The sequence below is a fragment of the Nostoc sp. genome (assembly GCF_036917095.1).
Taxonomy (GTDB): domain Bacteria; phylum Cyanobacteriota; class Cyanobacteriia; order Cyanobacteriales; family Nostocaceae; genus Nostoc.
Genome location: NZ_JBALFH010000049.1, coordinates 1 through 115,343, shown reverse-complemented (window position 1 = coordinate 115,343; position 115,343 = coordinate 1). Strand labels below are relative to the sequence as shown.

The 115,343-nt window shown below is 42.7% G+C and carries 94 protein-coding genes, 1 tRNA gene and 2 pseudogenes (1 of these 97 running past the window's edge); 44 read left to right on the top strand and 53 right to left on the bottom strand.

Annotation, left to right across the window (positions count from 1 at the left end; genetic code table 11):
* A protein-coding gene (locus V7L01_RS30200) for a heme o synthase (RefSeq protein WP_335041458.1) crosses the window boundary here: on the top strand, window positions 1-428 show its final stretch. Its footprint begins 526 nt before the window's first position; only the last 428 of its 954 coding nucleotides appear in the window; its start codon lies beyond the left edge, outside the window; the stop codon is at window positions 426-428.
* A gap of 49 nt (window positions 429-477) precedes the next feature.
* Here V7L01_RS30200 and V7L01_RS30195 read toward each other — a convergent pair whose 3' ends face one another.
* The 4 genes from V7L01_RS30195 to V7L01_RS30180 form a co-directional block, all read right to left on the bottom strand.
* A complete protein-coding gene (locus tag V7L01_RS30195; protein WP_335041456.1) occupies window positions 478-702 on the bottom strand; it encodes a type II toxin-antitoxin system HicA family toxin in 225 nt (74 codons plus the stop codon).
* On the bottom strand, window positions 699-902 hold the full coding sequence (locus V7L01_RS30190; protein ID WP_335041454.1) for a type II toxin-antitoxin system HicB family antitoxin: 204 nt from the start codon (window positions 900-902) through the stop codon (window positions 699-701). The genes V7L01_RS30195 and V7L01_RS30190 overlap by 4 nt, the downstream gene beginning before the upstream one ends.
* 93 nt (window positions 903-995) lie before the next feature.
* Complete coding sequence (locus V7L01_RS30185) at window positions 996-1,178, bottom strand: 2-oxoisovalerate dehydrogenase E1 subunit beta (RefSeq protein ID WP_335041452.1); 183 nt, start codon at window positions 1,176-1,178, stop codon at window positions 996-998.
* Between the two features lie 27 nt (window positions 1,179-1,205).
* On the bottom strand, window positions 1,206-2,894 hold the full coding sequence (locus V7L01_RS30180) for a serine/threonine-protein kinase (RefSeq protein ID WP_335041450.1): 1,689 nt from the start codon (window positions 2,892-2,894) through the stop codon (window positions 1,206-1,208).
* Window positions 2,895-3,080: 186 nt separating this feature from the next.
* On the opposite strand from V7L01_RS30180, the gene V7L01_RS30175 reads away from it, so the two are divergent.
* The 5 genes from V7L01_RS30175 (at window position 3,081) to V7L01_RS30155 (ending at window position 6,600) form a co-directional block, all read left to right on the top strand.
* Complete coding sequence (locus tag V7L01_RS30175; protein WP_335041448.1) at window positions 3,081-3,956, top strand: MBL fold metallo-hydrolase; 876 nt, start codon at window positions 3,081-3,083, stop codon at window positions 3,954-3,956.
* Window positions 3,957-4,160: 204 nt separating this feature from the next.
* Window positions 4,161-5,234, top strand: coding sequence for a dihydroxyacetone kinase subunit DhaK (gene dhaK / locus V7L01_RS30170; protein WP_335041446.1), 1,074 nt, complete (start codon window positions 4,161-4,163; stop codon window positions 5,232-5,234).
* A 13-nt stretch (window positions 5,235-5,247) separates the two neighbouring features.
* On the top strand, window positions 5,248-5,886 hold the full coding sequence (dhaL, locus tag V7L01_RS30165) for a dihydroxyacetone kinase subunit DhaL (protein ID WP_335041444.1): 639 nt from the start codon (window positions 5,248-5,250) through the stop codon (window positions 5,884-5,886).
* A gap of 101 nt (window positions 5,887-5,987) precedes the next feature.
* Complete coding sequence (locus V7L01_RS30160; protein ID WP_335041442.1) at window positions 5,988-6,158, top strand: hypothetical protein; 171 nt, start codon at window positions 5,988-5,990, stop codon at window positions 6,156-6,158.
* Between the two features lie 88 nt (window positions 6,159-6,246).
* On the top strand, window positions 6,247-6,600 hold the full coding sequence (locus tag V7L01_RS30155) for a hypothetical protein (protein ID WP_335041440.1): 354 nt from the start codon (window positions 6,247-6,249) through the stop codon (window positions 6,598-6,600).
* Between the two features lie 40 nt (window positions 6,601-6,640).
* Here the strand turns inward: V7L01_RS30155 and V7L01_RS30150 are convergent, their stop codons facing one another.
* The gene (locus V7L01_RS30150) at window positions 6,641-8,932 is read right to left on the bottom strand and encodes an IMS domain-containing protein (protein WP_335041438.1); all 2,292 of its coding nucleotides are present in this window, start codon (window positions 8,930-8,932) and stop codon (window positions 6,641-6,643) included.
* 588 nt (window positions 8,933-9,520) lie between these two features.
* Here V7L01_RS30150 and V7L01_RS30145 point away from each other — a divergent pair.
* The 6 genes from V7L01_RS30145 to fba all read left to right on the top strand — a co-directional run bounded on the left by V7L01_RS30145 (window position 9,521) and on the right by fba (window position 14,189).
* On the top strand, window positions 9,521-9,727 hold the full coding sequence (locus tag V7L01_RS30145; protein ID WP_335041437.1) for a hypothetical protein: 207 nt from the start codon (window positions 9,521-9,523) through the stop codon (window positions 9,725-9,727).
* A 106-nt stretch (window positions 9,728-9,833) separates the two neighbouring features.
* A complete protein-coding gene (gene pdhA / locus V7L01_RS30140; protein ID WP_322647447.1) occupies window positions 9,834-10,868 on the top strand; it encodes a pyruvate dehydrogenase (acetyl-transferring) E1 component subunit alpha in 1,035 nt (344 codons plus the stop codon).
* 124 nt (window positions 10,869-10,992) lie between these two features.
* Window positions 10,993-11,862, top strand: coding sequence for an aldose epimerase family protein (locus tag V7L01_RS30135; protein ID WP_335041436.1), 870 nt, complete (start codon window positions 10,993-10,995; stop codon window positions 11,860-11,862).
* Between the two features lie 61 nt (window positions 11,863-11,923).
* A tRNA-Lys gene (locus V7L01_RS30130) sits at window positions 11,924-11,995 on the top strand.
* Window positions 11,996-12,100: 105 nt separating this feature from the next.
* On the top strand, window positions 12,101-12,793 hold the full coding sequence (locus tag V7L01_RS30125; RefSeq protein ID WP_335041434.1) for a Uma2 family endonuclease: 693 nt from the start codon (window positions 12,101-12,103) through the stop codon (window positions 12,791-12,793).
* 316 nt (window positions 12,794-13,109) lie between these two features.
* The gene (gene fba / locus V7L01_RS30120; protein ID WP_194004712.1) at window positions 13,110-14,189 is read left to right on the top strand and encodes a class II fructose-bisphosphate aldolase; all 1,080 of its coding nucleotides are present in this window, start codon (window positions 13,110-13,112) and stop codon (window positions 14,187-14,189) included.
* 221 nt (window positions 14,190-14,410) lie between these two features.
* Here fba and V7L01_RS30115 read toward each other — a convergent pair whose 3' ends face one another.
* Window positions 14,411-15,223, bottom strand: coding sequence for a carbon-nitrogen hydrolase family protein (locus tag V7L01_RS30115; RefSeq protein ID WP_335041578.1), 813 nt, complete (start codon window positions 15,221-15,223; stop codon window positions 14,411-14,413).
* Window positions 15,224-15,433: 210 nt separating this feature from the next.
* On the opposite strand from V7L01_RS30115, the gene V7L01_RS30110 reads away from it, so the two are divergent.
* The gene (locus tag V7L01_RS30110) at window positions 15,434-16,027 is read left to right on the top strand and encodes a MarC family protein (protein ID WP_335041431.1); all 594 of its coding nucleotides are present in this window, start codon (window positions 15,434-15,436) and stop codon (window positions 16,025-16,027) included.
* 215 nt (window positions 16,028-16,242) lie between these two features.
* Here V7L01_RS30110 and trxA read toward each other — a convergent pair whose 3' ends face one another.
* From trxA to V7L01_RS30070, 8 genes are all read right to left on the bottom strand, one after another.
* Complete coding sequence (trxA, locus tag V7L01_RS30105; RefSeq protein ID WP_335041429.1) at window positions 16,243-16,566, bottom strand: thioredoxin; 324 nt, start codon at window positions 16,564-16,566, stop codon at window positions 16,243-16,245.
* A gap of 412 nt (window positions 16,567-16,978) precedes the next feature.
* The gene (locus V7L01_RS30100) at window positions 16,979-18,142 is read right to left on the bottom strand and encodes a GuaB3 family IMP dehydrogenase-related protein (RefSeq protein WP_335041427.1); all 1,164 of its coding nucleotides are present in this window, start codon (window positions 18,140-18,142) and stop codon (window positions 16,979-16,981) included.
* Between the two features lie 402 nt (window positions 18,143-18,544).
* Window positions 18,545-19,075, bottom strand: a complete 531-nt coding sequence (locus V7L01_RS30095) for a YdcF family protein (RefSeq protein WP_335041576.1) — start codon at window positions 19,073-19,075, stop codon at window positions 18,545-18,547.
* A gap of 232 nt (window positions 19,076-19,307) precedes the next feature.
* On the bottom strand, window positions 19,308-19,532 hold the full coding sequence (locus V7L01_RS30090) for a type II toxin-antitoxin system HicA family toxin (RefSeq protein ID WP_335041425.1): 225 nt from the start codon (window positions 19,530-19,532) through the stop codon (window positions 19,308-19,310).
* Window positions 19,529-19,747, bottom strand: a complete 219-nt coding sequence (locus tag V7L01_RS30085) for a type II toxin-antitoxin system HicB family antitoxin (protein ID WP_335041423.1) — start codon at window positions 19,745-19,747, stop codon at window positions 19,529-19,531. The genes V7L01_RS30090 and V7L01_RS30085 overlap by 4 nt, the downstream gene beginning before the upstream one ends.
* Window positions 19,748-19,956: 209 nt before the next feature.
* A complete protein-coding gene (locus V7L01_RS30080) occupies window positions 19,957-21,210 on the bottom strand; it encodes an exonuclease SbcCD subunit D (RefSeq protein WP_335041421.1) in 1,254 nt (417 codons plus the stop codon).
* Window positions 21,211-21,278: 68 nt separating this feature from the next.
* Window positions 21,279-22,004 (bottom strand): phosphoadenosine phosphosulfate reductase, encoded by a 726-nt coding sequence (gene cysH, locus V7L01_RS30075; protein WP_335041419.1) that lies wholly within the window; start codon window positions 22,002-22,004, stop codon window positions 21,279-21,281.
* Between the two features lie 608 nt (window positions 22,005-22,612).
* The gene (locus tag V7L01_RS30070; RefSeq protein WP_335041417.1) at window positions 22,613-24,202 is read right to left on the bottom strand and encodes a DHA2 family efflux MFS transporter permease subunit; all 1,590 of its coding nucleotides are present in this window, start codon (window positions 24,200-24,202) and stop codon (window positions 22,613-22,615) included.
* Window positions 24,203-24,500: 298 nt separating this feature from the next.
* On the opposite strand from V7L01_RS30070, the gene V7L01_RS30065 reads away from it, so the two are divergent.
* Window positions 24,501-25,097, top strand: coding sequence for a TetR/AcrR family transcriptional regulator (locus V7L01_RS30065; protein ID WP_335041414.1), 597 nt, complete (start codon window positions 24,501-24,503; stop codon window positions 25,095-25,097).
* A gap of 153 nt (window positions 25,098-25,250) precedes the next feature.
* On the opposite strand, the gene patD is transcribed toward V7L01_RS30065, so the two are convergent.
* Window positions 25,251-25,628 carry a heterocyst frequency control protein PatD gene (gene patD / locus V7L01_RS30060; protein WP_335041412.1) on the bottom strand — a complete coding sequence of 126 codons (378 nt, stop codon included), beginning with the start codon at window positions 25,626-25,628 and terminating at the stop codon, window positions 25,251-25,253.
* A gap of 401 nt (window positions 25,629-26,029) precedes the next feature.
* Between patD and V7L01_RS30055 the strand changes: the two genes are divergently transcribed.
* From V7L01_RS30055 to V7L01_RS30035, 5 genes are all read left to right on the top strand, one after another.
* Window positions 26,030-28,300 (top strand): RelA/SpoT family protein, encoded by a 2,271-nt coding sequence (locus V7L01_RS30055; RefSeq protein ID WP_335041410.1) that lies wholly within the window; start codon window positions 26,030-26,032, stop codon window positions 28,298-28,300.
* A 209-nt stretch (window positions 28,301-28,509) separates the two neighbouring features.
* On the top strand, window positions 28,510-29,301 hold the full coding sequence (locus V7L01_RS30050; protein WP_335041408.1) for a hypothetical protein: 792 nt from the start codon (window positions 28,510-28,512) through the stop codon (window positions 29,299-29,301).
* A gap of 452 nt (window positions 29,302-29,753) precedes the next feature.
* Window positions 29,754-30,833 carry a M4 family metallopeptidase gene (locus V7L01_RS30045; protein ID WP_335041407.1) on the top strand — a complete coding sequence of 360 codons (1,080 nt, stop codon included), beginning with the start codon at window positions 29,754-29,756 and terminating at the stop codon, window positions 30,831-30,833.
* Window positions 30,834-30,968: 135 nt separating this feature from the next.
* Window positions 30,969-31,268, top strand: coding sequence for a protealysin inhibitor emfourin (locus tag V7L01_RS30040; RefSeq protein ID WP_335041406.1), 300 nt, complete (start codon window positions 30,969-30,971; stop codon window positions 31,266-31,268).
* 56 nt (window positions 31,269-31,324) lie between these two features.
* Window positions 31,325-32,149, top strand: coding sequence for an alpha/beta fold hydrolase (locus V7L01_RS30035; RefSeq protein WP_335041405.1), 825 nt, complete (start codon window positions 31,325-31,327; stop codon window positions 32,147-32,149).
* A 4-nt stretch (window positions 32,150-32,153) separates the two neighbouring features.
* Here V7L01_RS30035 and V7L01_RS30030 read toward each other — a convergent pair whose 3' ends face one another.
* Window positions 32,154-33,623 (bottom strand): amidohydrolase family protein, encoded by a 1,470-nt coding sequence (locus V7L01_RS30030; protein WP_335041404.1) that lies wholly within the window; start codon window positions 33,621-33,623, stop codon window positions 32,154-32,156.
* A 117-nt stretch (window positions 33,624-33,740) separates the two neighbouring features.
* Between V7L01_RS30030 and V7L01_RS30025 the strand changes: the two genes are divergently transcribed.
* A complete protein-coding gene (locus V7L01_RS30025) occupies window positions 33,741-34,535 on the top strand; it encodes an aspartyl/asparaginyl beta-hydroxylase domain-containing protein (RefSeq protein ID WP_335041403.1) in 795 nt (264 codons plus the stop codon).
* A gap of 115 nt (window positions 34,536-34,650) precedes the next feature.
* The gene (locus tag V7L01_RS30020) at window positions 34,651-35,658 is read left to right on the top strand and encodes a zinc-binding dehydrogenase (protein ID WP_335041402.1); all 1,008 of its coding nucleotides are present in this window, start codon (window positions 34,651-34,653) and stop codon (window positions 35,656-35,658) included.
* Here the strand turns inward: V7L01_RS30020 and V7L01_RS30015 are convergent.
* On the bottom strand, window positions 35,655-36,110 hold the full coding sequence (locus tag V7L01_RS30015) for a RidA family protein (protein WP_335041401.1): 456 nt from the start codon (window positions 36,108-36,110) through the stop codon (window positions 35,655-35,657). The two genes, V7L01_RS30020 and V7L01_RS30015, sit on opposite strands and share 4 nt — an antisense overlap.
* Window positions 36,111-36,281: 171 nt before the next feature.
* On the opposite strand from V7L01_RS30015, the gene V7L01_RS30010 reads away from it, so the two are divergent.
* A complete protein-coding gene (locus V7L01_RS30010; RefSeq protein WP_335041400.1) occupies window positions 36,282-36,680 on the top strand; it encodes a nuclear transport factor 2 family protein in 399 nt (132 codons plus the stop codon).
* 146 nt (window positions 36,681-36,826) lie between these two features.
* Here the strand turns inward: V7L01_RS30010 and V7L01_RS30005 are convergent, their stop codons facing one another.
* The 8 genes from V7L01_RS30005 to V7L01_RS29970 form a co-directional block, all read right to left on the bottom strand.
* A complete protein-coding gene (locus V7L01_RS30005) occupies window positions 36,827-37,303 on the bottom strand; it encodes a hypothetical protein (protein ID WP_335041399.1) in 477 nt (158 codons plus the stop codon).
* A gap of 12 nt (window positions 37,304-37,315) precedes the next feature.
* A complete protein-coding gene (locus V7L01_RS30000) occupies window positions 37,316-37,594 on the bottom strand; it encodes a hypothetical protein (RefSeq protein ID WP_335041398.1) in 279 nt (92 codons plus the stop codon).
* 57 nt (window positions 37,595-37,651) lie between these two features.
* Complete coding sequence (locus V7L01_RS29995) at window positions 37,652-39,142, bottom strand: catalase (protein ID WP_335041397.1); 1,491 nt, start codon at window positions 39,140-39,142, stop codon at window positions 37,652-37,654.
* 261 nt (window positions 39,143-39,403) lie between these two features.
* Entirely contained in the window at window positions 39,404-40,780 is a 1,377-nt protein-coding gene (locus V7L01_RS29990) for an alkaline phosphatase family protein (RefSeq protein WP_335041396.1), read from the bottom strand.
* Window positions 40,781-40,795: 15 nt separating this feature from the next.
* Entirely contained in the window at window positions 40,796-42,022 is a 1,227-nt protein-coding gene (eboE, locus tag V7L01_RS29985) for a metabolite traffic protein EboE (RefSeq protein WP_335041395.1), read from the bottom strand.
* 188 nt (window positions 42,023-42,210) lie between these two features.
* Complete coding sequence (gene eboC, locus V7L01_RS29980) at window positions 42,211-43,143, bottom strand: UbiA-like protein EboC (RefSeq protein ID WP_335041394.1); 933 nt, start codon at window positions 43,141-43,143, stop codon at window positions 42,211-42,213.
* Window positions 43,144-43,269: 126 nt separating this feature from the next.
* On the bottom strand, window positions 43,270-44,205 hold the full coding sequence (locus V7L01_RS29975) for a TatD family hydrolase (RefSeq protein ID WP_335041393.1): 936 nt from the start codon (window positions 44,203-44,205) through the stop codon (window positions 43,270-43,272).
* A 69-nt stretch (window positions 44,206-44,274) separates the two neighbouring features.
* Window positions 44,275-45,156, bottom strand: a complete 882-nt coding sequence (locus tag V7L01_RS29970; RefSeq protein ID WP_335041392.1) for an EboA family metabolite traffic protein — start codon at window positions 45,154-45,156, stop codon at window positions 44,275-44,277.
* Between the two features lie 479 nt (window positions 45,157-45,635).
* On the opposite strand from V7L01_RS29970, the gene V7L01_RS29965 reads away from it, so the two are divergent.
* Window positions 45,636-46,838, top strand: a complete 1,203-nt coding sequence (locus tag V7L01_RS29965; protein WP_335041391.1) for a 3-dehydroquinate synthase — start codon at window positions 45,636-45,638, stop codon at window positions 46,836-46,838.
* A gap of 170 nt (window positions 46,839-47,008) precedes the next feature.
* Here V7L01_RS29965 and V7L01_RS29960 read toward each other — a convergent pair whose 3' ends face one another.
* On the bottom strand, window positions 47,009-47,707 hold the full coding sequence (locus V7L01_RS29960; protein WP_335041390.1) for a YdcF family protein: 699 nt from the start codon (window positions 47,705-47,707) through the stop codon (window positions 47,009-47,011).
* A gap of 309 nt (window positions 47,708-48,016) precedes the next feature.
* Between V7L01_RS29960 and ctpB the strand changes: the two genes are divergently transcribed.
* The 4 genes from ctpB to V7L01_RS29940 all read left to right on the top strand — a co-directional run bounded on the left by ctpB (window position 48,017) and on the right by V7L01_RS29940 (window position 54,164).
* A complete protein-coding gene (gene ctpB, locus V7L01_RS29955) occupies window positions 48,017-49,357 on the top strand; it encodes a carboxyl-terminal processing protease CtpB (RefSeq protein ID WP_335041389.1) in 1,341 nt (446 codons plus the stop codon).
* Between the two features lie 142 nt (window positions 49,358-49,499).
* Complete coding sequence (locus V7L01_RS29950; protein ID WP_335041388.1) at window positions 49,500-50,489, top strand: glycosyltransferase; 990 nt, start codon at window positions 49,500-49,502, stop codon at window positions 50,487-50,489.
* 760 nt (window positions 50,490-51,249) lie between these two features.
* On the top strand, window positions 51,250-53,232 hold the full coding sequence (locus V7L01_RS29945; protein ID WP_335041387.1) for a putative bifunctional diguanylate cyclase/phosphodiesterase: 1,983 nt from the start codon (window positions 51,250-51,252) through the stop codon (window positions 53,230-53,232).
* A gap of 236 nt (window positions 53,233-53,468) precedes the next feature.
* Window positions 53,469-54,164: a response regulator transcription factor gene (locus V7L01_RS29940; protein WP_335041386.1), complete on the top strand. Its 696-nt coding sequence runs from the start codon at window positions 53,469-53,471 to the stop codon at window positions 54,162-54,164.
* 695 nt (window positions 54,165-54,859) lie between these two features.
* Here the strand turns inward: V7L01_RS29940 and V7L01_RS29935 are convergent.
* Window positions 54,860-55,144, bottom strand: coding sequence for an Npun_R1517 family heterocyst differentiation transcriptional regulator (locus V7L01_RS29935; RefSeq protein WP_069070488.1), 285 nt, complete (start codon window positions 55,142-55,144; stop codon window positions 54,860-54,862).
* 889 nt (window positions 55,145-56,033) lie between these two features.
* Here V7L01_RS29935 and V7L01_RS29930 point away from each other — a divergent pair.
* From V7L01_RS29930 to V7L01_RS29915, 4 genes are all read left to right on the top strand, one after another.
* Window positions 56,034-56,393, top strand: coding sequence for an NAD(P)H-quinone oxidoreductase subunit M (locus tag V7L01_RS29930; RefSeq protein ID WP_335041385.1), 360 nt, complete (start codon window positions 56,034-56,036; stop codon window positions 56,391-56,393).
* A 656-nt stretch (window positions 56,394-57,049) separates the two neighbouring features.
* Complete coding sequence (locus V7L01_RS29925) at window positions 57,050-59,329, top strand: protein phosphatase 2C domain-containing protein (protein WP_335041384.1); 2,280 nt, start codon at window positions 57,050-57,052, stop codon at window positions 59,327-59,329.
* Window positions 59,330-59,476: 147 nt separating this feature from the next.
* Window positions 59,477-61,057 carry a CHAT domain-containing protein gene (locus V7L01_RS29920; protein WP_335041383.1) on the top strand — a complete coding sequence of 527 codons (1,581 nt, stop codon included), beginning with the start codon at window positions 59,477-59,479 and terminating at the stop codon, window positions 61,055-61,057.
* 147 nt (window positions 61,058-61,204) lie between these two features.
* Window positions 61,205-61,852 carry a hypothetical protein gene (locus V7L01_RS29915; RefSeq protein ID WP_335041382.1) on the top strand — a complete coding sequence of 216 codons (648 nt, stop codon included), beginning with the start codon at window positions 61,205-61,207 and terminating at the stop codon, window positions 61,850-61,852.
* Between the two features lie 379 nt (window positions 61,853-62,231).
* Here V7L01_RS29915 and V7L01_RS29910 read toward each other — a convergent pair whose 3' ends face one another.
* The 7 genes from V7L01_RS29910 to V7L01_RS29880 all read right to left on the bottom strand — a co-directional run bounded on the left by V7L01_RS29910 (window position 62,232) and on the right by V7L01_RS29880 (window position 72,155).
* Window positions 62,232-63,611 (bottom strand): PrsW family glutamic-type intramembrane protease, encoded by a 1,380-nt coding sequence (locus V7L01_RS29910; protein ID WP_335041381.1) that lies wholly within the window; start codon window positions 63,609-63,611, stop codon window positions 62,232-62,234.
* A gap of 451 nt (window positions 63,612-64,062) precedes the next feature.
* Window positions 64,063-64,665: a DJ-1/PfpI family protein gene (locus V7L01_RS29905; protein ID WP_335041380.1), complete on the bottom strand. Its 603-nt coding sequence runs from the start codon at window positions 64,663-64,665 to the stop codon at window positions 64,063-64,065.
* Between the two features lie 209 nt (window positions 64,666-64,874).
* Window positions 64,875-65,327 (bottom strand): nitrate reductase associated protein, encoded by a 453-nt coding sequence (locus tag V7L01_RS29900; RefSeq protein WP_335041379.1) that lies wholly within the window; start codon window positions 65,325-65,327, stop codon window positions 64,875-64,877.
* A gap of 236 nt (window positions 65,328-65,563) precedes the next feature.
* The gene (locus tag V7L01_RS29895; RefSeq protein WP_335041378.1) at window positions 65,564-66,022 is read right to left on the bottom strand and encodes a phosphate-starvation-inducible PsiE family protein; all 459 of its coding nucleotides are present in this window, start codon (window positions 66,020-66,022) and stop codon (window positions 65,564-65,566) included.
* Between the two features lie 297 nt (window positions 66,023-66,319).
* Window positions 66,320-68,542, bottom strand: coding sequence for a molybdopterin oxidoreductase family protein (locus tag V7L01_RS29890; protein ID WP_335041377.1), 2,223 nt, complete (start codon window positions 68,540-68,542; stop codon window positions 66,320-66,322).
* Window positions 68,543-68,779: 237 nt separating this feature from the next.
* Window positions 68,780-70,282 (bottom strand): NarK family nitrate/nitrite MFS transporter, encoded by a 1,503-nt coding sequence (locus tag V7L01_RS29885; RefSeq protein WP_335041376.1) that lies wholly within the window; start codon window positions 70,280-70,282, stop codon window positions 68,780-68,782.
* A 226-nt stretch (window positions 70,283-70,508) separates the two neighbouring features.
* Entirely contained in the window at window positions 70,509-72,155 is a 1,647-nt protein-coding gene (locus V7L01_RS29880) for a ferredoxin--nitrite reductase (RefSeq protein ID WP_335041375.1), read from the bottom strand.
* A 654-nt stretch (window positions 72,156-72,809) separates the two neighbouring features.
* Here V7L01_RS29880 and V7L01_RS29875 point away from each other — a divergent pair.
* The 3 genes from V7L01_RS29875 (at window position 72,810) to V7L01_RS29865 (ending at window position 75,754) form a co-directional block, all read left to right on the top strand.
* Window positions 72,810-73,223: a QcrA and Rieske domain-containing protein gene (locus V7L01_RS29875; RefSeq protein WP_335041374.1), complete on the top strand. Its 414-nt coding sequence runs from the start codon at window positions 72,810-72,812 to the stop codon at window positions 73,221-73,223.
* A gap of 20 nt (window positions 73,224-73,243) precedes the next feature.
* Window positions 73,244-74,542, top strand: coding sequence for a HEAT repeat domain-containing protein (locus V7L01_RS29870; RefSeq protein WP_335041373.1), 1,299 nt, complete (start codon window positions 73,244-73,246; stop codon window positions 74,540-74,542).
* A gap of 264 nt (window positions 74,543-74,806) precedes the next feature.
* The gene (locus tag V7L01_RS29865) at window positions 74,807-75,754 is read left to right on the top strand and encodes a LysR family transcriptional regulator (protein WP_335041372.1); all 948 of its coding nucleotides are present in this window, start codon (window positions 74,807-74,809) and stop codon (window positions 75,752-75,754) included.
* A gap of 238 nt (window positions 75,755-75,992) precedes the next feature.
* On the opposite strand, the gene V7L01_RS29860 is transcribed toward V7L01_RS29865, so the two are convergent.
* Both V7L01_RS29860 and V7L01_RS29855 read right to left on the bottom strand, forming a co-directional pair.
* Window positions 75,993-77,471, bottom strand: coding sequence for an alpha-amylase (locus V7L01_RS29860; RefSeq protein ID WP_335041371.1), 1,479 nt, complete (start codon window positions 77,469-77,471; stop codon window positions 75,993-75,995).
* Between the two features lie 113 nt (window positions 77,472-77,584).
* Window positions 77,585-78,208: a DUF1003 domain-containing protein gene (locus V7L01_RS29855; protein ID WP_335041370.1), complete on the bottom strand. Its 624-nt coding sequence runs from the start codon at window positions 78,206-78,208 to the stop codon at window positions 77,585-77,587.
* A 247-nt stretch (window positions 78,209-78,455) separates the two neighbouring features.
* Between V7L01_RS29855 and V7L01_RS29850 the strand changes: the two genes are divergently transcribed.
* Entirely contained in the window at window positions 78,456-79,529 is a 1,074-nt protein-coding gene (locus tag V7L01_RS29850) for an anthranilate phosphoribosyltransferase family protein (RefSeq protein WP_335041369.1), read from the top strand.
* Window positions 79,530-79,727: 198 nt separating this feature from the next.
* Here the strand turns inward: V7L01_RS29850 and V7L01_RS29845 are convergent, their stop codons facing one another.
* Window positions 79,728-81,152, bottom strand: a complete 1,425-nt coding sequence (locus tag V7L01_RS29845) for an LCP family protein (protein ID WP_335041368.1) — start codon at window positions 81,150-81,152, stop codon at window positions 79,728-79,730.
* 286 nt (window positions 81,153-81,438) lie between these two features.
* Window positions 81,439-81,780, bottom strand: a complete 342-nt coding sequence (locus V7L01_RS29840; RefSeq protein WP_442937039.1) for a hypothetical protein — start codon at window positions 81,778-81,780, stop codon at window positions 81,439-81,441.
* Window positions 81,781-82,024: 244 nt separating this feature from the next.
* Here V7L01_RS29840 and V7L01_RS29835 point away from each other — a divergent pair, with 244 nt between their 5' ends.
* A complete protein-coding gene (locus V7L01_RS29835) occupies window positions 82,025-83,200 on the top strand; it encodes an AI-2E family transporter (RefSeq protein ID WP_335041367.1) in 1,176 nt (391 codons plus the stop codon).
* 22 nt (window positions 83,201-83,222) lie between these two features.
* Here the strand turns inward: V7L01_RS29835 and V7L01_RS29830 are convergent, their stop codons facing one another.
* Together V7L01_RS29830 and V7L01_RS29825 are read right to left on the bottom strand one after the other, a co-directional pair.
* Window positions 83,223-84,554 carry a serpin family protein gene (locus tag V7L01_RS29830; protein WP_335041366.1) on the bottom strand — a complete coding sequence of 444 codons (1,332 nt, stop codon included), beginning with the start codon at window positions 84,552-84,554 and terminating at the stop codon, window positions 83,223-83,225.
* Between the two features lie 428 nt (window positions 84,555-84,982).
* On the bottom strand, window positions 84,983-86,578 hold the full coding sequence (locus V7L01_RS29825; RefSeq protein ID WP_335041365.1) for a S8 family serine peptidase: 1,596 nt from the start codon (window positions 86,576-86,578) through the stop codon (window positions 84,983-84,985).
* Between the two features lie 203 nt (window positions 86,579-86,781).
* On the opposite strand from V7L01_RS29825, the gene rpe reads away from it, so the two are divergent.
* Window positions 86,782-87,489 (top strand): ribulose-phosphate 3-epimerase, encoded by a 708-nt coding sequence (gene rpe, locus V7L01_RS29820; protein WP_335041363.1) that lies wholly within the window; start codon window positions 86,782-86,784, stop codon window positions 87,487-87,489.
* A 268-nt stretch (window positions 87,490-87,757) separates the two neighbouring features.
* Here the strand turns inward: rpe and V7L01_RS29815 are convergent, their stop codons facing one another.
* From V7L01_RS29815 to V7L01_RS29790, 6 genes are all read right to left on the bottom strand, one after another.
* Window positions 87,758-87,943 carry a hypothetical protein gene (locus tag V7L01_RS29815; RefSeq protein WP_335041361.1) on the bottom strand — a complete coding sequence of 62 codons (186 nt, stop codon included), beginning with the start codon at window positions 87,941-87,943 and terminating at the stop codon, window positions 87,758-87,760.
* 330 nt (window positions 87,944-88,273) lie between these two features.
* Window positions 88,274-88,663, bottom strand: coding sequence for a HetP family heterocyst commitment protein (locus V7L01_RS29810; RefSeq protein ID WP_335041572.1), 390 nt, complete (start codon window positions 88,661-88,663; stop codon window positions 88,274-88,276).
* Window positions 88,664-89,954: 1,291 nt separating this feature from the next.
* On the bottom strand, window positions 89,955-90,131 hold the full coding sequence (locus V7L01_RS29805; protein WP_335041359.1) for a hypothetical protein: 177 nt from the start codon (window positions 90,129-90,131) through the stop codon (window positions 89,955-89,957).
* A 34-nt stretch (window positions 90,132-90,165) separates the two neighbouring features.
* Complete coding sequence (locus V7L01_RS29800; protein WP_335041357.1) at window positions 90,166-90,408, bottom strand: hypothetical protein; 243 nt, start codon at window positions 90,406-90,408, stop codon at window positions 90,166-90,168.
* Between the two features lie 303 nt (window positions 90,409-90,711).
* Window positions 90,712-93,120, bottom strand: a complete 2,409-nt coding sequence (locus V7L01_RS29795; protein ID WP_335041355.1) for a GH116 family glycosyl hydrolase — start codon at window positions 93,118-93,120, stop codon at window positions 90,712-90,714.
* Between the two features lie 501 nt (window positions 93,121-93,621).
* Window positions 93,622-93,753, bottom strand: a complete 132-nt coding sequence (locus tag V7L01_RS29790; protein ID WP_335041353.1) for a hypothetical protein — start codon at window positions 93,751-93,753, stop codon at window positions 93,622-93,624.
* Between the two features lie 301 nt (window positions 93,754-94,054).
* Here V7L01_RS29790 and V7L01_RS29785 point away from each other — a divergent pair, with 301 nt between their 5' ends.
* The 3 genes and pseudogenes from V7L01_RS29785 to V7L01_RS29775 all read left to right on the top strand — a co-directional run bounded on the left by V7L01_RS29785 (window position 94,055) and on the right by V7L01_RS29775 (window position 99,935).
* Window positions 94,055-97,243, top strand: a complete 3,189-nt coding sequence (locus V7L01_RS29785) for a WD40 repeat domain-containing protein (protein ID WP_335041351.1) — start codon at window positions 94,055-94,057, stop codon at window positions 97,241-97,243.
* 276 nt (window positions 97,244-97,519) lie between these two features.
* Window positions 97,520-97,750 (top strand): annotated as a pseudogene (locus V7L01_RS29780) (IS4 family transposase); the annotation flags it as partial.
* Between the two features lie 166 nt (window positions 97,751-97,916).
* Window positions 97,917-99,935: a tetratricopeptide repeat protein gene (locus tag V7L01_RS29775; protein WP_335041349.1), complete on the top strand. Its 2,019-nt coding sequence runs from the start codon at window positions 97,917-97,919 to the stop codon at window positions 99,933-99,935.
* Window positions 99,936-100,037: 102 nt separating this feature from the next.
* Here V7L01_RS29775 and V7L01_RS29770 read toward each other — a convergent pair whose 3' ends face one another.
* A complete protein-coding gene (locus tag V7L01_RS29770; RefSeq protein ID WP_335041347.1) occupies window positions 100,038-100,535 on the bottom strand; it encodes a pentapeptide repeat-containing protein in 498 nt (165 codons plus the stop codon).
* A gap of 183 nt (window positions 100,536-100,718) precedes the next feature.
* Between V7L01_RS29770 and gcvT the strand changes: the two genes are divergently transcribed.
* The 3 genes from gcvT (at window position 100,719) to gcvP (ending at window position 105,468) form a co-directional block, all read left to right on the top strand.
* A complete protein-coding gene (gene gcvT, locus V7L01_RS29765; RefSeq protein ID WP_335041345.1) occupies window positions 100,719-101,855 on the top strand; it encodes a glycine cleavage system aminomethyltransferase GcvT in 1,137 nt (378 codons plus the stop codon).
* A 125-nt stretch (window positions 101,856-101,980) separates the two neighbouring features.
* Window positions 101,981-102,370: a glycine cleavage system protein GcvH gene (gene gcvH / locus V7L01_RS29760; protein WP_289797706.1), complete on the top strand. Its 390-nt coding sequence runs from the start codon at window positions 101,981-101,983 to the stop codon at window positions 102,368-102,370.
* A gap of 164 nt (window positions 102,371-102,534) precedes the next feature.
* Window positions 102,535-105,468: an aminomethyl-transferring glycine dehydrogenase gene (gene gcvP / locus V7L01_RS29755; RefSeq protein WP_335041343.1), complete on the top strand. Its 2,934-nt coding sequence runs from the start codon at window positions 102,535-102,537 to the stop codon at window positions 105,466-105,468.
* Between the two features lie 14 nt (window positions 105,469-105,482).
* Here gcvP and V7L01_RS29750 read toward each other — a convergent pair whose 3' ends face one another.
* The 6 genes and pseudogenes from V7L01_RS29750 to V7L01_RS29725 all read right to left on the bottom strand — a co-directional run bounded on the left by V7L01_RS29750 (window position 105,483) and on the right by V7L01_RS29725 (window position 112,731).
* Window positions 105,483-106,367, bottom strand: coding sequence for an SDR family oxidoreductase (locus tag V7L01_RS29750; protein WP_335041341.1), 885 nt, complete (start codon window positions 106,365-106,367; stop codon window positions 105,483-105,485).
* A 78-nt stretch (window positions 106,368-106,445) separates the two neighbouring features.
* Window positions 106,446-107,189: a tetratricopeptide repeat protein gene (locus V7L01_RS29745; RefSeq protein WP_335041339.1), complete on the bottom strand. Its 744-nt coding sequence runs from the start codon at window positions 107,187-107,189 to the stop codon at window positions 106,446-106,448.
* A 585-nt stretch (window positions 107,190-107,774) separates the two neighbouring features.
* Complete coding sequence (gene crtO / locus V7L01_RS29740) at window positions 107,775-109,469, bottom strand: beta-carotene ketolase CrtO (protein ID WP_335041336.1); 1,695 nt, start codon at window positions 109,467-109,469, stop codon at window positions 107,775-107,777.
* A gap of 103 nt (window positions 109,470-109,572) precedes the next feature.
* Complete coding sequence (locus tag V7L01_RS29735) at window positions 109,573-110,331, bottom strand: LmeA family phospholipid-binding protein (RefSeq protein ID WP_335041334.1); 759 nt, start codon at window positions 110,329-110,331, stop codon at window positions 109,573-109,575.
* A gap of 101 nt (window positions 110,332-110,432) precedes the next feature.
* Window positions 110,433-111,158, bottom strand: a pseudogene (locus tag V7L01_RS29730) (cytochrome P450).
* A gap of 190 nt (window positions 111,159-111,348) precedes the next feature.
* Entirely contained in the window at window positions 111,349-112,731 is a 1,383-nt protein-coding gene (locus V7L01_RS29725) for a cytochrome P450 (protein ID WP_335041332.1), read from the bottom strand.
* A gap of 187 nt (window positions 112,732-112,918) precedes the next feature.
* Here V7L01_RS29725 and V7L01_RS29720 point away from each other — a divergent pair, with 187 nt between their 5' ends.
* Window positions 112,919-115,132 carry a phosphoketolase gene (locus V7L01_RS29720; RefSeq protein ID WP_335041330.1) on the top strand — a complete coding sequence of 738 codons (2,214 nt, stop codon included), beginning with the start codon at window positions 112,919-112,921 and terminating at the stop codon, window positions 115,130-115,132.
* Window positions 115,133-115,343 lie beyond the last annotated feature (211 nt).

Sequence of the window (115,343 nt, the reverse complement as noted above, 5' to 3'; positions counted from 1 at the left end):
CATGGTTAATTTTTGCCATCGTCTTTTTATGGACACCACCCCATTTCTGGGCGCTAGCTCTGATGATTAAAGATGACTACGCAAAAGTTGGGATACCAATGTTACCTGTGATTGAAGGTACTACGGCAACTGTAAAGCAGATTTGGTACTATACGCTGGTAACAGTATTTGCAACCGTGTTATTGGTTTATCCCTTGGGCGCGAGTGGAATTCTTTATGCTGCGATCGCTGTAATTCTGGGAGGATTATTTATCCACAAATCTTGGCGGTTGTTGCAAAATCCAGAGGATCGCGCTGTAGCTAAAGAGTTGTTTCTCTTTTCCATCTCCTACATGATGCTGTTGTGTCTGGGGATGGTAGTTGATAGTCTTCCCGTTACCCATAATTTAATTAGTGCAGCGATTAATCATCTGCATTTTCTTGGTTAGGGGATGGAAAATTTAGCGATCGCGTTTGGTAAAGGGGCGCGATCGCATATCAACATTTCCATTCAGATTCAGGAATTTTCGCCCCTAGAAAGATACTCCGTAATGTACCGATAGGTAAAGTGCGCCCTCGATGTTCAGGGACAATTACTTGTAGTACTAGGTCTTCACTTCTGTATTTGCGGTGGCTACCTTTTTGAGAAATCAATTGAAATCCATATTGTCTCAGGATAGTTTCAACTTCTCTAGATGTCATTCGCCGGATACGATCGCTCATGAGACAATAATCTCTCGTGCGATCGCACCAGGGGCTAACTTAATTGATTCTGGCTGTAAATACAATTGAATTGCTTCTTTAATATTTTCCAAAGCTTCTTCTTCTGTTTCTCCTGCTGAAGTACAGCCAGGTAACTCTGGACACCATACAGCCCAATCGCCTGTTTCTAGGTCTGATTCAAGAATCACGCGCCATTTCATAGCTAATCCTCTGGGATGTAATTATTGTAAATTGGGAACAGCGATCATATCTCTAAAACTTAAAATCCAAAACCTAAAATTTTTAATACCTTATTATTTAAGTAAGATTCTTCGGGGACGATTTTCTTCATTAGGAAAATGGCAGTGAACTGCATCACGAACCATTTCCTGTAGTGTTTCTATATCGTCAGCCTGAGTAAAAATTGACTCGGTTAGAGCTACTGCTGTATAACCACCATCAGGATCATCTTCAACGATAAATACAATTTCATTCATAGCGAATTTTCCTTTAACTACTAAATTTTATAATTTACAAGCCCTAACAAGAGAGAAAAAATCCTCCCAAGCGCCAGAATAACCAAATATTAACTTTCTTCCCTCTCCACCCCAAAAAGTAGGAAATGCTCCTTCTGGTGCATCAATACTAAAAGTAAGTTCAGAATATTCTTTCCAGCTATTATTGACACGCCAACCTAAGCGATTTCCCATCTTTTTCCAATCGCAGGTTAAATTTTCCCAAATGCATTTCTGGATGCTATAGCCAAAATGACCGTTGCTGTACTGTACCCATAATTTGTTAATCATGCGGAGGTCTTGGCAAGGAAAATTCTTAATAGCTGAAGAATTAAGGTAATTCTTTTCTTCTCTACAAGCAATTTTGAGCATAATCGTCCCAGTCTCTCTATCTGCTTCTTGCCAATTTTTTGATGCTAGCAAATCTATCAAAGGTGTGTAATCTAGCTTAAAAAATGACCACAAATATAAGCTTTCACGTCCATCTTGACCCCTACCAGACATTTTATGACCATCTTTTGATAAAGTTCCTTGATTTTTTCCAAGTGACCAGTACCCAAACCAAGGTTCTAAAATTACTTTAGTTTCGTTTAAAGTAACCTGATTTATTTCATGGTTAAAATCACCCTGAATTTTAAGATGAGAAGTTCCATGTCTAAAGTCTCTAACAGTCAAAGTTCCATTAAATGATGATTTACTTGAGTAATGATCGACAATCAAGGTAGCAAATTTATATTTGTTGCCTAAGTTGCCACACCAAGTTCCTAGTATCGAAATATTGTCTATATTTGGTATTGGCTTTGAAATATTACATATATCTGCAAGTACCTCATCAGCAGATTGATAACGATCTTTAACATCATCCTGAATCAACTTATCTAAAACTTCCCCTAAGTGAGAACTAATACTTGTACTTTGTGGTAAATTTTCTTTCCAAAGCCAACGATTATTCACTGCATCATAAAGATTCTCAGAACCTTCCCAAGGGAAATGTTGAGTATGTAGGTGTATGCAAGTTACACCTAAACTATAAAGGTCACTTGCAGGAAAAACTTGACCACGCATTTGCTCGATTGGTGCATATCCGTGAGTGCCAACTGTTGTTCCTATTTGACCGATAATAGTTGCTGTTAATTGTTTAGAAACACCAAAATCAATTAATACTAACTTGCCATCCAAACGACGCATGATATTTTCTGGCTTGATGTCTCGATGAATTACACCGCGTTCATGGATAAATTTTAAGATAGGCAATAAATCAGTTAAAAGCTGTTTGATCTTTTCTTCGCTAAAGGCTCCCTGCTGTTGCAATTCTTGTAATAAATTCTGCCCCTCAATTAACTCTTGTACCAAATAAAGCCGCTTATCCTGTTCAAAATAAGCAATCAGACGGGGAATTTGTGGATGTTCTCCCAAGTCATATAGACGCTTCCCTTCTTGCTTAAATAACTCCGTTGCTTTTTCAAGTGCAGCCGTTCCTTCTAATTGAGGAACAAATTGCTTAATTACGCAAGGTTCGTCTATCTTATCTGCATCCCTGGCTTCATAAGTTCTGCTAAATCCACCCTCACCCAAAAGTCGTATTACCCGAAAACGGTTTCTGAATAATGGTGTGAGTGTTTGTCCACACTTAATACAAAACTTATTGTCATCAGGGTTAAAGGGATTTGAACAACTCGAATTAGAACAGTAAAGCATATTTGGGAATAAGCAGATGGTATTTATGTTCAGTTTTCCCAATTTATGCTTACTAGGTTTCACGAGTTTTGATATTTTTGAGCGGATTTACTTCTAGTGGCGGCTACAGTCTCAAATTACTTTTGCTAGCGTAGTGATATAAGGTTTATCGCTCCCCAGTAAGCAGCTGGAAGCAAAAGGATTAATATGGCTCATTTAAATCAGCGTCGTCCCCAAAATGTCAACGGCGATTTTTATGTAGATACTACCTGTATTGATTGTGATACCTGTCGCTGGATGGCTCCGGAAGTATTTTATGATGTAGACGATCAATCGGCTGTTTATCATCAACCAACAAATGAGGCGGAAAGATTAGCCGCGCTTGAAGCACTTTTGGCATGTCCTACTAGTTCTATTGGCACTGTTGAGAAACCAAAAGATATCAAAGTTGCTCAACAAAGGTTTCCAATATTAGTAGCAGAAAATGTTTACCACTGCGGCTATCATTCTGAAAAATCTTATGGTGCTGCTAGCTATTTAATTCAACTTCCAGAAGGTAATATTTTGGTGGATTCTCCCCGGTTTACGCCGCCTTTAGTTAAGCGTTTAGAAGAACTGGGGCCAATTCGTTATATGTACCTAACTCATAAGGATGATGTGGCAGATCATCAAAAGTTTGCCGAGCATTTTCAGTGCGATCGCATCCTCCACGTTGATGATATTACTGCGGATACTCGCAATGTAGAAATACAGCTAACTGGTTCCGAACCATTTACTTTGACACCAGATTTATTAATTATCCCAGTTCCCGGTCATACCAAAGGACAAACCGTCCTACTTTATAAAAATAAGTTTCTGTTCACTGGCGACCATCTCGCTTGGTCAGAAAGCTTGCATCAACTGACTGCATTCTACGGTGTCTGCTGGTATTCTTGGTCAGAACAGACTAAATCAATGCGTAACTTGGCTAATTACTCTTTCGAGTGGGTGCTACCAGGTCATGGACGAAGGTTTCATGCTGATAGAGAAACCATCCGCCAGCAGATGCACAAGTGTATTGAGTGGATGGAATCTTTGAATTGACCAAATAATTTATAATTATTCGGTTATATGGCAAAACCCACGAAAAACCTAACCCCCTAACCCCCAACTCGTCGCGGGAAGGGGAAAATTTCAAAGTCTCTCTCCTAAAAGGAGAGAGATTTAGAGAGAGGTAAGACTGTATTGCATACAAACCAGCGATCGCTATAACCTGGGTTTTAGCACCCTTTTAACCAAACACGGATTATGAAAAAGCTGATCAACAAGCCGGAAGACTTTGTGCGGGAAAGTCTAGAAGGTATGGCGGCGGCTCATTCCGATTTAATTAAACTGAACTACGATCCGGCTTTTATCTATCGAGCCAATGCACCTATTCCAGGTAAAGTAGCAATTATTTCAGGTGGTGGCAGTGGACATGAACCAATGCACGCTGGCTTTGTGGGCAAAGGAATGCTGGATGCAGCTTGTCCTGGTGAGGTTTTCACTTCACCAACTCCAGACCAAATGCTAGAAGCAGCCAAACAAGTAGATGGAGGCTCTGGTATTCTTTATATCGTCAAAAATTACAGTGGCGATGTCATGAACTTTGAGATGGCAACGGAGTTAGCCCGTAGTGAAGGCATTCGATCGCTAAATATTTTGATTGATGACGATGTAGCAGTCAAGGATAGTCTCTATACCCAAGGACGGCGGGGTGTGGGAACAACAATACTAGCAGAAAAAATTTGTGGTGCGGCGGCTGATGTTGGGTATGATTTACTACAAATAGCAAATTTATGTCGCCGAGTAAATCTGAATGGGCGGAGTATGGGAATTGCTCTAACATCTTGTACAGTCCCCGCTAATGGAACGCCGACATTTGAATTGAGCGATCGCGAAATCGAATTAGGTATCGGTATTCACGGTGAGCCAGGAATAGAACGTACAGCTATCAAATCAGTAGACGAGATTACCGAAATTTTGACGCGATCGCTCCTTGAAGATTCACCATACAGCCGCACGCTCCGCGAGTGGGATGAAGACAAAGGAGAATGGGTAGATATAGAACTAACAAGTCTAGCATTTGCAAAAGGCGATCGCTTATTAGCTTTTGTCAATAGTATGGGTGGAACCCCGATTTCCGAGCTGTATATTGTTTACCGCAAACTCGCCCAAATCTGCGAACAGCAAGGATTGCAAATTGTGCGAAACTTAATAGGCCCTTACATTACATCTCTAGAAATGCAAGGTTGCTCCATTACCCTGCTGAAATTAGATGACGAGACGATCCGGCTATGGGATGCACCAGTCAAAACACCAAGTTGGCGCTGGGGAATTTAACTAATTACGAATTATGTTGAGTCAGGCGCAGATATTACAATGGTTGCAGGCATTTGCAACCGAGATAGAGCAGAATAAAGCATATTTGACAGAATTAGATGCTGCGATCGGAGATGCTGACCACGGTATAAATATGGATCGCGGCTTCAAAAAAGTAAGCGCTCAGTTACCAACTCTTACAGACAAGGACATCAGCAACATTCTCAAAGCTGTGAGTATGACCTTGATTTCTTCTATCGGTGGTGCTAGTGGCCCTCTTTATGGCACCTGGTTTTTGCGAGCCAGTACAGCAGTAGTTGGTAAGCAAGAATTAACAGAACAAGATGTTTTAGGAATACTCCAAGCAGGCTTAGACGGGGTGCTGCAACGTGGTAAAGCGCAACTAGGAGACAAAACAATGGTTGATGTGCTGTCTCCATCTGTAGCCGCTTTTGGGCAAGCTGTAGGAGAAAGTAAGGGAACGCTGGAAGCCATGCAACAGGCTGTAGCAGCAGCCCAAAAGGGGTTACAGGAAACTATACCAATGCAGGCGAAAAAGGGACGGGCTAGCTACCTGGGGGAACGGAGTATTGGACATCCAGATCCAGGAGGGACATCTGCTTATTTGATGTTGAAAAGTTTGTTAGAGGTGTTGGAAAGTTCCGGCGAATAAAAAATTATCTGAAATTATTATTCTTTTTCAGGATAATGACATTAAGCTATGTGCCTAGAGTATTGACGGCGCATGAAAATGTCCTTGAGAGATCAGCCAATATGACATCAAGTGAATCAAATGAAATTAATGCCGTTGAAGTGGATGGCATCCAGTTTGAAACTCTAGTACCAGAGCGAATGTTGTGCTTGCCAAAAAAAAAATCTAGTACAGAAAATTCTGAGTATTTTGAAATTTTTATTACCAATACCGCCAGGATATTTTTCCCCTAAATATTCTGTACAGATTGGTATACGGATTACTAATAACACCTTAACTCCTCTTAGATTTAGCTTTTATTTCACCTTATTTCCAGAACTAGTGAATGCACACAGGCCAATTCCATTGGGGGGTGGTTGGATTAGCCTTTCATCACCCTTAGAATCTGATTACCCTTTAGCCATGCCAGGAGAGAGCTTGACATTCTTTCCTAATATAGAAATCTTTTGGATTTGGGGTAATCAATTTGGAATTAGCATCCCCAGTGGAAATGGTGGTGAATGGATTTTTCATCCTGTCAAGCCAGGTAATTATCAGTTCCGATTTCTCTATAACAATAAAAATGAAAAGGAAACAATGTACAGTTCTGTGAGTAGAGATATGAACTTAATAGAAGGGATTTGGACAGGTGAAGTATTAACTCCTTTTGTAGAGTTAAATTTAGCCCAGCTTTGAGGTAAAGCATTTTCGCAGATTATCACCTAAAAATTCCAGTTTATCTGATTATCTGATTCACAACAGAGGTACTTTGAATACGCCATTTCCCTCGTTCTCGAATCAAATCATACCGAACTCTCAATTTCTCGTTAGAAGAGCCTTTAAACTCACCATTTTCATATAACTGTGTCACTTCCTTCACCGTAGCTTCGACGGCGGCACGATCTGCAAATAAATCAATTCTTTCAACAGATTCTATCTTCAAACTATGGTCGTACTTGCGATAGCGATCGTCTGACTTATTCTGTTGAGCAATCAGCTGCCATTGAGATAAAGCTGAACCAGTTAAAATCCGATCTAAATTATTGATCTCATGATTGGGCCCTAAAGCTGCGGCTTTAGTAGATAACCAAGTGCGAATAACTTTCTCTGCCTCTGCCTTTGTTAAGGGGCCTTCTTCTGATTCCAGTTTATTTTTTGGATCGGGAATAGATACTGGTGGTTCATTTATTTGCACAAACAACTCTGAACCACGCACAGCTGATGTAGGAAAAAACAGATTTTTTAACCATCCAAAAGTTGTTGTGACTAACACCCAGAAAACTAATAGACTCACCAAAGAAATAAACACTCTCCATACCAGCCGTGTTTTCCCTTCAATGGTGTTAGCAAAGGTTCGCCGCCGCCGGGGACGACGAGAATGAGGACGATTATCTGGTACATGGACTCGGCTAGCAGATGGAGTAGGTTTTCTCCGCCGCCGTTTTTGGTTATGACTGGGTGCAGCAGTCTTAGCTGAACCGTTCAAATGCTGATTAGTGCCTCTACTCATCCGTTCGGCAGTGGGAATATCCGATTTTATACTCTCAGATGAATTCCACATAGGTGGTGAGAAGTTTGAATATTCGGGTGTTTCTGACAAATCTAAGTCAGGTGTTTTGCTGTGATTAAATTGCGATGAAGTTTTAGTTGAATTGTTGTGGAAATGAGGTTTATTTGTCTGGGGCTGGGGAAAATATTGGGGGTTAATTACAGCCCATTCATTAGTTGTTTCTGCATCAGTTGGCAGTGCTTCTAAATAAGCTTGCACCTGTTTGTTAGCAAAGTAATCTTTTAGAAAAGCTTGCTGGTTCGCTAAATCTCGAAAATGTGGAAATACTTCGTGTTGCAACCACTGTTCTGCATATAAACACAGCCCCGGTAACAAATCTGGAGAGTCTTGAGATTTTTCCCGAATAAAAGCTAAGGCTTCGTACTCCTGACTCAGTTCTAAAACACGAGTTGCTTCTTCAGTTTGCCCCAAAAGTAACGCACATAGCGACTGTTCTAAATGTACATCCTGGCGCTTGCCCAGACGCACCAGCATTTGCCTTGCTTGACGAATTAAAGCTGGTTGTCGTTGAGCGAATCCCCGTGCTATCAAAGCATAAACAGCTAAGTAAGTGGCAACCGCAGAAGGACGTTTGCTTTGGGCTTCAAATAATTTGTGCTGCTCTGCGACTGTTAAGTGGTTGCGTAGCTGCTGGATAAATCGCAAAAAGTCATCTATGTTTAAACCAGAGTCATCATTGTTGGTGCCATCAATCCCGCCACGATCTTCTAACAGGTTTTGCAATAATTCCAAACCTTGGCTTCGTTCGGCAGTCTTTTCTTGAGGTAGTGCCAACAACTCCAAAATTCGATATGGTCGCAATTTGTAAAGATCGGCCTGAATTTCTGCCTGGACACTGGAGAACAACCCTTCCCGTACTAGCAGTTCTTGACCAGTTTCTAGAGATATGGCGGCATTTTCATAATGACCTTGCTGCCACTGTTCCCGACCTAATTCTAGACAAGCAAGGGCAACAGTGAGAACAACATCTGGATGTTCAGCACTTTCATGTATTTCTTCGTCCGCTAAATTCTTGCCTTTTCTTGCGCTTGTAGCACCATTTTTATTTACCAGGTACGGACGACCTAGTTTCAATACAAGTTCGTATTCCCCCAACTCTTGCAAAATTAATAAAGCGCCAACTAATTCGTCTTGGCTAATTTCGATACCCAGACTCTGGGTGTCACTACCTCTTTTGGTGCTTTCTGGATGATTTTCCAGTGCTAGTGCCGCAGCAGCAAGGTTATCAGGGTCATAGGCATGGGCAAGATAGAGCTGATCGTAGGTACTGCGTTGTTTTGGATCTGATAAAACCACGTAAGCTTCTTCTATGAGTTGTTTACGAGAAGAAATTGCTGCCTGAGAATACTCACGTCGTGGCAATTGTACAATGCGATCGCTGTATGCCTGCCGCAATTGTTCATCACTTGCCGCCAACGGTAGTCCTAAAATTCGGTAGTAATCTAGCGGAATTCGCACAGCCTACTTCCCCTTGCACCGCGATCAACATAATTCACCTAGAGCGTTCCAGGCCTGTAAAACCGTGCCATAAAAATGCCGTATAGAATTTACTCTACAAGTGTATATTGCAACAACTAGTTTTGTACCTTCCCGAAATTTTGAGTCACATTTTAGTACTAATTGTTTGCTTTCGCCCAGAAAGCCTCAATTTTTTGTCTTAATTCTTAGTAATTTTGTTTAACACAACTATTATCAACCTTCGATACCACAAACCACAACTACCGCTTTTAATCGCGGCATAATTGTTGTGGTTCCAAGAATCTATTGATGATTGATTTTTTCGGGACTTTCCCACTAAAGGGTTACTAAAATACCACTATTAGAGGTTGGCCCTGATAATAGGAGAAAAAAAGCATATCATAATTTACCTTTAATTACAATTACCTATTTGGGTATATAGATTTTTGCCTCCTTTTTTTTAAATTGTTAATGGATATGCAGAAAGCAGTCTATCTTGATTGCTAATCTATGAAGGGGAATATTTAGGAGTGCTGAGTGCTGAGTAGTGAGTAGTGAGTAAGAAGTAATGAGTGAGACGTAGTACTTGTGAATCTTTTCACTCAGCACTGGCTCAACGCCCCGCTATCGCTAACGGCACTCAGCACTGTTTCGGTGAAAGATAAAAACTCAAAGCAGCAGATGTTGCCGTTAGAGTCAAATCGTCACGGGACATGGGCTGAAAAGTTAAAAATCAAAAAATTAAAAATTCAGCCGTTCCCTAAGGCCCTTTTTTGGTGCATAAATAAAGTTTGATTGTTGAGTCTTGCAAACGCTAGCCTGTTAAAAGCTGAGGTGTTATCAGACCAACTTATTTTAAGACCGTAACTTTTAACTTGTACAACAGGGATACTCAAAAATAATGGTTCAAGAGCGTACTTTACCCACATTTAATCCTGCTACTACCCATATTACAAAAGAAGAAGGATTACGGTTGTATGAGGATATGGTACTAGGGCGCTTGTTTGAAGACAAATGCGCTGAAATGTACTACAGGGGCAAAATGTTTGGTTTTGTCCATTTGTACAACGGTCAAGAAGCCGTTTGCAGCGGTGTTGTGCAGTCGATGCGACCGGGTGAAGATTACGTTTGTAGTACTTACCGCGACCACGTTCATGCTCTGAGTGCGGGAGTACCAGCAAAAGAGGTAATGGCAGAATTATTTGGCAAAGCCACAGGTTGCAGCAAAGGGCGCGGTGGTTCGATGCACATGTTTTCTGCCGAACATCGCTTGCTAGGTGGCTATGCTTTTGTGGCTGAAGGAATTCCTGTGGCAGCTGGAGCGGCTTTTCAAAGCAAATACCGCCGCGAAGTGCTGGGAGATAAAAATGCTGACCAAGTGACAGCTTGCTTTTTTGGCGACGGTGCAGCTAACAACGGTCAGTTTTTCGAGACACTAAATATGGCAGCCTTATGGAAACTGCCAATTCTTTTTGTAGTCGAAAATAATAAGTGGGCCATTGGTATGTCTCACGAACGAGCCACTTCCCAGCCAGAGATTTATAAAAAAGCCAGTGCATTTAACATGGTGGGCGTGGAAGTAGATGGTATGGATGTACTAGCAGTGCGAGCCGTGGCTCAAGAAGCTGTAGCCCGTGCCCGTGCAGGTGAAGGCCCAACATTAATTGAGGCACTTACCTACCGCTTCCGTGGTCACTCCTTGGCTGATCCAGATGAAATGCGAAGCAAAGCGGAGAAAGAATTTTGGTTCGCCCGTGACCCAATTAAGAAGTTGGCAGCTTATTTGCTGGAGCAAAATCTCGCAGATGAGGGAGAAATCAAAGCAATCGATCGTAAAATTCAGGATGTAATCGACGAAGCGGTTAAATTCGCCGAAAGCAGCCCCGAGCCAGACCCCAGCGAGTTATATCGTTTCGTGTTTGCAGAAGACGAATAAACAGTGCTGAGTTATGAGTGCTGAGTCCTGAGTATTTTTTATTCTGCTTAGGACTCAGCACTGGCTCAAAGCCCCGCTATCGCTAACGGTACTCAGCACTCCACTTTACCCAGGACTAAAATTTGTGTTTAGCATTGCAGTTCAACAGCAACAATACAAGACCTACATTCTTTCTGATGAAGCCGCAGGTTCTCAGTTAGAAGTCGTACCAGAACGCGGTGGTATCATCACTCGTTGGCGCATTCAAGGGCAAGAAATTTTTTACCTGGACACTGAACGCTTTACTCATCCTGAGTTGAGTGTCAGAGGTGGGAATCCAATTTTATTTCCTATTTGTGGCAATCTACCTGATAATACTTACACTCACAACGGGCAACAATATACTCTCAAACAACACGGTTTTGCCCGTGAATTGCCGTGGAAAGCAACAGAACAAAAAACTGGAGATAAAGCTAGCCTCACTGTCGTTCTTGATAGCAATGAGCAAACCAAAGCAGTTTATCCTTTTGATTTTCAGCTAGCTTTCACCTACGAACTTCAAGGTAATACGCTAGAAGTCCGCCAGCAGTATAAAAACTTGTCATCCACACCAATGCCTTTTTCGGCTGGTTTCCATCCCTACTTTCTGTGTGGTGATAAAACTCAGTTAGAGTTTGAAATTCCCTCTAAGCAGTATCAAGACAATCAAACTAAGGAAATTCACTCTTTTGATGGCAATTTTGACTTTAGCCGTGATGAAATTGATTTTGCCTTTGGACAGTTAACGAGTCAATCGGCCACTGCCATAGATGGCAGGCGGAAGTTAAAACTCACCTTAGATTATGATGATTTCTCTACCTACCTGGTATTTTGGACAGTCAAAGGTAAAGAATTCTACTGTCTAGAACCGTGGAGTGCCACCCGTAACTCTCTCAATACTGGCGATAACCTGACTGTGTTAGCACCAGGAGCTAGTCATACAGCATCTATAAGGTTGACTACTAATTTTTTCTAAACCTCTTTACAAATCTACAGATGTCTGTGCTATGATGGCAAAGTTGCGAAATGCAAAGAAAGGGTCGCTAACTCAACGGTAGAGTACTCGGCTTTTAACCGATTAGTTCCGGGTTCGAATCCCGGGCGACCCATAAAATCAACATAATATTATTAGATTAAAAGAAAGCGATCGCAGCATCCAAGAAATTTCTGCAATTCGGTAGGATAGGCATAGACTAATCCCAAACACCATTGTCATGGTAAAAACAATTCCACAGCATTGGACAATTCCCCTTCTAGAAAATGGCGACAAACTCAGCCTTTATGAATTTGAGCGTCGCTACAACGCCATGCCTAACTTGAAAAAAGCCGAATTGATTGAGGGAATTGTCTACATCATGCCTGCTGCTTTACGTTTTAGAAGTCACGGTCAACCGCACGGTTGGATTGTTGGTTGGTTATTTACTTACGAAGCCGCTACACCAGGTGTAGCGTCAGCAGTAGAACCCACTGTGCGTTTAGACTTAGATAACGAACCTCAACCAGATGCTGTACTTCTGATTAGCCCAGAAGCGGGTGGTCAAGCAAGGCTGAGTGAAGATGATTATATTGAAGGCGCACCAGAGTTAATTGTCGAAATTGCTGCTAGTAGTGTCGCCATCGACCTCCATGCTAAAAAACAAGCCTATCGTCGCAATGGAGTCAAAGAATATATCGTCTGGCAAGTACTCGATCGGAAATTGACCTGGTTTTATTTAGAACAGGGTGAGTATCTAGAGTTAGCTACTGATAGTAACGGTATTTTGCGAAGTCAAGTTTTTCCAGGGTTGTGGTTAGGGGTTGCAGAGTTATTAGCCGGGAATATGCAGTCCGTGTTGAGTGTTTTACAAACAGGCTTGCAATCTCCTGAACACGCAGCATTTGTCCAGAGACTAGAGTCTTTTGCCTGATGCGATCGCCTGTAGATTTGCCAAAATAGTTAGGAGTGCGATCGCTTTGAGATGACCATTTTGGATACTGGGCTACCAGAGCTACTAACTGTAGGGTAACTAAATGTACAGCAACACAGAGCAAGTCTGGGGCATTGTACAGTAGTAGAGGGCAAGTATAGAACACATTTATAATAACAATGGCGTAAACTTTTTCAACATAGACACACGACACTAGTTATAATTTCCTATAAGTTGAAAAAACTCTTAAGATTTAGCGTAATAATTGCGCTTCTCTCAGACCGACTAGCTGACAACCACATTAGGAGGACTATCTATGGCGCTTGTACCACTGCGGCTGCTGTTGGATCACGCAGCTGAAAACGGTTACGGCATCCCAGCTTTCAACGTTAACAATTTGGAGCAGATTCAGGCAATCCTGAAGGCTGCTGTAGAGACAGATAGCCCCGTAATTTTACAAGCTTCACGCGGCGCTCGTGCTTATGCAGGAGAAAACTTCCTCCGCCACCTAATTTTGGCCGCGGTAGAAACCTATCCTCAGATTCCCATTGTCATGCACCAAGATCATGGTAATGCTCCTGCTACCTGCTACTCAGCAATTAAGAACAACTTCACCAGCGTGATGATGGATGGTTCTTTAGAAGCTGATGCTAAGACCCCCGCTAGCTTCGAGTACAACGTTAATGTTACCCGCGAAGTTGTAAATGTAGCTCATGCTTTGGGTGTCAGCGTTGAAGGCGAACTCGGTTGTTTGGGTTCTCTAGAAACTGGTGCTGGTGAAGCTGAAGATGGTCACGGGTTTGAAGGTACACTCGACCACTCACAACTGCTAACCGACCCCGATGAAGCTGTTGATTTCGTAGAAGCAACCCAAGTAGATGCTTTGGCTGTTGCCATTGGCACAAGCCACGGTGCTTACAAGTTTACCCGCAAGCCGACTGGGGAAATTTTGGCAATCAGCCGCATTGAAGAAATTCACCGCCGTTTGCCCAACACCCACTTGGTAATGCACGGTTCATCCTCTGTACCAGAAGATTTGCTTGCACTGATTAACCAGTATGGTGGTGCAATTCCTGAAACCTACGGCGTACCTGTAGAAGAAATCCAAAAAGGTATTAAGAGTGGTGTACGTAAAGTAAATATCGACACCGACAACCGTTTGGCTATTACTGCTGCTGTACGTGAAGCTTTGGCTAAAAAACCAGAGGAGTTTGACCCCCGTCACTTCCTGAAGCCTTCTATTACATACATGCAGAAAGTTTGTGCCGAACGCTATCAGCAATTTGGCACAGCTGGCAACGCAAGCAAGATTAAGCAAATTTCTTTGGAAGATTTTGCTGCTAAGTATGCTAAGGGTGAACTTAACGTTGTTACCAAGGCAGCTGCTAAAGTTTAATTTTGACAACAAATAAATAGGGGCACAGTACTGCTATGCTCCTAAAAGACTGAGGATTCTTACATTGGCATAAACCGGGTGGTTACCCGGTTTTTTGTTTTATTCATAAGGATTGGGAATGGGGCATGAGGCATTGGGCAATAGATCAATAGTTCTTCTTCCCCTGCCCCCCCTGCCCCCCTGCTTCCCCTGCCCCCCTGCTTTCCCTCCAGCCCCAATCCCTAGAACACCCGATGTTGTAAAGATGGCATTTGACGGCGGACTTGTTCTAGCCTAGTGGGCTTGATTTCAGCGATCGCAATTCCCGGTTTTTCCCCAGCATCGGCTAAAATTACGCCCCAAGGGTCGATAATAACGGCGTGACCGTGGGTTAGACGGCGGGCGTAGTTATTGCCTGTTTGGGCAGGAGCAATGACGTAGGCGGTATTTTCGATGGCTCTGGCTTGTAGTAGTACTTGCCAGTGGTCTTTGCCAGTAAAGGCGGTAAAGGCGGCGGGAATAAAAATAACATCAGCTCCCTTATCTGCCAAATGACGGTACAGTTCAGGGAAGCGGACATCATAACAAATAGAAAGCCCTAAATTACCAAGTTTTTCTGAGAAATGGACAGGCGGTAGTTGCGTACCAGCCACAACCGTGCTGGATTCCCGATAAGTGTTGCCGTCGGGAACATCAACATCAAATAGGTGTACTTTGTAGTAGCGGGCAAGTTCTTGACCGCTTGCGTCGATGAGTAGAGTGGTGTTATAAACTTTGCCTGTATTGTCTACAGGAACTGGAAAGCTGCCGCCCAAGATCGTAATTTGAAAGCGTTGAGCCATTTTTTTCAGAAATTTTTCACTTTCAATAGCGATCGCATCGCCTTGGGTGAGTTTGTCTTTTTCTTCTCCCATATAGGAAAAGTTTTCTGGCAAACCTACCAATTCAGCACCTTGACGCACGGCAAGCTCTATTAATTCTTCTGCCTGTGCCAAATTTTTCTGTAAGTCTGGCACACTGGTCAATTGAATAGCGGCGGCTAAATAAGGCTTCATAGATTCAACAATCAACAGTTGATTTATGGAAAAGAGATTATCAAAATATATCGCTACTTCAACATCTATGGAACTTAATTAGAAATGCATCAGCCAAGATTTTCTTTAACAGACTGGTTTTATTACCGATTTTAATCTTCCTCTGGGTTCTAGCAAACTGAGCAAGATAAGCATTAGATTGCGATCAAACCCTGATAAAAACTGTCTGCTGTGGATATTTCTATTCTCATTCAAACATTTATCGCTGTGTTTGTCTTGGCGGATGCCGTGGGCAATATACCGATTGTTTTAGTTTTGACTAAAGGCATGATGCCAGACCAAAGAAACAAAGTTATAGATAAAGCAATTATCATTGCGATCGCAGTTCTTTTGCTGTTTGCCTTTGCTGGGCAAGTAATTTTAAATTACTTGGAAATCAGTATCGGCTCTTTGCGAATAGCAGGAGGACTATTATTGCTGTTAATTGCTTTACAAATGCTGCACGGAGAATTAGATCGACCGATTATTGAAGAAGGACGCGATGTCGCAATTACTCCACTAGCTTTACCACTGTTAGCGGGGCCGGGGACTTTGACGACGGTGATGTTGCTGATGTCGAAATCACAGAGTCCGCATATTGCTGTGGCCGTGGGTATCGTTGGAGCAATGTTTATCACTTGGTTGATTTTGCGTTTAGCAAATCTGATTGACCAGTGGATTGGTGCAGAAGGTGGAGTGATTGTGACTCAACTTTTGGGCTTTCTGTTGGCGGCGCTAGCGGTGGAAATTGGTAGTACGGGAATTAGGGAGTTGTTTTTGAGCTAGAAAACTCGTGAAAGAGGCAGGATAGCGCAGCGTTAGCGAGTCAGCAAGCGTCGGCAGGAGGTTGCAATCAGCCTGTAGGCAACTCTTGGAGATGCATACAAATGTAAACAAGTTTGATAGACGAGAAATTCGCGCCGCTCAAACTTGTTTATAAAAATTAACCTAAAGTTAGAACAACATGGATAACTCAAGAGGAATTTATTGCCGATTGAGTTTCAAAGATACTTTTCAAGAGTGGAAGCTAATGTAGTTTTAGGCACAGCGCCGACCACCATATCCACTTTTACTCCACCCTTAAAAATCATTAATGTGGGAATGCTGCGGATGCCGTACTGACTAGCAACTTGAGGATTTTCATCCGTGTTGACTTTGACGACCTTAATTTGACCTTTGTACTGTTCGGAGATTTCATCGACAACAGGAGCTACCATACGGCATGGTCCGCACCAGGGTGCCCAAAAGTCAACTAAAACAGGTACATCGCTGTCGAGTACTTCTTGCTTGAAACTAGAATCGGTAACTTGCGCGGCTGTTGACATGCCTAAAACCTTCGTCAATAATATCTGAACTTGGTGAAAATTCTACCATAGCAAAAACCTCAGCTTGGGAGTGCGAGGATGTACATTTGCAAAGAAGCTCTAGAATTTATTTATAAACATAAGGAACCGCCCGAACAGTAGTCCGGGCGGAGTGTGGTGTGAGGAGTGAACGGAAACATTCGTCTCCGCTATCTCTATTGTAGGCGACATATCGGATTTTTCCAGCAATTGTTTAGGGGGCTGGAAAAATTTATTGAAGAATTTGGGAGTGGAAAGAGGCAGAGGGGCAGGGAGCAGGGAGCAGAGGGGAAAGAGAAAGAAGTAATTTTTTATTCTACTCGTTGCCGCCAGCAAGAACTGCTTCTGATCTCCCCCTGCCCCCTGCTCCCCTGCTTCCTCATTCCCTATTCCTTTATTTCCCCATACCCAATTGTTGAGCTTTTTGGTAAACTTTACCCTCGGTTAATAGGGAAGGCGCAATCACAACTTCCACTTGCTGCATTTCTTTAATATTTTTGGCTCCTAAAGTGCCCATACTGGTCTTTAAGGCTCCTAAAAGATTGTGAGTGCCATCATCTAGCCCTGCTGGCCCGACGAGTATTTGCTCTAGGCTACCGGTGGTGGCAACGCGAATCCGGGTGCCACGGGGCAACACTGGGCTAGGAGTCGCCATACCCCAATGATAACCTCGTCCTGGGGCTTCTGCGGCTCTGGCAAAGGGGGAACCAATCATCACACCATCAGCACCGCAGGCAATGCATTTACAAATGTCGCCACCGGTGATTAAACCGCCATCAGCAATAATGGGAATATAGTTACCAGTTTCCTTGTAGTAATCATCTCGTGCTGCGGCACAATCTGCGATCGCAGTCGCTTGTGGTACGCCTACACCCAACACGCCACGGGATGTACAAGCGGCACCAGGCCCAATTCCCACCAGTACCCCAGCCGCCCCAGCTTTCAACAAATTCAAAGTGACTTCGTAAGTCACGCAATTCCCCAACACCACGGGGATGGGCATGGAACGACAAAATTCTGCTAAATCAAGTGGTACTAAAGACTCTGGTGACAGGTGTGCAGTAGAAACTACCGTAGCCTGTACAAAAAATAAATCTGCCCCAGCTTTTGCCACTGCTTCGCCGTATTTACTTGCGCCAGATGGTGTTGCACTTACCGCCGCAATGCCACCTTGTTGTTTAATTTCCTGAATACGTTTTTCAATTAATTCCGGCTTTATTGGTTCGGCATAGAGTTCTTGCATCAGGGCAACAAATTCATCTTTCCCTACAGAGGCAATCCGATCTAATATTGGCTCTGGGTCAACATAGCGAGTGTGAATACCCTCTAAATTGAGGACACCTAATGCTCCTAACTGTGACAAACGTACAGCCATGCGAACATCTACTACGCCATCCATCGCACTGGCAATTATCGGGATTTCTCGCTCAATATTGCCAATACGCCACTTAGTATCTGCCAAACTAGGGTCTAGTGTTCTGTTACCAGGGACTAGAGCAATTTCATCTATTCCGTAAGCTCTGCGAGCTGTTTTTCCCCGCCCAAGTTGAATTTCCACGCTTTAATTTTTTTCAAATCTGTTTAAGCTAGGGTATCAAATTGTGAGATATCTTGGGGTATTTTTTTCCTGATTGTGAGATATCTTGGGGCGTTTTTTTCTTGATTGTGAGATATCTTAGGGCATTTTTTTCCTGAACTACACAACAGGTAGATTCGAGTTACCCAAGCCGCCGCTCGAAACTTTAATGGACGCAAAGTATTTACCAAGAAACCAAATGGGCAAAAATTCTTAGTTGGTTTTTATATTGTGTTGTTTGAGGGTTGGTGTTGCGTTAGTTTTTGGATAATTGTAGTTTTATGTATCTGTTATTACTTAGTTAATCTCACGATGATTGGCATTAATTGTCTTAATTTGCCTGTATTAAGTCAAGTCAAAATCATGCAAATTACCACTGATGATTTACCGTTTATTTTTAGCTGCATCCACACCGGTGTAACCAGTTGCTATCCAAAGTATCGCTCTAGCTCCATCGCGAATAGATTTTTCGATAGATTCAGGGGGTTTTTCGGAAGGAACTGGCACTGGTTTTAAATAAATACCTCGACTCCCCAAAATAATTTCGCCGATGACACAAGCTCGACGCATATGGAAATCTGAAGTAATCAAATAAACGCTCTTGATGCCGCGAGCTTGCAAATCATCTACCAACGTAGTAAAATTAGTAACTGTATCTACGGCCTCATAGTCCAAGTGTAAACGTTTGGGATCGACACCAGCCTTGGTAAACACTCGTTGGGTGAATGTAGGTGGACTACCCCCAGTAATCCAAATTGGTATATTTGGATGCTGGCGGACAAATTCGGCCGTAAACTTCTCTCGCTCTAAACGTCTCGTTGAACCACCCAACACTATAACTGCTTGCGGCTGTACAAATTGGTTTTGTACTTCTTTGTATCCCCACCACATGATTAGCGGTAGGACAAAAGCCATAAAACGAAAAGATTTACCTGTAAACAATAACTTATTCAAGGCTCGCTAATTTTAATTTCCTGAGTCCAAAATTTCCTCTTGCTAGAAGAAAAACAACAATTGATAGTAGAGTAGCAAACTCCCACAAAATCTGCCCAAATTTATATTTGGGTAATTTTCACGTTGCAGCGCGGTTAAGCGTGCTTGAAGTTTTTCCTCTAATTGATGGATTATCCTAACCTTTATTGGACAATTACAACAATGCCCTAAATTCTTCACGAGTTATTTGGCAATCGCGTAGTATTTGTGCCAGCAAACCACGACCAATTATTTCATCTGAATGTACAGGAACTACTGTTCTGCGCCCATCGCTATGTATCATAATATGATGGCTGCCACGTATCCTAGCCACTTCAAAACCGACTTTGCTAAGGACTGCAATAACTTCGCGTCCCGTGAAGCTTGGGAATTGACTCATATCTCAACTGCGACTCGTTGAATACCAACAAAGTCCAGTAAATCCTGCTGTTCTTCCTCAAATTCTAAACAAAGTTCAATTGCTTCCCTAATACGCTCCATTAACTCATCTAAAGTTTGGGCTTGCGTATGACAACCAGGAAGATTTGGGACGGAAGCAACAAAGTAGCCATCTGCATCTCGTTCGATAATTACATTAAATTCTCGCTTCATCATAAACTTCCTTGAAGTTATATAGCGATCCTAAATGATTTGTAAGAAAATTTACCCTTCGGTTAACGCAGCCCCCCAAAGCATCGGGGGACTACAGGGGGTTAAAACGATCTCAAATTCTCACGAATGATTTAGGATTGCCATACTACATTTTCTCTTTATTGAAAGAGCGATCTTAATCTTAAAACATGAAAATATCATTGCCATCTATCCTACTCACTAGTTGCTGCTTCCAGCCAAACTTCCACATCATCTGCTAGCAACTTCTGTGCAGCATCCAGCATCGATGCTGCTATCTCTTTGAGGTCTTCGCGGTTGTTTAAGTAAGTTTTCAAGGCTTCCATTGGGTCGATGCTGCTACTTGCACTCAATTCTGGAATGCGAGGGCGAGCTAATTGACTGACTAATTCTGCTTGAATGGTGTAGGTATGAGCGGGAGTTAAAGCAGTATGTAGAGAAGAACTGTCAATTAAATCCATCTGTTCGGAGCGGAGTTTGTAAATTAGCCGCACTACCGCATCTTGAATATTATATTTAGCGATCGCTTTCATTAACACCGCTTGCGGATCGTCTGCTTTCGAGACATCCACTTCAATGGTGCGGAAAGTCCGAACTGTCAAGGGACAAAATTCCCATTCAGCGCTCCCCCGCTCCAGTTCTATCATCACATAGCCTTTGTCTTCTTTTTCTTCACTAAAATCTACCCGCTCAATACTCCCTGGATAAATTACAGGCGGGTTGTTGGATTTATTGAGGTTCTGGTGGCGGTGCACGTGTCCCAACGCTACATAATCAAAACAAGGTCGCGTTAGCAAAGATAAGGGCAGAGTAAAGCCTTTACCCACCGCTAAAAACCGTTCTGCGCCCAAGGTAGCATTGTCAGACATTAAGTGAGCCAAAAGGATAGTTGGCACATCGGGGTCAAGACGGCGAATTTCCCCTTCTAGAACAACTCGCAGACGTTCCGTTAACAGTTGGTTGACTTCCGCCAAAGACAAACCTTCAGTCTCTTGGCGAGTCATCAGGGTGGAACGGGTGAGCCAAGGGAGGGTGATTACTTGCACTTTACCATTACGGGTTTGAATGCAGTGAGTAGTTAATGTATCACCAACAACAAATCCTGGCACTCCCAAAGTGCGGTAAATATTTAAACTCGCGCCTCCCTGTCCTTGGGAATGTTGGTCGTGGTTGCCCACCAACAGCACTGTTGGAATATTGGCATCCATAAGACGGCGAAACTGGCTGGCAAAAGCTTGTTGTACGTATGGCGGTGGTGTAGCATCCGGGAAAGCATCGCCACCAAATATCACCATATCAACAGCATCTGTTAGCGCTCGGTCAATACATATAGATAAAGTATTGACAAAATCCTCCAGTCGTGTATTTAACCCAGTTGTAGGATTAATTCGTCCGTGGGAGAAGCCGCTTCCCATGTGGATATCGGAGAGGTGGAGGATTTTTATCATATTTATCTTTTTTCCTTAGTCATTTGTCCTTTGTCTAATACTAATGACTAATGACAAATGACCAATGACTAAATATGAATTCCGCATTCTGTTTTATCAGTTCCCCGCCAACGTCCGGCGCGTTCGTCTTCGCCTTCGCCTACTTTGGTGGTGATGGGTTGGTCGCCGATGCTGGGATAACCTTGGTCGTGTAGGGGGTTGTAGATGACTCCGTGTTCAGCCACGTAAACCCAGCTGTCTTGGCGTGTCCAAGTAGCGATGGGATTTACTTTCAGCCGACCTTTACCGTCTAATTCAAATATGGGCATATTCGCACGGGTTACTGCTTGGTCGCGGCGGCGTCCAGTTATCCAAGCGACGCTGTTGAGTTCGTCTAGACCCCGTAGCAGTGGTTCAATTTTTGTAATGTGGTGGAATTTGGCAATATCCTTGTCCCAAAGTTTGTCGCCGTATTTGGCTTCAAAGGCTTCGCGGGTATCTACATCTGGAGTTTTGAAAGTTTGCAGATCCAGATTATAGATTTGTATCGCTTTGGCAACTAATTCTAGGCTTTCAGGGAAGTGGTGCAAGGTATCCAGAAAGATTACAGGAACGGGATGCTTCAGTTCACTGTAAAGAATATGGGTAATTATCATGTCATCCACGTTAAAGGCGCTTGTTTGCACCAGTCCCGTTGGGATATTCTCTATAGACCATGCCAGTATTTCTTTGGGACTGGCAGTTTCAAATTGCTCATTTAATTTTTCTAAGTCAAAAGCGATCGTTTGGTTTCTAGATGCCGTGGAAACTGTCATGATAATCTTCTGTTCAAATATTTATACCTTGACTAATATTTATTTTACTCTATAAAGCCACGTATTCCGCTCGGAGATAAGGTAATTATTCTGTTCGGAAATTACTACATTGTGGAACTGGAGAATGAGGTGGGAGGCTAAAAGTGTTAAATTTTGCAAGTAAGAATTAATACTTCGGTACAGATTAAGCATTTACTAAGAAACTTTACGGTAATTTAAGTTTTGCAATGGTTATCTGGTTATTTATACTGATTTTGATATGGTTAAGGAACTATTAATAAAAAGGATTTTACTTAAATGAACACTTCAAAATCCCCCAATCGCTTGGGCGAATCCATAATTATGGGTGCTTTAATGATGTTGACCAGCGTTAGCATAATTACAATAATGAACTTTTTCTAAGATAAAGATTTCTAATTTTAGCAATAAGACTTCACATAGCCCTGCTCAAAACTGAGTGGGGCTTTTACTTTTATTATCCAGATAAATCCGTGTATATTAACTTTCTTCCATAATTGTCGCCAGAAAATAATTTGGGAGCCGTGTTTTTACGTAGTTTTGCGATCGGAGAATTTAAAATTGGAATGCGATCGCTATTTACTTTATCCTTAGTGACCGACTGGCGCTTTCACTCCTGCACCGCCTTTGCCCAGGAATAATAATAGAGGTAATGAGCAAAGGAACCCTACCCCTACGACTCGAAAGCAATCTGCGTAAGATAAAACAGCAGCTTGAATATCTACTGTTTGACTTAATAAAGCTAGTGCTTGTTGTTGCGCTGTTGCTGCATCCATGCCTTGGCTTTGGAGTGCCCCATTGAGCAAGTCGAGACGCTGATTGGTTTCTGGGTCATAAGGGCTAAGTTTTGCTAACAGCATGGCTCGATGAAAAGTGTGTCTTTGGTCAAGCAGAGTAGTAAGTAGGGCAATGCCGATACTGCCACCTAGTTGTCGAGTCAGGTTGTAGAAACCAGAACCGGCAGAAACATCTTGTTTGGGTAGCGGCCCTAAAACTGCCAAACTCAAAGGGAGAAACATCAACACAGTAAAAGCTCCGCGCCATACCAATGGCCAAAATAAATCGTCTGTCCCGCTTTGTGGGGTAATTGTCGCCAATTGAAACATGACTCCAGACGATCCGACAGCGCCCAATGCAATTAAAAATCGGGCATCAATTATACTAGACAGTTTGCCTAATAAAACCATAACGATCGCAGACGCTAAAGCCCCAGGTGCTAATAATAATCCTGTTTGTGTTGCCGTAAATTGCAGCACGCTCTGAGCAAATATTGGTACAGCAAAGAGTGCGCCATAAAGCCCCATACCCACCACTGCTGAGAGAACGCTTCCCGCAGCTAAAGAACGGTGACGTAAAACTCTCAAATCTACAGCCGGGCGATCTGTTTTCAGTTCTCGCCAAATAAACAACACCAAGCCGATAATACCGAGGATTGTCAGACTGACAATGAAACTAGAGGAAAACCAGTCATCTTGCTCCCCTTCTTCTAATACAGTTTGTAAGCTACCCACAGCCACGATTAAAAACCCAATTCCCCACCAATCAACAGCTTGGTTTTGAGCCTCGCTCTTGTCCTTATTTTTGGGCAAAAACGCCAAAGACATCGCTACTGCGATAATCCCAAAGGGAATGTTGACAAAGAAAATCCAGCGCCAGCCTAAACCATCTACCAAGAATCCTCCTAAGGTTGGGCCAATTGCCGGGCCAGCAATTACACCCACACCAAAAACAGCTTGGGCCAAACCTTGTTCGGCTGGGGGAAAAGTCTCGAACAAAATCGCTTGGGCTTTCGCTAGCAATCCGCCACCACATAAACCTTGGAGAATTCTGGCAACGATCAACATCGGTAGATTGAAGGACAGCCCACATAAAATAGAGGAAACCGTAAAACCAATCAGTGAGAAGATAAAGTAGGTTTTACGCCCAAAGTAATCTCCCAACCATGCAGATAAGGGAATTAAGACGACGTTAGCGATCGCATATCCGCTAACTACCCAACCCACTTCACTGACAGTTGCACCCAAAGTCGCTTGGATATCGGTGAGAGCTACGTTAACAATACTAGTATCAATTACTTCTAAGATGGCACCAAGAGAAGCCGTAAAAGCGATCGCCCACTTCAAAGGGCCGTGCACATAACCAAATTCGTCAAAACTAGAACCTTTAATATTGGTAGCCATTCTTTAGCACAAGTAATATTTAGGAGATGTCAAGCAATGCCAAGGCTTTGCTACGCTTACGCCAAAGCTAAAATTAAGTATTATGTATATACGCTACCGTAGCGTATCATATAAAAACGGTCAAGAGAGTTTTCAATGAAAAGTGGCAGAAATACCTATGCTAAAGATGGATGGTCATTGCTGCTGTTTTAGTGCGTGGGAAATGAGTTCTAGACTGATTTATTCCCCATAGGGTATGTTCTATGCCCAAAAGTAGGAGCAAATGGCCAAGAAGATATTGCTTGGGGATGATATTTTTATGAGTAAGCAAATCAACAGCATCTCTGGACGCCCACGCAGCATCCAAGCCGATCGGGCTATTCTGCAAGCGACTTTGGATTTGCTTGCAGAGGTAGGATATGAAAGTATGAGTATAGAAGCGATCGCTTCCCGGGCTGGAGTTGGTAAAACGACCATCTATCGGCGTTACACTTCCAAAGAAGAACTAGTTGCAGACGCGATAGAAAGTCTCAGAGATGATTTAGCGATCCCCGATACTGGCAGCTTTTGGGGAGACATGGATATCTTAATTAAGAATGCCGCCAAAAAAATAGATAGTCCCCTTGGTCGTCAGACACTCGCCCTGATAATTAGTACAGCGTCTAGCAATCCTCAGTTTGCAGAGGTTTATTGGACAAAATATACTAAACTCCGACGCGAAGCCTTTTCTAAAGTACTTGAGCGTGCCAAGTCTAGAGGCGAAATACACAAGGATGCAGATGTAGACTTAATTATCGACCTGGTGAGTGGGTCGCTATATTATGCACTGATCTTCAAACCCACAACCGAGCCAGTAGAAGCGTACATGCGCCGCACCATGAATCTTCTGATCGAAGGGATTGGGAATGGGAGATGAGGGAGCAGGGGAGGCAGGGGAAGCAGGGGAAGCAGGGGAAGAAGAACTATTGATTATTGACCAATGCCCATTTCCAACTTGTTGCAAAAATAACTTTTCACGAACGGTTGTAAATGAGATGATGGAGTAATTAGAGAAAAAGGTGAACAATTGTTATTTTTCTCCTTCCGCTTCTGGTTGCAGAATGGCATCACAGTATTGAATGAGGGTTGTCAAGCGATCGCTAATCGTTTTAAGTCTCGTTTGTGCAGTAGATGCTTGCCGCGCTCCTTGCAAAAACATCACATCTATTTCCAACAGGCGCAATTGTTTGCTCATCTCCGTTTGATAAGACTGCACTCGCCAGTCTTCTGCTTGCGAAGAGGTTTCGCCAACATCAGCCAGAGGCACAATCTGCTGCCTAAAAAATTGCTGCAACGAGGTTACACGTTGCCGCAGTTCGGGTGCAACAATTTGGGTAGTTGTGGCATCGGAGCGTAATTGCTCTAACAAGGTTACGAGTGCCTGATATTTCTCACGGTTTAAAGACATCCAGTGCTAATTAAGATAGTATTAATGTCAAGTAATTTTTCTTTTACAATAAACTTTCTTAAGCTCTTATCAGCATTAAAAGCCTCAAATCGTGATTTGAGGCTTTGTTTGCCATCAATGGATTATCTTTTTTTAACGATCCTTGAAACTCAAACTGGATGACTACCAGACGCTCCTGCGTTGCTCTAAGCGTATCGCTAAAGCGAAAGCCCCGCTAACGCGTAGCATCTCCGATAGTAGAAGGAGAAGAGAAGGCTTTACGCAACGCTATCGGCAATTGGAGAATCATCCTGACACTGCTTTTTCCACCCCTCTCTGGGTAACAGCATCTTTTCACGGTGATGCTGCTAGTTTTATTTATCAATTCACTTATCTACCGATCCTATCTCAACCCTAATTGTATGAGCAGCATAGCTATAAATTCATCACTCGATCTTGCCATTCCAGAATGGTTAAAAAAATGTTTGAAAGAGTCATCGACAATTAGCGGCGAAGCGGAAGATGACCGAAGGCATAATGATGCCGCCTTGATAGGTCGGGCATTTGAATTTGCTTACCAACTGCATCAAGGTCAATACCGCAAATCTGGAGAACCATACATTGCTCATCCCATTGCTGTAGCTGAATTGCTGCGTGACTTGGGAGGTAGTGCTGCTATGATAGCAGCTGGATTTCTCCATGATGTCGTTGAAGATACAGAAGTTACAAGTCAAGAAATAGAAGAGCGCTTTGGCCCAGAAGTACGACAATTGGTCGAAGGTGTCACCAAGCTTTCTAAAATCAATTTCACCAGCAAAACCGAAAGCCAAGCCGAAAATTTCCGGCGGATGTTTTTGGCAATGGCGCAAGATATTCGAGTAATTGTGGTGAAATTGGCAGATCGTTTGCATAATATGCGAACTTTACAATACATGTCAGAGGCCAGCCGCCGCCGCAGCGCTCAAGAAACGCGAGATATCTTTGCACCCTTAGCCAATCGCTTGGGAATCTGGCGGATTAAATGGGAACTGGAAGATTTGGCTTTTAAATATTTGGAACCGGAAGCTTTCCGCCAAATGCAAGAGCATGTTTCCGAAAAACGGACGGCGCGAGAAGAGAAATTGGCTAAAGCTACAGACATTTTGCGGGAGCGTTTGCAACAAGCCGGAATCCGCTTTCAGGATATTAGCGGTCGTCCCAAGCACCTTTATAGCATTTACCAAAAAATGCACCGCCAGCAAAAGGAATTCCATGAAATTTACGATTTGGCGGCGCTGCGGATTATTGTTCAAAGTAATGAGGAATGCTATCGGGCGTTGGCGGTGGTTCATGATGCTTTTCGCCCAATTCCAGGGAGATTTAAGGACTATATTGGACTGCCAAAGCCTAACCGTTACCAGTCGTTGCATACTGGGGTGATTGGACTAACAGGCCGTCCTTTAGAGGTGCAAATTCGGACAATCGAAATGCATCATATCGCCGAGTACGGGATTGCCGCCCATTGGAAGTACAAAGAAAGCGGAGGTTCTAGTATTAGCCATTTGACAGGGACAGATGACAAGTTTACTTGGCTGCGACAGCTGCTGGAATGGCAAGCCGATCTCAAGGATGCACAAGAATATCTTGACAGTGTAAAAGATAATCTATTTGAAGATGATGTCTATGTCTTCACCCCTAAGGGAGATGTTGTTCCTTTAAGTCCCGGTTCTACCACTATAGATTTTGCTTATCGGATTCATACGGAAGTGGGGAACCATTGTGCAGGGGCGCGGGTGAATGGGCGAATGGTGCCACTGTCAACGCGGTTGCACAATGGCGATATTGTAGAGGTTCTGACCCAAAAGAATTGCCATCCGAGTTTGGATTGGTTGAACTTCGTCAGAACTTCGGCGGCGAAATATCGGATAAAACAATGGTACAAGCGATCGCGCCGGGAAGAAAATGTCGCCCGCGGACGGGAATTGTTAGAAAAGGAACTTGGTAAAACTGGTTTTGAAAGTTTGTTGAAGTCGGATGCGATGGAGACTGTTGCCGAAAAATGTAACTACCACAGCGTGGAAGATTTACTCGCTGGTTTGGGTTACGGTGAAGTGACGTTGAACCTAGTATTAAATCGCTGGCGAGAAGTGGCGAAGGGACACCAACCAGTTTCCACTGTGCCGCTATTTGTCCCCAAAGAATCAACTACATCAAAAGCTTTGCGAGATGCACCTGCAACTACCTCCCGCACCGTAGATTCGCCAATTATTGGCGTAGAAGGTTTGGTATATTATTTAGCTGGGTGTTGTACCCCGATTCCTGGCGAACCAATTATTGGTGTGGTGACGCGAGGTAGGGGGATTTCGATTCATCGCCAAGGCTGCCATAATCTGGAGACTGTGGAGTATGAGCGCTTAGTACCAGTTAGGTGGAATCCAGCCGCCGAAAATAGCGGTCGTCCGCACACATATCCAGTGGACGTTCAAATTGAAGCCCTTGACCGTGTAGGGGTGCTAAAGGATATTTTGTCACGGTTGAGCGACCAAGGGATCAATGTCCGCCATGCCCAGGTGAAAACCTCTACTGGTCAACCTGCATTGATCGACTTAGGAATAGATATACGCGATCGCTCTCAATTAGAGCAAGTGTTCGTCCAAATTAAGAAAATGACTGACATTTTGAATATCCGCCGCGTTGGTCAAATTGACGAGTAGATGCGCTAGTAGGGTGCGTTAACGCAGTGTAACGCACCAGCTTGCGATCGCTTGAATAAAATGTAACAAATAGTTTAATTATTTTAAGTGAAAATACTATAATTTGCCTCTAAAAATCCATCTAAAATTCACTGGACAGAAGGTGTAAAATCATACTAAATCTACAGGCTAATGCTTAAGATAGATTTACACGCAATCAATTCAGTGATATGAAAAAATTTCTGGGTGCTTTAATCGTTTCTAGTCTGGCTGCACTAGGAGCATTCTCTACCGTTAACAAAGCTCAAGCCGCATCTCTAACAATCGATCCTACATATACCTTTTTAAGAACCTACGCTGACACAACTTATTACAATAATGTGAATACTGCTGCTGGTAACACTAAAGCCATATCCCTAGCAGATTTGGGTTTGAAAGGTGGTGACTTCATCAGTCTAAATATTTCTGGTGTATTTAACACGAGTGTTTGGAATCCAGGTGAAAGAAGCGATACGATCGGGGTATTCAGTACCTCAGATCGGCTTCTTGATGGCTCTTCTGAAAAACGGGTGGTTGATAGTCTAGCCCTCAATAATCAAGACGCAAGTCAATATGGCTACACTCAGAACACCTGGACTTCTCGTACTTTGTTTGATTCTACCGCCTCCCCAGGCTCTAGTTTTGACAGTGACAAAAATGCTTATATGTGCAATGGTGCAACTTTGAGTGACTCTAACAGAACCTGCGGTAATCAAACGTTATTTGATGGTGTTTTTGGTATCTTCGGTGAGACGACAATTGAGATTCCTACCACAGCCAAGTTTTTATTCCTGGCTGTAAACGATATTTTCTATAGTGACAATGCTGGAATGATGTTGGTAAACATTGACAAAACCGGAACTGTGGGTAATCAGGTTTCAGCCCCAGAACCTAATACTGTCTTTGCTGTCCTCGTAACGATCGCACTAGCATTGAAAATGAAACGCAAGCAAAAAACTGCTAAAGCTACAGTTCGTTGTTGAATGCCAAATTGGGAAAATTGGACGCGCTTGGCTGAAAGTCTTTGTCTGTCTGAATGTGGGTTGTTAATTTTTTTGATGGTGTCAGAGTAGTACCAATACTCTGCACCATCTAGAAAGACTAATTCGAGTCAAGAATGATAAATATAGCGGTTCTCAGTTGAGTGGAATATAGTAACAATTAATATATAAACGCATTAGGTCTGTAAAGGAGGTTTTGCTAACTCACGCAAGGATTCTAGCTGAAAGTTTCGGTATTTAAGCTGTCCTTGTGTTTTTAAGCAATATTTCCACATCAAAAGTACCCCATGAGGGTACTATCCATCCTCCACAGACCTATCCGAAAATACAGAGTAGAAAAATTTTTCAGAAAATAAACCAGGGACACGCGATTTGGATTCATTTTTCTGCTCCTTTGTTTGCCATCACTTAGTTTCAAAAGGAGAATATCTTGGATGGCTCGAAATAAAAAGAAATCAGCCCGGTTTAAGTATGAGCATCCACTAAACTCTAGATGCCCTATTTGTTGTATTATCCCGCCCCACATGCTAGAAAATGTGGTTGTAAATGGGAATCCCCAACAGCGTAGTTGGGCTTTTCATACATTAAATATTTCGGCACAATTTCTAGGACGAAGAAACATTGTAGGTAATGTCTCCTTTGCGCCTTCTCCGGGTGAGAAGCGCCGCACCATCTACGATGCAAAATATGGCCAGCAACTCCCTGGCACATTGGTGCGTGCTGAAGGAGATCCACCAAGCAGTGATGAAGCAGTGAATCAAGCCTACGATGCTGCTGGTGCTACTTATGAATTGTTTTATGAAATATTCGATCGCAATTCTATTGACGACAAAGGACTGCGTTTAGATTCTACCGTGCATTATGGCGTCAAATACGATAACGCCTTTTGGAACGGCGACCAGATGGTTTATGGTGATGGTGACGGAGAACTGTTTCAATGCTTCACGAAATCAATTGATGTGATTGGGCATGAGCTAGTTCATGGTATAACCCAGTATGAAGCAGGTTTACAGTATTACGGTGAACCAGGGGCACTAAATGAATCGTTTTCTGATGTCTTTGGTTCCTTGGTGAAACAAAAGACCAAAAATCAGACTGCACAAGAGGCAGACTGGCTTATTGGCGAAGGTCTTTTAGTCCCGACTGTTAAAGGTGTTGCCCTGCGATCGCTGAAAGCACCGGGAACAGCATACGACGATCCAATATTGGGTAAAGATCCGCAACCAGCCCATATGAAAGATAAATATACTGGTACTGATGATAACGGCGGGGTGCATATCAACTCAGGAATTCCTAACCATGCCTTTTATCTAGCCGCTGTTGAGATTGGTGGTTATGCCTGGGAAACAGTTGGTAAAATCTGGTACATAGCTTTACGCGATCGCTTGAGTGCCAAAGCAGATTTTAAAAAAGCTGCCAGCGTCACGATTCAAGTTGCTGGCGAACTCTACGGTAATGACAGTAATGAGCAAAAAGCTGTGCAGAACGCTTGGCAAAAGGTAGGAGTTATTTAGAGTTAGGAGTTGGGAGTTTTTTTTAATTTCTAACTTTTAGATGTACTACTTGTTGTTGCTAAACTGGGAGGTGAAAACTATCATCTCCCAATTTTTGTATTTATCCCAACCAAGTAGCGCAACGGAGAGCAAAAAATGCGGATATCCTTTGAACGCACGGGCGGCTTTGCTGGGATTACCAAGAAAACAACCGTTGATACAGATACTCTCCCGCCAAACGAAGCCAACACCCTTCCTCAGCTGGTGGAAGCTGCTGATTTATTTAGGCTACCCGAACACATTACCTCGCCAAATTCCCAGAGCGATCGCTTTCAGTATAAGTTAACAGTAGAAGATAACGGTAAGCAGCATACGGTGACTGTCGGTGAAGCAGCATTGCCAGGAACCTTAAGACCCCTGATTGAATGGCTACAGAACATACCACAGAAAAGCTAATTTGCTGAAGAAGTTAAATAAAGGCTGAATATAAATTTTAAATTTATCAGGGTACTATGAATAAACCAATCAAGCGAGCTTTTTTAGACACTGAAGATGGACAGATTCTTTATCGGCTTGGCGGTGAAGGAGAGCCTTTGTTATTACTGCATATGAACCCCCGCAGTAGTGATGAATATCGGGAATTAATGTCCATTTTGATAAAAAAGTACCGCGTGATAGCGATGGATTTCATAGGTTTTGGTGAGTCTGATAAACCGCCAAAATTGTATTCAGTGGCGGACTACGCTAAAACTGTTATTGCCTTGTTGGATGAGTTGGGTATTGAACAAACAAACATTCTGGGGAACCACACGGGCGCTTTCGTTTCTGGAGAAGTAGCCGCAGCTTATCCGGAACGGGTCAAGAATTTAATCTTGTGTAACGTTGCTGGTTTTGGTGAAGCTGGAAAAGCAGATTTAATGAGGCGGTTTCAGGAAGGTTTCGTCATCAAAGAAGATGGTTCTCACTTGATGGAAAGATGGTTAGCCCGTTCCAGATATGTGGGTTCTGCTGATTTAAATCATCGTTGGGTTTTAGATGATTTGAAATGCTTTGGCTATCCTTTATATGCAGTTTGGGCAGTAGGAAATTACTGTGTAGATGCCGCCCAAAGGTTTACTTCAATTAAGTGTCCCACGCTGATAGTCTGGGGAATTGACGATGTGGAAGAATTCCAAAAATTAGGTTTAGCACTTGCAAAAGACCGATATTTCTTATCACAAGCAATTCCCCACGCTAAGGTTGTAGAGCTTCCAGATGGAACCATCTGTATGATGAACCAAATTCCTGAAGATATATCAAAGGTAATTATAGAGTTTTTGGACAATACAAATGTTTAAAACTCTATGCTCTTTTTAAATATCGCCCAGTCGGAGAACCTAAAACCTGTCCGTAATTGTAAATCAAATTTCCCCGTAAAAAGGTACTCTTTACTCGCCCAGTTAGCTCAACTCCTTCAAAAGGTGTATAACCTTGTTGTGATTCTGACTCAGCCGCACGTACCACAAAGCTTTCATTTGGGTCTATCAACACCAAATCAGCATCATAACCAATGGCAATATCGCCTTTTTCTAACAAACCAAAGCGTCGGGATGGGTTCCAAGATAGCAATTTAGCTATGTGATTGTAGGACATTCCCCGCTTGCTACCTTCACTAAATACACCAGAAAGTAAATATTCTGTACCGCCAAAACCAGACTTTGCTAACCAAATATTATTCGGGTCTTTAGCACTTCTTTTTTGTTCAGCAGAACAGCAAGCGTGGTCGCTAACTATCCAATCTACTTGATTATTGAGTACTGCTTGCCACAAGTATTCCACATCGGCACGGGGACGGATAGGAGGGTTAACTTTTGCCCAAATTGTGTTGGGAGTATCCACATCTAATAACAAATGTCCGATAGTGACTTCTCGCCGAAAATTGATATGAGGAAAAGCAGTTTGCATAGTCAAAGCTGCTTCCATTGCCTTACGCGAACTCAGATGTAACAAATTGATATTTGCACAATTAGTTTCATGTGCCAAATAAGAAGCAATGCAAATTGCTAAACCTTCGGAATGAGGAGGACGTGCTGCGCTGTAAGCGTGTAGTCCGCTAAGACTAGAATCGTTTTCAACTATTTTGGTATAGGCGTTGAGAATTTCTGCAACTTCACAGTGCAAACTCAAGCTGATAGTATCTCGCGCTTCTGGATGTTTCTCCATCAAGCGAGTTAGACCACGCATAATAAATTCAAAATGAGCGAAATCATATCGTTCCTCTTTGTTAATCATTAAAAAGAGGTTTTGCTGGTCTGACAAACCATGCAACCCATATCCGCCATAAAACATGAAAATTTTAAACGAAGAGACACCGTGTTCTTCAAACAATAAAGGTATTTCGTCGATATGCTGGCTAGCTATAGGTGCGATGTGATAGCTGTAATCGACAAAAAAATTACCTGCGGATAATGCCAACACCTCTGGAAAAAAATCTCGGTAAGAACCGCCTTTGTTGAGATAATACTGCCCTGTACGGATGTAATTTAAACTGGTAGTTACGCCTCCCATTGCGGCTGCTTTGCTTTCAGTCACAGCATCTTTATCGAGAGGTTGATAGATACCGATGTGCATGTGGGCATCCACGACCCCAGGAAAGCCCAACAAGTTTTTGCCATCAAATACCTCTTTGCCTGTGTCTGGGCTAATATTAGGGGCAATCTGAGCAAATTTTCCATCCTTAATGCCTAAATCAAGTAGTTCGATTGCATCCTGATGGGGACGAACTACCCGCACATTTTTGATAATTTGATCTAAGACGGGAGTTTCAGACACAGTAGACCTCACACTAAAATGAGTTTAGTCAAGAATTCCAACATCATACCGGGATGCAGACCAAATCCTAGCACCATGTAATGGTTTTTTATTCAATTATCTTTAGGAGAAAAGACAATGGAAACTTTTAATGAGTATCATATAGACCCAAAGCAATTTCCTTTTCTCAAAAATTTTGAAGATAACTGGCAAGTGATTAGAGATGAGTTTACACATTTTATTAAGGATGCATCTGACAAGGAGTTGAAGTTAACTTATGATATTCTTGGGCCTAAAAGTCAAACAATTAAAACCAAGGGCGATGCAAAATACAGTGCTTTTGGGATTTTATTTCAAGGTATGTTTATTGAAAAATATATTCAGGCACATCAAATAGAATATCCTGATTATGGATCAGATGATGCATCACAAAAAGCACTTGCATTAAGAGAGAAATATTTCCCAAATTTGGCTGAAGTAATAGAAAAAGTCAACTTTCTTGATGATGAAATTCTCAGAAATGTGTATTTTGGTACATTCCATCCCGGCTTGGATATCAAGCTGCATGTGAACTATAATCCTCATATGAATCGTGGCTATCTAGGATTGATAGTGCCAGAGGGAGATGTGGCTATGAAAATATGCCACGAGCAACTTTATTGGCATGAAGGAAAATTTTTGGTTTTAGATCATAGCTATCCACACTGCCCCCATAATTACACTAATTATGATAGAACTGTCTTGGTTGTAGACTTTTTTAAACCGGATAAACCTAGAGATGAAGTTATCCGATTTGAAAAAGAGCAAGTCACACAACGTATGCAAGATAATCCTTACAGTTTAGGTGTTTTTGGGAAAAGCGATAAAGCTAAACAAGAAGATTTTATCAAATATGGTTTAGCTCATCAATTAGAGTGGGATAAAGCTTTATAAGCTCAGTGTAATGCAGCTACGATTGTTGATGGTGCGTTATGCTTTCGGCTAACGCACCCTAGATTCAAATTTATTAACATAGCTTAAAATATTTGCGCCGACTTATCTTATATCAATGAATGTAAAAATTTACAGAAAGTTAAGAGCAAAGCAACTTAACCAAGATTTTAAATCTGCCGTTGAAATTGTCGAAATTTCGATTTCCAAACCTGCTGCTAATGAACTTTTAATTCAAAACAAGTTTGCTGGCGTTAACGGTGGCTTTGATACTTTACTTTGTCGTGGTGATGTTCCCTATGTTAACTTAATTCCTCCCTTTGATTTAGGTGTGGAAGCTGTGGGAACAGTTGTCGCTATCGGTGAAAATGTTAAAGATTTTCAAATAGGTGATGCTGTAGTAACTACCGTGCGTGGCGGCGGTTATCGAGAATATCAGGTTATCGATGCAAACTTAGCGGTAAAGGTGCAAGAAGCAACGCCAGAGGTGCTAACCCTGATACCTACAGGTGTATCAGCCTTGGTTGCATTGGAACAAGTGGGAGAGATGAAAAGTAATGAAGTAGTTTTAGTGACAGCAGCAGCAGGGGGAACTGGTCATATTGCGGTGCAATTGGCAAAGCTAGCTGGTAATCATGTTGTTGGTACTTGTAGTTCTGAGGCTAAGGCAAAGTTACTGAGAGAATTAGGGTGCGATCGCATTATCAACTATCGCACAGAAAACCTCAATCAAGTCCTCAAGCAAGAATACCCTAACGGGATTAATCTAATTTTTGAATGTGTAGGCAAAGCCGTATTTGATACTTGCGTTGAAAACTTGGCAGTCCGGGGACGCTTAGTAGTGGTTGGTTTTATCTCCGAATACGCAAATAATGTAGAACAAATTACACAATCACGCCTTTATCACCAGCTATTTTGGAAAGCAGCTTCTGTGAGAGGCTTTCTCATGCCTCATTATAAAGAACATATGGCAGAGGCACGCGATCGCCTCTTAAACTTGTTCTACTCTAGGAAACTCCAAGTTGCTATTGACCCAACCCAGTTTAACAGCATAGAATCCATTCCCGCTGCTGTCGAATATCTGCTTAGTGGTAAAAATTGCGGTAAAGTAGTTGTCAGGTTTTAGCTGTCAACAATTGCTGTACATTTAATCTCAACGATTAGTCCTGGGGTAGATAGTCCCACTACCCCCAGACCAGTCCAGGTAGGAAAGTTATTGATGAAATAGCGGTCTTTTACCTGCATAAAAATTGGTAAAAATGGAATGATATCAGGTGATTGACCAGAAGCTATTATTTCTGTTTGAAGTTCGCCTAGTCCTGTTCCAGTGACATGGTATGTAATCATCTCAACTACATTATCGAATGTAGCTCCTCCCGCTTCTAGTACCTGATTAACATTCTCAAAAGCTTGAACAAACTGGGCTTCTATTCCCTTAACAACTTGCAAATTCTCATCTCTGCCTACTTGTCCTGAAATATATAAGGTATTCCCAACTTTAATCCCAGGACAATAATGAAACTTTTCAAAAAGAATTTCCATCCCTTTGGGAATAATCACTTCACGATAGGACATCATGCATCTCCTGAATTTGGCAATTAACCGACTTTCAACAACACAAATACTTTTACGATTAATTAAATTATGTGCAAATTTTGCAAGATGAATTAGCAAAATTCACTAATGGTAGTAATTTTACGACCTAAAAAGCAAAATTGGATAAAAGTTGGATATTAAAGGGGAGCGATAATGACACAAGATTCAGAAAATACTTTAAAAGTTGCTCGACAGGCGTTTGAAAATCTGACGCATGGTATGGCAACAGGAAAGTGGGAACCATTGTTAGATATGCTCACAGAAGATTTTACCCTTTGGTTTCCAATGGGTAAATTCCACGGCTCGAATGTAGGAAAAGAGCGAGCTAGAGAATTTTTTGAGTATGTTTTTGAATCCTTTAGCCCTGGTTTGAACCTGACTGGTCTAGACCGTGTTACTAGCAATGAAACGACGGCTGTCTTTGAGTTTCGGGATGAAGGACTTTTGTTCGGACAGCTTTACAAAAATCGGGTAGCGGTTTCGTTTGATGTGCGTGGGGACAAAATTTGTGGCTATAGGGAATACTTTGGCAGCGATGGGAAATCGTATTAAATAAGGGACTTGCAAAAAATAAATTATCCCAAATTATTTATAGATTTGTAGGGGCGCAAGGCCTTGCGCCCCTACGACGGGATATTTTTTTAACTGGAAGTGCCTAATTCATAATTTGTAACTACGAATTATTTAATTCACTTTTGTTAATTTTTCTCAGGGCTGAGTTCGTTGATTTCTCTGCACTTAGCCTCTGCGGCTTGATATGCTGCTAAATAGTCTTGACCACCCAACATAACATCACCGTAATATTCATAAGGTGGATCGCCATAGATTGGCAATGGATCGTCTTCTGGATAATCTTCTTTCGATTCTTCAATGAGCGCTTTCAGCTTTTTAACGGTCAGCCTTTGTGCTGCAAAATACCAGAGTTCTTGGGGATTTTTGTTTAGGTGCGGTAATGTGGGATCGATAATGCGGACATCGGAGGCATCGCCTATCTCAATCCAACTGTGTTCAACCGGTCTGTATGGCTTCCCGCCAAAAGCTAAAAATCCCTGAATATATTTTGCTCCCTCGGTCGATAATGCTGCTTTGTAAGCATTATCAAACGGAGTGCTAGCTCTGCTGTTTATGCTTTCAGCAATTTTGATTGACAGCGTTTCATCCAATAGTTTGTTCATTAATAGCAAGGATTAGAGCAGCCATGAAAATATACTATCATTGCTACTTACCGTATTGCTTAGGGATTTAGAAGGCAGCCGTAATGAAAAAATGTGCAGAACAGTGGGATGAATTGGGGACAGCAGGGGAGGCAGGGGAAGCAGGGGGGGAATTTTAGAAGTTGCCAAATCATCCTGCTTTCTCTGCAAGGCCAAAAAAATTTTACCGCTATGCATGAAAATGCGGTAACTTCGGCTCAGGGTTGATACAAAGAGCCTGTCCTTCTCTTCTGGAGCTTGGTTTTTAGCCAAAGTTTTATTTTTAAGTCAGGAGGGGGAGAATGACTCTTGTCCCCCTGCCTTCTTGCACTAAATAGCTACAGGTTGAGTAATAGCTGGAAGCAACGAAGGATCGATTGAAATGCCCAATCCTTCAGCTACACGACGACCATAAGAAATATCTGCCCGGAAGAAGTGGCAAAGTTGGCGCATTTGGATGTCTTCCCTTGCTTGAGAGAGACTACCGACAATATTTTTAGCCAGACGCTCTTGTTGTTCAGGAGTCAGTAACCGATACAGATTACCTGCTTGGGTGTAATCGTCGTTACCTTCACGATGATTGTAACGATCGACGCTGACATCACCCAAATGGCTAGGTGGTTCTGCATAGGCTGGATTTTCTTTGGGCGTACCCTCAGCACTATTCGGTTCGTAGTTGGGAGCGCTACCGCCGTTGTTTGCTAACGCCATGAAGCCATCTCGCTGATTATGCATCACTGGACATTTGGGCTGGTTAACGGGTAGTTGCTGATAGTTACCACCCAAGCGATACCGTTGAGCATCTGGGTAAGAAAAGATGCGAGCTTGAAGCATTTTGTCTGGAGAGAAACTAACACCAGGAACGACTGCACTAGGGCTAAAAGCAGCTTGTTCGACTTCGGCAAAATAATTCTCAGGGTTACGATTTAGCTCTAATATCCCGACTTCGATTAAGGGATACTCTCCTTGCTTCCAAACTTTGGTCAAGTCAAAAGGATTATCAGGATGTTTTGCCGCTTGCTCTTCGGTCATCACCTGAATACACATCCTCCACTTGGGATAGTCTCCTTGAGCGATCGCTTCAAATAGATCGTGAGTCGCATGGTCTGGATCTTCGCCTTTGAGCTTCGCCGATTCTTGCTCCGTCAAGGTTTGATGCCCTTGTAAAGTCTTAAAGTGAAATTTACACCAGACGCGATCGCCCTGAGCATTAATTAAACTGAAGGTGTGGCTACCAAAGCCATCCATATGTCGATAGGTTTTGGGAATTCCCCGATCTGAAAAGAGGATTGTCACTTGGTGAAGCGATTCTGGACTAAGCGACCAAAAATCCCACTTTGCATTCTGGTCTTTGCAATTGGTTTGGGGATTGCGTTTTTGGGTATGGATGAAATCAGGAAACTTCAGGGGATCGCGGATGAAGAAAATAGGGGTATTGTTGCCTGTGATATCCCAGTTGCCCTCTTCAGTGTAAAACTTGATGGCAAAACCTCTAGGATCGCGCTCGGCATCTGCTGAACCCTTTTCTCCTCCGACTGTAGAAAAGCGCAGGAGAACTTCCGTTTTCTTGCCAATTTCAGAAAAAAGTTTGGCTTTACTGTAGCGGGTGATGTCATTGGTGACTGTAAATGTGCCGTGAGCAGCAGCACCTTTAGCGTGGACAACTCTTTCAGGAATACGTTCTCTGTTGAAATGAGCCAGCTTTTCTAAGAGGTGAAAATCCTGCATTAACACAGGCCCACGCGGCCCGGCAGTGAGTGAGTTCTGGTTATCGGCAACAGGAATACCGTCAGCAGTTGTCAAGTTTTGAGGTTCAGTCATCGGTAAAGAAGCTCTCCATGTAGGTTACTCAGATTGGCCACAGTACATTTTAGTCAGTAGATTGACGGATGCCTACTGATAGAACAATCTAATTCATAGTCATAACGAGTTTATATAAAAAGCATACTCGAAATGACTATGAATTACAAGGACTTTTTTTTGTATTTTTGGGAGTAATATTTAGGACTACATAGAAATCCGAATTGATTTTTGAATTCAGCCGTTATGGCGGAATCACCCTCACCAGAGTTTTTCCACTCGCTACGACTGATTTAAATGTTTGAGAATCAACGAGCAAACATCTGTGGCTTCAATGCGATTTTCATCAACTAGGTGAGTTTGATGGGTGATAAATAGAGGCCCCTCAGCAACAGAAGTGGTAATGTGACCGTGAGAGCCACGTACTAGGGAAGCATCCAGAGGAATCACGTCCATTAAGTAGCGAAAACCCAGTTGTTTCTTAAGTAGCTTGAGAGCAATTTTCCCCTGAGGAAATTTAATTTGCGGATCGAGGAAAAGTTCTACAGGATCGTAACCAGGTTTGCGGTGGATATCTACAGTTTTAGCAAAATCAGGCGCTTTTGCATCATCAAGCCAATAATAATAGGTAAACCAAGCATTAGGTGCGGCGATCGCAACTAATTCCCCCGATCTAGGATGAGCAAGGTGGTAGGTTTGTTTACCCTCTTCATCCAATACCTGCGCTACGCCTTCAGTCGCTTCTAAAAGCGATCGCACTTTCGGGATGTACGCCGGATCGTTGACATATACATGAGCAATTTGATGATCGGCAACAGCAAAGGCAATGCTAGCACCAAAATCGAGCAGTTCTCGCCCCAATTCTTCCCGCACAGCAATTAAACCGTTTTCCCTTAATACGCGGTTGAGATCCACTGCTTTGGAAACTGGGGTAATACCATACTCAGAAAGAATAATTACTTGAGTATTACGTGCTTGATAATATTCAATTAAATCGCCACAAACAGCATCAATTTCTCGCAAATCGGCTTGAATCTGTGTTTCATCGCGACCAAATTTTTGCAGACAGTAATCTAAATGTGGCAGATAAACTAGTGATAATGTAGGGCTATAACGTTCCTCAATCCATTTTGCTGAATTGGCAATCCATTGGCTAGAACTAATGGAAGTTTTTGGGCCCCAGAAATCGAACAAAGGGAAGTTTCCTAAATCAGATTGAATTTGCGATCGCACATCAGCAGGATGAGTATAAATATCAGGTAGTTTTCTGCCATCTGCGGGATACATCGGGCGCGGCGTAATCGCATAATCTACTGAAGAATACATGTTGTACCACCAAAAAAGGTTGGCACAAGTGAAGTTTGGATCGATTGATTTAGCTATTTCCCAAACTTTGGGAGCCTGTACTAGTTTATTAGATTGTCGCCAAAACTTAACTTCACACTCATCGCGGAAGTACCAACCATTAGCAACAATTCCATGTTCATCAGGCAATTTTCCTGTTAAATAAGTAGCCTGAACAGAACAAGTTACAGCAGGTAAAACTGTTGCGATGGGAACTACTTGCCCAATAGTCGCCCAAGAAGATAAAAACGGTGTATTTTCTCCTAGTAAATTGGGTGTTAATCCCACGACATTTAGAACAACCGTTTTCTGCATGAAATTAATCTCCTCTTAATTTGCGGCAAATTCTTGTAATACCCACTCATATTCCCGTTGAATAGAAGTTAGCAAATCTATCTTCATTTCTGATGGCAATACATCCCAAGTGTAAGTCTCTATTTCTAAATGGAAGCAAGCATCGTTTGTTTGAAGTAGATGCAAAACAGTAGCAATGTCATCTTGGGTAGATTGCAAAATTTGATAATCATGAATAAAAATTGGGACATGGAAGTGAGTTCGCCACTCTTCAGCTAAAGATTGCTCTAAATGTGGTAATGCAGTTATTAAATCAGGATAGTGATGAAGTGTACCATCACTGCGACGTTCTATTACCTGGTGAAGATAAGTTGATTCAGCAAAAGGACGTAAACGCTCAACTATCAAATTACGTTTCTCTATTTCAGCAGGTATTTTGACTTGAATTGCTGCGCTGATTTGAATTTTGCCAATCTTAATTCCTGCCGATTGCAAACGCGCAAATACAGAGTTTGGCTGCTCATATTCAACTGAAAAATGGCAGGTATCATAGCAAATCCGAACGTGTTCTAGCAATTTAGTCTCTGCTAAACTCTGCTCAATATTTAACTTTTCAGATAAATAATTACCCCCAATTGGCAATAACCAATTTTGATAGAAATCAATTACTTCTGAGGTATTTTCAATTAATCCATCAGGCTCAGGTTCTAAATCAATATGTAGTATATTTCCTGTTGCTTCATGGATGTGAATCATTTCTGCAACAACTGATGCTATGTTCAAACAACTTTTTTTCAGAATTGTCTCGAAAGTTATATGGTCTTTTTCCCACCAAGGTTTATAGGATAATGGCAATGTAGAAATTCCGCCATCGAGTCCTTCTGGCAACAGAGTTGCTAAAATTTGCGCCAAGTTTAATGTATAATTTACCCGTTCTTGTGTAGACCAATCTGGTGCATAAACTTGGTCTTTTACCACCTGTCGATGGAATCCACCATAAGGAAATCCATTTAAGGTAAAAACGTATAAATCTTGTTGAGTTAACCAAACTTGAAATTGAGCCAAGTTATCATTTTGCAATAGTTGTTTTGCAGCAATATCTGCTAACCTCAAGCCAATGCCAAAAGGTTCTGTAGGCGATAAACGTGACTTGAGTTCGGGAATATACTTTTCTAAATTGGCGAAAACCTCTAACCAACTTTCTCCAGGATGAATGTTGCTGCAATAAGTTAAATGAAAGTTGCTCTCTTTTGTAATTTTCATTTTCTAACTTTATGCCCTATATATGCTAACAATCTGTTTTCTTTGATTTCTACCAGTTCACCACATACCTGCCACACATTCATGGGTAGGGGCGCACATTTATGTATGCGCCCCTACAGCCGATTCATTTGTTGCAAATGCAAAGATTGTTGAAAATGCTATTACTGGGTGTATGTATACCTTCAAATTTAAGTAACAGCAAATACTTTTGCTAACTTCATAGAAAATGGTAGCAAAATTAGAACGAATAAACCGTAATACAAACCAGCAAAACCAGATGCAACTGTTGCGTCTAAGACTATTAAAGATAAAACGCCTATTTTCACGGCATTTCGGATGTTTTCAGCTATCGGTTCGCGTGCCGCTTTGACAAAATTAGGCAATACTCTGATAGCTAATAAAACAGCAAATGGTAATGCTGCGATCGCACTATACTCACCTAATAATCCTAAAGCTAAAACTGCCGTCAAAACTATTGCAATTAGCAGTAGTGCTAGTACACCTGTAATCTTCTTACCTCCGTGAACTTCACCCTGGCTAATTGCGGTGATTGCAGCAATGTACAAAACAGGAATTAGTGCCAAATACCAACGTTCTCCTATGATTGCGGGTACAGCACTTACGCCTAATAATAAGTTACTGCCACGACACAAACCCATATTTAAAGGGCCGAAAAAAGGATGATGTTTGGCGAGTGAATCATACAGGAGGCATGAAAGAGCGATAAATATAGCGATCGCACCACTCAACAATGATACTTGAAAAGCAGCTATAATCCCAATCGCGAATAGTATAGTCCCTAATAAAGTAGCATTCTGACGAGAGACGCGACCACTGGGAATTGCTCTATTTGGTCGCTCTTTTGCATCTAATTCAGCATCGAAAACATCATTAAAAACTATACCGCCACCGTATAAACCAGTTGTAGCTAATAACAACCAAGCTAATGGAATTAATATGGTAAAAGTTGCTTCTCCATTGATTAATTTAGCAAAAATAATCCCAGAGCCAGAAGCAGCAAAGCCAACAAGAATATCCGCCCAAGCAGTAACTATATTAGCAGGACGCATCAATTCCAGATAACCCCGCCAGCTTTGAAAATTTAAGCTTGCAACATTCACTTATCTGCCTCCGTACCTACTAATTTCTCAAAATAAACTGCATATTACAGATGAAACAGATATTTATACAATTCCTCTTCCTCACTTCCCAGTACAGACGCGATTAATCGCGTCTCTCCCACTTTTCTACTCAATCAACACATAATCTGAAACTGATTTGATTCCTGGTTCTTGTCCCCGCAACACAGAATTACCATTGAACATCTGACGTTGATCGATAGATTGGGGATTGAGCCAGTCTGACGCTTTCATCTGCCCAGTTTGACTGTAAGCAGCTAGGGCATTTTCATAACAAACTGCTCGCACATCTTCTTCAGGAATGCCCCTATCTAACATTAACTGAGCCGTTTTTGGGACTGCTAAAGGATCGCTAATACCCCAATCAGCACTACTATCTACAATGATGCGACGAACGTTATCACGTCCCGCTACGCTATCGCGTCCATACTTGCGGACAACTTCTACCATCCTGGCGTTACCCATTTTCGTCTGTGGATAAATCGTAAAAGCTGCCCAAAAACCCCGTCCTAATACTTCTTCAACGGTTTCTTCGTTGTTGTGGTCAATAATTACTTGTGAGGGATCTAAGCCATATTCAATACAGCGATCCATACTCTTACTAGCACCCGCCTTTTTATTGCGATGAGGGGTATGGATTAGCACCAACATATCGAGTTCTTTGGCTAATGCTAACTGTTGACAAAAGTACTTATCTTCTGCTTCTGTCATATCGTCGTAGCCAATCTCACCAATGGCAACAACACCTTCTTTACAGGCATAAAGTGGTATTAGTTCTAGAACTTCTGCTGCGAGTGCCTCATTATTCGCTTCTTTTGGATTGAGGCCGATTGTGCAGTAATGTTGGATGCCAAACTGACTAGCACGAAACCGTTCCCAGCCCACAAGACTGCTGAAATAATCTTTAAATGAGCCAGCGTTAGTTCGGGGTTGTCCTAACCAAAAGGCTGGTTCAATAACGGCGACAATGCCATATTCCCGCATTACTAAGTAATCGTAAGTAGTACGCGAACACATGTGAATGTGAGGATCGATGAACATCATGGTGTGATTTAATGAGCGACAAATTTTATTAGGAATTAGGTATTTGGAATTTTACCTAGTCCTCAGTCCTTATCTGTAAACAAAAAGGCGTTCGCGGCTAAAACTGCTCCAAGTCAGATTACCTTGTTGAATGGATGACTGTAAATCTGGGTAACGGGAAAGTAATGCTTGCGCTTCGGGTAAAGGCGACTCAGCACAAGCTAAAGCTGCTGCTTTTTGCTCGTCTATATCTCCATTAGCCAGTATTTTTTCCAAATCTGTAATGATTGCGCTATCCGCAAACCGCCCTACAGGTCGCCAAAGTTCTGGTGTAACTGAGCGTTTAGCTGCCCAACGTTCATGGGCATAGTCTGCTAACATCCTCGCCAATTCTGGGTTAGCACGCCGATCCAGTCCCCAAATGAGATGCAATGGACTACCAACAAACACAGCCTTCAGCACCATCTGATTCCAAGCAGCATTATCTAAATAATCGGCTGGATAAGGGTTACGTAGTGCGATCGCTTGGAATACATTACTCATATTGCTGCGAATTCCCTCAGCAGCGCGATGGCGATGTAACTCTGGATGTGGTAATAGCGGCAAACTTTGATAAAGGACAACTAACTCTCCCATATCGGCAGTGGAGAAGACTAGATCGAGCGATCGCACATAGCCCTCAGCATCATCGTGGGGCAAAGCTAAAAGCAAGAGTGTGCGACCTGCTTGATCTACACTCCAACGATCGGGATACCAACCGGGAACCACATCCTGTGCTGCTTCCAAGTCCTGGAATGTTAGCTGCAAATCTTGTTTACCTAGATAACGCGGCACAGCACTAAAAGCCGTAAAAAACACTCGTTCGGCAGCGCCGCTAGTAATTTGTGCCTGCTTCTGTTCCAGCCAAGCAAAAGCTTTCTCTGAAACAGATTTTAACAGCCAGTGATGCAGTAACTTGTTTACTTTACTCATGATGAATTTCAGGAGAAGTTGCCCAACTTTTTTTGTGACAACCAAGTATAAAATTTACCACTAAACTTGATACTTTGTGATTCTAGCAGCTAATTAATATACTACTGAGATTATAGCTTCACTGAATCTATAAAAATCTCCCGATTTTAAATAAGATACTGTAAAGATATAATTTTGATTAGATAAACCATAAAATAATCTTACGGAATAAAATTAGAATCTTGTTAACAATGATATTTATTGTCGAGCTTAAATAGAAAATCAAGGGATCGAGAAAATTACGAATTAAGGTTGTTTTTGATTTTATCTACTAAGGTGAATAAAATTACTAAAATTTATTGTTTTGGTGAATAATTTTGTCTAATAAATTATTCACATATTATTGAAATTTTAAGTTGATTATTTTTGAATGTATTACTGCAAAAAATAATCGCAGTAATACCTCTATTTAGAGTTACTCCAAAAACAATAGTATACAAATGGTTATTCAACAAAAGACTGCTTTTAATCTGCAACCAATTAACCAATCTGTCCGCGTGACCTTCAATTATGATGTTCACTTTACTAGAGGTCTGTTTCACCCAGATAATTCTTTACTCGCACAAGTAATTGCTGCACATGGAGAGACAACGCCAAAACAAGTGCTAGCGGTGGTAGATGCAGGATTTTTACAGTCTCAGGATGGGTTGCTAAAAAAATTATCAGTCTATGCCCAGTGTTATGAAGATGTACTAACACTAAGCGGTGAGCCAATAGTAGTTCCCGGTGGAGAAGCAGTCAAGAACGATTCTAGATTTATAGAGCAAATTCATCAGCGAATCAATACATCTGGATTGTGCCGTCACTCCTACGTGTTAGCAATTGGAGGTGGAGCCGTCCTAGACATGGCAGGATACGCAGCAACAACGGCTCACCGAGGAATTCGGCTACTACGAGTACCGACAACAGTATTAGGGCAAAACGATTCGGGTGTAGGGGTAAAGAACGGAATCAATGCCTTCGGCAAGAAAAACTTTCTTGGTACATTCATGCCACCTTATGCTGTTTTGAATGACTTTGATTTTCTTACTAGTCTTAACGATCGAGATTGGCGATCGGGTATTGCAGAAGCGGTGAAAGTAGCGCTGATTAAAGATGCGGATTTCTTCGATTTCATTATGACTAATGCCGATAAATTGGCTAATCGAGACATGGACATAATGGAAAGGCTAATCTATCGTTGTTCCCAGTTGCACTTAGAGCATATTGCTGGTAGCGGCGACCCCTTTGAAATGGGTTCATCGCGTCCTTTAGATTTTGGACATTGGGCTGCTCACAAACTGGAGCATTTAACTAATTACAGCCTACGTCATGGTGAAGCTGTAGCGATCGGCATTGCTTTGGACACAACCTATTCATATTTAACAGGTCAACTTTTACAATCTGAGTGGCAAAGGGTTCTAAGTACACTCAATAAATTAGGCTTTACCTTGTATGTATCGGCACTGACAGAACAATTAGATCGACTAGACCATCCACATTGTCTATTCAGGGGGCTTACCGAGTTCCGCGAACACCTGGGAGGAAAATTGACAATCACTCTTCTACAAGGAATCGGGCGAGGAATAGAAGTTCATCAGGTGGATTTGTCTTTGTATAAAGATGCTATTTTGATGCTGCAAGATTGGGAAGTTTTACATTAATTTTCCCTTGGATGCAATCGGCAAAATCGAAGTCTAGGGACAAGCCGTTATGTGTCTATGCAGCACAGCTTAATAACTATTCATTGAAAGAATGTTGGACTAATAAAAAATCTTTCGCGTTTTCTATATCTGGATCTATATAATTCGCATGTGGACGCATTACGAGTAAGTTATCTCCTCAACCCCCCTTGGTGTTCGCAATGAAAACCTCGATTCTCCCAAGCTTGCATATCTACTTGAGTAAGTCTTGTAACATTTGAGCACTGCGGTTGAATAATTTGACTTAGAATCGCCCAAAAGAAACTGCGTGTTATATCTAATCCAGTTTTGGGCCAAGATTCATTATTACCAGGAACACCCAACTCCCGCACAATCTCTGTCTCTACCCAAATACCATGAGCACCCAAAAGAATCTGTGCCATCCATTTGGCTCTGGGTAAGTGACTTGGCGAGGTAATCAACATGACTTTATGCACTCCCCAACGCCGCAGAATTGGAATACCATAATAAAAATTTTCAAAGGTAGAATTCGCGCACTTTTCTAACCAAACGTTTTGGAACTCTGCCAATTCTGCCTGAAAAATTAACCATATACAGGGGTCTGGGGAACCATGAGAAATTAGAATAGGGGTTTGCGGATATTGTTTTGCTTGTTGGGCAACATAAGTTTCTCGACGAATACTCCCACCAAGCACAAAGAAGGCATCTACTGGCTGCGAAGATGCAAAAAGTAAGGTTATAGTGGTAAAAATCAGCCAAGCACCCAGGACAAAGTACAATCCACGAGTTAGTTTTTGTAACAATTGCCACAAATTAGCAGATTTTTTTTTATTAGAAATTATTGATTTGATGGGAAATTTGCGTTTCATGACTTAGGTAAGAAAACCTGATTTAATAGCTGTATAACAGTACTGCAATTGGGCGATCGAAGTGTTATCTTATAAAGGTAATCAAGAAGTGCAAACATGACACCGATTAAAGTGTCACATGTTCAGTATAGCCTTCCGGAGAAGGCTAACAAACTGAGAAATGGTTGTTAAGAATGCAGTATTTTCGGCATAATTCAACGATAAAAATGATGAAGTCAGCATAGTTGAGTTTGGGGTATAAAAACTTAAAACTTTCTGGAAAGCCTGATTGCTAAACTGTCAACAACACAATTATTCCAACTGATATACATGAACCAATCTGCGAAAAGTTACTCGCCGCTCCAAGTAGCCTTGATTGGTGGAGCGATCGCCACAACTGCTACCATGTCTGTTTTCGGCCCCGCTTGGACTCGTGGTGTCCGTGCTGCCCTAGCTTTACAAGACAGCCCAAAAGCAATAGTTGACCAAGTTTGGCAACTGGTGAATCATGAATATGTTGATGGCAAATTTAATCAACAAAATTGGCAAGCAACCAGGCAAAGCCTATTGAACAAAGACTATTCTTCTCGTGAAGAAGCTTATGCTGCCATCCGTGAAGCTTTACAAAAGTTGGGAGATCCTTACACTCGATTCATGGACCCCAAACAGTTTGAAGCCCTGACTAGCCAAACATCTGGTGAAGTATCTGGCATCGGCATTCGGATGGAAGTGAACGAAAAAACTCAGCGGCTCACTGTTGTCGAAGCCATAGAAAATTCTCCAGCGCTGAAAGCTGGGATCAAAGCAGGCGATGAAATTTTAGCAATTGACGGCAGATCGACTCTCAAAATGAAAGTGGATGACGCTTCTAAGCTAATTCGTGGCAAAGCGGGTACTCCCATCAAGCTAAAGCTGGGACGGACGGGACAAAGTACCTTTGATTTGAAGCTGACGAGGGCAAGTATCGAAGTACCAACAGTACGTTATACCCTCAGGCAAGAAGGGAATCGCCGCGTTGGCTATATCCGTTTGCGGGAATTTAGCGCTCACGCCGCAGATCAAATGCAACGAGCTATCCGCGATTTGAACGCTAAGAAAGTAGATTCTTATGTCTTGGATTTGCGGGGAAATCCTGGCGGGTTGCTACAGGCAAGCATTGAAATTGCTCGGATGTGGTATAATGACGGCGGAATTGTGAAGACAGTAGACCGTGTGGGCGGCACTGAAGAAACTAAAGCCAATCGCACTGCTCTAACAAATCGTCCTTTGGCAGTCTTAGTGGATGGTAATTCAGCTAGTGCTAGCGAAATCCTCACAGGGGCACTCAAGGATAATAAGCGGGCGGTAGTCGTAGGCGGCCAAACCTTTGGTAAAGCTTTAGTGCAGTCAGTTCATGAACTTGCAGATGGTTCCGGCTTGGCAGTTACCATTGCCCATTACTACACCCCAGCGGGAACAGATATTAACCATAAAGGGATTGCCCCGGATATCAAGTTAGACTTGACAGAGGCACAAGAGCGCCAGTTGGCTTCTAATCCAGATTTAATCGGAACTAAGAGCGATCCGCAATATGCCCGGGCGATCGCAATTTTATCAAATAACAACTTTGCCCAGCCTCCGGCAAATCAACCCACTCGCCCCATGAGCCGTGCTGGTGACCTAAAATTTTAGGTGAGTGATTTGTTGCCAGGTGTTTATATAGTAGTATTCCCAAATCCAGATTTTTGGAGTTATGAAAACTGCTTGATATACCATTCTAGGATTTTGGATTGGGAATACTAACTAGTAATCCCATCTCCCAAATCTTAGATTTATGAATCATCAGCCAGTCGATCCAACCACCGCCACCAGCTTTTTGCCAATGGTGTCGGTGGTTGTTCCTATTTATAACGGTGAGGCGGATTTACCAGAGTTAATCAATTGTCTGTTGTCTCAAACCTACCCAAAAGAGCGGGTAGAGTACTTGTTAGTGGACAATAATAGTAGCGATCGCACTCTGGCAATTCTCAAAACATCTACCGAAAATTGCCCAATTACAATTCACCCCTTGAGCGAAACCAAAATTCAAAGCTCCTATGCTGCTCGTAATACTGGAATTCGCGCCGCTGTGGGTGAAATTATAGTTTTTACCGATGCTGATTGTCGCCCACAACCGCAATGGCTGAATGCATTAATTCAGCCTTTTGTCAATGAAGAAGTGGTAATTGTCGCTGGCGAAATTTTGGCACTACCAGGCACAACTCTGCTAGAACAACACGCAGAGCGTCAAGAAACATTGTCGCAAAAGCATACCCTTGAACATTCCTTTCGTCCCTATGGTCAAACCGCTAATTTAGCGATTCGACGCATTGCCTTAGAAAAAGCGGGTTTATTTCGTCCCTATCTTACCACTGGTGGCGATGCCGATATTTGCTGGCGGATTTTGGGGGAAAACATCGGGCGTTTGGAATTTGCCTCGAATGCGATCGTTCAGCACCGCCACCGCGCCACACTCAAGGAACTGCAAAGTCAATGGCGGCGCTATGGACGCTCAAATCGCTATCTGCACGAACTGCATGGTGTAGATTTGATGCGAGAGATTACACCCAAAGAATGCGGCTATCGCTTAATACGCTGGTTATTGAAGGAAATACCAAGGGATATCAAGAAGGCGTTGGCGCAGCCCACCATAGGCATCGCGGGTAAAGCCACCCTTGTAGATTTATTAAATACTCCCATTGGTTTGTTCGCTGCTAGGGCGCGTACTGCTGGGCAACGAGACACTAAACTATTAGAGAATGCCAAGATAATCGATCGGTTGTAAAAATACTAGTACAGCACGGCGGAAGTAAACCACCCATTTCAAACCAATGAAACGCTTACGCTGTATTCATTTTTAATTTTTAATTTTGCCTTGCAGTACTAGGGGCTGGAATATGAGCAATCAGTTCTGTAGGGAGTGCAAAATGCTCCTCAGACTGTAAGTCGCTGGCTCACAAACTCTCGTCTGCCTACCCTTCTAGTCCTTCGGCATTTATTTTTCCTTGCATTGGAATACTCCCGTTGTGTATGACATTCCATAGCATCCTATGCTACTAGCCAGCTAAGTAAGAAAAAACAAACGCTCTTGTTAGCGCAAAAGCATTACCTGAAACCCTTATTTTTGCCTTGATATCATAAAAATAAATATATCTTAAGTAGTATTGAAAAAATAGGTACAGCAAATATACTGTTATTGAGAATATAATAACTTTAATAAGTTGTATTTAATAAAGTTAAAATCTCAGCAGGTAGGGCTTACTCCAACTTGGCATGTTGGTCGTTAATTCACAAGTTTAGTAACATTGAATAACACCAAGAGTCGATTTTAGGGTGCACAAATTTGATTGCTCCCCGATTATTGATAAATAAGCTTAGTAAATCAAGAAAACAAGTTCTGCCATATTTATTTACAATGTGTCCGTTCTTACAAGTAACCCACTCCTTGCCTTCTTAACATCTGAAGTATCGAGGAAGGCATGGAGTTTGCTTCCCTTGCTCTCTTCATTCACAGCTACGCTTCATAGTTTTGTCAGTTGAGCAACATGAATGTGGATGGATTTAGCCAACAGATAGAGAAATTGCGATCGCAAGTACAGGAACTATTGCAATGCAATGTAACTAAGCCAAACTCACAAGAGATCGTCATAGAGGCTTTCGAGGAACTCAACATTGCAATGGAAGAACTGTTGATAGCTTCCGAAGAGTTAAAAATCACACGAGCAGTAGTAGAGAGAGAGCGCCAGCGTTACCAAGATTTATTTGAGTTCGCTCCAGATGGTTACTTAGTAACTAATATTACCGGATCAATCCAAGAGGCTAACCGTGCAGCAGCAACCTTGCTCGGTGTCCACCAAAAGTATCTAGTAGGTAAACCGTTAATTCTTTTTATTGCTCAACAACATCGCCAGTCCTTTCGCTCTCACATGAACAGTTTGCAGCAGATAGTGAACTGGGAAATTAACTTACAGCCACGGGGAGGAATGCCTTTCCCTGCTAGTGTTAAAGCATCTGTGGTATACGACCTTGGGGAGAAGGAGATTGGCTGGCGTTGGCTGCTGTGCGACATAAGTAAACGTAAACAAGCCGAAGAAATGTTACGCCAAGCTTACGGTGAGTTAGAAATACGGGTGGCGGAACGGACAGCGGAATTAGTAAAAGCAAATCAGAAATTGCTGACTGAAATTACAGAGCGTAAACGAGCCGAGTCACAACTGCTGCACCTTGCCTTTCACGATGAACTGACCGGTCTACCAAACCGCGCTGCATTTATGAAGCGCTTAAGACATGCGCTCAATTATTCAAAACGGCATTTAAATTATCTATTAGCTGTACTGTTTATCGACCTGGATCGATTTAAACTGATTAATGACAGTCTTGGACACTTAAGTGGAGACCAATTACTTCTTGCTACTGCAAGTAGGCTAGAACTATGTGTACGCTCCATAGATACAGCCGCACGGCTTGGGGGAGACGAATTTACAATACTGCTTGAGGGAATCCAAGATGTATCAGACGCCATCAGAGTAGCTGAACGCATTGAACAGGAAATGGCGTTACCCTTTGAGCTTGACGGGCAAGAAGTGTTTATAACGGCAAGTATTGGTATCGCGTTGAGTTCGACAGTAGACTATGAAAACCCAGAAGACCTTTTGAGGGATGCTGATAGAGCAATGTACCAAGCCAAGGTGCTGGGCAGAGCGCATTATGAGCTATTCAACTCAGATATGTATGCTAATACTCTGACGAGATTGAAGTTAGAGACGGATTTACGCCGAGCAATTGAACGCCTTGAGTTTCAAGTTTATTACCAACCGATTGTTTCGCTCACTAGTGGCTCTATTTTAGGTTTTGAAGCTTTATTGCGCTGGCAGCATCCAGAGCGTGGTCTGCTTAATCCCGCAGATTTTATTCCCCTAGCAGAGGAAACTGGACTAATTTTCTCCATTGGTAATTGGGCGTTGCATGAAGCCTGTCGCCAGATGCAAGCTTGGCGAGTGTGCCATCGTTCCAACTTACCAAAGAAAATTAGTGTTAATCTCTCCCTCAAGCAATTTTATCAGCCGGGTTTGATTGAGCAGATTGGGCAAATTTTGCACTCAACTGGTCTGGATGCTGGCACTCTAATGCTAGAGATTACTGAAAGCGTAATTGTGGAGAATGGCGATAAGGCAGCTACCTTACTCTTACAACTTCAACAGATGGGTATTGAGTTATCAATTGATGACTTTGGTACGGGCTACTCCTCATTAAGTCGTCTTTATAACTTTCCGATTAGTGTGTTGAAGATTGACCGTTCTTTCATCAGCTCAATCGGTGCTAGTAGTAGGAATTTAGAAATTATTGAGATAATTGTCACATTGGCACACAAGCTAGGTGTGGATGTGCTAGCCGAAGGAGTAGAGACAAAAGAGCAACTAGCACTTCTAAGAAACTTGAGCTGTGAATATGGCCAGGGACATTTTTTCTCAGTTCCATTAAATAGCTCGGCAGCAGAGACATTAATTATGGAAAATCCTCAATGGTAATAAAAATTAGGGTTCGCGGAGCATCTCGTAGAGAAGCGTTAGCGACGTAGGAGCAAAGCCTCCAAAAGAAAACTGCTGTATTTTGAGATTAGCAGTATCCAAATTCAAAAATCCTCCTTACTACCTTGGCTCTTTTTACTTGTCTTAGGAAGCAATGGGTTTTTCCCTTATCCCTTTTGTTCAATGACTGCCAACTTTCGCTAAATTGGAAAAAGGTAAACTCAAGGAAATTTTAAATGTCAGCACAATTGTTACTGGTGGATGATGAACCAGGGATACGGGAAGCCGTGAAAGACTATTTGCAAGAGAGCGGTTTCAGCGTTCAAGTCGCCAGTAACGCCCTTGAAGGTTGGGAATGGATGCAGCTTAATACACCTGACTTAGTGATTTCCGATGTCATGATGCCTCAGGTAGATGGCTATCAGTTCCTCAAGCAACTGCGAGAAGACCCCCGCTTCCAAGCACTCCCAGTAGTATTTTTAACCGCTAAAGGTATGACAGGCGATCGCATCCAAGGCTATCATGCTGGTGTTGATGCCTATCTACCCAAACCCTTCGACCCAGACGAGTTAGTCGCTATAGTCGAAAATTTGCTAGCCCGCCGTGCCGCTAAGGCTTCAACTACGGGAGATGATGTTGAAACCCCTGATATAGCTGAACTAGCCAATCAGATTGCCCAAATTAAGGCATTGTTAACTCAAAGAAATGCCATTTCCCAATCGCCAGCCCCCTTCAAAATTGATTTGACTCCCAGAGAGCAAAGTGTTTTGAACTTGGTCGCTGAAGGGTTGATGAATAAAGAAATTGCCCGTCGCCTGGAAACCAGTGTCCGCAATGTAGAAAAATACGTTAGTCGTTTGTTTAGTAAAACTGGCACCAATAGCCGTACAGAGTTAGTTCGTTTTGCTCTAGAACACGGTCTTGCTAAATAAGTATTGAGCATGGGGAAGAGGCAGAGGGGTAAGAGGAAGGGGGCAGAGGAGAGGAATTTTTCCCCTGCTTCCTGTTTGCCTACTCCCTACCCCTGCTCCCTGCTCCTGAGTAATTGGTAAGTGGCTGCTAAGGGAACTCCAAATAAAAAAATACTCAACTACTTTTTGTGGGGTGGGCGACACGATAGCCCCAAACCTTGGGCGGACAAGATATCCACCCCACAAGATTGGATAATTTATTTGTTGGAAGTCCCTAAACCATCACCTCTTACCAGTAATAGATAAAACATAAGTATTTCAGCAAATCAGGCACCGAGCTAAAGCAAAAAGCTAAAAGAAAGGTTATTCATTTTTACTTGGGTCTTTTAGGTTTTCATTTGATTTGCGCCTGTTGTCCAATTCCCCATCTGTAAAGACACAGTATTTTGTTATTCCGGCAATGTTTTGATAAAAACTCGGTAAAATGCACCCGGCTGAATTTGCTCTTAGATTCTACCAGTACCCTTTGCTACAAAGTTTTTAATAGCGGAAACTGTTCCTGGGACTTATTGCTGCTAAATAAGACTTTTACAAAGTAGAAATCACAATATTTTATGAATTCTACTTGCTGCTTAGTTTTTATTGCAACTGGGGATACGCGATCGACACTTGATTTAATGCCCAATTCACGCTTTCTCACTACTTAAATTACACTTTTAAGTCTGTGGATTTTCAGCAGCATTACGCAAGCGCATGAGCTGACGTCGCATTTGAGGTGAGGCTTTAAACTCAGACACTTCCTGAGCTTTAACGGACGCTTGCAGCGTTTCTAGAAAGTCATCAGAACCTTCGGTTAAAGCATCAAGTAACACTTGTAAGAGTTGTTCGCGATCGCTCAATAGACTCTTTTCCTCAATCAACCGGAATTTGAGATGTATTTCGCACTCATAAACACCTACTTCGAGATTATTTATCTGGCGTGGTAATGCTTTGGAGTTCATAGCTATTGAGATTCCTTTACTTGGTTGTCATGAGGGTAAGGAGGTAGATGTCCGGCAAAAATTCTTTATATCTCTTTTGAATCCAAAGTGCTTGAATTAAGAATTTTTCTTCATCAATCACCTTTGTATTCGATTTCACTCTCCTGTGTTTGATTTTAAAGCTAGATTTTCACTGTCTAGATTTTGATGTGCCTGTGCCAGATGTAGCTTATGGTAAGCCATAACTATTATTCAGTTTTTAAGATTCTACACAATAAAGTTTCTGTAAGAAGTTGTTCGACCTTTTTAAAGCTTTTTACATCAACTTTATGTGAACGTCAATAACAGTTTGACTTGTTACTTGAATTTTGGTGTTTATACGTAAGTAAAACCGCTTAAGTTTTTTGAGTTTATTAAAGCCAGAGGTCGATGTAGGGCTATTCAGTAAAATTACTAGATGTACGTTTTTTTCAGCAGCAAAATCATAAAAAATTTCTCAGCATAATTATTAAGGTAAAAATTTTTGTTTTCCATAAAAAATGTCCGCAGATTAAAATATTTTAGCCAAGCCCCTGACCCTACTGTGTTCTGGGCTTGATTGAATACAAAAATCTTAGCAGTAGGTACGATTAGCAACCCGCTTAGACTTGTTTGTATGCCCAAATGAAATCCCTCTACCCTGTAATTTTTGCAGAAAAATAATTGGACTACTGTCAGTACTAGTAAATATATTTGACTTTAACTCTTAACAGAAGTAGTAAGTTAATCAGTATAAGTGATATTTTTACTTATGCCCATTCAATATACCCTTTTGAAATTGCGTTCAAAGCTTGTAAATTGAGAGCATTCAAGCTCAGAGATAAGGTCTACAATAATTTCAGTGTAATTCACCCAAATCTTACACCCTTTTATGGATAACCCGATGCTGCTCAAGTCCACAACCCGGCATATCCGCATTTTTGCAGGTGAAATTGACCGGGATGGCGAACTGGTTCCGAGCGAACAAGTCCTAACGTTAGATGTTGACCCAGACAACGAATTTAACTGGAATGAAGATGTGCTGCAAAAGGTTTACCGAAAATTTGATGAACTAGTAGAAGCATCTAGTGGCGCAGACCTGACAGACTATAACTTGCGCCGTGTAGGGTCAGACTTAGAGCATTATCTGCGATCGCTCCTGCAATTGGGCGAACTCAGCTACAATCTCTCTGCCCGCGTTACCAACTACAGCATGGGAGTCCCCCAAGTTGCAATTGACGGCAAACAATAAGCGAATGAGTTAGTAGCTGGCTGGCTGAACCCTTCTGTATCAACTTAGAGCTATTTTCACTAGTACCTCCTTCCCTCGTTCCCAGCCTCTGGCTGGGAATGGCATCTAGGGACTGCTGCCTCTAGTCCAATTGGGCAGAGCCTCCAGGCGGGTATTCCTATGCTCTGCATGGAAATGAGATCGGATGGCTAGTACTACTTACTCAATATTCAGCACTCCTGAAGAGATTTTTAAAGCCACTTGATTCGTCAGGTACTTTTGCTAAAAGTATATTTAGTTATCTTAATTCTTAATTAAAGTTAATTGTTGCTATCCTACTTATAAACTAAATAAATACTAACCCGTGCCTCTTGATGATGGGGTAATTTAGCAAAAGCTTGGGGCGCAGTTATGCTTGGGTTATGCTTTGGTAACAGGGTTGGAATTAGTTGCTTTGGCGATGGAGAGTCACAGGGCAATAGAAGCTATGATGAGGCTGTAGGGTTGACTTAGGAGCGTATTCTTTGGATAAGTTAAGTATTAGCACCTGCTGATATCCACCAGCTAAAATCATCATCTAAAGTCTGGATATGTCAAGTTTAAGAAAGATGAGCGGTCTAGATTGTCCCTAATAATGCTGTTAAAGAAATTGCCAATCGCTGATCGGTGCGAAAACTATGGAAAATGACGCGGCAACGCTCTACTGTCCAAATGAAAATTGTCAGGCTGCCAACCCCCTGACCCACAAGTTTTGCCAGCGATGTTCCACGCCCCTACCCAAAAATTACCTCTGGGCTGTGGTAGATGGCCCGAGTGTGGGTAGCCCTGGAGAAATATTAGCCGATCGCTATTTAGTCCTTGATAAATTTGTTCTTTTAGATACGAAGCCTGGTTTATTAGCCCTAACGCCTGAGTTAGATAATTTACAGCCTCTAAGAGCTTACCTGAGACTCATTCCCTACCGCCTACACGTACCGCAAGTATATGGAGTGCTTTTTCTAGCTGACGGCCCCTCGCATCGAGAAATATTACTCTTAGAAAAACCGCCACTATTAATAGATGACACAACCCAAGAAGTACATTTGGGCAACGAGTTAACCACCGCTTGGCGGAATGCGACATCGATGCGCCAACTCAATTGGTTATGGCAAATAGCTCATCTGTGGCAACCGCTTGTAAGTGAAGGTGTCGCCTCTAGCTTACTTGACTCCGATTTATTACGGGTAGAAGGATCGTTAGTCCGGTTGTTGGACTTGCGTTTCGACACTGCAATATCACCAGAATTGCCCCAATTAGGTGAATTTTGGCAGCAGTTGGTCAGTGATGCCAAACCAGCCATAGCTGAATTTGTTGAGCGCGTTAGCCTTTCCTTAATTCAGGGAGAAATTAATTCAACCGATCAATTAATCACAGTTTTAGATCGGGGACTGGCTGGGTTAGGGCGATCGCAAACACCCACGATCAAAATTATCACCAAAACCGATACCGGGCCAAGCCGCCAGCGTAACGAAGATGCCTGTAGCCCTCCCAGTGGAACTATTGTCAGCAAACCACCCCAGCCAACAGCCTTAGCAATTGTCTGTGATGGCATCGGTGGGCACGAGGGCGGCAATGTTGCCTCAAATTTAGCCATTGAAACAATCCAGCAGCAAGTACAGCAACTAACAAAAGTTCCTTACGACCACATAGACCCCTCACTGCTGCTTAATGACCTAGAAAAGGCAGTGGCCATTGCCAATGACAAAATTAGTCAGCGCAATGACGGTGAAAATCGCCAAGGGCGTCAACGCATGGGCACAACTTTAGTTATGGCATTGCCTGTTGCTCATGAAATGTACATTACCCACGTCGGTGATAGTCGTGCTTACTGGATTACACGTCACGGCTGTTATCAAGTTACCCTCGATGATGATGTCGCCTCTCGCGAAGTGCGGTTAGGCTATGCCATTTACCGCGAGGCTGTCCAACAGAGTGCTGCTGGCTCTCTCGTCCAAGCTTTGGGTATGGGGCCGAGCAGTTCATTGCATCCCACATCGGCACGGTTTATGCTCGACGAAGATGCTGTTTTTCTGCTCACATCCGATGGTTTGAGTGATTTCGATCGGGTGGAGGAATATTGGGAAACAGAAATCTTGCCGATTCTAGCTGGGGAAGCAAATATAGCAAGTGTAGCGGATAGATTAGTCGAAATCGCTAATACGAAAAATGGCCACGATAATGTCACCGTCGCTTTAGTCCATTATCAAGTTCAATACTGGGAACCAGAAATCACCATCAAAGCAGTCATTACAGATAGTTATTCCAGCAAAACTGTTGATTTTGCATCCAAAGCGACAGATCCAACCCTTTTAGGTAGCTCAAACCACAAAACTCAGGTGATTCCCGAAAAGGAGCCGGTCAAAACTCGCCAATTCCCGCTACAGTGGATAGTTCCGTTAATATTTGTGGTAGCAGCAGGTACCTTAGGATTGTTCGTGAAGCAATTGCGATCGCAATCAGGCTCATTTCCAATTTTTTCCAATCCCACACCAACTTCCAACCCTACCATCGAAGCGACACCCACACCGCGATCGCTTGCTAACCTTTCTCGTGGTTGGGTAATTAAAACCAACAATGAAATATCCTTGGGAAACAACCAATCACTTCCCCCTGGAGCTTTTTTAGAAGTTATCAACACAAAACCAAATTCCAAACCTGGTTCTGGGAATTTTTCAGTATATATGCGGGTCTGTACCAATAAAAGTACACAAACTCCAGCTAATACTAATAACCCAGTAGTAACTTCCTCAGTTCCACCAAATTCAAAACCTTTGCCAGCAAACGAGAAAACAGTATTACTAGACTTGTCTCAACTAAACCGTTTTGGCGTCTCTGTTTTACAATCAGACGCACCAAGTCCATGTAGAAACGCCACCCAACCACCAGTTACTGAACCAGCTGATACTAGTCCAACTTAATCAAATACTCGATAAACTGGTAAAAACCTGGAATAATAACAGGTAACAATCAAAGTAAAAAACTTACAAGGTCAAAAAAGTAGAAAATTTTCACCTTGGGCAATTGTTATTTGAAATTATTTTTTTAGCTATTAGTTTACTGAATCCATGCCATCTTTGAATTTGGCGATCGCCCGTCTGTTAAACACTGGCACTGATAACTTCGCCATTTGGGTGGTCAAGGCTCCCTATCCGAGTGGCTACGTTTTACATGACTCTGTATGGCCTGTTGAACTAACCCAAGTCTGGCAAGAATGGCAGCAGATGTTTGCCGGCCATAGTCGCCTAGATATTTCCTCAAAGTCAACATCTCAAAAGGCCAACCCATTGCCCATAGATTGGATTTCATCCCCTTCAGGTCAAACCACTGGCCCCTACAGCAGTCGTCTGATGCAATACTTGGGAATGAGTTTATGGCGCTGGGTATTCGACGGGCAAATTCTTGGTAGTCTGGAACGCAGTCGCGGTATTGCTATGGGTCAGCATACACGTTTGCGCTTTCGACTAGAAATTCGCGACCCGGATTTGATCGCTTTCCCTTGGGAAATTATGCAGCGCGAGCCTGGTCAATCGGCTATGTCTCTCTCCCAAGATTTGTTATTTAGTCGCACCAGCAGTGAAGTTGACGCCTTGCCGTATTTGCGAACTGACCAGGCTTTAAGTATCCTGCTGGTTTTAGGTCATGATGAGAAGCTGCAACTAGAACAAGAAGCTGCTATCTTACAGCAAGCTCTTGCAGATACGCCGGTCGGTGGTAATTCCCAAAGATATGCACCTTGTGTAGTGAATCAACTCCTACAACCAACTCCCCAGGAGTTGATTGAAGAATTAGAAAGCACAGCATACAATGTTTTCTTTTACGCTGGACATGGTTTGCCAGACCCAGACGGGGGGTTACTGTTTTTGCGACCAGACATGCCCCTCAATGGCATAGAATTGGCGCAAGTATTGACCCGTACAGGTGTGAAACTAGCGGTTTTCAACGCCTGTTGGGGCGCACAACCAGCTGCTATCAATCATCAAGCTATCCCTGCCAGCAGTTTAGCAGAAGTACTGATTCGTCATGGTGTGCCTGCGGTTTTGGGGATGCGCGATGAAATCGCAGACCATGAAAGCCACAGTTTTATTCAAGCCTTTACCGAAGCTTTGCGATCGCACAAGCCAATTGATGAAGCCGTAGCCCTGGCTAGGCAAGAGTTATTAACACTGTATAAATTTAATCAACCTGCTTGGACTTTGCCCGTTCTCTACCTGCATCCAGATTTTAATGGCGAACTGATTAAAAATCTGGATGAAGGTATTACAGAACTACCAGACACAGCCATTCCTGATGTCGGTTCCCCGCTTCCGACTGCAAGTTTGCGATCGCTCACCCCAAAAGGTAAAACCTGGTTGTTGCGTTATGGAGTCACTCGCATCGGGCGCACGAAAGACAATGATATTGTCATCCCCGAACCATCTGTATCCAAACGCCACGCCGAAATCTTCTGCCGGAATACTCTTACAGATGCTACATTGGTGCGAACTTACTACTTGCAAGATTTTTCCACCTACGGGACAACCTGGTTTTTAGGGCCTAATGGTTGGCAACAAATCCTCCGAGAGGAAGTCCCCTTGAAATCTGGAATGCAGTTAAAGTTTGGAAGTGCTAGAGGGGAAACCTGGGAGTTTATTATTGAAGACTCCTAGCAGAGCTATTGCAGAAATAGATTTGAGTCTCTAGCATCAGCTTTTAAAATCTGTTTTTACTGGAGAAAAAATCAACTATTTTTGCGGAAATCTCTTCTTAGGAAGTGTAGCTGTCAATACCACCTAATAATCGTCAGGTAAGAAGAAATGGCTAACAATAATAACGGCTCAGACACTTTTTCCTCTTTGCCATCTCAAGTAGATTTAGAATTATTAGAAGCGTTACTCGAACCAGAGGATGCTACCTATCCCTGGAATCCAGGCGATCGCGAGTCTGAAGCTTATTTTCAAGAATTAGAAGAACAGTTCGGAATGCAAGATTTGCTTGACGAAGAAGTGATGAGGCGATCGCAAGATTTTTACGGCAATCTAGATACACTTTGGTCTGGTATTACTTCTACACCAAATTCTCATAACAACCCACAACAGGCATTAGTGGTTAATCTTCAAGAAACATTATGTAATACTTTTGCCGCCTGTGTCCCTCAAACATTACTCAAGAGCATCGCCACCAAAGCTGCTGAAATTCTTGCTGCCCAGCAATCAATTGGCGAACAACTGGTTGAGTGTGTTCAGACAGTACTACCAAATTGGGGAACAGAGGATCTTTTAGTTTTGGCTCGTCCTTTTGCTTACGCTATGCGAAGTAGCGAATCTCAAAATGCAGCATCTGCAATTAGTAATCTTCAAAATAGAGACTGGACAGCTTTATCAGAAGTAGAGAAAGCAAAGGTTAGTTTAGCGATCGCTTCCTATGCTTTCAATCAACTCAATAAATCTCAGTCTGAACTATAACTTGAGTTAAATATCTCTCTTCTCTACACAAAATTTCAGGTGCAGGCAGATTTATCTGCTAATACCGATTGTCCTGCAATTTTAAGCATTCACTAACTCTTAGTTTTTTATATAGTGAGCCTAATTTAACCTTACAATAACTTGATTCTCAAATTAGGCCATCTATCGCAAGATATAAATATTCAAAGGTCAACGCTCAAGAGTTCTTTTATATCCTCTTCTCTCCATGCTCTCCTATACCGACAGTTCGTGTAGCGTCTAAGTTAAGATGCCTGCGGCAAGCCGCAAAGGCTACGCCTAGAAAGAACCCCGTAGAGGTACGGAGAACCCACAGGGTAGCCGCCGCTTCCACTTCTCTTTACTCCCCCTGCCGCATCCCTTATTTTGGGCCAAGAAATCGAGTAGCAAAATTTTGCGATCGCGTCGGTGACAGCGCCCGTGCCTTGAGAATTGCCGCCATCAAAAAGGCGTAAGATAACACCCCAACAACTACCAACAGCAAGGCATTGATCGATCCTGTAGCATTCCACAAAGCATGGAGCGCAGCGGCACTAAGATAACCAATAGAGAGAATTTGCCAACTTCTACTGGGTTTGAGAACAGCCAACCCGATAAAATAACCGAGGTAGCCACTATAAGCCATGTGTCCGGCTACAGAGCCTAAAATTCGCGGAATTAGTAGTTGCAACCCCGCCAGTTGTCCAGCAGCGCCTATACCCACCTGTTGCGTAACATTTTGAGTAATATCTGGCACATATTGTCCGAGAGTTTCCAAGAGAGTGAAGCCCACAGCAGAAGCTGTTCCCAGGAGAATACCATCTAGAGGTTCCCAGACACCTATGCGTTCGCGCCAAGGTGAAGACAACATTCTACCGATGGCAAAGGCCCCCAGTACAGGCAATGCCTTGAGTAATTCCTCCATCAAGCCAGCGCCAAAAAACATCCGCACCAGTAACTCTGTGAAGGTGATAGATTCTTGGGATGAGGGCAAGTTTCCCGGCAGGATGCCACGAAACACGAAGATAAATAAATCCAACAGCGGACTAAGCAAAATCAGCATCGTACCCAATGCCGCACCCATTAGCACCCACCAAGGCTTCTGTTTACCGCAAAGTTGGTAAACAAAATAGTAGGCAGCAAAGGCGATGTAAGTTGCGACGATCACTTGATTAGCTTGGGGCTGACCGACTGTAGCAAACATTAATACGACAAAGATGACGGTCAGTATTCCCGGTACGAGGTAAGCTTTACGAGTTAAATCTTTACCAGTAGAAATAATGGGAAAAAGCTGGGTGAAGCTAACAGAATCTGGCTGCTTTAATTGCGTGTGGTTGTGGTAGTTTGTCGCCGAAGGCAATGGTGTGACTTGGTTAACTGTCGTGGCTGGCGTGAGTGAGGTAAACTCGTACTCAAAAACGTATTGTGGGCCATCCGCACCTAGAGAAATGCGATCGCCTGGGTGCAATTCCTGACATTCATACAAGCGTTCTCCATTCAAATAAGTGCCATTAGCACTATTCAAATCACAAAGCACCCAGCTGAATTTGCTATCTGGGGATAGAGAGAGGGGACGAACCACGGCATGACGACGAGATACCATTCGGTACATCATGGCATCCAAGACAACTTGGCAGCTGGGGTCGCGTCCAATTACCATCTCTTTGCTGGGGGGCAGGGAGTAGCGATCCGATCCAATAGCTGCCCCATTACCAGACACTAGCCGCAGAAATGCATTTTGTCTTGCGTTTTTGCCTGTCATCGATAAGAAGTGCGTTTCTAAACTAATTCTTCACATAATTTGGCAGCAGGACTAACCTTAGCCACATTAACAGCAGCATTGCTAAATCCACTATAGCTTCACTTCCTCCTAAGAAATTTAAAATTTCAGATGCAAAATTTCAAATTGTTTCACCTAATGTAAATAAGTATTCCATCTGCTGAGAGTTTGTCCTAAATCAGGCTTGTTAGGCGGATGAATCACATTGTATGGATGGCGTACTCTTGACATCCTAGCTGCAAATTAAACCCACGGCAATTTATCAAAAAATAGTAGTTTTTACTGCATATAGTTCCATCAAAAAACTATATGATTTTCAGTTGTCTGTTGTTTTTCCCACTGATAATTAACTAAGTCCCTTCGGTGCAGGGAGTAGGAAGTGGTGAAAGAAACTGCCCCGAAGATTCAACCAAAAGATTTCCCGGATTTTGCCTCAAACAACTGTAGCCAGTTCTGGGTGTTCAATCTTAGTTCCAAGGACTGTGAGGAATTCTGCCAGCCAACGGGGGTGAGCCGGCCAAGCGGGTGCTGTCACCAAGTTACCATCAACTATTGCCTCATCAACAGGGATATCGACATAAATCCCTCCAGCACTCTTCACATCTGGGCTACAAGCAGGGTAACCAGTACATCTTTTGCCTTGCAGGACATCAGCAGTCGCCAGTAACTGCAAGCCGTGGCAGATGGCTGCAATCGGTTTATTCGTTTGGGCAAAGTGGCGGGTAATTTCTAGCACCTGCTGATTCAGGCGGATATATTCCGGTGCCCGTCCTCCAGGAATGACTAAGGCATCATAGGTTGCGGCTTCTACTTCTGCAAACGTAGCGTTTAAAGTGAAATTGTGACCCGGTTTTTCGCTGTAAGTCTGGTCTCCTTCAAAGTCGTGAACTGCTGTCCGTACCTTGTCGCCAGCTTTTTTGTCTGGGCAAACTGCATGGACAGTGTGTCCCACCATTTGCAACGCTTGGAAAGGAACCATTACTTCATAGTCTTCTACATAGTCCCCAATAAGCATCAAAAGTTTCTTAGCAGCCATATTTTTGTTACCCTCACTTATTAGTCAATAGTCAATAGTTATTTATAAACTAAATATTAATTTAGAGTCAGCTACGTTAGGCGTTACCTTATGTGCTAATTTTTGATACATTACATCACTAACTGTGCTGTAATGTATCATTTGAGGGGGGCAAGTTAATAAAGTGTAATGCAGCTTACAGATTTTTTCTGTTAATGACTATTGCTTAATTAAAGCAGATGAAATTCTGCCATTGCTCTGGGAAAATTTTTATTTTCATGTCCTGGGTGGCTGAGTTTAATCAAGGCAAAACGCTGTAATGGTGTTAAAGCTGCCCAATCTGGCTGTGTCAAGGTTACACCTATTTCTTGAGCTTTTTCCTGGATGCTGGCTGGTACAGTGGCAGAGTCTAGCCATGCAGGATGAGGCTCGATGGGTAATTTTGTAGCTGGGATACCCGTGCGTTGTATAATTAAATGCTCGATATGCTTGCGGTAAGACTGAATTTCCGTTTCTGTAGTGCAAGGTAATTCGACTAAAGCTTGACGCTCATCTGTAGTCATTTGATTCCAATCAGACAATTTTAGCTTGATGCCACAGGTATCTAATTTGCAGCGTACCTGCATGGGAATGCAACGCAGGGAATCAACAAAATCTGCTTCAAATTGAAAGAAATCTGTCACGTCGCTTCGCTCCGAATTAAAAATTAAAAATTAAAAATTTATACTGTTGCTCAATAAACCTAAAATTGCTGTGCCCCTAAGAGTGGTGTGTATTCCATGCAATTGAGAACCGCTATATAGCAATCCTAGATGAGTTGTGAAAATCTCCTATTCCTCTCTCTGGCTTCTCTGCGCCTCTGCGGTTAATTTATTTTTACAAATCATTTAGGACTGCGATAGTTTGTTAGGCATTTTATTTAACTTGCATCTTTGGAATTACTGAGACGAATTATTAAATAGCTAATTGATAAGGCAAGAATAGCTATACCTAGACCAATTATATCAATACCTGGAACTTTTTCTAAGTCAAGAATAATAATTTTTCTGGCAACAGCTATTAGAGAAGTGACAATAACTAATTCAACCTGAAAAACATGTCGTCGGAGATAGGCGGTAATATTTTCTAAGATTTCTAAAGCGATTAAAATGTTTAAAAATAAACCGAAAATCTTATATAAGGTTGTGTTAAATGTGCCATAAGGGACTGTAAATAATTCTTTAAAAATAAATACTCCTAAATCTGCGATCGCTACCAAAATCACAATTACCATAAAAATAGATAGAGTTTTGGAAACTAGCACCTCTATATTTTCAATGATGTGCATGAAGTTCGCATCGCTGGTAGTTCCTAGAATTCGCCTCACTAGCTTTCTCATATGCTGCACCCAATTCTAAAATAAAACAAAATCCCATAGATAAATCTAGAGGATTAATAAAAGATGACTTGCTGATACTTGGGAAGTTTTCTATCTGTTTCTTTATTCTTTATCCCTATCTAAAATCGATTTTATAAAACCTCTAACTATTAGAGATTTAACCTCTTTACATATCGTAATTGGTAATAGTCAAAAGTAGAGAGTCATAAAAAATGATAATAACTATTGACTATTGATGATTGACTAAATTACCTATTACTGATTATAAATTACCACCTTAGAGCTATACTTTGCAGCTTACCATTGTAAAGACTGGAGTTGATGATTTTTGGTTGTAACTTCCGCAGAAATTGGTATCAGCTGGACTGCACAGGCTTTTAATTCTGGTTGTAGCGAATCGGGGCAAGATTCTGGATGGGTGAGGGCATTAGCTTCGGCATCGTCTGCCCACAGCGAACCCCAGTGCATGGGCACAAAGACTGTACCAGGTGCGATCGCTTTTGTCACTTTTGCCGGAAACTTAGCTTTACCCCGCCGCGATCGCACTTCCAGGCACTGGTTATCTACAATACCTAACTTGGCAGCATCGCGGGGATGAATTTCGATAAACGGTTCGGGATGCATTTTGCAAATTTTTTCAATCCGCCCGGTGCGTGTCTGCGTATGCCAGTGTCCGTAAAGTCGTCCAGTAGTTAGCACAAAAGGATAATCTGGGTCTGGTGGTTCTGCCAATCCCTTTGAGTAATATGCCCCAAATCGAGCGCGTCCATCTGAGGTGGGGAAGCGCAAGTTAGTGTATAACCGTTTCCCAGAGCGGACAGATACTTCTCCCCCGGCTTCCCCTGCTCCTCTACTCCCCCTGCTCTCTTCAGGATGGGGCCATTGAGTCGGGCCTTCTGCTTGTAATTGCGCGTGACTTATACCCGTCATATCGCAGAGGCGAGTTTTAGTTAGTTTGACAAACTCAGCATAAACTTCGGCAGAGTTAGCAAAGTTAAACTCTTTCTCAAAACCTAATCTACGTCCAACTTCGGCGAAAATTTCCCAATCGGCTTTAGCTTCTCTTGGCGGTTGGCGGAATGCTTGACACAGAGTTACCATCCGTTCGGAGTTTGTCATCACACCAGTTTTTTCACCCCACTGGGCTGCTGGTAGCAGCACGTGAGCATAAGCAGAGGTTTCTGTAGGATAATATGCGTCTTGGTAAATAGTGAAAGGCGATCGCAATAATGCCTTTTTTGTCCGCTCCAAATCTGGCATACTCACAGCTGGGTTGGTAGCCGCAATCCACAGTAACTCTACAGCGCCATTTTCCAAACCAGTAATCATGTCCCACGCAGTCAAACCGGGATTTGGCGAAATCTGTCCCGGCTTAAGTCCCCAAAATTCCTCAACTTCTGCTCGGTGCTGGGGATTTTTCACCACCCGATAACCCGGTAATAAATGCGCCAAACCTCCGGCTTCCCTTCCTCCCATTGCGTTCGGTTGACCTGTGAGCGAAAAAGGGCCAGCCCCAGGTTTGCCAATCTGTCCAGTCATCAAGTGCAGGTTAATGATAGTTCTTACCTTAGCCGTCCCTTCTGAGGATTGATTTACACCCATTGACCACAAAGAAAGTACCCGCTCAGATTTACCCCAATAGCGAGCTGCTGTTTCTAAATCTTCAATGCTGATTCCACATTGACGAGCCACAACTTCTGGCGGATAATGCCGAATCACTTCCGCATAAGCCGGAAAGTTGATCGTGCAGTCATCCATGAACATGGTATCAATGTAGTTCCAGCGCATCAACAAGTGAGCGATGCCGTTTAACAAGTCGATATCTGTACCGGGACGAATCGCTAAATGCAAGTCAGCAGCTTCTGCGGTTGGTGTGCGCCGGGGATCGACCACAATCATTTTGACTTTGCGGTTCTTTTTGTGATACTTTTCTAGTCGGTTAAAAACGATGGGGTGACATTCTGCTGTATTAGTGCCAATTAAAAATGCACAATCAGTTAATTCCAGGTCTTCGTAACAGCAGGGCGGGCCATCTGAGCCAAAGCTTTGAATGTAGCCAGCCACAGCACTAGACATACATAAGCGAGAGTTGGCATCAAAATTATTAGTACCCAGACAGCCTTTCATCAGTTTCTGGGCTATGTAGTAATCCTCAGTTTGAAACTGGCCGGAACCATACATACATAAGGCTTCTGACCCTTGGGTAAATCGGATAGTTTGAATGCGCTGCGTAATGATATTAAAAGCTTCATCCCAACTAACGCGGCGAAACTCTTCATCTAAGGAGTCTCGCACCATTGGGTAATGTAATCTATTTTTATCTAAAGATTCTGCGATCGTTGCGCCTTTGACGCAAACCATTCCCTGGCTGGATGGATGGGCTTTATCACCGCGCACCCGCCAAGTTGGAGTTCCTTGGCTATCTCGATTAGTTGCTTTGCCAAGTTGGGCTGGGGGTGAAACTTCTAGTCCACAGCCAACACCACAATAAGGACAAAGGGTTTTGGTAAATTCATTCATGGCAGTTGTACCATTTTGTTATTTTGATTTTGCAACCTCAGATGTAGCGGCAGGTTGAGAAATTTGTGTGTAATGCAAAAATTGCTAAAAAGCTTAATTTATCGAACCGCAGAGACGCAGAGAGCGCAGAGAGAAGAAAAAGAGATTTTCATGAATTAAGACTGGTGGAGAAGGATGAAGTTTAAAGTTTCCTAATTTATATTTGATGGTGATTTTTTTACTTCATCCTTCTGTTGATTATTCTTCAGTTAAAAGAATAGACTTTTTAGTTGCTGTTTCTGGTAATTCACTTTCATAGGCGGCGGCAAAGGAACCTTTTGGTTCTTTGAGGAAGAAGGCGCACATGAAAGCACAGATTAAAGCGGCTATACCCATTGTGGAAAAAAGTGTTGGAGCGTCGGTTAAGCTAAAAATTGTCAGGTAAACTACGCCGCCAAAATTACCGTAAGCTCCCACATTTCCAGCTATTTGTCCAGTGGCTTCTTTCTTAATTAGGGGGACGATGCTATAGGTTGCACCGCAGCCAGCTTGGGCAAAGTAGGCGGCAAACATTGTAACTGCGATCGCTAGCGGAATTGGCCAGTTACCATTAATAAAATGTGCAATCAAATAACTAACTCCAATGCCAGCACTAATAATTGTCATTGTCCATTTTCGGGAGCTAAATTTATCAGAAATTAAGCCACCACTAGGACGAGAAACCAAATTTAAGAATGGATAGGTTGCAGCAATCATTCCAGCTACAACATGCTCTAAAGCAAAGGTTTTTTCAAAGAATGCCGGGAGCATGGAAACAACTGCTAGTTCGCTGCCAAAGCTAGTTATGTAAGTGAATTCGAGTAAAGCTACTTGACCAAATTGAAAGCGCTCAGATGGAGCATAAGTTTTTTTACCAGTTAGAAGTTCTCGGTTTACCTGCCAAGCTTTGTAACTTTGGTAAGCAAACAATCCTGCTAGTAGGAACCAAGTTAGATACATTTGGCTCAAAGTTAGGAAGTGAATGTTTTTTTGTTCTAAGCGCCAAGCTAATAAGCCCAAGGCGAAAATCAAACCAAAATTTGAGACAATCATCGCCCAGAAGCTTTTAATGCTAGTCACTTCCAGAGAACCATTCTTCTTCGGTTTCTTGTAGACTTTGCCTGTGGGTGTATCTTGGACGTTGTTGTAATAAATAACGCCGTAGATGGCTGTAACGATCCCTGTAAGTGCGATCGCAAATCGCCAGTTAGAAGCACCACCAGCGAAAAAGCTAGTAGAAACTGCAAGTATCGGCAAGGCAAACTCTGCACCAAAAGCCCCAAAGTTACCCCAACCGCCATAAATGCCTTGGGCAATTCCCATCTCTTTCGGTTGGAACCATTCCGCCACCATGCGGATACCCACGACAAACCCAGACCCGACAATTCCCATCAGCAGACGACTGATGACTAGTTGATTAAAGTCTTGCGCTAGCGCCGTTGCTAAACAAGGAACTACCGCAAACATCAGCAGCATTGAGTAGGTAATTCTGGGGCCAAAACGATCCAGAAGCATCCCAATAATTAACCGTGCAGGAATTGTGAGGGCGAGGTTACAGATACCCAAAGTTTTGATTTGCTCTGGTGCTAAATGTAGTTCTCTGCCAATGGTTGTAGCGAAGGGGGCAAAGTTAAACCAACAGACAAAGGTGAGAAAGAAAGCAAACCAAGTTTGATGTAAGATGCGGTAGCGATCGCTAAATGAAAATAAGTTTTTAAGCATTCCAATCTTTCTAATTGAATAAAATACGGTGAAGATGCAATACGGTTCGGTTAACGTGTTTATTCCTCGGAGATCCCCCCAACCCCCCTTAAAAAGGGGGGCTTTTTTTTCTAATTACCCCCTTTTTAAGGGGGTCGCCACAGGCGGGGGGATCTTATTGAGGGGAAGTTGAGCCTTTAAGGTTGAAGTATGAGTTTTACCCAATGCTGAATACCCCCGATAAGTACTAGCAGTTACCAACTAGTAAGGCTTCTTGCTTGAGTTTCGCCCCGAAGTTTTTAATCAGTAAATCTTGTAATACTGGCTGCAAGTCTTCGCATGGTATGCCTTTGATGACGCAAGTTCCTAAATGAGCATCTTTGCCGACTTTGCCGCCCATATATATGTCAACGCCTTCCAAGGTTTTGCCATTTTTGCGAGTTTTAGTTCCCATCAAGCCGATGTCTGCAACTTGGGGCTGTCCGCAAGAGTTGGGGCAACCTGTCCAGTGAATTCGGACTGGATTGGTGAAGGTTAAGTCTTCTTCTAAGGCTTTAATCATTGCCAAGGCGCGGTTTTTGGTTTCGATCAGGGCAAAGTTGCAAAATTGTGCGCCTGTGCAGGATACTAGCGATCGCGTCAGCAAACCTGGATCGATAGAAAACCTTTCTAGGATAGGCTCTGTTAAAAATGTTGCTAAACGCGAGTCAGAAATGTTGGGGATAACGATGTTTTGCTCAACTGTGAAGCGGATTTCGCCACTGCCGTAAACTTCCGCCAGACGAGCGATTTCAAACATATCTTCGGCATACAGCCGCCCGACGGGAATGTTTAAACCTGCGTAATTTAAGCCTGGTTGTTTTTGTTTATATACCCCGATGTGGTCGCGCTTTTCCCAGTCGATTTCGTCTTTTGCGGCTGCGGGTAATAATGATTTACCCAAACGGTTTTCTACTTCTGCGCGAAACTTTTCTACACCCCATTCATCAATTAGCCACATCAGGCGGGATTTTTGCCGATTAGCACGCGGGCCGCGATCGCGAAAGACTTCCAAAATCGCTCTAGATACAGCTACTACATCTTCGGGAAGTACCCAAGCATTTAGAGGAATCGCCGCCTCACAACGTTTAGCTGAGAAAAAGCCACCGACTAAAACGTTAAACCCGAAAATTTTGTCGTGGGAATGGGCAGAGGGGCAGAGGGGCAAAGGCGCAGAGGGGAAATTTTGCTCCTCTGCTCCTCTGCTCCCCTGCTCCTCTGCTTCTTTAAATGCGGGAACAAAAGCTAAATCGTTAATTTCAGCATGAACTGAATTGTCTCGTCCACCTGCGATCGCAATGTTAAACTTCCGTGGTAGGTTGCTAAACTCTGGGTTACCTTCTCCTTTGTTGGTGAGCATATCTTGAATTTGCTGTACCAACTCTCGCGTGTCATACAACTCATCTGCATCCAACCCCGCCACAGGATCGCCTGTGATGTTGCGGACGTTATCCATCCCTGACTGAACGCTGGTTAAACCAACTGCGTGAAATCTATTAAAGATATCTGGTAAATCTTCAATCCCGATCCCCCGTAATTGGATATTCTGTCTCGTAGTAATATCAGCGCAGCCATCATCACCGTAACGCTGCACCACTTGGGCTAAAACACGCATCTGATTGCTGTTGAGAATACCGTTAGGCATCCGCAACCGCATCATAAACTTACCTGGGGTGACTGGGCGAAAAAACACACCCACCCACTTGAGTCGATGATCGCGATCGATCTCGTCCATTGCTTCCCAACCCAAGGCGGCAATTTTCTCGATCTCATCCCTGATAGCGAGTCCATCTTTTTGCGCCTTGAATTTCTCGAACTTATTGAGGTTGGTAGTGGTAGTTGCTGTGTCTGTCATGAGGCTGACTCTCGTTTAAATTAGTGAGTATGGTGATAATTGCCCAATGTCAATCAACCCGTAGTTCCATGAGGTGTTGTATCTACGAGGATTCTGACTTTTCACGGCATCTAGAAAACCTCACTTCTATTTCTCTCTCCTAAAAGGAGAGAGACTTTGAATTTTCCCCCCTTCCCGCGACGAGTTGGGGGTTAGAGGGTTAGGTTTTTGGTGAACTTTTCCACATAATGTAAAAAGTCAGACGAGGGTTAGGGAATAAAAACTTAATATTTGCTTACGGTTGATTATTTTTACTTCAGAGCATTCAAAGCGAAACTCCAAATCCGTGATTAGTTAAGGAAAACTTGTCGCCATTTACATCTTGGAAATTTGTCAAGCAGATTTAGAGAGTGTTCATGTAACAATTTCGATACTCATAAGTTAAAGCCAGATTTCTGTTAAAATCGTATAAATTGTTACGGTTTTTTGGTAGTTTTGCTGAAAAAGGATGAATAATATGCATTTTTTGCATCAAAGCTAGCTAATGACCCACGCAGACCCCTTAATGAAGGGTATTTGAAACGATCGAAGGGATTTTGGATTGCCATAGATCGATCCTGAATGCAAAATTGAGTGGCAGATGTGAGCTAAAACTTAGATATTATTTCAGCAGCTATGAAACGTCGTGATTTTATTAATTGGGTAGGTTTGGGTGGGATAGCAAGTTCTCTACCTGTAGCGATCGCAGCTTGTTCTTCTCAAACAATTCCAGTATCTAAAGATTGGCAAACAATAGGAACCTCGGCAGCATTAGATAAAACAGGTCAATTGCTGGCTAAAAACTCACCTGCTGGGCCTGTGTTAGTAGTCGGCACATCTAAAGGTGCAAATCTGACAGCTGTTAACCCAACCTGCACTCACGCAGGTTGCACCGTAGGATGGAAAGCTGAGGCGAAAAAATTTGTCTGTCCTTGTCATGGTTCAGAATTTGGAATTGACGGTAAGGTGCAAAAAGGCCCAGCGACAGAAGCGCTTAAAACTTACGCCGCCAAGATTGAGAGTAATTCAGTTTTAGTCAAGCCAAGTTAAACAATACAATTCAGAGTGTCGTGAGTAATATCAACCAGCTTTTGGTGCAAGCCCAGACAGCATACGAAGCAGCTGATTGGTCATCACTAATTAAATATTTACAACAATTAATTTTAGAGACAGATTCCGAACATCCAGAGGTAGTTAAAAATCGAGAATATCTGCTGACATTAACGCTTTTAATGTTAGAGATGGGAGATTTTCAGCAACGCTGGGAAATCACCAAGATGTTAACTCGCTTAGGGAATATTGCCATCCCACCACTGATTGAGATATTAAAAGATGAAGATGCAGAGGAAGAATTGCGCTGGTATGCAGCACGGACTTTAGGCGAATTTCAGCACCCAGAAGCCATTGCGCCCTTAGTGGAATTATTGAAAATCGATGAGGATGAAGAACTCAAAGCGATCGCAGTTACAGCACTGGGACAAATGGGCACTGTTGCGATCGCTGCCCTCTCTGAACTTCTATTAGATGAAGATAGCCGACTTTTAGCAGTGCGATCGCTTTGTTGTATTCGGCAACCAGCAACCATCACACCTCTGTTGAGAGTAGTACAAGATCCACAAGCAGCAATCCGCACCGCCGCAATTGAAGCCCTCAGCAGCTTTCATGACGAACGCGTACCACCAATCTTGTTAAACGCTTTGGATGATATCGCCGCCACAGTTAGGCGTGCAGCAGTTCTTGGTTTAGGTTTTCGCCCCGACTTACGCCAAGCACTAGATTTTGTGACAAGACTGCAACCCAAGCTTTACGACTTTAATATTGATGTTTGTTGTGCAGCCGCAGTTTCCCTTTCTCGGATGGGTTGCGATGATGCAGCCAAATATTTATTTGATTTGCTGATTTCACCTCAGACACCGATAAAGCTGCAATTAGAAACCATCCGCGCTTTAAGTTGGGTGGAGACGTTGCACAGTTTGGAATATTTACAAACAGCATTCAACCAAATCACATCCGAGACACTTTGGCAAGAAATTGTCACAGTTTTGGGGCGAGTGCAAAAACCGGAGTTAACTACACCAACCGCAGAAATCTTACTGCAAATACTGCGATTGCAACATCCAGCCACAGAGATTGCCAGTGTCAATTGTGCGATCGCTTTATCTTTAGGACAGTTAGGCGAAATGCAAGCTATTGAACCATTGATTTCGCTGCTAGCCGATCCTAATCCATCAGTGAGACTACACGCGATCGCAGCACTGAAAAATTTGGATGGGGAAGCCACACATCAAAAATTGCAGCAGTTAGCAAATAACACTGCACTCACACCAGATTTGCAACAAGGAATAGCGATCGCTTTGGCTGAGTGGTAAATTTTTTCTAATCGGCCGCATAATGTGATGAATTAAAATTCTTATCTAAAAATTCATATTATTTCAGCAGAAAATAGTCAATTCTTTTTTAGCGATATTTTCCGAAAAAATCTGTGCAAAGCGGATAATTGACCATTAAGGCAGTCAAACCTATTTTACACAAATATAAATCAGAGTCAAAGACCTGTAACAAACCCTACCAAATTGCGAACAAAAAACCGCTAACTTAATAAAACCTATAAATGTAATTCAGGCTACATAAAAATGCGCCTAGAGCAGTTGCAAGCCTTTCTAGCGATCGCCCAAACCGGCAGCTTTCAACAAGCAGCGCGAACATGTGGTGTTACCCAATCGACGATTAGTCGCCAAATCCAGGCATTGGAAGCAGATTTGGGTGTAGAACTATTTCACAGAACAACTCATGCAAAGTTGACGCTAGGAGGTGAATGTTTGCTACCCCGCGTCCGCAAAATTTGCCAAGAATGGCAGACAGCTACACAGGAATTAGCCGATTTAATCGCCGGAAAGCAGCCAGAACTTTGCATTGCCGTAATTCACTCGCTGTGCGGATCTTATCTGCCACCAGTGTTGCAAAAATTTTGTCATGATTATCCAAATGTGCAATTGCGGGTGACTTCATTGGGAAGCGATCGCGCCCTCAAAGTTCTCAAAGATGGATTGGTGGATTTAGCAATTGTGATGAATAATCGCTTCTTAACCACTGGTAGAGAAATGGTGGTAGAAGTACTTTATGATGAACCGATAGAAGTTCTAACCGCAGCCAATCATCCACTAGCCCAATATGAATACGTCCCTTGGTCGGAGCTAATTCGTTATCCTCAAGTGGTTTTTAAAGATGGTTATGGGATGCAGCGCTTAATACAAGATAGATTTGAGCGAATGGAAGCTACACTCCAGGCAGCTTTAGAGGTAAATACCCTAGATGCCTTCCGAGGAGTGGTACGCCAAGGAGAACTGATAGCTTTACTACCTCAATCAGCATTATTAGAAGCTCGTCTTGACCCGACGCTGGCGATTCGTTCCTTAGCTAGCAATAATACTAGTGGTTTCGCAGATGGTTCCAGTTTGACCCGTCGGGTAGTTATGGTCACAACTCAAGATCGGCTGCAAATTCCCCCTATCAAGCACTTTTGGCAACTCGTGCGCGAAAATATTCCATTACAAATCGATCGGCAGCGATCGGCTTCTTAAGTCAGTAAACCAAAGGCGTTGCATATTTGCGGGATGATTTTGCTAGTTTTGTGGGATGGGCATCTTGCCCGTCCCTTGTATTTCAGGGAGGGCGAGACGCCCACCCTACAAGAATCATCCCTTGATTCAGCAACGCCGAAAAGGATTGTGGCTTATTCAGAAAGTACTGCCTAAGTTCTCTTTTAAGCAAAGTCTGTCAAGTGCGTAACTTTCTGCATGAATGCTACTAAAACCCTGACTAGGACTGTAGAACCCACACAGAAACAGAACCAGCATTGCATCGAAAATCAGCCCAGCCCTCATCATTCGTTGTGATGGGTTCGCTGAAATGTTCAGTGATATCAATGTAAGTGCTGTTGGGTTGCCCAACTTCCATCCACTTAGTCCCTTCTCCCCCATTACTTAGAACAACCGCCATACCGCCAGGATGTTCTTCATCTCCTAAGCGTGTCCAGCCGATTGTATTAGCGTGGTCGAAGTAATCGTATTGGTCGCCATAGGCATAGGTTTGACGAGCGTGCAAAAATTTATCAATTATCCATTGATGACTATCGAGCCAAATCTCGTACTCATTGCCATCTGGGCCTTTATCCTTGTAATTAGCACCATAGTAATCAGCATAGAAGATACAGGGATAACCTTCACTTCGCAGTAGAATCAACGCATAAGCCAACGGTTTGAACCAGCTTTCTACTACAGACTCCAACGACTGCAAGGGTTGAGAATCATGATTGTCTACTAAGGTAACGGCTAAAGCAGGTTGCTGTTGCACCAAGGTATTATCAAATATCTGCCGCATGTCGTAGTCATTGCTTTGTTTGCTGGCAGCACTAAAGTTATAGTGCAATGGCGCATCAAACAACATGACATTGCCATCGGTGACGTTAATGAAATGGTGGAGCGCTTCAACTTCATAAGACCAATATTCACCAACGGCAAACAGATCGCGACCTGCCTTTTGGCGACAGTGAATCAGCCATTCTGGGAAAAAGCCAGCTCTAACGTGTTTAACGGCATCAAAACGAAAGCCATCTATATCAGTGGTTTCTACAAACCACTCACCCCAGCGATTCAACTCCTCGCGCACTTCTGGACTCTCCATATCCAGATCGCATCCCATGAGATAGTCGAAAGCGCCTTTTTCCAGGTCAACGTTATCGTCAAAATGTTTATCTTTGAACAGATAAACAGCGTTTTCACCTTCGTTGTAAACGTTGTAATCAACTGCATCGAAGTGCCACCAGTGCCACTCCATATCGGAGTATTTGCCCTGGCGACCTGGAAAGGTAAAGTGAGTCCACACTTTAATTGTTTGCATCTCACCGATGGGCTGGGTGCGATCGTCTGGACTATAGGGCGTTGCTTCCACCTCTTCTTCTTTGTCTGCACCTAACTTGTGGTTAAGGACAACATCAGCATATACTCGAATGCCAGCAGCTTTTGCCGCCTTGACAGCAGCGATATATTCGTCTTTTGTGCCGTACTTTGTCCGAACCGAGCCTTTCTGGTCAAACTCGCCTAGATCGTACATATCGTACACCCCGTAGCCGACATCATAGCCACCCCCTGTTCCTTTATAAGCTGGGGGTAGCCAAACAGATGTAACACCTGCATCAGCTAAGTCTTTAACTTTCTCTTTAAACTCATTCCAAAGATTTCCATCTGGAGGGATATACCAATGGAAGTACTGCATCATTACACCATTCAGTTGAGCCATCTGTATCCCTCTAGTAAAATTTACGATAAATTGTGATTCTCGACACAAAGACTATACATTAAGTTTTATTTTTAGTGTCTAAATAGAAACAAAAATCTATTGAGGAACTGCGATCAACTTATATTGTTTTCTTGTGTGGATGATAGTTCTTCAGTTAGGTTTTTCTGGAGTGCTTCCAATACCGCGATCGGGTCAGCTGGTTCCTGCATCAATTGGGCTTCAGAATCATGCCGATTTACCACATTAGGCAAATCGGTACGTAGTTCTTCTAATAGAGCAATAATCTTAGCAATTTTTTGCTCGGAGAGCAGGTTAAGCTGTAGCATTAATTGCGCCCGCTGTTCGGCAAAGTTTTCTTGGCGAGTTTGTCGCACCAATACTCCGGTTGAAATCACCAATGCAGCTGCGTCTAAGCCTTGATCTGACCAGCTAAATGAGGGCAGATTGAATGGCAAAAAGCGATCGAAAGAACTGCTAAAAATCCAGATAGCCAGTATGACTAGCAAACTATAGAGAAATATCGATCGCCCAAAGAATGTAGCGATCGCTTCTAGTATTCGTTGGTGGGCGGGAATATCTCGAACTTCTTGGGTATGAAGCGAAGTAATCGCTTCAATATTTCTTGTAATTGGGTCTGGTAATGGAGCCGTGAAAACTTGATTTCGAGAAGCTTTGAAATTGAGTTTGTTAGCACGTTTGAAGTGTTTGTTAGCTGTGTCCTCTGCGTTGTCCGTCATACAGCAACCCCTGAATCTAGATGTTACTCGATTATTGCTTATCTTCTGAAGAATTAATTATACAGGAGGTAGTATATAGGACTTGAAACTACGTAAACTGGATTACCGTAGGTGTAGTCTGCCCAAGGCATCGCTCTTTAGCAGGACTTACGCAACTGGTTGCCTGTTGCGTAAGTCCTGTTTAGGAAAAACTTTTTGATTTACTTTATAAGTGTCATTAGTTATTAATTATTTTCAGAAAGGACAAATGAGCAATATATTTAGGGAATTACTGCAAAAAGTAGGCAGCGGAAATCACACAGGAGAGAATTTAACTCGCGCCCAAGCAGCCACTGCTACTAAAATGATGCTGCTGGGTGAAGCTACACCAGCCCAAATTGGAGCGTTTTTGATTGCTCATCGAATCAAGCGTCCCACAGGGGAAGAGTTAGCGGGAATGTTGGATGCTTATGATGAACTGGGGCCAAAACTGCAACCTATCGTCTCTCGGCGACCAGCGATCGCTCTTGGCATCCCTTATGATGGCAGAACACGCACAGCACCAATTAGTCCGGTAACAGCTTTACTACTCGCCGCAGTTGGACAACCAGCGATCATGCACGGTGGCGATCGCCTCCCAACCAAGTATGGATTACCCCTAATAGATATTTGGCAGGGTTTAGGAGTCGATTGGACTAAACTACCACTAGCAAAAACCCAGCAAGTGTTTGAGCAAACGGGAATTGGTTTTATTTATCTACCTCAGCATTTTCCCTTAACTAACAGGATTTGGGAGTACCGCGACCAACTCGGCAAACGTCCGCCTTTGGCGACAATGGAGCTAATTTGGTGTCCTTATGCCGGGGATGCTCATGTGATTGCTGGGTTTGTTCATCCGCCAACAGAAGGGATGTTTCAGACAGCTCTGGGACTGCGGGGAGTAACGAAATTTACATTAGTGAAAGGATTGGAAGGTAGTTGCGACTTACCGCGCGATCGCACTGCGATTATCAGCTTATCTTCATCCGTAGCATCCCAAGAGGTAGAACGATTGCACCTCGTACCGCGCGATTACGGCTTTACTACCAAGAACGTACCCCTTGGAACTACTGAAGAACTGGTGGCGGATATGCAGAAGGTTTTGGCAGGTGAACCAGGCGAACTCATGCAAACAGCTTTGTGGAATGGCGGATTTTACTTATGGCGGAGTGGTATTTGTCCAGATATGCCAAAGGGTTTAGCTAAGGCAGAAGAATTATTAACTAATGGTGTAGTCGCAGCTAAACTCCAAGAACTCAGCCAGTTAGTCAATTCGCTGTCAGCAGCATTTGTGCCAGTGTAAATAATTAAGTTAGAAACAGAGTGTCAATATACAGCAGTTTTCATTTGCATGAAGTACAAAACTACCGGTTTTGAGGCAAAAGGCAGGAGGTAGAAACTCTTTATATCTGATGCGTAAGTCCTGCATTTTGTACCTTACTTAAAAAGCAAACTGCTGTAACTCCTAATTAATTACGAATTACGAATTAAAAATTACGAATTATTTGGTCAGCGACTCCTCCAAAATAGATTTTTGTTGCAACCAATCCTGGCCCACTTGGATACTGATATCCGAGCCAAGGTTGCCAGTACTTTCCACACGCACTTCGCCAAATCCCAAAGTGTTGCGAATTGATTCGGCACTGTCACCATCTCCTTGTTGGGCGACAATGTGAGTCACATCTAAAGGTTCACCCCATGCCTTAGCTACATAGATGTTGCGATATCCAGATTTTTCTAAGGCTCTAATCAATGGTTGTAGGTTAGAGCGATCGCCACCTGTACTATCTTGAATTGCAACACGTAAAGAGCGCGGGTCAGTCGCAGTCGCCAGTTGTTCCTGTTCTGACTCCAAACCAAAGTGTTGAGTCATCAGTTTAGCAATAGCATTTTTGCTGGGCAACCAATAGCTAGCATCAAACTCGCCTTTCTCGCTAAAGCGACCTGGCAGCATTAACATTTGCATATTAGAGCGATTTGTCCGCACCCCAAAACCCATTAGCGCCACTAACTCTTCAACCGTCAAGTTGGTATCGATGTGGTCTTTCACGACATCAAGAACTTTAGGTAATTGAGCAACAGTAGCTGGATTGAGTGTTTGATCCATCAAAGCACGCATGACCATTTGCTGCCGCTGAATCCGACCAATATCACCGAGTTCGTCATGGCGAAAACGCAGTAATTGTAGTGTCTGTTCGCCGTTAAGATGCTGCTTACCCGCCTTCAAATTAATGTACAAATGCTGAGAATCATCTTGGTACTTCATATCTTTGGGGACGTAGACAGTTACCCCACCCAAAGCATCGATCAGCTTGGCAACTCCCAAAACGTTAATTCGGACATAGCGATCGATTCCCGCCCCACCTAAGAGATTACTGACGGTTCTGGCAGTCAAAGCTGGCCCACCTTCAAGATTGGCGGAATTAATTTTTTTCATCCCATACCCTTCTATTTCTGTACGGGTATCTCTGGGAATGGAGAGCATAATTATTTTTTTCGTCTCTGGATCGAATTTGACCAAGAGCATCACATCGGAAAGACCATCAAAGGAGTTTACCTGGGGCAGGTATTTGAGGTTTTTGGTTTCTTCGGGAGGGTTTTGGATATCCGGGGGAAGTACGCTCATCCCCATAACCAACAGATTCACTGGGCGAGTTAATTCTGAAAATCGCAGCCCACCTCCAGAAATGCGATCGCTATCAAATACCGCCTCATCCTTGGGACTTAGCTGGGCTTGTTGCAAAGGTGTACTGGTCAAAGACACTGCCAATAGCGCCCCCGCAGTTGCTGACACCATCGCAATCCCACTCATCCCTACCCAAAACCACAGCCAACGTCCTGATTTCGAGTTCTGGGAAATTTTCTTAATGGACTTTGAGGCTTTTCCCGACTGGTTTTCTTCCGCCGAACTTCTTTGAATGGTCACAGACTTCCTCACACTTACTCACTAATCAAATTCGGTAATTTTGCAGACTAGAAACATGCAGACAAATCAACCCATAATAGCTAACTCTTAATTATCAGTGCTAACTTTTTTAATGTAGTGTCAACCACAACACTTATAGCAGCATTTATCTTACTTTAGGGATAACTTGGAGATGTTTTACTGAAGTATGGCAATAATAAACTGGATTTGACTAGATATATGAATAAATCAATCATATTTTTTTAGGAAACTAGTAAAAATACTGAGAAATAACCGCCCTAAAAAATTAAGATAAATACTTGCCAAACACTCGTTCGGCTATTGTACTAAACCCTGGTAAACGGCCTGATTTGCCCTGCATTAGTCGCAAAATCAACCAGACACTCACTAAAAAGTAACCCGATGTTAGAAAGCTATTTAGGATAAATAGACGTAGCGGAAAAAAATCTGAAGTTGCTGCTCCGGTAGCTAATAAAAGATATCCCAACAGCCAAGTAAGTGCCAAAGTAATAGACAGACGACTAATTGCAAGTTGTTCCCGACTACCCTGGCCCCGATAGAGAGTCCACAAAGATGGAAAAAAGCCGACGATCGGAACTAAATATAAAAACAACTGTGTTTTGGGCAAGGGGTATTGGGCATTGAAAAGAGGCAGAGGGGCGGAGTGCGGGGGGTAGAGAGGATCTTCTCCCGTGCTCCCAGCTCCGTGCTCCCTGCTCCGTGCTCCCTGCTCCCCAGTCTCTTTGTGTTCAAAATTTTCCATTGGGGTTAGTCTAACTCCTAAACTAGAAGGATGAATGAGATTCATATAGTTAGAGATAATAAGCTGTAAAGAAAGATTTCATTTAGTTCTATCCCGCAATCAGCTCAAAATGCAGACACGCAAGCTACTCGACTGGTGGCAAACATTCACACCAATAGCGCGAATCGGGGCGATCGCGTTATTCGTTCCGCTGCTAGTTCTTAATGGTTGGGCACTTTCGGTATTTTTCAATTATTTCCATTCTCTCATAGTCATTTTAGTCGGAGCCTCAGTGCTAGCATTTCTGCTCAACTACCCCGTGAGCTGGATGGAGCATCATGGTGCAAGGCGAGAGCAAGTTGCTATTTTAGTATTTCTCTTGGCTTTATCGATTTTATTGGCGTTGGGTGTTACACTTTTTCCGCTGGCCCTTACCCAAGCTCAACAGTTGGTGGCTCGTTTGCCAGAGTTGATTGACTCTGGACGCTCTCAGCTAATGATATTAAACGAAAAAGCTGAGACTTTTGGCTTACCGATAAACCTTGATGCTCTGGTAGTGCAAATTAACGATCGCGTCAAAGGACAATTGCAAGCGATCGCTGGACAAGTTTTAAATCTGGCGGTAGTTACAGTTACTAGTCTGCTAGATATTCTCTTGACGATGGTTTTGACTTTCTACCTTTTACAGCATGGAGGTGAACTCTGGCAAAGTTTAGTAGAATGGTTACCCTCTAAATTTCGCGAGCCTTTTTCCAAAACAGTCCGCCTGAGCTTCCAAAATTTCTTCATCACCCAGTTGATTTTATCGACTTGCATGGCATCAGCCCTGATTCCTACCTTTTTGTGGCTGAAAGTGCCATTTGGGCTGCTATTTGGCCTAACTATTGGCCTCATGGCTCTCGTCCCCTTTGGCGGCTCTGTAGGCATCGCTCTGACTACATTATTGGTAGCGCTGCAAGATTTTTCAATGGGTGTGAGAGTGTTGATAGCAGCGGTGATTGTCCAACAAATTCTCGAAAACTTAATTGCCCCTAGAATTTTAGGCAGTTTTACGGGTTTAAATCCAGTTTGGATTTTAATTTCAGTCTTGACAGGGGCAAGAATTGGCGGACTGTTGGGCGTAATTGTGGCAGTACCCACAGCTGTTGTGATTAAGACTACTTTAAGTGCCCTGCGTCTTGGAAGCTTAACCAGCGAGACAGACGACAGCGCCACTGGAGAAATAACTGTACCCGTTGCAGCAAATGAATCTCCAAAAACTGGCGCTAACAACACTTTGAATATTTCTGAAGCGACATTACCTTAAGGAGGCAGAACCTTCTGCCTGCTCATTGTGGCTCAATGATTGAACCCATAAATAAAAGACTTCCCGTCTGATTATCCCTAATAGCACAGAAGAAGGGACGATCGACAATCATTCGGAATGGTTCTGGTTCATCTCTGAAAGATGTTGTTACTATTCCCACTGAAGTAGCCGCAGCCGCTTCGGTGCCTTCTTCGTTCACTTCCACAAAAGTTTTATGCTTAACTTCGCTAATGGCAAAATTTTTCCCCATGCCAGAAAAATTAGCTTTGTTGCTGAAAGCCTCTCCCATGCCTAAAGTTTTCAAGGCATCATTGAGTGTAATATCATATTCTGTTTTGAAGCGGGGTAGGCGAATAAACCCTTTTTGTTTCTTGAACTGAGTCATCCATTTTTCCCAGTTCTCAACATTCAAGTTTTGATAGAAGGCTTTGAGGTTAGAGTTTTGTTTGGGCAGGAAGATATAAAAACTGACTTTACCATCTTTACCGTAAGGTAAACTAACTGCCTGAAATTGTTTGCTTTCATAGTATCTATAGTCACCATCCTGTGACATCATTGGGTGTTGTTTTCGTCTGCCAGATGTGAAGTAAAAAGGGTATTGAGCGGTTTGACTTTTATCAAATTCGTTACTCCAATTCCCTTTAAAATATATGGCATTAATCAGAAATAACACTTGATCGGGTTTAATTGTTTCAACTATTTTAGCAATTTTACCCTTGGTATTTTCTTTGACCCAGTTATTGATAATACTAGGTGCGGCGGCATCTTTAAAGTTTAAATTGCTGACCTTAGCTTGATAGAAATCTTGGGTTCTCTTGAGAAAGTCTGGCGCAAAGCTAACATCTTGATTTGCCCAAAGTGAGTTAGCAATGCTTAGTTGCACTTTCGCATCCTGATTGTCTAAAAGCTGCTTTAATGCCGCCGCGTAAGAAGAGTTGATTTCTGCCAGATTCATTCCCTGTAATTCCAGGGTTTTTGCCATTGCTTGTTGAGTCGAGCCGCTAGCGCCGTTGTAGGTCATCGCTAACGCGATCGCAACACTCGAAGGTGAGATAAAAACATTCTTCTCAGCTCGATCGTTTTTCAGAACTTCTGAAAACAGTTTGAAGCCAAACTTATTGCTAGACTCAACGATTTTTGTATCAGTGTTGAGTGTTTTTTTTTGCAATGGAGTTTCTGGCTGAGGTAAACTAGATTGGGCAAGGGCACTTTTATTACTATCGACTTGAGAACACCCTAATACACTGAATAAAACAACACTTGCAGCTGCCAGAGCATAACGTCTGCCTAGACTAACACCATAACGTCTTTGCAGGAAATTTTCTTTCGCATCACTAAATTTCTGCCGATTCATTCTGATACCTCACTTGCCAAAGATTCCCGATTTTGTGCTTAGAATTGACGCAGATACTATGTCAATGATTAACTATTGCATTTGCTCCAATAGAAAATGGGACTGTTACAGAAACTGTAACAGCAAGTTAGTAGCTCAGAGCAATTCAACACAACTTGTGAGGTTGCTAATTCCTAATTGAGGCGGCTATATAGACGAGTTATGAAAAATCTCGGTTTTTAGGAATTTTTTTATTTATAAAAGTATTGTAAACTACTTAATCACAAAATAACCACCGCTTTTGGTTTTTAAAGATAAAATCACGCTTCTTTGTTGCACGAAATACAGAAATTTAATTGGGACGCATGGTTATACGCCCCCGCAGTGAACTGTGGTTCAAATAAATAAACGCTGTAAGTTGATACCGATAAAAATTGTTTGTTTCTATTTCAATTGCTCGGCACACTCCACCAAGCTAAACTATAAGGTTGAGTGGCTTCATTGAGCTTTTGACGAAACTGGACGCGGATTTTGTAATTGCCAGTAGCAGCAACGGGGCAGAAAATATGTTCTACACTATCGATTTGACTGATTGAAGAGCAAACAGCACCAGCATCTGAATTTTGAGCATCAGCTTTTACTAAGTATAGGTCGAGATTATTCAAGCCGCGATCGCGAAAATTTTCGCCCACATCATATTGCTGGTTTTTATTTTTATCGTTGAGTTCTACCAATCGATCCCAACTCAAGGTAACAGCAACAAAACTCCCCTGCTTTAATGGTTTTGCTAATATATAGTCAACAGATGCTCCAACATCGACTGTGCGATAATCCCAACCAATAGCCGGCACCGCAGCTGATGGCTGCCATTGGCCAGCACTAAATTGTTGATAAGCGCGAAATACATTCAAATGACCCGCTCCCATTTGGGCATCCAAGGGAATTTTGGGATCTTTGTAAGCATCAGAATCTAGCCAGTTTTGATTTTGTTTATCAATTAGCGCTCGGCTCATTCCCAACCGCAAGCCATCGCCGCTATCTTGAATTTTGTCTGCTGAATTCAGCAATACAGCTTTCATGACTTGATGATGCCGAGCATCGATACTCCAGTGGGGTTGTTTTGTCCGCATCTGTCTGTCAGCAAATTCCTGCAACAGAGCAACACTAGCCGTAACTTGAGGCGCTGCAAAACTCGTACCTGTAACTTTGTTCAATTTGCCATCTGGATTGAGCAAAGGAATATTATTTCCAGGAGCAACTAAACTGATAGCGGGACGCCCATCAAGATTAAATTCCTTGCCAGCTAGCCTTCCGCTCACTCCTTGGTTAGCACCCGCCAGATTAGCCACGTCTACTTTGTTAAAAACTCCTCCTCGGCGGGATGAAAAAGCCACGTTCATTCCGTTAAAATTATCTGTAGGAATAGGAATACCGCCCTTACCTTGGTTGCCTGCGATCGCATACAAAACATCATGAACGCGACTAGACCAGTCAACACATAAAGTTAGTAAAGCATTGCCGTCTAAAGTAGCCTCTGGTCTAGGATCGCGGCTCAGAGGTTCGCCAAAGCTAAAGTTAATGGCACGGACATCGCCACTATTTTGTAGTGCTATGTGCTGGGCCGATAAACACTCTTCTGGCTGACCCATGTTTTTAGTAGAACCTACCGCAGACGAATACAGTCGCGCTCCCGGAGCAACCCCCGGCAAAGCTTTATCTTGACTCACCATGACACCAGCGACATTGTAGGCGTGGGGGTCAACACCAGTATTTGATTTAGCTGGGCCATTGCGTAAGAATACTGCTGCTAAAGTTATAGCGTGATTTTTAGACACCGCCTTATCCCACCCAAACATTCCCGGCCGGCCAATTTCCACTTGACCAATAGCAATCTTCCGACCGATTAAATTATAAGGAGGTTGGTGTAGTTTCAGAGCGTCAATGCCATTAGTTCCTAGTGCAGATTCTAAAGCTGAAGCAATTACCGGTGCACTCAGACAAGAAGCACTTAATCCCCAAATAATCCAGGTTAGTTTTTTAGTCATTATTGATTAGTCATTAATCATTCAATTTTAAATTTTGAATTTGGGATTGAAGGAAAAATCTAAAATCCAAAATTAGCAGAGTTAGGAGCTATTATTCTCCCCGACTCCCCATCTGCCCAAAAAAGCCGGGATCAAAGTTATGAGTCTTGTTCAATGTTTTGTTACAATGCGTACAGACGAGGACGCTTAAAAACCCACTAGCCATGACCCAAAACCTATCTCAAAAGCCCATTGTAATTTCTCCATCTATCCTATCAGCCGATTTTAGTCGTCTGGGTGACGAAATTCGCGCCGTAGACGCAGCTGGAGCGGATTGGATTCATGTTGATGTCATGGACGGTCGTTTTGTACCTAATATTACGATAGGCCCTCTGATTGTGGAGGCGATTCGTCCGATTACGACCAAGCCACTGGATGTCCACTTGATGATTGTGGAGCCAGAAAAATATGTAGAGGGATTTGCTAAGGCGGGTGCTGATATTATCTCCGTACACTGCGAGCATAATGCTTCCCCACACCTGCACCGCACCTTGGGGCAAATTAAAGAGCTTGGTAAGAAAGCTGGAGTTGTACTTAATCCTGGTAGCCCTCTAGAGCTAATTGAATACGTTCTAGATTTGTGCGATTTAGTACTAATTATGAGCGTCAACCCTGGTTTTGGTGGTCAAAGCTTTATCCCTGGTGTATTACCCAAAATCCGCAAGCTGCGTCAAATGTGTGACGAACGCGGTCTTGACCCTTGGATTGAAGTGGATGGAGGACTGAAGGCAAATAATACCTGGCAGGTTTTGGAAGCGGGAGCCAATGCAGTTGTCGCCGGTTCAGCTGTATTTAATACTAAGGATTATGCTGAGGCTATTACATCAATTCGCAACAGCAAGCGTCCTACCCCAGAATTAGCCAAAGTTTAATTCATTTTTGGATTAACTGTACTCTACAAAAAATAAGGTGGGTAATTTGCCCACCTTATTTTTATTTACACATAAAAAAACTGGAAGCTATTCAAGTTTTGAACTTCCAGTAGTTGCTATATAAATTGAAAGTTTAGAAAGCAGAGATAATCCAGGTTGGGAGGACTAGGATTACAATAGTCGAAAGAGAAGCGTATGAGCTACTAGTTCTAACAGCCACAACAACGAATTCACCGAAACTTTTCTATTTCCGTTCCTGGTATTGGTGTTAAGCGTTTGCTTTATTAACTAAAGCAACACCAACCACAGGATAAAAAGTTTTATAAGCATCACTCGCACCGTCTGCAGTCGGTGAAAGCTGTGTAAAATTTGGATTGGGAGAAGCTACCGCTCCAAATTCTCTTTGCTCAGACTTCCTCGAAAATAGAACCACCAGTAGCAACGGTTTTATCATTGGTCTTGGTGTAGGAGTTATTTACTCCATGAAATGCTGACTACTTTTGTAATCAGTTTGATTTATTTCATAGTCAGAACTAATCATCGATCTTATTTTTTAAAATTAACTTGCTTGCCGCCAATCACCTCTATTTAGTTTTAAGTTGTAGTTCTTATTAGTTTACCAATCTCATCAGTATATATTTGCCATTTTGGCAGATTTTTGAAAAAAATATTAAATTAATCAATGTTATATAAAACCTGCCATGCTAGAAATTTTAAATTAGCATAGCAGGCTCTCAGACACTCAATTAAGTCTAGCCCAGAATCTATTGATTCCAAATAGTTTTTAATTGAATCCACAGTTTTGCAAGGAAATATCTTGAGTTTTTTCTGTTTTTTGCTTTCCAGCTACTTCCAGATAAGCTAGGTCTTTAATTTTGCTTAAGCAGCTTGATGATACATTACTTTCAGATATTGAATCATTAGCATGTTTCAGCATTTTTAGATTTTCACTTTGCTGTTGGTTTGTTCTACTGGCTTTAGAGTTTTCTTTTAGCAATCGATTGTAAGTACGATATGGGATGTAATGGAGAGGATTATAACCAGCACATCGCAGCATTAAAACACATGCCCAAGAATACTTTCCAGCAAGAATTGCTTCAACTACTTTGTCAAATTGTTGAGCCTTTACTGTCTTATCTAAGTTACTACTAATGCCAGCAATGTCTTGATTCATCATAGTTTTAAGTTATCTGGGATGAAGTAAACTAGTTCAGTTTCTGCGATTGTTGGTGTTTCAATTGAAATTTACAAACTGCACTAGCCTTTTTGCAGCTGTTTAATTGCTTGTGGGCAATATTATTAATGGGAGTGAAAGTGAAATTTTTACCTTTTGTCTTGCCATATGACTGGTAGGACAAAAGTCTCATGTGGCTATTGGTAGATACAATTTTGTCCTCTTAAACTTTTCAACTCCTACATTCAATAAATTTTATCTGTTTATCTGCTTGTATTTCTTACTACTGTTGAATTAAGCATTTTCCGGGAATTTTGCAGATTTTTTTGGATAGAAGAGAAAATTTATTTATCTTTGGGCGTTAACAACGCTATTCGTATTTATACTATTTTTTGTCACTTATGTCATCTACTAAATTAGTAGATTGATAAGTAAAATTTACTGAATATATTTCGATACGTACTTGCGGATTGTGCAACTTTGAATTTTGTCCTAGTTACGGATTTGTGAGGGGTCTAACCCCTCACACAATATCAATTTAAACACTTTATTATTGTCGAGTATCTAAAAAAGATTACCATTAACTATGAGGTAAAGCAACTTAGAAAAATAGTAATATATAGAGGCTTGAAAAGCCCGATCGGTCATAGGTAGTGAAAATATTTTCAATTAGATAATGTTATTTATTAGCCTTGGATGCCTTGATTCACCAAGACTACAGCTTTAGCTTATCTAAATGAAAAAGCTGTAAACTGCTCATGAATATTTCACGATCGCCAGCCAGGAATCACAAATAGCCTAGTTTGAAAAGAGAATTAGTGGCTAGCAGTAATATATATAATTTTAATGATCGTCAACTGAGTTAAGCAAAAGACCCGTAACGGGATGTTTGCAACAAAAATATGTAGCAGGCTAAACCTGTATAAAAAGTTTAGATAATTAATTAATACAAAAACAGTTAATTAACAGAGAATGTTGCTAAGTTGATTCAGCAACAATTTGTATGTATATTAATATCTAACAGATTTCTACAGGTGAGATTACAGATGCCGTTGTCGTTGGGCTAAGTAGTAATAAAAACTATCAATTGCTATGAGTTATTGATTGGTGTCTTGCTTAACGAGGATACCTCGGTATAGAACAAGGATATAGCCGGATGGTGAAGGTAGTACCATCTCGATTAATTAGGGTTAAGTTCTGTTGAAATTGGCAACTAGTTGTTTCATCCCAAATCAGAATTGCTGGATTCTTAATCAGTGCGCGATCGATTGTTATAAACTAATATTTCGACCTATATAGCGACATCTACCCACGCATCACCAATATTTTCCAGATTAGGTATACGTTGTAACCACTGTCTGAGGTAAGAAATGTTAATCTCAGCGAGAAAACACGCACTTGCTGCGATCGCCCGATATGCTAAAAGTTTGCTTAACTGATAGCAACTGAGTTGAAGCTTCTCGTCCAATAGTTGCGTTAAACCCAAGTAGTCGCACTCGACCCTAGCAAACTAAGTACGCAAGATTGTTATTGTCTTCAGCTTCCCCATCTATACCGTAGATAGTTATGTCGTCGCCTAGTTGAAACTTGCAGCGAACCCAAACTTGGCTAAATTCCAATTTTAGGTTAGTATCTCCTACAACTATCTTCAAATTTTTGAGGATAGGCATTTTTAGAATGGGAGACTGCTGGTTACTTGTATATTTAACATCTCCCTGAACTCTTAATAACAAAGAGGAGTTCATGATTTCATTTTGGTTTTTTGGGAAATATTAGCAAGACTTATGCCTAAAGCTAGTAAGATTTGCATTTTTTGAAAGAGTAGTCTTGAATTCTCAATCCTTCAACTCTTACGATTACTGAAATTTTCCTTCACTTCCGGAAATACTCGGAAAATAAAATCACAAATCTAGACTCTGCTTTCTCAGATGAAGACAGGCTAAATTTGACAACGCACATTGTATATGTGGAATACGATCGTTTGTAAGGGTACACAGCTATGCACCCCTACGTGTGTTGCATCAAAACAAGAACCGCTTTGATGCTAATCAATTAATAACTAAGTAAATTCCCCAAATCGCCATTGCCCGTAAGTAAGTGCTAGCGCGGAAAGTACCAGCTGCGGTGATAGCTTCTGGTGTGCGAAATTGTAGACCATTGTCATAAATTTGCTGCACAACAGCTTGCGTCAACCTAAACGCTTCATCCTTCATTCCCATTTGCACAAGAAAAGCCGCCAGCCCAAAGTTTATTCCCGTCCAGACTTCCAGGGGATGAGTAGCTTTGGGGTTTTCTGGCGAACCATCAGGACGAACACCATTAGCCGCACCAAACTCACCATTGCAAAATTTTAAAAAGCAAGCATCATAAACAGTTTTCAGAGCACTCAGAGCGCGATCGCTCGGTACAATATCAGGTAAGTCCAGCAGACGAGCATAAAACTGTCCGCACAATTGATCTGCCATTACCACATCGGAACCGCTTTCACTATCCAGGCGGTAATATTGCCCATTCCAGAGTTTTTCTTGGTAAATAGGCAGAGATTGTTGTAACCAGGTTTCATAAGTGGATTTTTGCACCGCCAACTCTTCTGTGTTACCCATCTGGTAAGTTAATAAAATATCGCTGATTGCGATCGCAGCCTCCAACGCCGCTAACCACAACCCACCACAATAGGCGCTGACACCCTGCAACCGCCAATCATCAAAAGTTTGATCGGGTGCGCCGGAATTTTCCGGAATTCCATCGCCATCAAGGTCAAAAGTTTTCAGGTAGTCGAGAGTTTGAGCGATCGCATTCCAACAATCTGCTAAGAATTCTACATCGTCAGCACCCGTAAGCAGAAAATCACGGTATACTTGCAAGACAAAATCACTACCTAAATCTTTCCACAAGTTGCAGTCTTGATAGCTGGTGTAGTTGGTTTTCTCCCAGACATGTTCGTTCGGTGCGCCTAAATCGTGGGGTGTTGCGCCAGCGACTTTGCGAACTGCAATCGGGCTTTCTGCCTTAATTGTCATGTAATAGCCAATTATTCGGGGAGTATCATCACCTTGAGGAATCGCCCGTGCGAATGCCCGCATCACCGACTTTTCCAGTTCTGGAAACAGCATCAGTAGGGCAAAAGAGCCATACAGCCGCACATCGAGACTTTCATACCAACGGTAATCTAAGCACTCCAGCACCGCAAACTGACCGATGGGGTCAAGTTCTGATGCTGCACTCCAAAGAGTACCACCGCTGGTGAGATCGTAAAGCTCATTAAATAGAGCCATCTTAAACCAGTTGGGTAAATCTTCCCGGTCGAGAATCGGTTTTTGCCAACTTTGAATTTGCGATCGCCAGGTTTGGTATTCTTGTAGGGCAGTAGATGCGATCGCCCAAGCATTGTTGCCGCTTTTACCAAAGAAGTCTGAATATCTCCGGTAGTAGTTAACTCCAGCAGCAAATTCTGTAATTGGCAAATCCCAAGCGACGACAAAGGGGATTTCGAGAGTTTCGCCTGGTTGGAGAGTAAAACGAAGTGCCATCGCAGCCCCTAATTGTGTACTCTCTGTTGCTGGAGTCGTATCAAGATAATTAGGCAAAGAACCATCCTTAGCAAAGCTTTGCCACACCTCCTCACCCGTTCCTTCAGGATTCCATCGGCTGTGGTGAAATACTTCCACCTGGGGATGCTTCACCGTCGCAATACACCAAGTTCCATCACCTTCCTGCAAAGGTCGATCGCTACCAACCCGACCGAAAATACAGCCAAACTGTTGTGTATTTTCAACTATCTGGTTATAGTTTCCTTGACTTTCGCCCCAGCGTGGTTGGTATTCGTAAACCGGACTACCATCATCGCGCACCTGAACTTGAGGAGATTTGAGGGCGTTTGTAAACCAGCCCACCATATTTTGCCAAGTCAGCATGATGCCCAGAGTAATAGGTGCATCTGTGGAGTTATGAGCATTCCAGAGGAATACCGCCACAGGGTAGCTAGTTTCTTGGTAATTACCTGCCCAAATTGGGGAAAACTGCTCGCAAGTCAATTGTGCTTGAAATACATTTTCATATACAAACCAGCTACGCGGGTATAACGCGTGATAATTGCCCGTCTCCTCTGTACTGGTAAGTGTCGGATACCACTGCCAAGCCTTGAGAGTGCCATTATCGGGCGCTTGCGTACACAACGCGTAGGTTTGTGAAGATACACCATTAGACTCAAAGACACTGAATTGACAGGCAGGGACGTTTTTGAAGGTATGCTCGCCACCGTCAATGTGCCACAGGTTAAAATCTCCCCGTGAAGAACGACCGATGCAACCTGCACCAAAGCCGCCTAAAGGCATACCATGCCAAGGGCCATCATCAATATTGCTTGCGTACCGGACGGTATAAGGTTTGTCCCAGCCTAAACCGATGGGACGGTTCCAAGTACAAGAGGGAATTGTCTCTGAAAGTTGATTTGTCATCGCCTAATGTTACAGCGTACAGTTACGTCAATGAAGACTAGCGCGATGTGTGATTTTTCTCAAGTCGTTTGTCTGTAACTATTAGCAGCCCAGGAAGTGGAAAAAATATACAGCAGTTTTATTTTGTATGAAGTGCAAAGTTACGGGCTTTGAGGAAAGATAGGGCAGCGGTAGCGAGTCCGCGTTCGCTTTTAGCGTCTCGTAGAGAGGGTCGGCAGGAGTTAGAAACTGTTTATGTCTGATTTTAATTCCTGCATTTCGTATCTTACTTACTTGCAAACTGCTGTATATAGTAATCCTATTTGAGTTTTGAAAATTCAAGTTTATTGAAAGTTTACCAAATAAAGTTTTAGTTACAAGTATACTTAGCAAATCTTAAGTGGCATTACTTCATTAAAGTTTAATTTATTTATTTATTATACTTGACTTTCGATAAAGTATTGATGAACATAACATCCAATACAGTGTTATCACTTAAAATATCCCAATAGCTTTTAACTGTTATTGTTTTGATTCTACAGATGGCGAGGATATAACTTTCTTAATTATGGGAAGTGAGGCGCGATCGCTTACCTTGAGAACTCGGTACTTCAAACTCCAAACAGTAATATTCAATATCCAAGTGTGAATCATAGTGAATAAAAAGCAAATGCTTACCCCTTGAATTCAAAACTTCACGTTCAAAAGGTGAATTTTGGTAAGCAAAAGGCAGTAGTTAAGTAATTACTAGTAGAAAAAGAGGTATAGAGATTGTCCCATTCTTTAAGATTTTACTAAGGCTTTACTAAGACTTTAATATTGCGCTAATCCGCCTGCTACTTAGCTGATACTTGAATTTTAAATCTATAAATTTTAAATATAATGTGTAAATTACGAGGAAAATTGGGTATTTTAGAATACAGAGGCAATTTTCCCATAGTTTTAACAAAACAAGATGACACAATACGCCCTTGTCGTTGAAATTGCTCAGTATGACAACAGTTTAGGCAGCCCGACTAAACCTATTAATGATACAGAGGCTGTGGCTAGCACAGAAAAATTTTTGCTAGTGGTAGATCGGTTTGAGGAAGTATTTACAGTTCGTGTAGATAAAGAAGAACGCCAGAGATTTAATGAACTACTAACTCAGGTAGTAGAGATTCATGATTCGCGGTTAGCAATTGTAATTACTATGCGAACGGATTTACTTGAATCCTATTTAGATAATCCCTCTCTGACTCACCTGATTCAAACCCAAGCAGTTTTGATGCCACCTTTAACTGGAGTTGATTTAAAGGAGACAATCACCGAACCTGCCAAGCTTCAGGATCGTAGTGTTGAAGAAGCACGAATATTAAAAATTATCCAAAATCTTAAACAAGAACCAGGACGTTTGCCATTGTTAGAGTTTGCCTTAACTAAACTCTGGAAGAAACGCAAGCAAAAGAAACATCAACTGACTTTAGAAGAGTATGAGAAGTTGGGAGGATTAACTGGGGCGTTGAATCTCCATGCAGAAAATGTTTATCACTACCAAGATTATGAGAAAGAATCCCCAACCCAAGAACGCAGTCAGCAAGAAAAAGAATGGATTAAGCAGATTTTTCTGCGGTTAGTGCGAACAGGAGAGGGAGAAAAGGATACTCGACAGCGCCAACTAAAAGCCACACTATTAAATATTGCAGGTGACGATGCCAATCAACAGCAACAACTTAGTGAGTTGCTAGATGGTGAAGCGGGATTGGTTAAGGGACGTTTATTAGTGACTGGGAAAGATGAAAAAGGAGAAACCTGGATTGATTTAGCCCATGAAGCTTTAATTGAAAGTTGGCAGCAGTTTGCCCAGTGGCGACAACAAGACCGAGACTTGCGGCCGTTGAGTGATACTCGGCGGGAATGGTTAAATGAAAGACCGGATGACAAATATTTAATGCAAAAGGAATTGCTGGCAGAAGTCAAGGATAGCTGGCAAGAATTACAATCACCCCAACAAGATGAGAATTTTTCCCAGCCCAGAGATGCTGATGAAAAAGACCGCATTGCCAAGCTAGAAAGGGCGCTTACTGAATCTCAGTTGCGAGAGAAAGCGGCTAGAGTAGAGAATTTATTGCCCTTCCAACCCCTAGATAGCCTAGTTTTGGCAATTCAAGCTATGGGTGAGAATCAAGAGAAACTACCCCAGCAGATTCTTGCACCAGTTCAGAACAGTTTGAATCGGGTGGTGAATAAAGCAAGAGTCTCTATTCCCTTCCGTGGTCATAAGGATAATGTCAATTCTGTCGCCATCAGCGGTGATGGACAGACGATTGTCAGTGGCGGTGCTGACGGCACGGTGCGGTTGTGGAACCACCAAGGTCTTCCCTTGATTGAACCATTGCGTGGTCATGAGGATGATGTCAATTCTGTCGCCATCAGCGCCGATGGACAGACGATTGTTAGTGGCGGTGCTGACGGCACGGTGCGGTTGTGGAACCGCCAAGGTCTTCCCTTGATTGAACCATTGCGTGGTCATAAGGATGATGTCAATTCTGTCGCCATCAGTGCCGATGGGCAGACGATTGTTAGTGGCGGTGCTGACGGCACGATGCGGTTGTGGAACCGCCAAGGTCTTCCCTTAGCTGAACCATTGCGCGGTCATGAGGATTATGTCAATTCTGTCGCCATCAGTGCCGATGGGCAGACAATTGTTAGTGGTAGTGTTGACGGCACGGTGCGGTTGTGGAACCGCCAAGGTCTTCCTTTAGCTAAACCATTGCACGGTCATAAGGATGATGTCTCTTCTGTCGCCATCAGCGGCGATGGGCAGACGATTGTTAGTGGCGGTGTTGATGGCACAGTGAGGTTGTGGAACCTGCAAGGTCTTTCCTTAACTGAACCATTGCGCGGTCATGAGGGTTTGGTCTATTCTGTCGCCATCAGCGCTGATGGGGAGACGATTGTCAGTGGCAGTGTTGACGGCACAGTGCGGTTGTGGAACCGTCAGGGTCTTTCCTTAACTGAACCATTGCGCGGTCATGAGGGTTTGGTCTATTCTGTCGCCATCAACGCTGATGGGCAGACGATTGTTAGTGGCGGTGATGGCGGCACAGTGCGGTTGTGGAATCGCCAGGGTCTTCCCTTGGCTGAACCATTGCGCGGTCATGAGGGTAATATTAGGTCTGTCGCCATCAGCGGCGATGGGCAGACGATTGCCAGTGGCGGTACTGACGGCACGGTGCGGTTGTGGAACCTGCAAGGTCTTCCTTTAGTTGAACCATTACGCGGCCATGAGGGTTGGGTCTATTCTGTCGCCATCAGCGGCGATGGGCAGACGATTGCCAGTGGCGGTACTGACGGCACGGTGCGGTTGTGGAACCTGCAAGGTCTTCCCTTGGCTGAACTATTGCGTGGCCATGAGGGTTGGGTCTATTCTGTCGCCATCAGCGGCGATGGGCAGACGATTGTCAGTGGCGGTAGTGACGGCACGGTGCGGTTGTGGAACCGCCAAGGTCTTCCCTTAGCTGAACCATTGCGCGGTCATGAGGGTTGGGTCTATTCTGTCGCCATCAGCGTCGATGGGCAGACGATTGTTAGTGGCGGTGATGACGGCACGGTGCGGTTGTGGAATCTGCAAGGTCTTTCCTTAGCTGAACCATTCCGCGGTCATGAGGGTTTTGTCAATTCTGTCGCCATTAGCGGCGATGGGCAGACGATTGTTAGTGGCGGTACTGATGGCACGGTGCGGTTGTGGAACCGCCAAGGTCTTCCCTTGGCTGAACCATTGCGCGGTCATAAGGGTTGGGTCTATTCTGTCGCCTTTGCCTTGCAACGTGATGCGAACAGCGCCGATGGGGAGACGATTGTCAGTAGCGGTGATGACGGCACAGTGCGGTTGTGGAACCTGCAAGGTCTTCCCTTAGCTGAACCATTGCGTGGTCATGAGGGTTGGGTCTATTCTGTCGCCATCAGCGGTGATGGGCAGACGATTGTTAGTGGCGGTGAAGATGGCACGGTGCGGTTGTGGCGCGGTGACTGGCGTGCATGGTTGCAAGTCTGTTGTGACAGGTTACGTTACCATCCTGTCTTCACCAATCCGCAAACAGAGGAAGCAAAAGCCGCCTGCGAAACCTGCCATAAATATGTTTGGAGTAAAGTACGCGGGTAAGGAAGGGCACGGCATTGCCGTGCCTCTACTAAGGGCTTTACTCGACTCAATTGCAAGTCACCATTTAGGCTCAGAACTCCAGCTTTTAGCTTCAAAACTTGGAAGTTCATGCTCAAAACTCGGAACTTCGTTTTCAGAAGTGCAACATCTGAAATCCAAAAGTAGGTTATGGTGAGTGAAAGGCGATCGCTTACCCTTTGAACTCCAACATTCGAGATTGAAGGGTCAATGATGATGAATCATGATGATGAATCAAAGGCGATCGCTTCCATAATTATTAGCATAATTGTGGCGATCGCTTTGAATCAACCACTAGGCCTGATTTCTACAGAAATGGTTTTTCGTGGTTCGTACCATTTTTTCAATCCTTTTCTCCGTGGTGATGGTTGTAACACTGTTCCCTATCTTGTTGAACGTCAAAAGCTGTTTGGATTAGTCAAAACCACGCATAAGCGCTATCGGCACATTGACGCTTACACAAAACATATTTGGGCTTTATCTTCTTAAGTTGACACCAATGAGCATTGCCGTGTCCCGACGATAAATCTATATGTATTAGGGTTTGTGTGAAATGGTATAACGGCAACCCACTGCTTTGGTATTTTTACCCTAAAGAGAGAAGATTTCCAAATCGAGACAAAGTAGAATTAAAGATAAATATCACAAGCTGTTTATGCAATGGGCTAATTTTCTAGCCAAAGAAGCTGCTATTAATGGCTTATCTCTAGAGCAAACAGCAGCTTTTGCAAAGTATTTTAATACAGAAAACTTAGGTAAAAATGAAGCTAAACTTGCCAGCGAATTAAACGTTGATATTGCTGTTTTTAGGAAGTGGATGGATGAGGTATATGACAAGTTCGCCCAGAATTATCCTGAGTTAAGTATTTCCAACACTCCGGGCAAATTAGAAAAGTTACAAGCTTACCTGAGCGCGAAATATAATAGCGAATTGGATGTCCTCAAACCATTGGCAGCAATGAAATTCTTAAAATTGCTGGTGGTTCGAGAACGACTGCAAAAAGAACCTTGGGTTGCAAGAAGAATTTGTAAATTTTTGGGATATTTACCTTTGGCGTTAGAGTTAGTGGGGCAATATCTAGATAAAATTCCAGATTTGTCTCTGGAAACACTACTGAAGCAGCTAGAGAAAAAGCGAGTGGAACACGAACCAGTAGTCAATGCTAACTCATTGATGCCTTATGAATACGGTGTAACTGAAGCTTTTGAATTGAGTTGGGAACAGCTGGATGAGAATGCACAAAACTTTGGCTGTCTGCTAAGTTTGTGTGCCTTAGCTGACATTCCTTTATCTGTTGAGACAAGAGAAGATTATAAAAAACAACAACTCGATAAGAAAGCTATAGCCGATTTACTGGAATTGCATTTACTACAACAGAAAAATAAAGGAATTTATCGTCTAAATCCACTGATTCGGCAACTTTTCCAAATGAAGTTGGAAAAGTCAAGTGAGGCGGATGAAGCAAAAACTAAATTTGCAGCAATGATGTTAGAGGTAGCAAAGCTAATTCCGCAACAGCCTAACCCTGAAGAAATTCTCAATCTCACTCCACATATCCCGCATATTACAGAAGTTGCAACCCACCTATCCCAATATCTGGGCGATGAAAATCTAATCGCTCTGTTTACCAAATTAGCTTGGTTTTATCAAGGTCAAGGACTTTATCAGCAAGCAGAACCTTGGTTACAAAAGTGTGTAGAATTGACTCAAAATCGTCTTGGTTTGGAACATACCGATGTCGCTGCTAGTCTGAACAATTTGGCATTACTGTACGAATCTACAGGACGCTACAGCGAAGCCGAACCCTTACTTAAGCAAGCTTTAGAACTTAAAAAACGTTTGCTGGGAAGCAACCATCTTGATGTCGCCACTAGCCTGAACAATTTAGCAGGACTCTACAAATCTACAGGACGCTACAGCGAAGCCAAAGCGCTGTATAAGCAAGCTTTAGAACTGAGAAAACGCCTGCTGGGAGGCAACCATCTCGATGTCGCCACTAGCCTAAACAATTTAGCATTACTGTACGAATCTACAGGACGCTACAGCGAAGCCGAACCCTTATTTCAGCAAGCTTTAAAACTGAGACAACGCCTGCTGGGAGAAGAACATACCGATGTCGCCACTAGCCTGAGCTATCTCGCATTACTGTACGAATCTACAGGACGCTATAATAAAGCCGAACCTTTGTATCACCAAGCTTTAAAACTGTGGAAACGCTTAGTGGGAGAAGAACATCCCCATGTCGCCACTAGCTTGAACAATTTAGCAGCATTGTACTGTTATACAGGACGCTACAGCGAAGCCGAACCTTTGCTTAAGCAAGCTTTAGAACTGAGAAAACGCCTGTTGGGAGGGGAACATACCGATGTTGCCACTAGCCTGAACAATTTAGCACAACTATACGAATCTACAGGACGCTACAGCGAAGCCGAACCCTTGTATAAGCAAGCTTTGGAATTGAGTAAACGCCTGCTGGGAGACAACCATCCCGATGTCGCCATTAGCCTGAACAATCTAGCAGCACTCTACCGTTATACAAGACGCTACAGGAAAGCCAAACCCTTATTTGAGCAAGCTTTGACAATTTGTGAACGGACTTTAGGTGCAAGTCATCCGACTACTGTGACGGTTCGGGCAAATTATGCCAGCTTTTTAAGAGAAGCATATCACTAGCGATCGCCTCTGGCACGCTACGCGATCGCTGCGCCTAATTTGTAATTCGTAATTAGTTAAAATAATATTCCCCCTCTCCATCACAGAAGAAGGGGTTAGATTCTACTTACATCCTAAAGATTTGCGAGTATCCACACCAGTTTTAGAATTCACACCACTTGCCTTAACACAAAGCTTTTTCACTTGTATCCCATCTAAAATTGCATTCGTAAAATCAGCACCTGTGACATTTACATCATCAAAAATGGAACGCAGCATCATTGCATCGGTCAACACAGCATCGCTTAAATCAGCATCCTTGAACTTTGTTAGATAGGCTATGCCTTCGCTAAAATCAGCACCATGCAGATTTACTCCCTCCAATAAGGTACCGTTAAACACACCGCCACGTAAGTCAGCATTGCTAAAATTAGCATTCTCTAATTTGAGATTGGTAAACTCACTGCCAATTAAACTTTGACCAGAGTAATCCTTGCCCTTAAGTTCATCATTACCCACAGAACGAGTAATACTGGAAGAACTTGCAGCTTGTGCCGATAGGGGAAAGAAAAAAAGAACCATAGCTAAAACAAAGCTAGCTAAAAGTCGCCAATATTTCATAATCTCTTCTTAATAAATCTCAACACTTCCACCATTAACTATTAAACCTCACAGAAGAGGACAAGGCAGACAAAGAAAATAACTATGCCCAATACCTAATGCTCCAGTTTGATCTACAAGACTGTCAAACCAGAAAGCATCTCGTAGGATGATAGATGTTGAGGTGCGATCGCAAAATTACCTGTGGCTAATCAAGAAGACAACGCCCAATCTCTGGCGCGAACCCCTTTATATCAATTGGGTATAAAACTCAGAGCACGCTTTACCAGCTTTGGGGGCTGGGAAATGCCTGTGCAATTTAGTGGCATTAGCCGCGAACACGAGGCTGTAAGAAATACAGCCGGAATGTTCGATATTTCCCATATGGGCAAATTTACCCTTCAAGGTAAAAACCTGATTTCCCAACTCCAGCCTCTTGTGCCTTCAGACTTGAGTCGTTTGCAAACCGGTCAAGCACAATACACCGTATTGTTAAATCCCCAAGCCGGAATTATTGACGACATCATTGTCTATTATCAAGGTAAAGACGCCACTGGGACACAGCGAGCATTCATCATAGTCAATGCGGCAACCTCCAGTAAAGATAAAGCATGGTTATTGCAACACCTTGACTTGGATAAAGTCCAATTCCAAGACCTTTCACCAGAAAAAGCCTTAATCGCCGTGCAAGGGCCAAAAGCGATTAAATATCTTCAGCCCCTAGTGCAAGAAGACTTACAACCAATCAAAGCCTTCGGACATTTGGAAGCAACCTTACTAGGTAAACCTGCCTTCCTAGCCCGCACAGGTTACACGGGGGAAGATGGCTTTGAGGTGATGGTAGATCCGGATGTGGGAGTAGAATTGTGGCAAAGTCTCCATAATGCTGGCGTTATCCCCTGTGGACTCGGTGCGAGAGACACTCTGCGGCTAGAAGCGGCGATGGCACTTTACGGGCAAGATATTGATGACACCACCACACCCTTAGAAGCCGGTTTGGGGTGGCTAGTTCACTTAGATACCAAAGGCGATTTTATTGGCCGGGAGGTTTTGGCAGAGCAAAAAGCCGCTGGAGTGCAGCGTCGATTGGTCGGTTTACAAACCCAAGGACGCAACATTGCCCGTCACGGTTACCAAGTGTTATCCGCAGGGAAAGTTGTGGGAGAAGTTACCAGTGGCACCCTGTCGCCCACACTTGGTTATCCTGTTGCCTTAGCCTACGTTCCCACCCAGCTAGCAACTGTTGGTCAGCAGCTAGAAGTCGAAATTCGCGGCAAAGCTTATCCAGCAGTTGTAGTTAAACGTCCCTTTTATCGGTCAAAAAATCGTGTTGTCAACTGATAAGCGCCGGGGTTTTTGAGGAATAATGTGTTGTGAGTTAGTCAATCTACAGTAAGGTTCATTACCAGATATGGCTTGGATGACTGTTAGGGCAATAATTTTTTTGATAAGGGAGAGGAAGTGATATGTCTTTTGAATATCCTCAAGATTTCAGATACCTGGATTCTCATGAATATGTGCGAATAGATGGTGAAATTGCCACCATTGGCATTACTGAATTTGCTGTACATGAATTGGGTGATATCGTCTTTTTGGAACTACCAGAAATTGGCGATGCTCTTACCAGGGGAGAAAACTTTGGCACAATTGAATCAGTGAAAGCCGTTGAGGAACTGAATTCACCAGTAACAGGCACCGTTATAGAACGGAATGAAGCCTTAATTAGTTCTCCCGAAGAAGTGTCAGAAGACCCCTACGGGGAAGGGTGGTTTTTGAAAGTGCGCGTCAATGACCCTGGCGAAGTTGAGGATGCCTTGACAGCTGATGAGTATCGCGCCCAAGTAGAAGGGGAGTAGGAGTGGGGGACAAGGGGGATAAGGTAAAATTTTCTCTCTTGGCTTCCCTATCTCCCACTCCACCAGAGTATAAGTCATGAAATTTAGATGAATTGAAAAGTTACACCTACTTCTCATGAGTATTTATTGCAAAATATTAAATAGTACCATCTGGAGAGTAATTTGTGGTATTAAACGCCCCTATTCTCAAGTCTAATGAGCAGCAAGTGCTGGACGAAAAAAGTCAAAAGTTAAGTAGTTTTGCGCCAAGGCACATTGGCCCTAACTCCGACGACATCCAGCAAATGCTTAAGGTTCTGGGGTTTCCCAGCCTGGATGCCCTAATCGACCAAACAGTTCCACAAGCAATTCGGCTGAAGCAACCGCTAAAGTTACCAGAAGGAGAAAGTGAGTATGCATCACTGGCGTTGTTAAAAAAAATTGCTGCCAAAAATCAGGTTTTCCGCTCATACATTGGCATGGGATATTACGACAGTATTACCCCACCTGTGGTTGGGCGTAACATCCTAGAAAACCCCGGTTGGTATACTGCCTATACTCCTTATCAGCCAGAAATAGCTCAAGGGCGATTGGAAGCGCTGCTGAATTTCCAAACTTTGATTATCGACTTAACAGGTTTGGAAATCGCCAATGCCTCGTTACTCGATGAAGCCACAGCCGTAGCGGAAGCAATGAGCCTAAGCTATGGTGTTTGTAAAAATCAGGCAAATGCCTATTTCGTCTCTGGTAACTGCCATCCCCAAACTATCGATGTGTTGCAAACACGCGCTAAACCATTAGGGATTAAGATTATTGTCGGCGATCATCAAACATTTGATTTTGAACAAGCAATTTTTGGGGCTGTTCTGCAATACCCTGCAAGTGATGGCACCATTTACGACTACCGCGCTTTTATAGAAAAAGCCCATGCTAAGGGTGCATTGGTAACGGTAGCAGCAGATCCTTTAAGTTTAACTTTGCTGACCCCTCCTGGGGAATTTGGCGCTGATATTGCTGTTGGTAGCACTCAACGGTTTGGTATTCCGTTGGGGTTTGGGGGGCCTCATGCGGCATACTTTGCTACGAAGGAAGAGTATAAACGGCTGGTTCCAGGGCGAATTGTGGGAGTGTCAAAGGATGCTCAAGGTAGGCCAGCATTGCGTCTTGCCTTGCAAACCCGCGAACAGCACATCCGCCGCGAAAAGGCTACTAGTAATATCTGTACTGCACAGGTGCTACTGGCGGTAATGGCGAGTATGTATGCTGTCTATCATGGCCCTGCTGGACTGAAGCAAATTGCTGAAAATATCCACCAGTTAACTTTAATGTTGGCAGCAGGACTAAAACATCTGGGTTACAAAATTAGTTCTGAAGATTTCTTTGATACACTGCGAGTGGAGTTGGGAGCACGCAGCCTAGAAGTAATTCTCGAAGCTTGTCAAACACGGAATATTAACCTGCGGATTTTTGATGACACTGCCGTTGGTATCTCTCTAGATGAAACAACTACAGTAGATGATTTGGTAGAGCTTTTGGAGATTTTTGCCGCGCCTGATAGTGTGTTTTTCGGTTTTAAAGAAATTGGAGACTTAATTGCAGCACAGCGCAAATCACCTCTACAAAACTCAAGCCTTACCCGTACCAGCACTTATCTCACCCACCCAGTTTTTAACCGCTATCACTCAGAAACTGAATTGCTGCGCTATCTGCACAAGCTAGAAAGCAAGGATTTGTCGCTAACGACATCAATGATTCCCTTGGGTTCTTGCACAATGAAGTTGAATGCGACATCTGAGATGATTCCGGTAACTTGGGAGGAATTTGGCAAGATTCACCCGTTTGCCCCCGCATCCCAAACTCAGGGTTACCAAAGCCTATTTAAGCAACTTGAGGCATGGTTAGCTGAAATTACTGGTTTTGCGGGAATTTCTCTACAACCAAATGCTGGTTCTCAAGGCGAATATGCAGGACTTTTAGTAATTCGTCAATATCACGAAAATCGTGGAGAAGGACACCGCAACGTCTGTTTGATTCCCACCTCGGCACACGGGACAAACCCAGCAAGTGCAGTGATGTGCGGCATGAAAGTGGTAGCTGTTGCCTGTGACTTACAAGGTAATATTGACGTTGATGACCTGAAGAAGAAGGCAGAAAAACACAGCAATGAATTAGCCGCCTTAATGGTGACATATCCCTCGACTCACGGTGTTTTTGAGGAGCCAATTCAGGAAATCTGCGCTGTTGTCCATAGTCACGGCGGACAAGTTTACATGGATGGGGCAAATATGAATGCCCAAGTGGGAATTTGCCGTCCTGGGGATATTGGCGCGGATGTCTGTCACTTGAATCTGCACAAAACCTTCTGTATTCCTCATGGTGGCGGTGGCCCTGGTATGGGGCCAATTGGCGTTGCTTCTCATCTTGTACCTTTTCTCCCCGGACACCCTGTTGTCACTATCAACGACTCAACTCAACACTCACATATTGGTGCTGTGGCGGCTGCGCCTTGGGGTAGTGCTAGTATTTTGGTGATTTCTTGGATGTACATCGCCATGATGGGTGCAGATGGTTTAACCCAAGCAACTAAGGTGGCGATTCTCAACGCTAACTACATCGCTAAGAGACTGGAATCGTACTATCCGGTTTTGTATCAGGGGAAAAATGGTCTAGTTGCCCATGAATGTATTTTAGATTTGCGATCGCTCAAAAAATCAGCTGCGATCGAAATCGATGATGTTGCCAAGCGTCTGATGGATTATGGTTTCCATGCGCCAACTGTCTCCTGGCCTGTAGGAGGTACAATCATGGTGGAACCTACAGAAAGTGAATCTAAACAAGAGTTAGATCGTTTCTGCGATGCGTTGATTTCTATTCGCCAAGAAATCGCTGAAATAGAAGTTGGCAAGGTGGATGTTCAAGATAATGTTTTGAAGAACGCACCCCATACTGCCGAAAGTCTTATCACCGGAGAATGGCAGCATCCCTATTCTCGCGAACAAGCTGCTTATCCTGCGCCTTGGACTCGCGAACATAAATTCTGGCCTGCTGTCGGTCGTATTGATGCGGCCTTTGGCGATCGGAATTTTGTTTGTTCTTGTCTGCCAATGGATGCTTATTAAACTGAAGTAAAGAGTTAGGAGTTAGGAACTAAAACTCCTAATTCCTCTAATTCTTCCTTTACAGATAAAGGCTGATACCCCAATGCAAATGCTTTGGAACTATCCAAAGAAACATCTGCTGGTCTAGGTGCTGCCATTTTCACGTCTTGTTGTCGGCAGGATTTAAGCTTGGTAGCGGGAAGTTGAAATACTTCCACTAATAGCTGTCCAAAATCATAACGGGAAATCCGCTCTTTGCCGCCTAAATGAATGATGCCGTTAACTTTTTCTAATGCTAATAAAAGACCTTTGGCGGCAGTTGTTCCACTTACTGGTGTCCGAAATTCATCTATAAATAAACTTAGTTCTTCTTCGGCTTTTAAAGTTTGAATAAATGACTGAATAAAGCTTTTAGCTGTGGGTGTTTCTGCACCAAACATCAACGGCATTCGACAGACTGCCGTCATCGGATATCTTTCTAGCATATCTGCTTCTGCGATCGCTTTTTGCTCGCCGTAAAGATTGACAGGGCACACGGCATCTGTTTCTCGATAGGGGGCATTTAAACCATCAAAAACTAAGTCGGTTGAAGTAAAAGCACAAGGAATAGAATTATCTGCACAAAGTCCGGCAATATTGCAGGATGCTATGACGTTAATTGCGTGTGATTCTTTGGGGTTTGTTTGACAAAAATTTGGTTGCGAATGTGCAGCGGTATGAATAACTGCTTCTGGTTTAATATAATTAAAGATACGTTTCAATTCCTGAAAATTTGTTAAGTTCGCTTTTAACATTTTCATGCCAGGAATTTCTAAAGGATGGGATAAATAAGTGCCATAAATCTCCCATTCTTGTTTTGCAAGTTGGCAAAGATGCCATCCCAAAAAACCACTTGCTCCAGTGATTAACAATTTTTTCATGTCTAAATCGTAAACCGCTCAAGAAAAAACCTTGTTATAGCAAGCTTATATTCTACACTGAGCGATGGTTACAAAATACTATTGAAGCAACTCCTTAAACTGCTTTTCACTACGCACTTTGCTAAAGTCTGGATCGGCTTTTGCCAATTTTTTGTACTTATCAGGAACAAGCTTGATTGCTTTATCTAAATTCTCAATTGCTAATTCGAGATTGCTTTGTAAAGCATAAGAGCAAGCTTTATTGTAATATGCTTGGTGTAAATCTTGCTTAATAGCGATCGCTCGATCGTAAGATGCGATCGCATCCTGGTAGCGGTGTAGTTTTGTCAGAGCAATGCCTCGGTTAATTAAGGCTTCATATTTGTCGGGTTGAATGGCGATCGCTTTGTCGTAAGATGTAATAGCATCTTTGTAGCGTTGCAACGATGTTAGGGCTATGCCACGGTTATACCAAGCTTCATATTTATCGGTTTTGATGGCGATCGCTTTGTCGTAGGATGTAAGAGCGTCACTGTAGCGTTGCAATGATGTTAAGGCTATGCCACGGTTAATCCAAGCTTCAGGACTCTCAGCTTTGATGGCGATCGCTTTGTCGTATGCTTTTATTGCATCTTCATAACGTTGTCCATCTAATAAATTATTACCTTTATGAAAGAAATCTTCTGCTTTCTGGGTAGCCTTCGCTTCTATGAAAAGTTGGGTTACATTACTTTCTTGCACAACTTGTGTAGTATTTTCTGTCGATGAGTTTGCCCCACCACTACAGCCAAATGCGAAGAAAGCTATCAAGCCAGATGCAATGAAGCAGCGCTGAAAAACCATGCTGTACCTACAAAACTTATAAGATGATATTAAAATTCGTTCGGTTTTTGAGTATTATCAAAATACACTAGTTTTTGCCCATTAATTTCCTTATATTTTCAGAAAGAGCTTTGTTGACGATGCATAGATATTTCTTAAAATCAAGCGTATGCTAGATTATCATATTAAATATGCATAAAGCAATTGTTTAAACCTATTTCACTAAAAAAACAAATATTTGTATTGCTCTATATATTGCAATTACAAGCTTTTGGTAATTTCCCCTTTAATTAAAAAGGGTGCGATCGTACTCATTTTTCGCCAAACAATGATGTTATTTGCTTTATTCTACCAAGCATCTAAGCTAATCATCATTCAAATTACGTCTTTGCATCTTTCTAGCGATTGGAACTATGCAACTTAAAATGGTGATTTGTATATTTATTTAATTATTGACAATAGCAGATGAAAAAAAGCAATTTAATACCTATGAAAGGATATTTTATATAATACCTTCATGTCTTTACGATCCTAAAATTATATTTTCAGTACAAATAAAGACATGAAGGCACAAAATAGATAAGAATAACCCGAACTGTGGAAGGCTTAACTAATCCCAAACACCGACTCAACAGTTGACTTAATCGAGTCTCTTGCATCCTTCAAGGTTTGGCTAATAGGATGTTTTGCCTGTAAAAATGCGCGGGCACAATTGCGTCCCGGCATCCCCGAAATTGAACCACCTGGATGAGTACCAGCACCAGTCAAAAATAGATTATCAATTGGTGTTTTGTAGTTGGCTATTTCTGGTAATGGCCGGAAAAATATCATCTGATCTAGGGTCATGTCAACATGATAATAATTCCCTTTGTACGCACCTAATCTTTCTCCTAGTTCTGCTGGACTTTCTACCCGACGGGCGATAGTTGCATTCTTGACATTCGGTGCATAGTCTGCCAACTTATCAACTACCTTATCTGCGACTTTGTTTTTCAATTCATCAGTCCAACCAGTACCTTTTAAACCAGTGCCTTCTGCACCGGCTATTTGATAAGGGGCAAAAAACTCAATCCATACAGTGTGCTTGCCTGGTGGTGCTAATGTGGGGTCTAAATAGCTAGGCATCACCACATACATTGATGGGTCAGCATCAGGAATCTCTCCCAAGGTACATTTACTATGAGCCTGTTCTACATGAGCCACGGAATCAGCAATTAAGATAGAACCGACGAGATATTCATCTTTGTGAGCGTGGTGTGGAAAGTGTAGTGGTTCGTCTAAAGCTAAGTCTATCTTGAGGATAGTTTCGTTGTTGTTAACGATGCGGCGTTCTAATCTTTCCCATAAATCAGGATCGGCTCCATCGATATCGCTTTTATCAGTCATTTGTAAGAACAACCGCTTGGCATCAATATTAGAAATAACCCCGTATTTGGCGCGATATTCTTTACCACCAGCAACCCGCACACCAACAGCTTTGCCATCATCAATTAAAACTTTTTCAACGTGCTGATCTGTGAGAATAACGCCACCTTTACTTGTGACTAAATTCACCAAAGCTTGCACAAGTGCGCCAGTTCCGCCGCGTGGTCTGGCCATTCCAGGGTTGTGACGCATCGCCATCATAATTGCACCAATGGCAAGAGTTTTTTGCGATGGCGGCGCACCAAGTTCTGCTGCGAGTCTGGCTAGTGGTGCTTTTAGAAATTCTTCATCAAACCACTCGTTAAGTAAATCCTCGGCGCTGGTTAACATGGTGCGAATAAAGTCCAGCGTTTTGTTTGGCGAACCAATAACCGAAAATAAATCTTTGAATTTTTTGACATCGTAGTTGCCAACGATATCTATGATTGACTTTGGCGGTGCATTAAACATCGGAATCATTGCACCGATCGCTCGCTGCCAAAAGTCTACAAATTCGGCGTATTTTTTGGCATCACGTTCGCTATAACGAGCAATTTCTGCACAAGTCTTTTCTAACGACTTATGTCCTAAGAAATACTTGCCATCAGGATGAGGACAGAAAACAACTGGATCGCACTCCAAATAATGCAAGCCGTATTTTTCTAGTTCTAATTCTTCAACAACTGGCCCCAAGTGAATAAATTCATGGTCAATAGCACACAAGTTAAATTTAAATCCAGGAGCCTCTTGTGGTAAACATTCTTCAGTTGTTGCTGCACCGCCTGGAACAGAACGCTTCTCTAGTAACAGGACGCTATAACCAGCTTTTAGCAAATAAGCTGCACAAACTAACCCATTGTGTCCAGCACCGATTAGCACAACATCATACTCTTGCATAGTTGAAATTTAGAAATAAGTAGCTTTCTAAATATTAGAAACATTTTACTACTTTTACATCATCCTTCAGTAGCAAAAATTATCTTTAACAACTGCCATACTACTAAGGAGATGAGAGCGTTTCTGATGATGGTATTTGCGTCATTTGAGTTTCTACGAGAAGCACTAAGCTACCAGTTTCTACTTTTATATCTTTAATATGAAACACCATATCTTCCCATTTAAAATATGGTATATTCATCAATTCTTTGGCTTTGTGCATTAAAGCTGTAACTAATTCTATGGAAATTCCCCCTCCCTCAGTGCAGTTAAAACTCTCCAGCATCGCGGGTTGTGAATGAGTGCGCGGACGTGCGATCGCAGTGTAACCGAAAGGGCGAGTATTTCCATTTTCCTTTAACAGTACTCTTCCCCTACATTCTATTTTGCCATCACCAGGTAAAAATATTTCAATTTTTTCTGCTTCAAAACTTACAATTTTACCATCTACATCCAAATCAAAGCTTTGCATCTGGCTGCGAACAAAGTCTGATGCCAAGGTGCGGTTCATATCTACTTCTGTGAGGATAATCCGAGCGATGGCATTTACAGGCTCATTGAGTTCTATTTGACCAAAAATAGCGCTTAAAGGATTGATGTTAATACTTTCTGTTTGCAGTTTTATTTCCTGTACGCGAATGTCTTCTTGGATTACTAATCCTTGTCCTGTAACTGAAACACTATCCGCTTGTCCCTGAACTATTTTCAACAGATCGGTTTGTACATCTATTTCTATTTTTTCTGCTTCATCTAGCTTTTCAGATATTCTTCTTTCAGCTTCCTGGGATAAAAATTGTTCTTCCAACCGATGCTGATCAGGCATGAATTAGTAATCTCCTAAATTCCTCTTACTATTTACTGTAAAGGCTAGATGCTAATGAGCGGATCTACATTCCGGTATATGCAAGTCGGAGGATTGAGTAATCAACTAGAAAGTATTGTTTGTCTTTTAATTTTTGCTTTTTTAGTCACAACCATTTTTACACCACCGCTAGGGATAATTGTAATACCACGACGAACTGGATGTACTGGACGTTTATCAGTAAGGCTTAGTTGAAAATGGGACAATATTATGGCTGTTACTAATTTTAGTTCGTACATAGAAAATGCCGCACCAATGCAACCGCGATAACCTCCACCAAAGGGTAAATATTCGTAAGGTGAAAATTTTTGGTTGAGAAATCTTTCCGGACGAAACTGTTCTGGTTCTGAGTAAGTGTCCGTTCGGCGATGTGCTAAATGAATACAGGGAACTAAAATTATTTTTCATGTAAATTCACATCCCATAATTTACAGCCTATCTTTTACCATTCGCGGCGTGCAAATTAAAGCAATAGGATGAATTTGCAGTGTTTCTTGACAGACAGCGGTGAGATAAGGTAATTGTGTAATTGCTTCAGGATTTGTGAGATTGTCCAAGGTATTTAATTCTTGCATTAACCGATGTTTTACCTTTGGGTGAGAGTGAATTAAATAAAATATCCAAGCTAATACGCCAGATGTAGTTTCGTAATCCAATGGCAATAATGAAAATAGTTGAGCGCGTAATTTATCATCTGTCATCTGTTGTCCATTTACGTCACGCGCTGACATCAGCAGACTGAGAATATCTGTACGCGCAGCATCATTTTGCCAACGTCTTTTGGTGATGTTAAAATGCCTTGTATTGGTGTATCTCCTCAGTCTTAAAATCCATTGTTTTTACAGTTGTAATATATTAAAATCCCCCATAAACCTCTTTAAAAGAGGGCTATGGGGGATTGTTTAAAAGCATTGAAAATCTATCTAAATGTATAGATGATTGAAAGTTTGCTGAACGCAACCATTAAACCTCGCAGCATCAAACAGTGGTTGTCTGGAGGATGGAAGACTTCACCTGACGTTGACTCGTGATAACCATCTCAATGGGACGATCTAGCCCTGTCACTAAACCACGGCGTTTAGGTCGCACTTCACCATTGTCAACAAGTTCTAATTCGAGGCTGGAAAGGATTTTGGCAAGTGCTAGCTTCATTTCCAACTGGACAAAGGCTAGACCAATACAACGCCTTGCACCACCGCCAAAGGGCAAATATTCATAAGGTGAAAATTGCCGTTCTAAAAAACGTTCTGGCTTAAACTGCTTAGATTCTGGGTAAATATCTTCTCGGTGGTGGGTTAGATAAATAGAACCAATTAAGACTGTACCCGGTTCTAATTCGTAACCGCCCAGCGATATCGGGGTTCTTACTTTTCTGGGAAAAGTTAGTATACCTACGGGGTAAATCCGCAATGTCTCGGAACAAACAGCGTTGAGATAAGGTAATTTGAAAACGGTGCCAGGATCTGGGTTATCGCCCAAGCCATCTAATTCTTGCAGTAGCTTTTGGCGCACTGATGGTAGTTTGTGAATCCAGTAGAATGCCCATGCTAAGGCTGTCGCGGTGGTTTCATGACCGGCAACTAACAGAGTCATCAATTCATCGCGTAACTCTTCATCAGTCATGGGTTGACCGGCTTCATCTCTAGCAGCCATGAGTAAGCTAAGAATATCCGTGCGTGATGAATCTACTTGTTCTCGACGTTCCCGAATTTCCTCGTAGAGGAGGTTATCAGCTTCTTGCTGAAGGCGCATCTGGTTTCCCCAGAAGTTAATCGGGCCAAAATCCCTTTGGAAAGCTGGAAAATAAAGCAAAGCCACACTTAAGCGAGAACTGGCCTTTTCTAAAAGATCGCCCAAAAATTGCTGGAGTTTTTCGGCGCGAGGCCCTTCATGTAGACCAAATACAGCTTGCATAATCACCCGCAGGGTAATAGCTTGGGTTGCAGACCGAATATTGAAGGGTTTGCCTATCTGGTATTGGCTGATGACTTGCTTAGTGACATCGGTAATCACCTGGCTATAGTTTCGCATTCTTTCGCCGTGAAACGGAGGCATTAACAACTGACGTTGGCGCTGGTGTTCTGCGCCACTGATGGTAATCAGAGAATGCTTGCCCAATAAAGGTTCAAACAGCTGATTTAGATCGCCAGGCGCTTCCAATTCCTTGGTATCATTTGTCAAAATTTGCTGTTGCGCTTGGGGATTGCTGACAATCACCATAGGAGGAAGATTTTTGTCTAATCTGAGAGTAAAAATATCGCCATAGCTTTTGGCACAAGCCTCCATAAATGACATAGGATTAACGATCCAGCGCATCATCTGTAAAACTGTTGGCATTTTCGGGCCGTTTGGCAGTTTCATAAATTTTTTTTCCTACTTAATATTTTTTGTTACTTCAAGTAACCGAAATTTCGGTTGCGTGACCATTTAAAGTACTTATTCTAACGTTGCAAAAAAGCAATAAACTGTTACAACCTCGAAGATGTAAAATTTTTGTTAAATTCAACGTGCATCTACAGTTTCATCTAATCGTTAAAAGGTACTCAGCATGACTGCAATCTCTCCAAAGGCATCTTCAGCGCTTCCCAATTTTTCTGAAGGGATTCAATATTTTGGTGAAGTTTTACCAGATTTTGAAACTTATGGTGCAACACCTGCTATTGAGTCGGGCAAAGTAGCGATCGCATCTCCCACAGACAAAGCAGCTGTATATCAAACTTTACTGGCTGCCGATGCCCTCCGCTACCTGACTTTGCAAGTTACTGCTAGTAAAGCTTCTGGGCATCCCGGCGGGTTCGCCAGCCAAGCAGAAGCTTACGCATCTCTTGTCATGCTGGGATACAAGAACATTATTACCGAAGTCGGACACCACGCCCCCGGATTTTATAGTGCTATGTTCTTGGATCGTTCGCTAGAGGACATGGGAATTTTTACAGTCCAACAATTGCGCGATCGCTTTCGAGAAAAGCACGGACTTTTAGGACACCTTTCTGGTTTCATCCCCGGTATTCTCGCACCTGCGGGGCCTTTGGGACAAGGGCAACACTTTGCAATGGCGGCTGCACTGTTACACAAAGATAAATTATTCCCTTTCACAGTTGGCGATGGTGGATTGGGTGAGCCTTATATTGTAAGTGCGATCGCACATTTCCATACTGCTTATCCTGCTGTCACCAATTTCTTGCCAGTGTTGGTGTGGAACGGTTACAGCCAAGAACATCACAGCATGGTTTCCCTGAAAACCAACGAACAGATGCAAGCATATTGGCAAGGTAACGGTTTTGATGAAGTGGTATTAGTGGATGCCAAAGATTTCGACGATCAAAATCAACAAGGGGATTACGTTGATAGTACCGCCTTTTCCTTTGATAAACGCCTAGAATTCACTGAAGCAGTACTTTCCGGTGTAGATAAAGCAGCGCGATCGGCCCTTGGTGGTAAACTTACCGTCTTCATTATTAAACAACTCAAAGGTGCAGGAGTTCACGCGCGGGGTGCAAAATCTCACAACCTGTATCCTAAAGATACGCTGGATGCGCCGCATATTGTTAGTGCATTGCAAACCCGCGCTTTATCTGCGGAAGCTTGGCAATTAGTCAGAACAAATGCCGAACGCGCCGGTGGTGGCCCAGCAGCAAAAACTGTGGTGACAGAATTTGAATTTCCATTACCAGAATTAGGCGAATTACCTTTAGAAGAATATGCAGTTGGTGGCGAACCCAAAGTTTCTACAACCGCAATGGGAAGATTGGTAGGAATCGTAGGAAATAAAGACCGGAATTTTCTCGTTACCAACGCCGACGGTAATGAAGCATCAGGAATTGCTAACATCAACCAAGCATTAAAGATTATCCACCCTACAACCGACGACTTATATTACCAAGCACCAAATGGACAAGTTTATGAACCATTGAGTGAAGATGCTTGTGCAGGTTTAGCTGCGGGTTTAGCGTTAATGGGTGCGAGAACTTTGTGGTGTTCTTACGAATCTTTTGCCATCAACGGATTACCAATTTGGCAAACTGTAACCCAATCAATGGCAGAATTACGCCGTCAAACTCCCTCGACTATTACTTTATTCACAGCTGGCGCATTAGAGCAAGGGCGCAACGGTTGGACTCACCAACGTCCCGAAATTGAAGCTTACTTTGCTTCGTTGATGCGAAATGGAAATGTTTTCCCATTATTTCCGCCTGATGCTAATAGTATTCAAGCCTGTTATGATTGGGCGTTGAAAACTAAGAATAAGGGAATTGTAATTACAGCTAGTAAATCGCCATTGCCAATTCGCACAACTTTAGAACAAACTCGTCAAGGGTTACGCGATGGTGCGGTGCTATTGCATGAAGTTGCTGGCGATCGACAAGTTGTATTTGCTGTGATTGGCGATTTAACATTAATACCAGTATTTGAAGCTGCTGCTTTCTTAGAAACTGAAGGTATTGGCGTGAAGATAGTTACTGTCATCAATCCTCGGCAATTGTACCGTAGCCATGATACTGCTTGGGATACTTGTTCTGAACCTGAAGGCGGTTTCTTGGATGATGCGAAATTTGCCGAATTATTTGATGGCGATGCGCTAATTGCGGTGACGGGTGGTGCTGCGGGGATGCTAGAACCAATTTTGTTACGGAGTACAGCGAAGCGTGACACCTTTGCGTGGAAACGTGGGGAAACTACAGCCAGTGCTGGAGAGTTGATGGCATTTAATGGATTGACTGCTGAAGCGTTAACGAAACGTGCGATCGAGTTAGTGCATTAAGTTAGTTTTTGTAAGTAGAAAAGTATGAATTTTAGCCGCATATATACGCGGATAGATGCCGATAGATTGGCGTTTTGAAGCGTATATTTACGGTTATTTTTATAATTTTAATGTATTATAGGACTAGTATTTGATTTCTGAAAAAGATCCGTACATTTGAAGAGTGTCAAAATCAAAGGTAGTGTGTCGGAGAAACCATTCAAACATCCAC

Bases quoted from the DNA above. Each gene is read 5' to 3' on its own strand.
- V7L01_RS30195 (WP_335041456.1), bottom strand. From the start codon at position 702: ATGAGCGATCGTATCCGGCGAATGACATCTAGAGAAGTTGAAACTATC.
- V7L01_RS30190 (WP_335041454.1), bottom strand. From the start codon at position 902: ATGAAATGGCGCGTGATTCTTGAATCAGACCTAGAAACAGGCGATTGG.
- V7L01_RS30185 (WP_335041452.1), bottom strand. From the start codon at position 1,178: ATGAATGAAATTGTATTTATCGTTGAAGATGATCCTGATGGTGGTTAT.
- V7L01_RS30180 (WP_335041450.1), bottom strand. From the start codon at position 2,894: ATGCTTTACTGTTCTAATTCGAGTTGTTCAAATCCCTTTAACCCTGAT.
- V7L01_RS30175 (WP_335041448.1), top strand. From the start codon at position 3,081: ATGGCTCATTTAAATCAGCGTCGTCCCCAAAATGTCAACGGCGATTTT.
- dhaK (WP_335041446.1), top strand. From the start codon at position 4,161: ATGAAAAAGCTGATCAACAAGCCGGAAGACTTTGTGCGGGAAAGTCTA.
- dhaL (WP_335041444.1), top strand. From the start codon at position 5,248: ATGTTGAGTCAGGCGCAGATATTACAATGGTTGCAGGCATTTGCAACC.
- V7L01_RS30160 (WP_335041442.1), top strand. From the start codon at position 5,988: ATGACATCAAGTGAATCAAATGAAATTAATGCCGTTGAAGTGGATGGC.
- pdhA (WP_322647447.1), top strand. From the start codon at position 9,834: ATGGTTCAAGAGCGTACTTTACCCACATTTAATCCTGCTACTACCCAT.
- V7L01_RS30125 (WP_335041434.1), top strand. From the start codon at position 12,101: ATGGTAAAAACAATTCCACAGCATTGGACAATTCCCCTTCTAGAAAAT.
- fba (WP_194004712.1), top strand. From the start codon at position 13,110: ATGGCGCTTGTACCACTGCGGCTGCTGTTGGATCACGCAGCTGAAAAC.
- V7L01_RS30115 (WP_335041578.1), bottom strand. From the start codon at position 15,223: ATGAAGCCTTATTTAGCCGCCGCTATTCAATTGACCAGTGTGCCAGAC.
- trxA (WP_335041429.1), bottom strand. From the start codon at position 16,566: ATGTCAACAGCCGCGCAAGTTACCGATTCTAGTTTCAAGCAAGAAGTA.
- V7L01_RS30095 (WP_335041576.1), bottom strand. From the start codon at position 19,075: ATGGCTTTTGTCCTACCGCTAATCATGTGGTGGGGATACAAAGAAGTA.
- V7L01_RS30090 (WP_335041425.1), bottom strand. From the start codon at position 19,532: ATGAGTCAATTCCCAAGCTTCACGGGACGCGAAGTTATTGCAGTCCTT.
- V7L01_RS30085 (WP_335041423.1), bottom strand. From the start codon at position 19,747: ATGATGAAGCGAGAATTTAATGTAATTATCGAACGAGATGCAGATGGC.
- V7L01_RS30080 (WP_335041421.1), bottom strand. From the start codon at position 21,210: ATGATAAAAATCCTCCACCTCTCCGATATCCACATGGGAAGCGGCTTC.
- cysH (WP_335041419.1), bottom strand. From the start codon at position 22,004: ATGACAGTTTCCACGGCATCTAGAAACCAAACGATCGCTTTTGACTTA.
- V7L01_RS30070 (WP_335041417.1), bottom strand. From the start codon at position 24,202: ATGGCTACCAATATTAAAGGTTCTAGTTTTGACGAATTTGGTTATGTG.
- V7L01_RS30065 (WP_335041414.1), top strand. From the start codon at position 24,501: ATGAGTAAGCAAATCAACAGCATCTCTGGACGCCCACGCAGCATCCAA.
- patD (WP_335041412.1), bottom strand. From the start codon at position 25,628: ATGTCTTTAAACCGTGAGAAATATCAGGCACTCGTAACCTTGTTAGAG.
- V7L01_RS30055 (WP_335041410.1), top strand. From the start codon at position 26,030: ATGAGCAGCATAGCTATAAATTCATCACTCGATCTTGCCATTCCAGAA.
- V7L01_RS30050 (WP_335041408.1), top strand. From the start codon at position 28,510: ATGAAAAAATTTCTGGGTGCTTTAATCGTTTCTAGTCTGGCTGCACTA.
- V7L01_RS30045 (WP_335041407.1), top strand. From the start codon at position 29,754: ATGGCTCGAAATAAAAAGAAATCAGCCCGGTTTAAGTATGAGCATCCA.
- V7L01_RS30040 (WP_335041406.1), top strand. From the start codon at position 30,969: ATGCGGATATCCTTTGAACGCACGGGCGGCTTTGCTGGGATTACCAAG.
- V7L01_RS30035 (WP_335041405.1), top strand. From the start codon at position 31,325: ATGAATAAACCAATCAAGCGAGCTTTTTTAGACACTGAAGATGGACAG.
- V7L01_RS30025 (WP_335041403.1), top strand. From the start codon at position 33,741: ATGGAAACTTTTAATGAGTATCATATAGACCCAAAGCAATTTCCTTTT.
- V7L01_RS30020 (WP_335041402.1), top strand. From the start codon at position 34,651: ATGAATGTAAAAATTTACAGAAAGTTAAGAGCAAAGCAACTTAACCAA.
- V7L01_RS30015 (WP_335041401.1), bottom strand. From the start codon at position 36,110: ATGATGTCCTATCGTGAAGTGATTATTCCCAAAGGGATGGAAATTCTT.
- V7L01_RS30010 (WP_335041400.1), top strand. From the start codon at position 36,282: ATGACACAAGATTCAGAAAATACTTTAAAAGTTGCTCGACAGGCGTTT.
- V7L01_RS30005 (WP_335041399.1), bottom strand. From the start codon at position 37,303: ATGAACAAACTATTGGATGAAACGCTGTCAATCAAAATTGCTGAAAGC.
- V7L01_RS29995 (WP_335041397.1), bottom strand. From the start codon at position 39,142: ATGACTGAACCTCAAAACTTGACAACTGCTGACGGTATTCCTGTTGCC.
- V7L01_RS29990 (WP_335041396.1), bottom strand. From the start codon at position 40,780: ATGCAGAAAACGGTTGTTCTAAATGTCGTGGGATTAACACCCAATTTA.
- eboE (WP_335041395.1), bottom strand. From the start codon at position 42,022: ATGAAAATTACAAAAGAGAGCAACTTTCATTTAACTTATTGCAGCAAC.
- V7L01_RS29975 (WP_335041393.1), bottom strand. From the start codon at position 44,205: ATGATGTTCATCGATCCTCACATTCACATGTGTTCGCGTACTACTTAC.
- V7L01_RS29970 (WP_335041392.1), bottom strand. From the start codon at position 45,156: ATGAGTAAAGTAAACAAGTTACTGCATCACTGGCTGTTAAAATCTGTT.
- V7L01_RS29965 (WP_335041391.1), top strand. From the start codon at position 45,636: ATGGTTATTCAACAAAAGACTGCTTTTAATCTGCAACCAATTAACCAA.
- V7L01_RS29960 (WP_335041390.1), bottom strand. From the start codon at position 47,707: ATGAAACGCAAATTTCCCATCAAATCAATAATTTCTAATAAAAAAAAA.
- ctpB (WP_335041389.1), top strand. From the start codon at position 48,017: ATGAACCAATCTGCGAAAAGTTACTCGCCGCTCCAAGTAGCCTTGATT.
- V7L01_RS29950 (WP_335041388.1), top strand. From the start codon at position 49,500: ATGAATCATCAGCCAGTCGATCCAACCACCGCCACCAGCTTTTTGCCA.
- V7L01_RS29945 (WP_335041387.1), top strand. From the start codon at position 51,250: ATGAATGTGGATGGATTTAGCCAACAGATAGAGAAATTGCGATCGCAA.
- V7L01_RS29940 (WP_335041386.1), top strand. From the start codon at position 53,469: ATGTCAGCACAATTGTTACTGGTGGATGATGAACCAGGGATACGGGAA.
- V7L01_RS29935 (WP_069070488.1), bottom strand. From the start codon at position 55,144: ATGAACTCCAAAGCATTACCACGCCAGATAAATAATCTCGAAGTAGGT.
- V7L01_RS29930 (WP_335041385.1), top strand. From the start codon at position 56,034: ATGGATAACCCGATGCTGCTCAAGTCCACAACCCGGCATATCCGCATT.
- V7L01_RS29925 (WP_335041384.1), top strand. From the start codon at position 57,050: ATGGAAAATGACGCGGCAACGCTCTACTGTCCAAATGAAAATTGTCAG.
- V7L01_RS29920 (WP_335041383.1), top strand. From the start codon at position 59,477: ATGCCATCTTTGAATTTGGCGATCGCCCGTCTGTTAAACACTGGCACT.
- V7L01_RS29915 (WP_335041382.1), top strand. From the start codon at position 61,205: ATGGCTAACAATAATAACGGCTCAGACACTTTTTCCTCTTTGCCATCT.
- V7L01_RS29910 (WP_335041381.1), bottom strand. From the start codon at position 63,611: ATGACAGGCAAAAACGCAAGACAAAATGCATTTCTGCGGCTAGTGTCT.
- V7L01_RS29905 (WP_335041380.1), bottom strand. From the start codon at position 64,665: ATGGCTGCTAAGAAACTTTTGATGCTTATTGGGGACTATGTAGAAGAC.
- V7L01_RS29895 (WP_335041378.1), bottom strand. From the start codon at position 66,022: ATGAGAAAGCTAGTGAGGCGAATTCTAGGAACTACCAGCGATGCGAAC.
- V7L01_RS29890 (WP_335041377.1), bottom strand. From the start codon at position 68,542: ATGAATGAATTTACCAAAACCCTTTGTCCTTATTGTGGTGTTGGCTGT.
- V7L01_RS29885 (WP_335041376.1), bottom strand. From the start codon at position 70,282: ATGCTTAAAAACTTATTTTCATTTAGCGATCGCTACCGCATCTTACAT.
- V7L01_RS29880 (WP_335041375.1), bottom strand. From the start codon at position 72,155: ATGACAGACACAGCAACTACCACTACCAACCTCAATAAGTTCGAGAAA.
- V7L01_RS29875 (WP_335041374.1), top strand. From the start codon at position 72,810: ATGAAACGTCGTGATTTTATTAATTGGGTAGGTTTGGGTGGGATAGCA.
- V7L01_RS29865 (WP_335041372.1), top strand. From the start codon at position 74,807: ATGCGCCTAGAGCAGTTGCAAGCCTTTCTAGCGATCGCCCAAACCGGC.
- V7L01_RS29860 (WP_335041371.1), bottom strand. From the start codon at position 77,471: ATGGCTCAACTGAATGGTGTAATGATGCAGTACTTCCATTGGTATATC.
- V7L01_RS29855 (WP_335041370.1), bottom strand. From the start codon at position 78,208: ATGACGGACAACGCAGAGGACACAGCTAACAAACACTTCAAACGTGCT.
- V7L01_RS29850 (WP_335041369.1), top strand. From the start codon at position 78,456: ATGAGCAATATATTTAGGGAATTACTGCAAAAAGTAGGCAGCGGAAAT.
- V7L01_RS29835 (WP_335041367.1), top strand. From the start codon at position 82,025: ATGCAGACACGCAAGCTACTCGACTGGTGGCAAACATTCACACCAATA.
- V7L01_RS29830 (WP_335041366.1), bottom strand. From the start codon at position 84,554: ATGAATCGGCAGAAATTTAGTGATGCGAAAGAAAATTTCCTGCAAAGA.
- V7L01_RS29825 (WP_335041365.1), bottom strand. From the start codon at position 86,578: ATGACTAAAAAACTAACCTGGATTATTTGGGGATTAAGTGCTTCTTGT.
- rpe (WP_335041363.1), top strand. From the start codon at position 86,782: ATGACCCAAAACCTATCTCAAAAGCCCATTGTAATTTCTCCATCTATC.
- V7L01_RS29815 (WP_335041361.1), bottom strand. From the start codon at position 87,943: ATGATAAAACCGTTGCTACTGGTGGTTCTATTTTCGAGGAAGTCTGAG.
- V7L01_RS29810 (WP_335041572.1), bottom strand. From the start codon at position 88,663: ATGAATCAAGACATTGCTGGCATTAGTAGTAACTTAGATAAGACAGTA.
- V7L01_RS29800 (WP_335041357.1), bottom strand. From the start codon at position 90,408: ATGAACTCCTCTTTGTTATTAAGAGTTCAGGGAGATGTTAAATATACA.
- V7L01_RS29795 (WP_335041355.1), bottom strand. From the start codon at position 93,120: ATGACAAATCAACTTTCAGAGACAATTCCCTCTTGTACTTGGAACCGT.
- V7L01_RS29790 (WP_335041353.1), bottom strand. From the start codon at position 93,753: ATGATTCACACTTGGATATTGAATATTACTGTTTGGAGTTTGAAGTAC.
- V7L01_RS29785 (WP_335041351.1), top strand. From the start codon at position 94,055: ATGACACAATACGCCCTTGTCGTTGAAATTGCTCAGTATGACAACAGT.
- V7L01_RS29775 (WP_335041349.1), top strand. From the start codon at position 97,917: ATGCAATGGGCTAATTTTCTAGCCAAAGAAGCTGCTATTAATGGCTTA.
- V7L01_RS29770 (WP_335041347.1), bottom strand. From the start codon at position 100,535: ATGAAATATTGGCGACTTTTAGCTAGCTTTGTTTTAGCTATGGTTCTT.
- gcvH (WP_289797706.1), top strand. From the start codon at position 101,981: ATGTCTTTTGAATATCCTCAAGATTTCAGATACCTGGATTCTCATGAA.
- V7L01_RS29750 (WP_335041341.1), bottom strand. From the start codon at position 106,367: ATGAAAAAATTGTTAATCACTGGAGCAAGTGGTTTTTTGGGATGGCAT.
- V7L01_RS29745 (WP_335041339.1), bottom strand. From the start codon at position 107,189: ATGGTTTTTCAGCGCTGCTTCATTGCATCTGGCTTGATAGCTTTCTTC.
- crtO (WP_335041336.1), bottom strand. From the start codon at position 109,469: ATGCAAGAGTATGATGTTGTGCTAATCGGTGCTGGACACAATGGGTTA.
- V7L01_RS29735 (WP_335041334.1), bottom strand. From the start codon at position 110,331: ATGCCTGATCAGCATCGGTTGGAAGAACAATTTTTATCCCAGGAAGCT.
- V7L01_RS29725 (WP_335041332.1), bottom strand. From the start codon at position 112,731: ATGAAACTGCCAAACGGCCCGAAAATGCCAACAGTTTTACAGATGATG.
- V7L01_RS29720 (WP_335041330.1), top strand. From the start codon at position 112,919: ATGACTGCAATCTCTCCAAAGGCATCTTCAGCGCTTCCCAATTTTTCT.